This is a genomic window from Erythrobacter sp. GH1-10 (assembly GCF_045363165.1).
Lineage (GTDB): Bacteria > Pseudomonadota > Alphaproteobacteria > Sphingomonadales > Sphingomonadaceae > Erythrobacter.
On the sequence record NZ_JBJFLP010000001.1, the window covers coordinates 500,340 to 612,571 of the forward strand.

General features: G+C 63.3%; 110 protein-coding genes, 1 tRNA gene and 1 pseudogene (2 of these 112 cut by a window edge). 71 read left to right on the top strand and 41 right to left on the bottom strand.

Annotated features, from left to right (window positions below; genetic code table 11):
• The 4 genes from cysN to panC form a co-directional block, all read right to left on the bottom strand.
• A protein-coding gene (gene cysN / locus ACI5KX_RS02515) for a sulfate adenylyltransferase subunit CysN (RefSeq protein ID WP_406809105.1) crosses the window boundary here: on the bottom strand, positions 1-1,059 show its 5' portion. It extends 867 nt beyond the left edge of the window; only the first 1,059 of its 1,926 coding nucleotides appear in the window; its start codon is at positions 1,057-1,059; the stop codon falls past the left edge of the window.
• A complete protein-coding gene (gene cysD / locus ACI5KX_RS02520) occupies positions 1,059-1,961 on the bottom strand; it encodes a sulfate adenylyltransferase subunit CysD (RefSeq protein ID WP_406809106.1) in 903 nt (300 codons plus the stop codon). The genes cysN and cysD overlap by 1 nt, the downstream gene beginning before the upstream one ends.
• Positions 1,962-2,082: 121 nt before the next feature.
• A tRNA-Gly gene (locus tag ACI5KX_RS02525) sits at positions 2,083-2,156 on the bottom strand.
• 100 nt (positions 2,157-2,256) lie between these two features.
• The gene (panC, locus tag ACI5KX_RS02530; RefSeq protein ID WP_406809107.1) at positions 2,257-3,120 is read right to left on the bottom strand and encodes a pantoate--beta-alanine ligase; all 864 of its coding nucleotides are present in this window, start codon (positions 3,118-3,120) and stop codon (positions 2,257-2,259) included.
• Positions 3,121-3,224: 104 nt separating this feature from the next.
• Between panC and ACI5KX_RS02535 the strand changes: the two genes are divergently transcribed.
• The 6 genes from ACI5KX_RS02535 (at position 3,225) to ACI5KX_RS02560 (ending at position 10,772) form a co-directional block, all read left to right on the top strand.
• On the top strand, positions 3,225-4,052 hold the full coding sequence (locus tag ACI5KX_RS02535) for a division plane positioning ATPase MipZ (RefSeq protein WP_406809108.1): 828 nt from the start codon (positions 3,225-3,227) through the stop codon (positions 4,050-4,052).
• 4 nt (positions 4,053-4,056) lie between these two features.
• Positions 4,057-4,365 (top strand): molecular chaperone DnaJ, encoded by a 309-nt coding sequence (locus ACI5KX_RS02540; protein WP_406809109.1) that lies wholly within the window; start codon positions 4,057-4,059, stop codon positions 4,363-4,365.
• A 73-nt stretch (positions 4,366-4,438) separates the two neighbouring features.
• Positions 4,439-5,854, top strand: a complete 1,416-nt coding sequence (gene pgmG / locus ACI5KX_RS02545; RefSeq protein ID WP_406809110.1) for a phosphoglucomutase/phosphomannomutase PgmG — start codon at positions 4,439-4,441, stop codon at positions 5,852-5,854.
• A gap of 1 nt (position 5,855) precedes the next feature.
• A complete protein-coding gene (locus ACI5KX_RS02550; RefSeq protein ID WP_406809111.1) occupies positions 5,856-7,313 on the top strand; it encodes a hypothetical protein in 1,458 nt (485 codons plus the stop codon).
• Between the two features lie 65 nt (positions 7,314-7,378).
• Positions 7,379-8,266 (top strand): DUF2059 domain-containing protein, encoded by an 888-nt coding sequence (locus tag ACI5KX_RS02555; RefSeq protein WP_406809112.1) that lies wholly within the window; start codon positions 7,379-7,381, stop codon positions 8,264-8,266.
• A 46-nt stretch (positions 8,267-8,312) separates the two neighbouring features.
• The gene (locus tag ACI5KX_RS02560; protein ID WP_406811304.1) at positions 8,313-10,772 is read left to right on the top strand and encodes a ligase-associated DNA damage response DEXH box helicase; all 2,460 of its coding nucleotides are present in this window, start codon (positions 8,313-8,315) and stop codon (positions 10,770-10,772) included.
• Between the two features lie 171 nt (positions 10,773-10,943).
• Here ACI5KX_RS02560 and ACI5KX_RS02565 read toward each other — a convergent pair whose 3' ends face one another.
• From ACI5KX_RS02565 to ACI5KX_RS02585, 5 genes are all read right to left on the bottom strand, one after another.
• Positions 10,944-11,417 carry an ExbD/TolR family protein gene (locus ACI5KX_RS02565; protein WP_406809113.1) on the bottom strand — a complete coding sequence of 158 codons (474 nt, stop codon included), beginning with the start codon at positions 11,415-11,417 and terminating at the stop codon, positions 10,944-10,946.
• A gap of 207 nt (positions 11,418-11,624) precedes the next feature.
• Positions 11,625-12,092, bottom strand: coding sequence for an ExbD/TolR family protein (locus tag ACI5KX_RS02570; protein WP_406809114.1), 468 nt, complete (start codon positions 12,090-12,092; stop codon positions 11,625-11,627).
• Between the two features lie 29 nt (positions 12,093-12,121).
• Positions 12,122-12,652, bottom strand: a complete 531-nt coding sequence (locus ACI5KX_RS02575) for an ExbD/TolR family protein (protein WP_406809115.1) — start codon at positions 12,650-12,652, stop codon at positions 12,122-12,124.
• 185 nt (positions 12,653-12,837) lie between these two features.
• Positions 12,838-13,626 (bottom strand): MotA/TolQ/ExbB proton channel family protein, encoded by a 789-nt coding sequence (locus tag ACI5KX_RS02580; protein WP_406809116.1) that lies wholly within the window; start codon positions 13,624-13,626, stop codon positions 12,838-12,840.
• Positions 13,627-13,694: 68 nt separating this feature from the next.
• Positions 13,695-14,387: an energy transducer TonB gene (locus ACI5KX_RS02585; RefSeq protein WP_406809117.1), complete on the bottom strand. Its 693-nt coding sequence runs from the start codon at positions 14,385-14,387 to the stop codon at positions 13,695-13,697.
• 410 nt (positions 14,388-14,797) lie between these two features.
• Here ACI5KX_RS02585 and ACI5KX_RS02590 point away from each other — a divergent pair, with 410 nt between their 5' ends.
• On the top strand, positions 14,798-15,640 hold the full coding sequence (locus ACI5KX_RS02590; RefSeq protein WP_406809118.1) for a hypothetical protein: 843 nt from the start codon (positions 14,798-14,800) through the stop codon (positions 15,638-15,640).
• Positions 15,641-15,730: 90 nt separating this feature from the next.
• Positions 15,731-17,035 carry a homoserine dehydrogenase gene (locus ACI5KX_RS02595; protein WP_406809119.1) on the top strand — a complete coding sequence of 435 codons (1,305 nt, stop codon included), beginning with the start codon at positions 15,731-15,733 and terminating at the stop codon, positions 17,033-17,035.
• On the opposite strand, the gene ACI5KX_RS02600 is transcribed toward ACI5KX_RS02595, so the two are convergent.
• Positions 17,032-17,532: a hypothetical protein gene (locus tag ACI5KX_RS02600; RefSeq protein ID WP_406809120.1), complete on the bottom strand. Its 501-nt coding sequence runs from the start codon at positions 17,530-17,532 to the stop codon at positions 17,032-17,034. The genes ACI5KX_RS02595 and ACI5KX_RS02600 overlap by 4 nt on opposite strands.
• A 45-nt stretch (positions 17,533-17,577) precedes the next feature.
• Positions 17,578-18,201, bottom strand: a complete 624-nt coding sequence (locus ACI5KX_RS02605; protein ID WP_406809121.1) for a hypothetical protein — start codon at positions 18,199-18,201, stop codon at positions 17,578-17,580.
• 103 nt (positions 18,202-18,304) lie between these two features.
• Here ACI5KX_RS02605 and glpX point away from each other — a divergent pair, with 103 nt between their 5' ends.
• From glpX to ACI5KX_RS02625, 4 genes and pseudogenes are all read left to right on the top strand, one after another.
• Complete coding sequence (glpX, locus tag ACI5KX_RS02610; RefSeq protein WP_406809122.1) at positions 18,305-19,339, top strand: class II fructose-bisphosphatase; 1,035 nt, start codon at positions 18,305-18,307, stop codon at positions 19,337-19,339.
• 382 nt (positions 19,340-19,721) lie between these two features.
• Positions 19,722-19,928, top strand: a pseudogene (locus ACI5KX_RS02615) (DUF3703 domain-containing protein); the annotation flags it as partial.
• Positions 19,929-20,020: 92 nt separating this feature from the next.
• A complete protein-coding gene (locus tag ACI5KX_RS02620; RefSeq protein ID WP_406809123.1) occupies positions 20,021-20,956 on the top strand; it encodes a ribose-phosphate pyrophosphokinase in 936 nt (311 codons plus the stop codon).
• Positions 20,956-21,318, top strand: a complete 363-nt coding sequence (locus tag ACI5KX_RS02625) for a ribose-phosphate pyrophosphokinase (RefSeq protein WP_406811305.1) — start codon at positions 20,956-20,958, stop codon at positions 21,316-21,318. The genes ACI5KX_RS02620 and ACI5KX_RS02625 overlap by 1 nt, the downstream gene beginning before the upstream one ends.
• Here the strand turns inward: ACI5KX_RS02625 and ACI5KX_RS02630 are convergent.
• Positions 21,300-22,277: a helix-turn-helix domain-containing protein gene (locus ACI5KX_RS02630; protein ID WP_406809124.1), complete on the bottom strand. Its 978-nt coding sequence runs from the start codon at positions 22,275-22,277 to the stop codon at positions 21,300-21,302. The genes ACI5KX_RS02625 and ACI5KX_RS02630 overlap by 19 nt on opposite strands.
• A 164-nt stretch (positions 22,278-22,441) precedes the next feature.
• Here ACI5KX_RS02630 and hisN point away from each other — a divergent pair, with 164 nt between their 5' ends.
• The 17 genes from hisN (at position 22,442) to ACI5KX_RS02715 (ending at position 40,634) form a co-directional block, all read left to right on the top strand.
• Entirely contained in the window at positions 22,442-23,212 is a 771-nt protein-coding gene (gene hisN / locus ACI5KX_RS02635) for a histidinol-phosphatase (RefSeq protein WP_406809125.1), read from the top strand.
• A 217-nt stretch (positions 23,213-23,429) separates the two neighbouring features.
• A complete protein-coding gene (locus ACI5KX_RS02640) occupies positions 23,430-24,020 on the top strand; it encodes an outer membrane beta-barrel protein (RefSeq protein ID WP_406809126.1) in 591 nt (196 codons plus the stop codon).
• 127 nt (positions 24,021-24,147) lie between these two features.
• Complete coding sequence (locus ACI5KX_RS02645; protein ID WP_406809127.1) at positions 24,148-25,080, top strand: oxidoreductase; 933 nt, start codon at positions 24,148-24,150, stop codon at positions 25,078-25,080.
• A gap of 8 nt (positions 25,081-25,088) precedes the next feature.
• A complete protein-coding gene (locus ACI5KX_RS02650) occupies positions 25,089-25,472 on the top strand; it encodes a gamma-glutamylcyclotransferase (RefSeq protein ID WP_406811306.1) in 384 nt (127 codons plus the stop codon).
• A 132-nt stretch (positions 25,473-25,604) separates the two neighbouring features.
• Entirely contained in the window at positions 25,605-25,808 is a 204-nt protein-coding gene (gene rpmI / locus ACI5KX_RS02655; protein ID WP_406809128.1) for a 50S ribosomal protein L35, read from the top strand.
• 115 nt (positions 25,809-25,923) lie between these two features.
• The gene (gene rplT, locus ACI5KX_RS02660; RefSeq protein WP_406809129.1) at positions 25,924-26,283 is read left to right on the top strand and encodes a 50S ribosomal protein L20; all 360 of its coding nucleotides are present in this window, start codon (positions 25,924-25,926) and stop codon (positions 26,281-26,283) included.
• 166 nt (positions 26,284-26,449) lie between these two features.
• Positions 26,450-27,355, top strand: a complete 906-nt coding sequence (locus ACI5KX_RS02665) for a helix-turn-helix domain-containing protein (RefSeq protein ID WP_406809130.1) — start codon at positions 26,450-26,452, stop codon at positions 27,353-27,355.
• A gap of 69 nt (positions 27,356-27,424) precedes the next feature.
• Positions 27,425-28,318, top strand: coding sequence for a helix-turn-helix domain-containing protein (locus ACI5KX_RS02670; RefSeq protein WP_406809131.1), 894 nt, complete (start codon positions 27,425-27,427; stop codon positions 28,316-28,318).
• A 96-nt stretch (positions 28,319-28,414) separates the two neighbouring features.
• Positions 28,415-29,533 (top strand): phenylalanine--tRNA ligase subunit alpha, encoded by a 1,119-nt coding sequence (pheS, locus tag ACI5KX_RS02675; RefSeq protein ID WP_406809132.1) that lies wholly within the window; start codon positions 28,415-28,417, stop codon positions 29,531-29,533.
• Positions 29,530-31,962, top strand: coding sequence for a phenylalanine--tRNA ligase subunit beta (gene pheT / locus ACI5KX_RS02680; protein WP_406809133.1), 2,433 nt, complete (start codon positions 29,530-29,532; stop codon positions 31,960-31,962). The genes pheS and pheT overlap by 4 nt, the downstream gene beginning before the upstream one ends.
• The gene (locus ACI5KX_RS02685) at positions 31,959-32,837 is read left to right on the top strand and encodes an alpha/beta fold hydrolase (RefSeq protein ID WP_406809134.1); all 879 of its coding nucleotides are present in this window, start codon (positions 31,959-31,961) and stop codon (positions 32,835-32,837) included. Before pheT ends, ACI5KX_RS02685 begins: the two co-directional genes overlap by 4 nt.
• Positions 32,834-34,369 (top strand): peptide chain release factor 3, encoded by a 1,536-nt coding sequence (locus ACI5KX_RS02690; protein ID WP_406809135.1) that lies wholly within the window; start codon positions 32,834-32,836, stop codon positions 34,367-34,369. Before ACI5KX_RS02685 ends, ACI5KX_RS02690 begins: the two co-directional genes overlap by 4 nt.
• A 153-nt stretch (positions 34,370-34,522) precedes the next feature.
• Positions 34,523-35,404, top strand: a complete 882-nt coding sequence (locus ACI5KX_RS02695) for an alpha/beta fold hydrolase (RefSeq protein WP_406809136.1) — start codon at positions 34,523-34,525, stop codon at positions 35,402-35,404.
• A 17-nt stretch (positions 35,405-35,421) separates the two neighbouring features.
• Complete coding sequence (locus tag ACI5KX_RS02700; protein ID WP_406809137.1) at positions 35,422-35,994, top strand: pyridoxamine 5'-phosphate oxidase family protein; 573 nt, start codon at positions 35,422-35,424, stop codon at positions 35,992-35,994.
• Between the two features lie 213 nt (positions 35,995-36,207).
• Positions 36,208-36,546, top strand: a complete 339-nt coding sequence (locus tag ACI5KX_RS02705) for a P-II family nitrogen regulator (RefSeq protein ID WP_034955711.1) — start codon at positions 36,208-36,210, stop codon at positions 36,544-36,546.
• A 15-nt stretch (positions 36,547-36,561) separates the two neighbouring features.
• Positions 36,562-37,959 carry an ammonium transporter gene (gene amt, locus ACI5KX_RS02710; RefSeq protein ID WP_406809138.1) on the top strand — a complete coding sequence of 466 codons (1,398 nt, stop codon included), beginning with the start codon at positions 36,562-36,564 and terminating at the stop codon, positions 37,957-37,959.
• A gap of 263 nt (positions 37,960-38,222) precedes the next feature.
• Positions 38,223-40,634, top strand: coding sequence for a TonB-dependent receptor (locus ACI5KX_RS02715; protein ID WP_406809139.1), 2,412 nt, complete (start codon positions 38,223-38,225; stop codon positions 40,632-40,634).
• 111 nt (positions 40,635-40,745) lie between these two features.
• Here the strand turns inward: ACI5KX_RS02715 and ACI5KX_RS02720 are convergent, their stop codons facing one another.
• The 3 genes from ACI5KX_RS02720 to ACI5KX_RS02730 are packed head-to-tail and all read right to left on the bottom strand — an operon-like array spanning position 40,746 to position 43,721.
• A complete protein-coding gene (locus ACI5KX_RS02720) occupies positions 40,746-42,329 on the bottom strand; it encodes a GMC family oxidoreductase (RefSeq protein WP_406809140.1) in 1,584 nt (527 codons plus the stop codon).
• A gap of 23 nt (positions 42,330-42,352) precedes the next feature.
• A complete protein-coding gene (locus ACI5KX_RS02725; protein ID WP_406809141.1) occupies positions 42,353-43,312 on the bottom strand; it encodes a sterol desaturase family protein in 960 nt (319 codons plus the stop codon).
• Positions 43,305-43,721, bottom strand: coding sequence for a hypothetical protein (locus ACI5KX_RS02730; protein ID WP_406809142.1), 417 nt, complete (start codon positions 43,719-43,721; stop codon positions 43,305-43,307). The genes ACI5KX_RS02725 and ACI5KX_RS02730 overlap by 8 nt, the downstream gene beginning before the upstream one ends.
• 60 nt (positions 43,722-43,781) lie before the next feature.
• Here ACI5KX_RS02730 and ACI5KX_RS02735 point away from each other — a divergent pair, with 60 nt between their 5' ends.
• On the top strand, positions 43,782-45,233 hold the full coding sequence (locus ACI5KX_RS02735; RefSeq protein WP_406809143.1) for an amidohydrolase: 1,452 nt from the start codon (positions 43,782-43,784) through the stop codon (positions 45,231-45,233).
• Between the two features lie 4 nt (positions 45,234-45,237).
• On the opposite strand, the gene ACI5KX_RS02740 is transcribed toward ACI5KX_RS02735, so the two are convergent.
• A complete protein-coding gene (locus tag ACI5KX_RS02740) occupies positions 45,238-45,669 on the bottom strand; it encodes a TIGR01244 family sulfur transferase (protein WP_406809144.1) in 432 nt (143 codons plus the stop codon).
• Between the two features lie 276 nt (positions 45,670-45,945).
• Here ACI5KX_RS02740 and ACI5KX_RS02745 point away from each other — a divergent pair, with 276 nt between their 5' ends.
• The 7 genes from ACI5KX_RS02745 to ACI5KX_RS02775 all read left to right on the top strand — a co-directional run bounded on the left by ACI5KX_RS02745 (position 45,946) and on the right by ACI5KX_RS02775 (position 52,849).
• Positions 45,946-46,740, top strand: a complete 795-nt coding sequence (locus tag ACI5KX_RS02745) for a cold-shock protein (RefSeq protein ID WP_406809145.1) — start codon at positions 45,946-45,948, stop codon at positions 46,738-46,740.
• A 122-nt stretch (positions 46,741-46,862) separates the two neighbouring features.
• Positions 46,863-48,062 (top strand): aspartate aminotransferase family protein, encoded by a 1,200-nt coding sequence (locus ACI5KX_RS02750; protein ID WP_406809146.1) that lies wholly within the window; start codon positions 46,863-46,865, stop codon positions 48,060-48,062.
• A complete protein-coding gene (gene argF / locus ACI5KX_RS02755; RefSeq protein WP_406809147.1) occupies positions 48,062-48,994 on the top strand; it encodes an ornithine carbamoyltransferase in 933 nt (310 codons plus the stop codon). The genes ACI5KX_RS02750 and argF overlap by 1 nt, the downstream gene beginning before the upstream one ends.
• Positions 48,995-49,058: 64 nt before the next feature.
• Positions 49,059-49,949 (top strand): Hsp33 family molecular chaperone HslO, encoded by an 891-nt coding sequence (locus tag ACI5KX_RS02760; RefSeq protein WP_406809148.1) that lies wholly within the window; start codon positions 49,059-49,061, stop codon positions 49,947-49,949.
• A gap of 36 nt (positions 49,950-49,985) precedes the next feature.
• On the top strand, positions 49,986-50,447 hold the full coding sequence (locus ACI5KX_RS02765; protein ID WP_406809149.1) for a hypothetical protein: 462 nt from the start codon (positions 49,986-49,988) through the stop codon (positions 50,445-50,447).
• A 60-nt stretch (positions 50,448-50,507) separates the two neighbouring features.
• Positions 50,508-51,206, top strand: a complete 699-nt coding sequence (gene queC, locus ACI5KX_RS02770; protein WP_406809150.1) for a 7-cyano-7-deazaguanine synthase QueC — start codon at positions 50,508-50,510, stop codon at positions 51,204-51,206.
• 122 nt (positions 51,207-51,328) lie between these two features.
• Positions 51,329-52,849: a spinster family MFS transporter gene (locus ACI5KX_RS02775; protein ID WP_406809151.1), complete on the top strand. Its 1,521-nt coding sequence runs from the start codon at positions 51,329-51,331 to the stop codon at positions 52,847-52,849.
• On the opposite strand, the gene ACI5KX_RS02780 is transcribed toward ACI5KX_RS02775, so the two are convergent.
• Entirely contained in the window at positions 52,846-53,409 is a 564-nt protein-coding gene (locus ACI5KX_RS02780; protein WP_406809152.1) for a superoxide dismutase family protein, read from the bottom strand. The two genes, ACI5KX_RS02775 and ACI5KX_RS02780, sit on opposite strands and share 4 nt — an antisense overlap.
• Before the next feature lie 93 nt (positions 53,410-53,502).
• Positions 53,503-54,621 carry an OmpA family protein gene (locus tag ACI5KX_RS02785; RefSeq protein WP_406809153.1) on the bottom strand — a complete coding sequence of 373 codons (1,119 nt, stop codon included), beginning with the start codon at positions 54,619-54,621 and terminating at the stop codon, positions 53,503-53,505.
• A 366-nt stretch (positions 54,622-54,987) separates the two neighbouring features.
• On the opposite strand from ACI5KX_RS02785, the gene ACI5KX_RS02790 reads away from it, so the two are divergent.
• Both ACI5KX_RS02790 and ACI5KX_RS02795 read left to right on the top strand, forming a co-directional pair.
• Complete coding sequence (locus tag ACI5KX_RS02790) at positions 54,988-55,608, top strand: YqaA family protein (RefSeq protein WP_406809154.1); 621 nt, start codon at positions 54,988-54,990, stop codon at positions 55,606-55,608.
• 13 nt (positions 55,609-55,621) lie between these two features.
• The gene (locus ACI5KX_RS02795; RefSeq protein WP_406811307.1) at positions 55,622-56,275 is read left to right on the top strand and encodes an aquaporin; all 654 of its coding nucleotides are present in this window, start codon (positions 55,622-55,624) and stop codon (positions 56,273-56,275) included.
• Here ACI5KX_RS02795 and spt read toward each other — a convergent pair.
• From spt to ACI5KX_RS02810, 3 genes are all read right to left on the bottom strand, one after another.
• Entirely contained in the window at positions 56,265-57,500 is a 1,236-nt protein-coding gene (gene spt, locus ACI5KX_RS02800; RefSeq protein ID WP_406809155.1) for a serine palmitoyltransferase, read from the bottom strand. The genes ACI5KX_RS02795 and spt overlap by 11 nt on opposite strands.
• Positions 57,501-57,513: 13 nt before the next feature.
• Positions 57,514-57,756 carry an acyl carrier protein gene (locus tag ACI5KX_RS02805; protein ID WP_406809156.1) on the bottom strand — a complete coding sequence of 81 codons (243 nt, stop codon included), beginning with the start codon at positions 57,754-57,756 and terminating at the stop codon, positions 57,514-57,516.
• A 120-nt stretch (positions 57,757-57,876) separates the two neighbouring features.
• Positions 57,877-58,245: a response regulator gene (locus tag ACI5KX_RS02810; RefSeq protein ID WP_406809157.1), complete on the bottom strand. Its 369-nt coding sequence runs from the start codon at positions 58,243-58,245 to the stop codon at positions 57,877-57,879.
• A 20-nt stretch (positions 58,246-58,265) separates the two neighbouring features.
• Between ACI5KX_RS02810 and ACI5KX_RS02815 the strand changes: the two genes are divergently transcribed.
• Genes ACI5KX_RS02815 through ACI5KX_RS02835 form a run of 5 tightly spaced genes read left to right on the top strand, consistent with a single transcriptional unit; the run spans position 58,266 to position 61,555 of the window.
• The gene (locus ACI5KX_RS02815) at positions 58,266-58,589 is read left to right on the top strand and encodes a DUF3572 domain-containing protein (protein WP_406809158.1); all 324 of its coding nucleotides are present in this window, start codon (positions 58,266-58,268) and stop codon (positions 58,587-58,589) included.
• A complete protein-coding gene (locus ACI5KX_RS02820) occupies positions 58,586-59,215 on the top strand; it encodes an HAD family hydrolase (protein WP_406809159.1) in 630 nt (209 codons plus the stop codon). The genes ACI5KX_RS02815 and ACI5KX_RS02820 overlap by 4 nt, the downstream gene beginning before the upstream one ends.
• Positions 59,212-59,670 carry a RidA family protein gene (locus ACI5KX_RS02825; protein WP_406809160.1) on the top strand — a complete coding sequence of 153 codons (459 nt, stop codon included), beginning with the start codon at positions 59,212-59,214 and terminating at the stop codon, positions 59,668-59,670. Before ACI5KX_RS02820 ends, ACI5KX_RS02825 begins: the two co-directional genes overlap by 4 nt.
• On the top strand, positions 59,667-60,407 hold the full coding sequence (locus ACI5KX_RS02830) for a glycerophosphodiester phosphodiesterase family protein (protein WP_406809161.1): 741 nt from the start codon (positions 59,667-59,669) through the stop codon (positions 60,405-60,407). The genes ACI5KX_RS02825 and ACI5KX_RS02830 overlap by 4 nt, the downstream gene beginning before the upstream one ends.
• Before the next feature lie 38 nt (positions 60,408-60,445).
• Positions 60,446-61,555, top strand: coding sequence for a GNAT family N-acetyltransferase (locus ACI5KX_RS02835; RefSeq protein WP_406811308.1), 1,110 nt, complete (start codon positions 60,446-60,448; stop codon positions 61,553-61,555).
• Here ACI5KX_RS02835 and ACI5KX_RS02840 read toward each other — a convergent pair.
• Positions 61,552-61,881: a hypothetical protein gene (locus ACI5KX_RS02840; protein WP_406809162.1), complete on the bottom strand. Its 330-nt coding sequence runs from the start codon at positions 61,879-61,881 to the stop codon at positions 61,552-61,554. The genes ACI5KX_RS02835 and ACI5KX_RS02840 overlap by 4 nt on opposite strands.
• Positions 61,882-62,200: 319 nt before the next feature.
• Between ACI5KX_RS02840 and dksA the strand changes: the two genes are divergently transcribed.
• The 7 genes from dksA to kynU all read left to right on the top strand — a co-directional run bounded on the left by dksA (position 62,201) and on the right by kynU (position 67,908).
• The gene (gene dksA / locus ACI5KX_RS02845) at positions 62,201-62,659 is read left to right on the top strand and encodes an RNA polymerase-binding protein DksA (RefSeq protein WP_406809163.1); all 459 of its coding nucleotides are present in this window, start codon (positions 62,201-62,203) and stop codon (positions 62,657-62,659) included.
• A 227-nt stretch (positions 62,660-62,886) separates the two neighbouring features.
• Positions 62,887-63,264 (top strand): PilZ domain-containing protein, encoded by a 378-nt coding sequence (locus ACI5KX_RS02850; protein ID WP_406809164.1) that lies wholly within the window; start codon positions 62,887-62,889, stop codon positions 63,262-63,264.
• 71 nt (positions 63,265-63,335) lie between these two features.
• Entirely contained in the window at positions 63,336-64,805 is a 1,470-nt protein-coding gene (locus tag ACI5KX_RS02855; RefSeq protein WP_406809165.1) for an ABC transporter substrate-binding protein, read from the top strand.
• An 18-nt stretch (positions 64,806-64,823) separates the two neighbouring features.
• A complete protein-coding gene (locus tag ACI5KX_RS02860) occupies positions 64,824-65,240 on the top strand; it encodes a DUF4112 domain-containing protein (RefSeq protein ID WP_406809166.1) in 417 nt (138 codons plus the stop codon).
• A 36-nt stretch (positions 65,241-65,276) separates the two neighbouring features.
• Positions 65,277-66,068, top strand: a complete 792-nt coding sequence (locus tag ACI5KX_RS02865; protein ID WP_406809167.1) for a tryptophan 2,3-dioxygenase — start codon at positions 65,277-65,279, stop codon at positions 66,066-66,068.
• Entirely contained in the window at positions 66,068-66,694 is a 627-nt protein-coding gene (gene kynB / locus ACI5KX_RS02870) for an arylformamidase (RefSeq protein ID WP_406809168.1), read from the top strand. Before ACI5KX_RS02865 ends, kynB begins: the two co-directional genes overlap by 1 nt.
• Positions 66,691-67,908: a kynureninase gene (kynU, locus tag ACI5KX_RS02875; protein WP_406809169.1), complete on the top strand. Its 1,218-nt coding sequence runs from the start codon at positions 66,691-66,693 to the stop codon at positions 67,906-67,908. The genes kynB and kynU overlap by 4 nt, the downstream gene beginning before the upstream one ends.
• 61 nt (positions 67,909-67,969) lie before the next feature.
• On the opposite strand, the gene ACI5KX_RS02880 is transcribed toward kynU, so the two are convergent.
• Positions 67,970-68,101, bottom strand: a complete 132-nt coding sequence (locus ACI5KX_RS02880) for a hypothetical protein (protein WP_406809170.1) — start codon at positions 68,099-68,101, stop codon at positions 67,970-67,972.
• Positions 68,102-68,283: 182 nt separating this feature from the next.
• Entirely contained in the window at positions 68,284-68,892 is a 609-nt protein-coding gene (locus tag ACI5KX_RS02885) for an HNH endonuclease (protein WP_406809171.1), read from the bottom strand.
• Between the two features lie 141 nt (positions 68,893-69,033).
• Here ACI5KX_RS02885 and gluQRS point away from each other — a divergent pair, with 141 nt between their 5' ends.
• From gluQRS to ACI5KX_RS02910, 5 genes are all read left to right on the top strand, one after another.
• Positions 69,034-69,864, top strand: coding sequence for a tRNA glutamyl-Q(34) synthetase GluQRS (gene gluQRS / locus ACI5KX_RS02890; protein ID WP_406809172.1), 831 nt, complete (start codon positions 69,034-69,036; stop codon positions 69,862-69,864).
• Between the two features lie 24 nt (positions 69,865-69,888).
• A complete protein-coding gene (locus ACI5KX_RS02895; protein ID WP_406809173.1) occupies positions 69,889-70,119 on the top strand; it encodes a hypothetical protein in 231 nt (76 codons plus the stop codon).
• Positions 70,120-70,156: 37 nt separating this feature from the next.
• Positions 70,157-70,732: a cob(I)yrinic acid a,c-diamide adenosyltransferase gene (locus ACI5KX_RS02900; RefSeq protein ID WP_406809174.1), complete on the top strand. Its 576-nt coding sequence runs from the start codon at positions 70,157-70,159 to the stop codon at positions 70,730-70,732.
• 61 nt (positions 70,733-70,793) lie between these two features.
• On the top strand, positions 70,794-71,663 hold the full coding sequence (locus ACI5KX_RS02905) for a 3-hydroxyacyl-CoA dehydrogenase NAD-binding domain-containing protein (RefSeq protein ID WP_406809175.1): 870 nt from the start codon (positions 70,794-70,796) through the stop codon (positions 71,661-71,663).
• Between the two features lie 52 nt (positions 71,664-71,715).
• The gene (locus ACI5KX_RS02910) at positions 71,716-72,039 is read left to right on the top strand and encodes a hypothetical protein (protein WP_406809176.1); all 324 of its coding nucleotides are present in this window, start codon (positions 71,716-71,718) and stop codon (positions 72,037-72,039) included.
• A 21-nt stretch (positions 72,040-72,060) separates the two neighbouring features.
• On the opposite strand, the gene ACI5KX_RS02915 is transcribed toward ACI5KX_RS02910, so the two are convergent.
• Positions 72,061-72,549 (bottom strand): hypothetical protein, encoded by a 489-nt coding sequence (locus tag ACI5KX_RS02915; protein WP_406809177.1) that lies wholly within the window; start codon positions 72,547-72,549, stop codon positions 72,061-72,063.
• A 50-nt stretch (positions 72,550-72,599) separates the two neighbouring features.
• The gene (gene mutS / locus ACI5KX_RS02920; protein WP_406809178.1) at positions 72,600-75,218 is read right to left on the bottom strand and encodes a DNA mismatch repair protein MutS; all 2,619 of its coding nucleotides are present in this window, start codon (positions 75,216-75,218) and stop codon (positions 72,600-72,602) included.
• A gap of 126 nt (positions 75,219-75,344) precedes the next feature.
• Here mutS and ACI5KX_RS02925 point away from each other — a divergent pair, with 126 nt between their 5' ends.
• Together ACI5KX_RS02925 and ACI5KX_RS02930 are read left to right on the top strand one after the other, a co-directional pair.
• Positions 75,345-77,630, top strand: a complete 2,286-nt coding sequence (locus ACI5KX_RS02925) for an NADP-dependent malic enzyme (protein ID WP_406809179.1) — start codon at positions 75,345-75,347, stop codon at positions 77,628-77,630.
• A gap of 15 nt (positions 77,631-77,645) precedes the next feature.
• Positions 77,646-78,770, top strand: coding sequence for an aminotransferase class V-fold PLP-dependent enzyme (locus tag ACI5KX_RS02930; protein WP_406809180.1), 1,125 nt, complete (start codon positions 77,646-77,648; stop codon positions 78,768-78,770).
• A 56-nt stretch (positions 78,771-78,826) separates the two neighbouring features.
• On the opposite strand, the gene ACI5KX_RS02935 is transcribed toward ACI5KX_RS02930, so the two are convergent.
• Both ACI5KX_RS02935 and ACI5KX_RS02940 read right to left on the bottom strand, forming a co-directional pair.
• The gene (locus tag ACI5KX_RS02935) at positions 78,827-79,327 is read right to left on the bottom strand and encodes a ferritin-like domain-containing protein (RefSeq protein ID WP_406809181.1); all 501 of its coding nucleotides are present in this window, start codon (positions 79,325-79,327) and stop codon (positions 78,827-78,829) included.
• A 226-nt stretch (positions 79,328-79,553) separates the two neighbouring features.
• Entirely contained in the window at positions 79,554-80,255 is a 702-nt protein-coding gene (locus ACI5KX_RS02940; protein ID WP_406809182.1) for a tRNA (guanine(46)-N(7))-methyltransferase TrmB, read from the bottom strand.
• Positions 80,256-80,355: 100 nt separating this feature from the next.
• Between ACI5KX_RS02940 and ACI5KX_RS02945 the strand changes: the two genes are divergently transcribed.
• Positions 80,356-81,567 carry a mechanosensitive ion channel family protein gene (locus tag ACI5KX_RS02945; protein WP_406809183.1) on the top strand — a complete coding sequence of 404 codons (1,212 nt, stop codon included), beginning with the start codon at positions 80,356-80,358 and terminating at the stop codon, positions 81,565-81,567.
• Between the two features lies 1 nt (position 81,568).
• Here the strand turns inward: ACI5KX_RS02945 and ACI5KX_RS02950 are convergent, their stop codons facing one another.
• The 4 genes from ACI5KX_RS02950 to lptB all read right to left on the bottom strand — a co-directional run bounded on the left by ACI5KX_RS02950 (position 81,569) and on the right by lptB (position 85,760).
• The gene (locus ACI5KX_RS02950; RefSeq protein ID WP_406809184.1) at positions 81,569-82,402 is read right to left on the bottom strand and encodes a class I SAM-dependent methyltransferase; all 834 of its coding nucleotides are present in this window, start codon (positions 82,400-82,402) and stop codon (positions 81,569-81,571) included.
• A 125-nt stretch (positions 82,403-82,527) separates the two neighbouring features.
• Complete coding sequence (gene ctrA / locus ACI5KX_RS02955) at positions 82,528-83,223, bottom strand: response regulator transcription factor CtrA (RefSeq protein WP_406809185.1); 696 nt, start codon at positions 83,221-83,223, stop codon at positions 82,528-82,530.
• A gap of 210 nt (positions 83,224-83,433) precedes the next feature.
• Positions 83,434-84,906 (bottom strand): RNA polymerase factor sigma-54, encoded by a 1,473-nt coding sequence (gene rpoN, locus ACI5KX_RS02960; RefSeq protein ID WP_406809186.1) that lies wholly within the window; start codon positions 84,904-84,906, stop codon positions 83,434-83,436.
• A 125-nt stretch (positions 84,907-85,031) separates the two neighbouring features.
• Complete coding sequence (gene lptB, locus ACI5KX_RS02965; protein ID WP_406811309.1) at positions 85,032-85,760, bottom strand: LPS export ABC transporter ATP-binding protein; 729 nt, start codon at positions 85,758-85,760, stop codon at positions 85,032-85,034.
• Positions 85,761-86,080: 320 nt separating this feature from the next.
• Here lptB and ACI5KX_RS02970 point away from each other — a divergent pair, with 320 nt between their 5' ends.
• A complete protein-coding gene (locus ACI5KX_RS02970; RefSeq protein ID WP_406809187.1) occupies positions 86,081-86,458 on the top strand; it encodes a hypothetical protein in 378 nt (125 codons plus the stop codon).
• 85 nt (positions 86,459-86,543) lie between these two features.
• Complete coding sequence (locus tag ACI5KX_RS02975) at positions 86,544-87,938, top strand: mechanosensitive ion channel domain-containing protein (RefSeq protein WP_406809188.1); 1,395 nt, start codon at positions 86,544-86,546, stop codon at positions 87,936-87,938.
• 119 nt (positions 87,939-88,057) lie between these two features.
• Here ACI5KX_RS02975 and ppa read toward each other — a convergent pair whose 3' ends face one another.
• Positions 88,058-88,588, bottom strand: coding sequence for an inorganic diphosphatase (gene ppa, locus ACI5KX_RS02980; protein ID WP_406809189.1), 531 nt, complete (start codon positions 88,586-88,588; stop codon positions 88,058-88,060).
• A 123-nt stretch (positions 88,589-88,711) separates the two neighbouring features.
• Here ppa and hisS point away from each other — a divergent pair, with 123 nt between their 5' ends.
• The 7 genes from hisS to ACI5KX_RS03015 all read left to right on the top strand — a co-directional run bounded on the left by hisS (position 88,712) and on the right by ACI5KX_RS03015 (position 97,407).
• Complete coding sequence (gene hisS, locus ACI5KX_RS02985) at positions 88,712-89,971, top strand: histidine--tRNA ligase (RefSeq protein WP_406809190.1); 1,260 nt, start codon at positions 88,712-88,714, stop codon at positions 89,969-89,971.
• A gap of 334 nt (positions 89,972-90,305) precedes the next feature.
• A complete protein-coding gene (gene prfA, locus ACI5KX_RS02990; protein WP_406809191.1) occupies positions 90,306-91,373 on the top strand; it encodes a peptide chain release factor 1 in 1,068 nt (355 codons plus the stop codon).
• 123 nt (positions 91,374-91,496) lie between these two features.
• Entirely contained in the window at positions 91,497-92,324 is an 828-nt protein-coding gene (prmC, locus tag ACI5KX_RS02995; RefSeq protein WP_406809192.1) for a peptide chain release factor N(5)-glutamine methyltransferase, read from the top strand.
• Between the two features lie 240 nt (positions 92,325-92,564).
• Entirely contained in the window at positions 92,565-93,212 is a 648-nt protein-coding gene (locus ACI5KX_RS03000; protein ID WP_406809193.1) for a DUF4167 domain-containing protein, read from the top strand.
• Between the two features lie 45 nt (positions 93,213-93,257).
• Positions 93,258-94,868 carry an apolipoprotein N-acyltransferase gene (gene lnt, locus ACI5KX_RS03005; protein ID WP_406809194.1) on the top strand — a complete coding sequence of 537 codons (1,611 nt, stop codon included), beginning with the start codon at positions 93,258-93,260 and terminating at the stop codon, positions 94,866-94,868.
• 81 nt (positions 94,869-94,949) lie between these two features.
• The gene (gene metK / locus ACI5KX_RS03010) at positions 94,950-96,191 is read left to right on the top strand and encodes a methionine adenosyltransferase (protein WP_406809195.1); all 1,242 of its coding nucleotides are present in this window, start codon (positions 94,950-94,952) and stop codon (positions 96,189-96,191) included.
• Between the two features lie 19 nt (positions 96,192-96,210).
• Positions 96,211-97,407, top strand: a complete 1,197-nt coding sequence (locus ACI5KX_RS03015) for a DUF418 domain-containing protein (protein WP_406809196.1) — start codon at positions 96,211-96,213, stop codon at positions 97,405-97,407.
• Here ACI5KX_RS03015 and ACI5KX_RS03020 read toward each other — a convergent pair.
• From ACI5KX_RS03020 to ACI5KX_RS03035, 4 genes are read right to left on the bottom strand one after another with little or no spacing between them, the layout of a single operon-like run.
• Positions 97,404-98,555: a CaiB/BaiF CoA transferase family protein gene (locus ACI5KX_RS03020; protein ID WP_406809197.1), complete on the bottom strand. Its 1,152-nt coding sequence runs from the start codon at positions 98,553-98,555 to the stop codon at positions 97,404-97,406. The two genes, ACI5KX_RS03015 and ACI5KX_RS03020, sit on opposite strands and share 4 nt — an antisense overlap.
• 4 nt (positions 98,556-98,559) lie before the next feature.
• A complete protein-coding gene (locus tag ACI5KX_RS03025) occupies positions 98,560-99,225 on the bottom strand; it encodes a CoA transferase subunit B (protein WP_406809198.1) in 666 nt (221 codons plus the stop codon).
• Complete coding sequence (locus ACI5KX_RS03030) at positions 99,222-100,169, bottom strand: hypothetical protein (protein ID WP_406809199.1); 948 nt, start codon at positions 100,167-100,169, stop codon at positions 99,222-99,224. Before ACI5KX_RS03030 ends, ACI5KX_RS03025 begins: the two co-directional genes overlap by 4 nt.
• The gene (locus ACI5KX_RS03035; RefSeq protein WP_406809200.1) at positions 100,166-100,888 is read right to left on the bottom strand and encodes a CoA transferase subunit A; all 723 of its coding nucleotides are present in this window, start codon (positions 100,886-100,888) and stop codon (positions 100,166-100,168) included. The genes ACI5KX_RS03030 and ACI5KX_RS03035 overlap by 4 nt, the downstream gene beginning before the upstream one ends.
• 498 nt (positions 100,889-101,386) lie before the next feature.
• On the opposite strand from ACI5KX_RS03035, the gene ACI5KX_RS03040 reads away from it, so the two are divergent.
• Entirely contained in the window at positions 101,387-103,693 is a 2,307-nt protein-coding gene (locus ACI5KX_RS03040) for a CDC48 family AAA ATPase (protein ID WP_406809201.1), read from the top strand.
• 7 nt (positions 103,694-103,700) lie between these two features.
• Here ACI5KX_RS03040 and ACI5KX_RS03045 read toward each other — a convergent pair whose 3' ends face one another.
• Together ACI5KX_RS03045 and polA are read right to left on the bottom strand one after the other, a co-directional pair.
• The gene (locus tag ACI5KX_RS03045; RefSeq protein WP_406809202.1) at positions 103,701-104,789 is read right to left on the bottom strand and encodes a mechanosensitive ion channel family protein; all 1,089 of its coding nucleotides are present in this window, start codon (positions 104,787-104,789) and stop codon (positions 103,701-103,703) included.
• A 59-nt stretch (positions 104,790-104,848) separates the two neighbouring features.
• On the bottom strand, positions 104,849-107,686 hold the full coding sequence (gene polA / locus ACI5KX_RS03050; RefSeq protein WP_406809203.1) for a DNA polymerase I: 2,838 nt from the start codon (positions 107,684-107,686) through the stop codon (positions 104,849-104,851).
• A 245-nt stretch (positions 107,687-107,931) separates the two neighbouring features.
• Between polA and ACI5KX_RS03055 the strand changes: the two genes are divergently transcribed.
• The gene (locus ACI5KX_RS03055; RefSeq protein ID WP_406809204.1) at positions 107,932-108,189 is read left to right on the top strand and encodes a hypothetical protein; all 258 of its coding nucleotides are present in this window, start codon (positions 107,932-107,934) and stop codon (positions 108,187-108,189) included.
• 100 nt (positions 108,190-108,289) lie between these two features.
• On the opposite strand, the gene ACI5KX_RS03060 is transcribed toward ACI5KX_RS03055, so the two are convergent.
• A complete protein-coding gene (locus tag ACI5KX_RS03060) occupies positions 108,290-109,330 on the bottom strand; it encodes a serine hydrolase (protein ID WP_406809205.1) in 1,041 nt (346 codons plus the stop codon).
• 289 nt (positions 109,331-109,619) lie between these two features.
• Here ACI5KX_RS03060 and ACI5KX_RS03065 point away from each other — a divergent pair, with 289 nt between their 5' ends.
• Positions 109,620-111,914 (top strand): DUF305 domain-containing protein, encoded by a 2,295-nt coding sequence (locus ACI5KX_RS03065; protein WP_406809206.1) that lies wholly within the window; start codon positions 109,620-109,622, stop codon positions 111,912-111,914.
• A 76-nt stretch (positions 111,915-111,990) separates the two neighbouring features.
• Here the strand turns inward: ACI5KX_RS03065 and ACI5KX_RS03070 are convergent, their stop codons facing one another.
• A protein-coding gene (locus ACI5KX_RS03070) for a DUF885 domain-containing protein (protein WP_406809207.1) crosses the window boundary here: on the bottom strand, positions 111,991-112,232 show its end. The gene runs 1,597 nt beyond the window's last position; 242 of the gene's 1,839 nt are visible here — the last part of the coding sequence; its start codon lies beyond the right edge, outside the window; the stop codon is at positions 111,991-111,993.

A 112,232-nucleotide genomic window follows, 5' to 3' on the forward strand; every position in this document is an offset into this window, starting at 1 on the left:
CTCGCTCATCCACACGATCGTCGCTTCGAACTGATCCGAGGCCTCGGGCGGATCGCCCGCCGCGGCGATAACGTCCCCGCGACTGCAATCGACCTCGTCCTCGAGCGTCAGCGTTACCGACTGGCCCGCCACCGCTTCGTCGAGGTCGCCGTCGAAGGTCGTGACGCTCTTGACCGTGCTGGTCTTGCCGGCGGGGACGATCCGCACAGGATCGCCCGGCTTGATCGTTCCGCATGCGATCAGCCCCGCGAATCCGCGGAAATCGAGATTGGGTCGGTTCACCCACTGCACCGCCATGCGAAAGGGGCGCTCCTGCGCGGCGGCGTTGGCGAGCTCGACCGTCTCGAGGTGGTCGATCAGCGAGGGGCCGTCGTACCAGGGTGTGGTTTCAGCGGGTGATGCCGTGATGTTGTCGCCTTTGAATCCCGAGATCGGAATGGCGACGAAGTCCTCGATCCCGACTTCTTCGGCGAACTCGCCATAGTCTGCGACAATCTTGTCGAACACCTCTTGGTCGTAGTCGACCAGATCCATCTTGTTCACCGCGAGCACGAGGTGCTTGATGCCGAGCAGGTGGACAAGATAGCTGTGCCGCCGGGTTTGCTTGAGCACGCCCTTGCGCGCATCGACAAGGATCACCGCGAGATCGGCGGTCGATGCGCCGGTGACCATGTTGCGCGTGTACTGTTCGTGGCCCGGCGTGTCGGCGACAATGAACTTGCGCTTCTCTGTGGTGAAGAAGCGGTAGGCGACGTCGATCGTGATGCCCTGTTCGCGTTCGGCAGCAAGCCCGTCGACCAGCAGCGCGAAATCGATCTCCTCGCCCTGCGTGCCGTGTTTGGCGCTGTCGCTTTCGAGCGCGGAGAGCTGGTCTTCGAAGATCATCTTCGAATCGTACAGCAGCCGCCCGATCAGGGTAGACTTGCCATCATCGACGCTGCCGCAGGTGATGAAGCGCAGCAGGCTCTTGTGCTGGTGTTGTTCGAGATAAGCCTCGATGTCTTCGGCGATCAGCGCATCGACTCTGAAACCTGGTTCGGGGGCGGGCTGGTCGGCCATCAGAAATACCCCTCCTGCTTCTTGTCTTCCATCGAAGCGGACTGGCCCTTGTCGATGGCGCGGCCCTGCCGTTCGGAGCCGGTCGCGAGCAGCATTTCCTGGATGATGTCGTTCATGTCGGTTGCGGTGCTTTCGGTCGCGCCGGTGAGCGGGTAGCAGCCGAGCGTACGGAAACGCACCGAGCGTTCGACCACTTTCTCTCCGTCCTCGAAGCGGAAGCGGTCGTCATCCACCACCAGGACCAAGCCGTCGCGCGTGACCGTCGGCCGCGGGGCGGAGAAATAGAGCGGGACGATGTCGATCTTTTCGAGCGCGATATATTGCCAGATGTCGAGCTCGGTCCAGTTCGAGATGGGGAAGACGCGGATGCTTTCGCCCTTGTTCTTCTTGGCGTTGTAGAGATTCCACAGCTCGGGGCGCTGGTTCTTCGGGTCCCAGCGGTGCGAGGCGGTGCGGAAACTGAACACGCGTTCCTTAGCCCGCGCCTTTTCCTCATCGCGCCGTCCGCCACCGAACGCTGCATCGAAACCGTGTTCGGTCAGCGCGCGCTTCAACGGATCGGTCAGCTGCGCCTGCGAATACAGCGCGCTGCCGGTGTCGAACGGGTTGATGCCCTGTGCCTCGGCTTCCTCGTTTTGCGCGACGAGCAGTTCGAGGCCGTATTCCTTCACCGTGCGGTCGCGGTGGGCGAGCAGGTCCTGGAAGTCCCAGCCGCTTGCGACGTGCAGCATCGGGAAGGGTGGCGGCGAGGGATAGAATGCCTTGCGTGCAAGGTGCAGCATCACCGATGAGTCCTTGCCCACCGAATAGAGCATGACCGGGTTTTCGGCCTCGGCCACGACTTCGCGAAAGATATGGATGCTCTCGGCTTCGAGCCGTTCGAGATGGGTCAGCGTTCGCATGGCAAACCAGCTAAAGGCTGTGCGTCACATGGCAAGCCTAGAAAAGCTTGGAGACGTGCAAGCTGGGGAAACACCGCGCTCAGGCAGCGGAGCATTCGCGCGAGAAAAGGGCCGGGAGGCTTGGAGCGGGTAAGGGGAATCGAACCCCTCTAGCCAGCTTGGAAGGCTGGAGCATTACCACTATGCTATACCCGCGTGCCGAGCGCAGCGCCTTTGCCATTATAGGCGGCCAGGCGTCAATGTGAAATGAACGCTTCTCGGCGCGAGGCACCGCACTCCGGATGGCGTGCAGAGATCAATTTACCGCCATATTGTCGATCAACCGTGTGCCGCCGATCCGCGCGGCTACCAGCAGGCGAGCGGGGCGTTCGCCCAAGGCATCCAGAGGCGCGAGCGAAGCGGCGTCGGCGAGCACGGCATAGTCCACGCTCGAAAATCCGGCTCCCAGCAGCGCGTCCTCGAGCGCAGCGAGCGTCGGAGCGACCTCTTGACCATCCTCGATCCGGGCGATCGCCTCCTTCATCGCAGTCGGCAGCGTGGCCGCGGCGGCACGATCCTTATCCGAAAGGTAGCGATTGCGGCTCGACATCGCGAGGCCGTCCGGCTCGCGCACTGTCGGCACGCCGATAATCGAGCGAACATGCGGGCGCGCAAGATCGAGGTCGCGCGCCATCGCCCGGATCACCGCCAACTGCTGGAAGTCCTTCTCGCCGAAGAACGCCGTGTCGGGCAGGACCTGGTTGAAGAGCTTGCACACCACGGTTGCCACGCCGTCGAAATGGCCGGGGCGCGAGGCTCCGCACAGCCCTTCGCTTACGCCGCTCACCCTGATGCTGGTGACGAAGTTCTGCGGGCCGCCGGGATACATTTCCTCGACCGGAGGAGCCCACAGCAGCGCGCAGCCTTCGGCCTCAAGCATCGCGGCGTCTTGCTCCAGCTGGCGGGGGTAGGCATCGAGATCCTCGTTCGGGCCGAATTGCGTCGGATTGACGAAGATCGAGGCGACAACGTGGTCGCACGCTTCCCGCGCACGGCGCACCAGTGTCAGATGGCCCTCGTGCAGCGCGCCCATCGTCGGGACCAGTCCGATCGTCTCGCCGCCCGCGCGCAGCTTCCCCACATGCGTTCTCAACATTTCGAGCGTGGTTGCCGTTTGCACCAGTTGGTCTCCGCGGATACTGTTTGCGCGGACATAGACGCTCGCCGCCTCTGCTCACAAGCACCCCGACAGGCGGCTTGCGTCGCGATCACAGGAATTCGGACATGGTCACCCCCCAAACCGCCCCTCGCCCCGCGCACCGGATTGTCTTTGCGAATGAAAAGGGGGGTACCGGCAAATCGACCACCGCGGTGCATGTCGCGGTTGCGCTGGCCTATCTCGGAGCGCGGGTAACGGCTCTCGATCTCGATCCACGCCAGCGTACCACCCACCGCTATATCGAGAACCGGCTGGCGACGCTCGAACGCCGCAGGATCACGCTGCCGACGCCCGGCTGCGAGGTGTTCCGCGGTGACACCCCCGAAGAGCTGCTGGGCACGATCGGGCGGCTCGAGCAAACCTGCGATTTCCTGATCATCGACAATCCCGGGCGCGACGATCCGATTGCCCGCGCAGCGGCCGAAAGCGCCGATACGCTGGTGACGCCGATGAATGACAGTTTCGTCGATTTCGACCTCATCGGCCAGGTCGATTCGGAGACCTTCAAGGTCAAGAAACTCTCGTTTTTCGCCGAACTGATCTGGGAAGCGCGAATGAAGCGCAGCCGCGCGACGATCGACGGCAACCGGCCTGAAATGGACTGGGTGGTGGTGCGCAACCGCACCGGCCATGTCGAGGCGCGCAACATGGCGCGTATCGAACAGGCATTAACCGAAATGTCCAAGCGTGTGGGTTTCCGCGTAACACAGGGGCTTTCGGAACGCGTGATCTATCGCGAGCTGTTTCCCTCAGGACTTACGCTGCTCGACAAAGGCCACCTCGGCGAGCTCGGCACGAGCCACCTGATCGCTCGGCAGGAGCTGCGCGCATTGCTCAAGTCCTTGAACCTGCCCGAATTTGCTCGCCCGCAGGCAAGTCTGGAGCTAGCATAAGGCCATGCTTCGTATCGCCATCATCCTTGTTATCCTCTGCGTGCTCTTCCGCTGGGCGTTCGGCAAATGGCCGTGGCAGGGCCTTGGCGGCAGGCCGACGCGGGCACAGGCGATCTTTCGCGCGCGTAAGCTGTTGCGCGTGGATGAGGGAGCCGACCGCGAGCAGATTATCGCCGCGCACAAGCGGCTGATTGCCATGGTCCATCCCGACAAGGGCGGCAGCAATGCCGCAGTTCACGAAGCCAACGATGCGCGCGACCTTCTCCTTGAAGAACTGCCGACCAAAGGCGCCGACATTGGCAAACATGACTGACCGTTCTCTTGTCACATTTTCGGTCCATCGCAGGCCGCATCGTCCGGTTTAACAATCAGGAACCCGCTTTGCCATGAGCCATACATTCGATCCCACTGTCCTGCGTGAATACGATATCCGCGGCATCATCGGCGAAACGCTGGGGCCCGACGATGCGCGCGCGATCGGGCGCAGCTTCGGCACCCTGTTGAAGCGCAAAGGCGGGGAGACGGTTGCGGTCGGCTATGACGGGCGGATGAGTTCGCCGATGCTCGAACACGCTTTGGTGGAAGGGCTCACCTCCAGCGGCTGCAATGTCGTGCGGATCGGTATGGGCGCCACCCCGATGCTGTATTATGCGGAAGCCTCAACCGAAGAGGTGCAGGGCGGCATTCAGATAACTGGCAGCCACAATCCCCCCAATTACAACGGCTTCAAGATGGTATTTATGGGGCGTCCGTTCTTCGGCGCCGACATCCAGGCTCTTGGAAAGATCGCTGCGTCCGGCGACTGGACCGACGGGGCCGGGGAAATCACCAAGCGCGACATCTTAACCGAGTATGTCGAGCGGTTGCTCGAAGGTCTCGCCGGGATCGACCGCGCCGCTCTCGACGGCATCCGGGTCGGCTGGGATGCCGGAAACGGCGCCGCGGGACCGGCGCTCGAGGCTCTCGCCGCGCGGCTCCCCGGGGAACACCACCTGCTGTATACCGATGTCGACGGGCATTTCCCCAACCACCATCCTGATCCGACTGTCGAAGAGAATTTGGCGGATTTGCGCGCGCTCGTCGCGGAGAAGAACCTCGATTTCGGAGTCGCTTTCGACGGCGACGGCGACCGGATCGGCGCGATCGACAGCAAGGGCCGCGTGATCTGGGGCGATCAGTTGCTCATGATCTACGCCGAGGACGTGCTCAAATCGCACCCGGGTGCGACGGTGATCGCCGATGTGAAAGCCAGCCGCGCACTGTTCGACCACGTCGCGAAGCATGGCGGCAAACCGCTGATGTGGAAGACCGGCCACTCGCTGATTAAGTCCAAAATGAAGGAAACGGGTTCGCCGCTCGCGGGCGAAATGAGCGGACACGTGTTCTTTGCGGACGAATATTACGGGTTCGACGATGCACTCTATGCCGGAATCCGGCTGCTGGCGGCCTCGGCACGGCTGGGCAAATCGGTGACCGAACTGAAATCGGCGATGCCGCATATGCTCAATACGCCGGAGATGCGGTTTCAGGTCGACGAGGCACGCAAGTTCCCGGCGATCGCCGAGATCAGCGAGCGGCTGACGACCAATCCCGGTCCCGAGGTCGAAGAGGTCAACGCGACCGACGGAGTGCGGGTAAACACCGCCGATGGCTGGTGGTTGTTGCGCGCCTCCAACACCCAGGACGTGCTGGTCGCGCGCGCCGAAAGCGACACCGACAAGGGGCTCGAAAGGCTGATCGCGCAAATCGACGAGCAGCTTGCGCTGTCGGGCCTCGAACGCGGGGAGAGCGTGGGACACTGACGTGACGGCGCGCGGGTCGGACAATTGGCCGTGGTCCGCGCTCGGCGTTTCCGAGACGACTGACAAGGCGGCGATCCATACTGCCTATGATGCGAAACGCGCCGAACTCGATGCGGAGGCGATGCGGATTTCCGCCTTTGCCGAGCTGACCGAAGCGCGCGAGAAGGCGCTTTTCCTCGCTTCCGAATTGCAGCGCGAACAGGAACGCGAAGCCGCCCGCAAGGCGGAGGAGGAACGCGATTCGCTCGGGTGCCCCGCCTCGCCCGACCCTGAGATTCCCGCCTCGGCGTTTGACACCGCTCCCGCGCCGGAAAATCTTCCCGCAGAGCCAGAGCCAGAGCCAGAGCCAGAGCCAGAGCCAGAGCCAGAGCCAGAGCCAGAGCCAGAGCCAGAGCCAGAGCCAGAGCCAGAGCCAGAGCCAGAGCCAGAGCCAGAGCCAGAGCCAGAGGCGGAAGAGGAAGCGGAGGCGAATTCCGACTGGCAGCCGGGCGGACGTTATGCGGCGACCGCAGACGAGATCGTTGCGAGCTTCAATCTGGAAGAATCCGAACAAGACAAACGGCAGGACTACGACCCTGATTTGTGGCGCAGCTACTCCGATAACCCGGACAATGAGAGCCGCTACATCCCCTCGACCGAAAGCCGCACGCCCGATTACGGCGCGCAAGGCGATGGCGTGGGCGAGGTCGTCAAGCGATATTCGCTCAACAAGTTCGGCTGTTTCTGGATCGCGGCGGTGTTTCTGGCGGTCGGCTTCTGCAGCTCATGGGACGAGGATACCTACCCCGATCGCGAAACCACCAGGATCGGAGCGCCCGACAACCCCGGTCCGGCGGCGACGTCGGATACGAACCAGCCAGCTGTGCCGTGGAGTCCGCCTGAGGGGGCCGAAGCGATGGTGTTTTCACTGTTCGGTGCCGAGGTCGGATATGGCGAACTGGTAGAGGTCGACCGTGTGCTCGCAGCCGAGTTGCTGCAGAGGCTCGAAGAAGACCGAGAGGATTTCACCGAGGCCCGCGCCTTGCTGCGCACACGGACCCTTGCCTCGCGCGCCAGCGCCACACGCGAACAAGCGTTGGCGATTGCGGAATTGCATCTCGCCTGGCTCACCACCGCGCAGGCTGAGGGCCAGAGCACGTGCCGCGCGGTGACGAGCGAGCTGTTCAGTCGAGGAATCCCGCAAATGCGCGACGACTGGATCACATTCGAACGCAGCATTGCCGCGCAATTGCTGACATCGGGCGGGCTGCGTCGCTCGGCGCAGGGCTTCACTGCGGCCGATATCCCGGCATGGGCATTCGAGGCCGCAACGACGAACAGCGGGCTTGATGTGTCCACGTTGCGCGCAGCGCTCGGCAGCTACAGTCACCCGGCACGCTGCGAAACCGAAATATCCTTGCTGGAGGCGCTGCTTGAGCGCCGCGATGAAGTGACGAACACCATGCTGGCGGCGATCTGAACGATACCCGCTGGACCCGGGCCCCAGGGTCGGGCAATCATCGCCGATTATTCAGGAGAACACCCATGAAAACCGCACTTCCTGTCCTCGCTGCCGCGCTCGCGCTTGGTTCGCCCCTTCCCGTGCTGGCGCAGGGTGAGGCTGAACAGATCGAGGAAAGCGATGCCTCCACCGATGCGGACGATGCAGCGCTGCAGGAGGCCATGAAGACGCTCGGGGCGATGTTCCCTACAGAGCCGCTGACCGCCGAGCAGGAGGCGCGTCTGCCGCTCGCGCAGAAGCTGGTCGCGACCATGATTCCCGAAGGCACAATGGGTGAGATCATGGGCACGATGCTTGACGACATGCTCGGACCGTTGATGGAGATGGGGCCGCCCCAGTCGAAGTCGACCGTGGCAAAGAATATCGGCGTCACCGCATTCGAACTCGACCTGACCGACGAGCAGGCTGCCGAGCTCGCCGCGCTGTTCGATCCGGCCTGGAAGGAACGCAACGAGCGCGAGATGGCGATGGTGCCTCAGATGATGAGGGAGATCATGACGCTGATGGAACCGGGTATGCGCAAGGCCATGTCCGAGCTCTATGCGATCAATTTTTCGACCGAGGAGCTTGCCGAGGTCGAGGCCTTCTTCGCCACCGAGACCGGGGCGAAATACGCCCGCAAGTCCTTCGCCATGGCGAGCGACCCGCGCATGATGAGCGCGAGCATGGAGGCGATGCCGGCGATGATGGGTATGCTGGGCGATCTTGAAGCGCGGGTCGAGGAGAGCACCGCCGACCTGCCGCCTCCGCGCGCCTTCTCCGAACTTGATCCGGAGGAACAGCAGAAGATCGCGCAAATGGCCGGTCTAACGGTCGAGCAGATCGAGGAGAACATCGCGATCGGAGAGATGGACTGGGAAGACGAAACTGTCGATGAAGCGGCCGAAGCCGCTGAGGAAGCCGCCAACTGATCGCTGCTTGCGGGGCGCGGTTGGACGCGCCACATCTAGCGATGTGATCCCGCCGACCCTTCCTCCCGAAATCCAGCAATGGTTCGACGCGCGCGGCTGGCGCGTGCGGCGGCATCAGCTCGATATGCTGGCCAAGGCGGGCGAGGGGCGGCACGCACTGCTGGTCGCGGATACCGGCGCGGGCAAGACGCTGGCAGGGTTTCTGCCGACGCTGTGCGATTTCGCCCCGTCGCGTGGCGAGGCGCCGCCGGAGGGTCTGCACACGCTCTACGTCTCGCCGTTAAAGGCGCTGGCACATGACGTGCAGCGCAACCTGCTGACGCCGATCGAAGAAATCGGTCTGCCGATATCGGTCGAGACCCGAAGCGGCGACACGTCGTCGGACAAGAAGAAACGCCAGCGCGAAAAGCCGCCCAATGTCATGCTGACGACGCCGGAGAGCCTTTCGCTGTTGCTCTCCTATCCCGAGAGCCTCCACCTGTTCCGTACGCTGAAGCGGGTGGTGATCGACGAGGTTCACGCCTTCGCCACAGGCAAGCGCGGCGACCTGCTCGCGCTCGGCCTCGCGCGGTTGCAGCGGATCGCCCCCGACTTGCAGCGGGTGGCACTGTCGGCGACGCTCGCCAACCCCCTCAGCTTTCAGGAATGGCTCGCGCCGCAGCCCGTGGACGGCACCGGCGAAATCCACGCGGCTGACCTTGTGCTGGGTGAGAAGGGGGCCGAGCCTGAGGTCGAGATCCTGCTGCCGATCGAGGAGCGCGTGCCGTGGGGCGGCCATGCCGGACGCTGGGCAATTCCGCAGATCTACGAGGCGATCAAAGCCAACCGCACCACGCTGGTCTTCACCAACACCCGCTTCCTTGCGGAGTTCATTTTCCAGTGCCTGTGGGATGTGAACGAGGACAATCTCCCGATCGGCATTCACCACGGTAGCCTCTCCAAAGAAGCGCGGCGCAAGGTCGAGGATGCCATGGCCGCCGGTGAGTTACGCGCCTTGGTCTGTACAGCGAGCCTCGATCTCGGGGTCGATTGGGGCGACATCGACCTCGTCGTGCAGATGGGTGCGCCCAAGGGCTCGTCGCGCTTGCTCCAGCGGATCGGGCGTGCCGGGCACCGGCTCGACACTCCGAGCCGGGCGATGCTCGTTCCCGGAAACCGCTTTGAGTTTCTTGAGGCAATGGCGGCGAAGGACGCAGTCGACGAAGGCCAGCGCGACGGCGAGGATTTCCGCCTCGGTGGCCTCGATGTCCTCGCGCAACACGTGATGGCCTGCGCCTGCGCAGCACCCTTCGACGAATCTGAATTGCTGGCCGAAATTCGCTCCAGCGTTGCCTATGCCTGGGTCGACGAAGCGGCATTGCAGCGCGTGCTCTCTTTCGTCGAGAACGGGGGCTATGCGCTCCGCGCCTACGACAAATTCAGGCGGATCGTCCGCGGAAAAGGCGGCGTGTGGCGCCTCGCGCATCCCAACCAGGCGCAGCGTCACCGCATGAATGCCGGGATCATCGTCAACAGCGAAATGCTGATGGTGCGCTTCAAGAACGGGCGGCAGCTGGGCAAGGTCGAGGAGCGTTTCGCCGCCCAGTTATCGGCGGGCGACACGTTCTTTTTCGCGGGGATGAGCCTCGAAGTAGAAAGCGTGAAGGACATGGATGTGATCGTCCGCGGCGCGAAGACCAGCGCATCGATCCCTTCCTATGGCGGCCTGCGCCTGCCGCTCACGACGCACCTTGCCAGCCGCGTGCAGGAGATGCTCGACGATCGCGTGGGCTGGGGGCGATTTCCGGACGATGTGCGCGAATGGCTGGAGGTGCAGGACTATCGCAGCCGCCTGCCCGCACCGGGCGAACTGCTGGTCGAAAGCTTCCCTCACGGCGGCAAGCACTACACCACGTACTATACCTTCGAAGGGTGGAACGCGAACCAGTCGCTGGGCATGCTGATCACCCGGCGGATGGACGATCGACGGCTGATGCCGGGCGGATTTGTGGCGAACGACTACACGCTGGCGGTGTGGGGGCTGAAGCCGGTCGTTGATCCCAAACCGCTGCTCTCGCCCGACATCCTGACTCACGAATTCACCGATTGGGTGACCGAAAGTCACCTGTTGCGGCGCGCTTTCCGCGAGGTCGCGGTGATCAGCGGGCTGGTAGAGCGCCAGCATCCGGGCAAGCGCAAGACTGGCAAGCAGGTCACCTTCTCTACCGACCTCATCTACGACGTGCTCAAGAAGTACGAACCTGACCATGTGCTGCTCGAAGCTGCCTGGGCCGATGCCCGCGCTCGGATGACGGACGTGGGGCGGCTCGCCGATCTGCTCGAACGCTCGCAGCACGAACTGGTGCATCTCGAGCTCGAGCGCGTGTCGCCGCTCGCCGTGCCGGTGATGACGATGATCGGCCGCGAGGCGGTGCCGCAGGGCGCGGTGGATGATGAACTGCTCATCGAGGCGGAGACCTTGGTGGGAGAGGCGATGCGGATCGATCCTCCGATGGAGGGAGATTAGGCGATTGGCGTAGCCTTGAAGCGGAGTTCCTCATAGCCCGCCGCTTCCAACACGTAAGCCAACCCGCCTATACAACCACTACAGACAGCGCCACGCACGCAATCGGCCTCGTATGGATCCGGCTGATCGGCTCGCGGCATCGATCACCCTGCGACCCTTGCGGGGATGTCTTCAGGCTCCAGAACCGAATTGTTTGTGGCGCGCATTGCCAACGAAGACGAAACGCTTGGCGCCCGCTTCCTTGATCAGCGCGATCGTGCGGGCCGAGCTGTCGTAACTGGCGAGCGCATCGGGCTCGAAGCGCAGTTCGGGTTGCTCCTCCATCGCGCTGGCGGCGGCGACCTGCCGCCGTAGCTGGTCGGGCGTCACCTCTACGCCGTTCCACAGCAACTCGTCCTGCGCGGTGATGAAAACGGTGTTGGTGTCCTCATTCATCGGGCAGGTCCTGCACGGTTCGGTTGGCAGGTCGATCGTCGTCTCGTGCACTTTGATCGGCACTGCCATGATCAGCATGATGAGCAGCACCAACAGCACGTCAATGAAGGGCGTGACGTTCATGTCGGCTTTGGGACTGAGACGCTTTCGTCCGCGCGGATCGTATTCGTCGGAGAATCGGCTGCGGCGGGGCATCGTGGCGGTCGTCATGACATGTCTCCTCTCTTGCGATGCGGGGAGTCGATGACCACATCACATTTGGGACTGTATATCATTACAGTGAAGTTGCCTAATGCGTACCGGTATGAGGTTTGCAACCGGTCCACCCGGCGCGCCAATCTTCTCGCGCCAAGCCAATAAGAAAGGGGCGGTCCCTGCCGGGCCGCCCCTCCTGTACTCGTTAACCGGTTTCAGCGGTTACTGTTGACCACCTAGACTACCCGCGCCGGGGCCACCGGTGCCGAACTGGCGATACTTCTCGTTGCCTACGAAACCGAACTTGGTCACGCCGGACGCCTTGATGATCTGCAGAACCTTGGCCGACAGGTCATAGCTGGCCTGAGCCTCGGGTTCGAACTGAAGTTCCGGCTCGGTCTGCATCTGCGTGGTCTCCGCAAGCAGCGTCCGCAGCTGGCCCGGAGTGATCGTGTCCGCGTTCCAGAGGATCTGGTCCGCAGCGGTGAGCACCAGCTTGTTCTTGACCGGGTCGATAATGATATCCTGCGGCGGCGGATCGCCCTGCGGAAGATCGATATCGACCGAGTGCGTGGCCACCGGGATGGTGATGATGAACATGATAAGCAGAACGAGCAGGACGTCGATCAGCGGCGTCATGTTCATATCCATCATCGGTTCGCCGTCGAGCTTGCCTCCAGCCATACCCATGGGTTGTTACTCCTTAAATCTCTGTCGGCTCAGATGCCGGGTTCGACCGGGTTCGAGATGAACCCGACGGTCGGATAACCGGCTGCCTGCACGTTGTAGATCGCCCCTGCGACACAGCGCCACGGTGCGTTGACATCGCCGCGGATGTGGACCTGCGGGATGCGCTCGGGGTCTTCCATGATCGCTTCGGGACCACCAGCCGCCGTGACGATGTTGTCGAGGCGGGTAAAGGCCTGGTCGTACAGCTGTTCGGACGTCACCGGAGTGATGTTGTTGAAGTAGACACGGCATTCGCCGACGCGCGAGGCCCCTTCGAAACCGGGCTCGCCTGCGCTGCGACCGGCAGCGTCGGTGGTGCTGACCGTAAGCAACAGGTTCTCGACCTTGTTCTTCGATTCGACCGATTCAAACACCGGGATTTCGAGCTTCTCGATCGTCTGGATCGCAACCGGGACCGCGATCAGGAAGATGATCAGCAGCACGAGCATCACATCCACCAGTGGGGTGGTGTTGATGTCTGACATCGGGGTGTCTCCACCGCCTCCTGTCGAAATCGCCATTGAAAATTCCTATCCCTGCAAAAATTCTGTTCGACCCGAGTGGCCCGTCTGCCGAGCCGGGATTGCGCCTTCGTCGACCCTTGCCGGTGCCTGTGAGGCGGGGCTGTGGTCAGCTTGGGCGCGGCCCCGGGTGGTTCGAGGGCGGGATGACGCGATGCATCCCGCCACTCGCAATCAAGAGACCATCAGCTCTTCGGTGCGGCACCACCGGCGGTCGTCGCCGGCTTGGCAGCGGCCGGCTTCGCGGCACCCTTGGGTGCAGCTGCGGTCAGCGCCGGCTTGATGGCGCCGTTCGAGCCGATGTAGGCCACGATGTCGTTCGAGAATTCGACCATCAGCGCAGCGATGCGGCGATTGCGCGACTGCAGCCAGTTGAACGCAAGCACTGCAGGCACAGCAACGAGCAGACCGATAGCGGTCATGATCAGGGCCTCGCCAACCGGACCGGCAACCTTGTCGATCGATGCCGACCCTTCGATACCGATGTTGATCAGTGCGCGGTAGATACCGATCACAGTACCGAGCAGACCGATGAACGGTGCGGTCGCACCGACCGATGCAAGAAACGAAAGGCCGCCCGAAAGCGAAGCGTTGATCGTTTCCTGCGAGTGAGCGAGTTCTTCCTCGATGAAGTGGATCTCATTACCGGCGCCTTCCATCTTGGAGTGGTGCTCCTGGGCGGTTACGGCGTCGTCGGCGAGCTGGCGCCAAGCGCTGTTCTTCTCGAGCTTGGTGGCGCCTTCCTTGAGGGTCGGGGCACGCCAGTAGGCACCCTTCACGTTCTTGTACTGCTTCATCACCTTGTTCTGCTCGAACACCTTGGTGAAGAGGATGTAGAATGAGCCGACCGACATGATGACCATGACCGCAAGGATCGACCAGGCGACGGGGCCGCCTTCTTCCATGGCTTTCATAAAGCCGAATTCGTTGACCGGCGCGTCAGTGGCGGCAGCCGAGAGAGTATAAAGGTTCATTGCGAGTAGTCCTCTTGAAAAATTATCCCTGCGAGAGCGGCCTCACCACAAGACCGCGCCCGTAATCCTTAGTTAAGTCGGTAGGTGATCCGCGTTGCGTAGCTGCCCGTCGTCGGGTTGCCGGCATTGTCGAGCGCCGGGTTGAAGCGGGCATAGCGCTCCATCCCGCGGCAAGCTGCATCGTCGAGGATGCTCGATCCGCTCGATGCAGTCACCGAACAGTTTGCCGCGCGGCCATCAGGGGTCACGGTGACGCGAACGCCGACCGTGCCTTCGATCTCTTCGCGCAACGCGCGCGAGGGATAGTTTTCCTGGATGCGGGCAGCCCAGCGCCCTTCGCCGCGAGTGCTTGCGCCCCGAGCCAGCGACGGTGCGGGCGGCGGGGCCGGCGGTGCGACCGGAGCAGGCGGCGGAATCGTAAGCGCCGGCGGAGCGGGCGGCGGAATCGTCGGCTGCGTCTGGATCGGCGGCGGAGCCGGCGCGATACTGATCGGCGGAGGGGGCGCCACGGGCGGCGGCGGCGCAGTTTCCTGCGGCTGCTCGGGCGGCGGCTCGTCCGGCTCTTCAGGCGGCGGGGGCTCCTCGATATCGACCGTGGTAACGCGCTCGATCTGTTCCTTCACCGCATTGACAGCGAGACCGATGACCATTGCAAGTCCGATCCCGCCGACAATCGCAAGTGCGATGATGAGGGAGACGAGCTTGGCACCGGTCAATCCTTGTTGTTGCTCAGCGTAGGACATCCAGTCGCTTCTCTCCATTACAGTCGCCGGTGGACATACCGGCAATATTCTCACGCCATGCCCGAATCAGCGTTCCCCGAATCGGACCGCACGGACGCGAATCCCATAAATTAAAGGCTCTCGCAGTAGGATCGTTCCTTCGACTTGAAAAGTCGACCACATCTCCGCGAGACACCGTAGCCACGACGTGGAAACGGCGCTTGCGCTCGTCCGGCTGAATGTCCCCGATAGCCGCACAAGCCTTTAAGCCCATAACGGCCAACCCCTAGGCAATCAAACGCTTTATCGGTTCAGCCGCGATTCACTGCGCTGGCATTGGAATGCGGAAGTGTGCGAACAATGCCGCGGCGATCCCACCTTAATTCCGGAAACTTCCAATGATTAACCGAAATTTAACAAACAAATTCAGTTTGCTAGCTGCTCCTGCCATGGCGTTTGCGCTGGCAGTGGGAGGTGCGGTGCCCGGAACGGCCCAGCCGATGCCAGACGATTCTCAAACCGATGCTTCGCGCGCGACCTATGTCGACCTTGTTACTCTCGGCGAGCGCAGCGAGCTGGTGATCCGCGCCGAGATTCGCCGCCAGACGCAGGTCGGCCCCGAACGTGCACCCGGTCTGAGACCGGGATTAGCGCGCCTGTATATCGAGGCCGACACGCTCGCGCTCATTGCAGGCTCGACCCGCATCGGGGAGTCGCTCGCGTATCTCGTCGACGTCCCGCTTGACGAAAAGGGCAAGCTGCCCAAACTCAAGAAGCGTCAATTTATCCTTTTTGCCAACACGGTGCCAGGACGTCCGGCGACCGAGCGCGGGCGCGAGATCCAGCTCTCCGGACCGAACGCGCAGCTCGATTACAGCCCCGAGTTCGAAGCGCGCCTGCGCCCGATCCTGACTTCGCTTGCCGCGTCCGACGTGCCGCCGCAAATTGAAGGTATCGCCGATGCGCTGGCGGTGCAGGGTACGCTGGCGGGCGAATCGGAAAGCCAGATCTTTCTAGAAACGCAGGATGGTTCGCCGGTCTCGATCACAGTGTTGCGCCGTCCGGGCCTGCGGCCGACCTGGGGCGTCTCGTGGGGCGAGATCATCGATTCGTCCGCACGCCCACCGCAACGCGAAACGCTGCGGTGGTATCGCCTCGCCTGCTCTCTTCCAGGCGAGCTGCCGAGCAGCGCCAACCTCGCCCGCGATCCTGCCGCCCGGCGCCTTGCTGCTGCCGACTACGCCTTCGTGATCGACCAGCTGGGCCCGTGCGAGCGCGCGATCACCGAATAGCCATTCGCCGATGTGCCGCCGCTGCATGCTTGACGGTGTGCCTGCAATCTCTAAGCCGCGGATATTGCATTGCAGCATCGGAGCGACTTTGTGTCTGAAACCAACGCGCCTCTTCGCATAGCCATCGCCGGGCTTGGCACCGTCGGCGCGGGTGTGATCCGGTTGCTCAACACCAATCGCGATCTGATTGCCGCGCGCGCCGGTCGAGCGATCGAAGTGGTCGCAGTCAGCGCGCGCGACCGCTCGCTCGATCGCGGCGTCGATCTTTCCGGCTATGCCTGGGAAGACGACATGACCGAGCTCGCCGGGCGCGAGGATGTCGATGTCATGGTCGAGCTGGTCGGCGGATCCGATGGCCCGGCATTGGCCGCATCGCGAGCCGCTCTCAAAGCGGGCAAGGGGCTGGTCACCGCAAACAAGGCGATGATCGCGCACCATGGCCTCGCGCTGGCCGAGCTGGCGGAAGCGGCCGGCGTTCCGCTGAAATTCGAAGCCGCGGTCGCCGGCGGCATACCTGTGGTCAAGGGCCTGCGCGAGGGAACCTCTGCCAATGCGCTGACCAAAGTCTATGGCATCCTCAACGGCACCTGCAATTACATCCTCTCCGAGATGGAGGAGACCGGGGCCGACTTCTCCGAAACGCTCGCCGAGGCGCAAAAGCTTGGGTACGCCGAGGCCGATCCGACCTTCGACATCGAAGGGATCGACGCGGCGCACAAGCTTGCGATCCTCGCTGCGATCGGGTTCGGCGCGAAGGTCGATTTTGCCGCCGTGCGGGTCAGCGGCATCACCCAGGTGCGCGCCGCCGACATCGCGCAGGCCGATGCGCTCGGCTTCGTCATCCGGCTGATTGCCGAGGCCGACGCCCACGAAGGGAAGCTGCTCCAGCGCGTGCGCCCATGCCTCGTCGCCAAGGATCACCCGCTCGCGCCCGTCGACGGGCCGACCAATGCCGTGGTCGCCGAAGGCAATTTCTCGGGCCGCCTGCTGTTCCAGGGCGCGGGCGCGGGCGACGGACCCACCGCCAGCGCCGTGGTGGCCGATCTGATCGACATCGCCCGCAGCGAAGTCAGCGCGCCGTTCTCGATGCCGGTCGCGCAATTGCAGGCGCTCCCGCCGGCCGAACCGGGCCACCGGATGGAGCGCACCTATATCCGTTTCACCGTCAACGACCGCCCCGGCGTCCTCGCCGAGATCACGGCCGCGATGCGCGATGCCGATGTCTCGATCGAAAGCCTGATCCAGAAAGGCCGCGCGCACGAAGGCGGAGAGGTGCTGGTGGCAATGGTCACCCACGAAGGACCCGAGGCGAATGTCCGCCGCGCGATCGACCTGCTCGATGGCTCCGACAGCCTGACCGGCGATCCGCTGGTGCTGCCGATCCTACCGAACTAGGGTTGCTCCGGCTCCGCTGAAGGACGCGGGGGAAGGCCCAGCTCCGCTTCGCTGATTGTGTCCTCCCCGTCCGGGTCGCCGACCGGGTCGAGCCCGCGGGCGATCAGGTCGGCATCGGACCCCTGCGGCGCTTCGGGAAGCGCTTCCACGTCGATCAGCAGGGGCGGCTCTTCGGGTGCGAACAGCGAGATCGTCACGATCGGGACCATCAGGCCACCACCCGGCGCGCGCAGGCCGGATCCATCGACATCGGGTGTCTTCATCCCTTGGGTCGCTTCGGCATAGCGGCGTTCCCAGTCGGGCTTGTCGAACATCCGCGCGCCTTGTTCGCGGCGCTCGCGGCACACCACGATTTCGCCGGCAATCCTCGCCTCATCGGCTTCGCGCTCGCAGCGTTCGATGATCACCGGATCGCTCGGTTGCTCGACGAGGATATCGATCACGACCCGCTCTGGTCCGGCCTCTTCTTGCTGAGCCTGCACTGCGGCGGACGACATCGTGATTGCCGCTATCGCGGGAGCAACACGGCGAACGGCTGGCACTTAATCGCCCTCTTCGGGCACCGGCGGAGCCTCGAGCCCCAGCTTGCGTCGGCGTTCGGCGATTTCCTCGGGCGTCGGTTCTGCATCCTTGCCCAGCGGCGGCAGACCGCGCGCGATACGATCCGCATCGGATCCGGCGGGCGCCTCGGGCAGTGCCTCGACATCGATGAAGATCGCCGGCGGCGGCACCTTGCCGAAGCCGATCCCGTTGCCATGATCGGCGATGCCGAAAGTGTTGGGTGTGCCGGGATCGCCCTTGAACGCGGTGCGCTCGGCATAGTCCCTTTCCCATGCCTCCTTGTCCCACGATCCGTCGGTCGCTTCGCCCACCCGGCGGCAGACGACGATCTCTCCGGCGATCTTTCCGGCATCGGCCTCTTCCTCGCAGTCCTCCTGGATCAGCTGGTCCGAGGGGTCCTTGGGTACGGTGACCGAAAGGTCGATTCCGTCGAACTGGCGGCGCTGCGTGGCCGAGGCCTTGGCTTCAGCCGCCTCGTCTTCCACTGTCTCCTGCGTCACATCTTCGTCACTCTGCGCCGCCACTGGCGCGGGAGCGGCGATGAGCGCGGCGAGCAGGACGGGCAGCGGGGAAAAGCGCAGAACGGGCACAGCATTGCTCGACAAGCCCGTCTCCTTCGGCTTAAGCGGTCGGCGATCACGCATACGATTGCGAACCCCCGATGCACAAGGGGTTAGGGATTGAAAGAGGACAGGGACTGAATTTCACATGAATATTCCGGCTGATACCGATGTGCTGGCGTCGAAGGAGCGGGCGATGGAAAGCGCGCTCGATCGCGTGCTTGTCCTCGAAATGGTCCGCGTGACCGAAGCGGCTGCGGTCGCCGCGGCGCAACTGATCGGCCGCGGTGACGAAAAAGCGGCCGATGCCGCCGCGGTCGAAGCGATGCGACGCGCCTTCGACGATCTCTACATGGACGGCACGGTGGTGATCGGCGAGGGCGAGCGCGACGAGGCGCCGATGCTCTATATCGGCGAAAAGGTCGGCGGTGCGCCGGGCAAAGGGCCGAAGATCGACATCGCGCTCGACCCGCTCGAAGGCACCACCATCACCGCCAAGGCCGGACCGAACGCGCTGGCCGTGCTTGCGGCGGCGGAAGAGGGCAACCTCCTCAACGCGCCCGACGTCTACATGGACAAGCTGGCGGTCGGCCCCGGATATCCAGAGGGCGTTATCGATCTCGCCAAGAGCCCGACCGAAAACGTCAAAGCGGTGGCGGAAGCCAAGGGCGTCGATCCGTCCGATATCATCGTCTGCGTACTCGACCGGCCGCGCCATGCCGACCTCATCGCGGAGCTGCGCGCACTTGGCTGCGGCGTGGTGCTGATCGGTGACGGCGACGTCGCGGGGGTGATCGCGGTGACCGATCAGGACACCACGATCGACATGTATATGGGCCAGGGCGGTGCGCCCGAGGGCGTGCTCGCAGCAGCGGCGCTGCGCTGCGTCGGCGGGCAATTCAACGGCCGGCTGGTGTTCCGCAACGAGGACGAAAAGGCCCGCGCGCGCAAGTGGGGGATCGAGGATCTCGACCGCATCTACAAACTCGAGGACCTCGCCAAAGGCGACTGCATCTTCGCCGCGACCGGCGTGACCTCGGGCTCGCTGCTCGAAGGCGTGAAGAAGCGCAAGAAGTCGACCGGTGCGACGATTATGACCACCGACAGCGTGGTGATGCGCGCCTCGAGCGGCACGGTGAGATGGGTCAGGGGCGAGCACCGGATTTCGCCGCACCGGGACTGAACGCCTAGGCAAAACTGACGAAGTTGACACCCTGTCAACCGCGGAATCTCGCAATTTACCTCTAGATATCAGGCACTTGCAGTGCCCGATCGAAGTTGACACTTTGCGCAATGAAAAAATCGGGGCGGGCTCGATCACGATACGACCATGATCGGCAGGACAAGAGTAGGAAAGTGATTTCCTTGCCCGTTTTCCGGCGGTGACATATACCCCCTATAGGTATATAGAGGACTCCTCCAGAAGAGGAGTTGCCATGACAACGTTGTCCGATTTCGTAGCAGCCGAGCTTGTCGAGGCTCTCGGCCAGTCCGATCCGCAGGCTCAGTTCCGGCACCTGGAACGCGCGCGTGTTCTCAGCTAGTATTCGACCCGCGATCATGTCCGCGTGCATGGCGCGATGCTGCGCTGGGCCTGGCGCCAACGCGATGCGCGCGAGGCGGTGGGTCAGGTCATCCGCATTATCGGTGCGGCGACCAAGACCGCGATCGGCTGGATCCCCGCCGGCAACACCGGCGGTGCCAACGTCAGCCCGATCAAGCCGATGCCGGTGCTCGATGATCTTGCGGCAGTTATCGCCCGCCATCGCTGACTAGCTGAGGACAAAGCGGCACGGGCTCTGTTGCGTTTCCATGACTCTCGGCTAGGCGAGTCCCACCAAGGTCACTCGGGGATTCGCACATCATGAAGATCATGTCCGGCAATTCGAACTTGCCGCTCGCGCGCGCCATCGCGGCCTATCTCGAACTGCCATTGACCGACGCCAGCGTCCGGCGCTTTGCCGACGAGGAAGTCTTCATCGAGATCCACGAGAACGTGCGCGGTGAGGACGTCTTCCTCGTCCAGTCGACCAGTTTCCCGGCCAACGACAACCTGATGGAGCTGCTGATCGGGATCGATGCGCTGCGCCGCGCCTCGGCCAAGCGGATCACGGCGGTGGTGCCGTACTATGGCTATGCCCGGCAGGACCGGAAACCCGGCCCGCGCACGCCGATCTCGGCCAAGCTGGTTGCCAATCTCATCACCGAGGCGGGTGCCGACCGCGTGCTCGCGGTCGACCTTCACGCAGGCCAGATTCAGGGCTTCTTCGATATACCGACCGACAATCTCTACGCCGCCCCGGTGATGGCGGCGGATATTCAGGCGCGATACGGCGACCAGGACCTGATGGTGATCTCGCCCGATGTCGGCGGCGTGGTCCGCGCCCGCGCACTCGCTAAACGGCTCGACAACGCTCCGCTGGCGATCGTCGACAAGCGCCGCGACCGTCCGGGCGAAAGCGAAGTGATGAACATCATCGGCGACGTTTCCGGCCGCCACTGCATCCTGATCGACGACATCGTCGATTCGGGCGGCACGCTGTGCAACGCGGCCGATGCGCTGCTCGAGCAGGGCGCGAAATCGGTCGCTGCCTATATCACCCACGGCGTGCTCTCGGGCGGCGCGGTGGCGCGGGTCGATGGATCGAAGCTGAAAGAGCTGGTGATCACCGACTCGATCCGCCCGACCGAGGCGGCGGAGCAGTCCGAACGCATCCGCACGCTCACCATCGCCCCGCTGGTGGGCGAGGCAATCCGGCGGATTGCGGACGAAAGCAGCGTCAGCTCGCTGTTCGATTGATGTTCGAGCCCGACGAGGTTCGGGAGATACTCGTCGGTGCCGCCCGCGCCGGCAACGCGCTCACCTACAGCCAGATGCTCGGCCTGCTCGGCCATCGCTTCACCCGTCCGCTAATGCGTCAGCTCTGCACGGTGCTTGACGCGATCGACGAGGATGGCCGTGTCGCGGGTGAGCCCGGACTTGCCGTGCTGGTCGTGAGGCAATCGGACGGACTGCCAGGGCAAGGCTGGTTCGCCTCGCGCAGCGCGACGCATCCCGATCTGCCGCTCGAGTGGGAGGGGGCGGAGGCCCGGCGCTACATCGAGGCGAAACAGCGTGAGGCGTTCGAATACTGGAGCGGGCGTCAGGCCCGCCAGGGGTAAAGCCCGTCGGGCATCGCCCGGCCCAGCACTTCGAGCCGCCGCGACTGCCGCGCTTCGAGCGTGAGCGTCATGAACGGTTGCGGGGTCGAAGCAAACTGGCGCGGTGTCATCCCGAAGAACGCGCGGAACTCGCGGATCATGTGGCTCTGGTCGAAGAACCGCAACGCGGCTTCCTCTGCTTCGCTGTCGTCGGCCACGCCCAGAAGGTGCGAGGCGATGTCGAGCGCGCGCGCGCGCCGCAGCACCTGCGTCGCCGTTTGGCCGTAGGCGCGCTTGATCTGCCGTTCGAGCCGTCGCCGCTCGATCGCATGCTCGGCGGCAAAATCGCCGATGTTGAGATTGGGATTTTCGAACACCGCCTTGTCGAAGGCTTCGATCACCGGATCAGGCTCCTTGGCCCCGGTCCGCTCGACCAGCTGGCGCACGAGCTTCTCGGCAACCTTGAGCCAGCGTTCGGGCGGTCCGGCGGGGTCGAACCATTCGATCATCTTCTCGCTCGTGCCCCATTCCTCGTTGCCGTAGATGTGGTCGTAGAGGATGATCCGGTCGAGCATGTCGGCCACCGCCGGGCCCTTGAGCGCAGTCATGGCCCCGGGTTTCAGCGCCACGCCGACCGTCGCGAAGCTGCCCTTCACGCTCACCGCCATGCGCTTTGTTTGCGGGCCGAACAGCAGCGCGGATGGACCATATCGACCGATCCCGTCGCGGGTCTCTGCGGTCCACTCGCCCGAGAACAAGGCCCGCATGACCGGCGTGTCGGAGATCAGCCCGCAGCGCATCGTTGCGTCCGGGTCCATATCGACCTGGGTCGCATAGACGCGCGCGACCCACGGCGCGAGATCGTCTGCCGGGGCGCGGTTGTTCGAAAGCGGTTCGCCGTTGCGGGTATGGCCGAGCGCCGAGCGCAGCTCAGGGCTGGTCTTCGCGGCGAACTCGCGATTTCCCGTCTCTGCCCCCATGCTCGATTGCGCCCTCGATCTTGTCTATTCTTGGATCGCCAAACCCCGCGGGCCCGGCGACCTGAAACCCGTTACTAGCGTAAATCTACGAAAGTCGCGACTCAACTGCCAAGCTCTGTCGATAAGGGGTTGCTCTTGCCCGCGCTCTGGTCGAACGGGTGTCCATGACCTCCAAAGACCTTGCTCTGGCCAACGCCCTCGCCGATGCCGCCGGTGAAGCCATCCGTCCGCTGTTTCGCGGCGAATGGACAGAAGAGCGCAAGGACGATCGCTCATATGTGACCGAAGCCGACCGCGCGGCAGAGGCGGCGATGCGCGCGCTGATCGAGCAGCGCTTACCCGACGACGGGATTATCGGCGAGGAATACGGCACCCGCAATGAAAGTGCAGGGCGGCAATGGGTGCTCGATCCGATCGACGGCACCACCAGTTTCATTGCCGGTCGCCCGATTTTCGGTACGCTGATCGCGCTGCTGCAGGATGGCTGGCCGGTGCTGGGTGTGATCGACCAGCCGATCGCGCGCGAGCGCTGGGTCGGCAGGATCGGGGAAGGGACGACCTTCAACGGCAAACCTGCCAGCGTGCGACCGCTGAAAGACCTTTCGGATGCCGTGCTGGGCACCACCACCCCGCACCAGTTTGCGGGCGATGATGTCGATGCCTTCATGGGCGTCGCCAAGGCCGTGGCCGAGCGCAAGATCATCTACGGCGGCGATTGCTACAATTATGCGCTCGTCGCCTCCGGCCATGTCGATCTCGTGATCGAAGCCAATCTCAAGCTCCACGATTATGCCGCGCTCGTCCCCGTGGTCGAAGGCGCGGGCGGGATGATGAGCGATTGGCAGGGCAACCCGCTCGACGCCGGTTCGGACGGCCGCGTGATCGCGCTCGGCGACCCTGCGCGGCTCGAGGACGTGCTAGAGGCGATGGGATAACTTCGGAGGCTTGCCGCTCGCGATTCAGCTCGCGTCGGGAGCGCTGCCCGCACCGTTCGAGATCGCGGAAGTCAGCCTTATCGAGCAAAAAGTGACACAGGCCGGACAATTTTCCTTCGATGTCGCTGGCATACAATTAAGCCCAACATTCAATCGCCTAATGCGCCGCGGTCGCCAATTCCGGCGGCGGGATCATTGTTTTAGGGTCTAAATCTTCATGAAGAAACTTATGCTTGCGGTCGCGCTTGGCGCGGTCGTTTCTGCGCCTGCACTCGCCCAGGATGGCGATGAGGGCACCAGCACCGCCCGCGACGGGTTCCGTATCGAAGCGCGCGCAACCTACGAAACTCCGACGATCTCGAGCGTGATCGAGGAAGACGATGTCTACAAGCTCGGCAGCGCCTTCGCCTTCGGCGGTGAAATCGGCTTCGACCTCGCAGTCAGCGACAGCGTCGTCGTCGGACCCTATGGGCAGTACGAGAAGTCGACAGTTGAGAGCACCGAAGACGGCTTCACCGTCCGCACCACCGACTACATCGAAGCGGGTCTGCATGTCGGCGTCGCCACCGGCGGCAACGGCCAGATCTACGGCAAGGTCGGTTACGCGCAGCTCGGTTTCGAAACCGAAGGGCTCGGCCTCGACACGACCGAGGAAGGCTCCGGCATCGGCTTCGCGCTGGGCTACGAGCTGGGCCTCGGCGAGAATCTCTATGCCCGCATCGAAGGCGGCTACGCCGATGTCGGTGAAGTCTACGGCCTCAACTGGCAGCGCCGCCATTTCGGCGTCGCGCTGGGCGGTCGCTTCTGATCGGACCCTCTCCGATTGAACCGAAGGGCGGCGGGGCAAAGCGCTTCGCCGCCCTTTTTCTTTGCCGGTCGCGCGGGGAACCCTGCCGTTCCGCAGCCCGTTGTCCGAGTAAAGAAAGGACAATTCTATGCCTCATTTGAATACCAGCGGGATCACCGACTGGACGCCCGGCGAATTACCCGATCTGGCGGGTAAGCTCTTCGTCATCACCGGCGGAAATTCCGGTATCGGCTTCGAAGCGGCCAAGATCCTCGCGAGGAAAAACGCCGATGTCGTAATTGCGGTTCGCAATGCCGAAAAGGGCAAGCAGGCGCTCGCCAAACTCGTCAATCAGGGTGAAGGGCGCTGCGAAATGCTCGGCCTCGATCTGGCCGACATGGCCTCTATCCGTGCGGCTGCGAAGGAAACGGGCGAGCGCTTCGGCGCCATTTACGGCCTCATAAACAATGCCGGCGTGATGCAAACGCCCAAGCAGAAGACCGCGGACGGCTTCGAGATGCAGCTCGGCACCAACCACCTCGGGCACTTCCTATGGACCGCGCTGATGATGGGCCAGGTCGACGGGCGCGGTGGACGCGTCGTCACCGTGTCCAGCATCATGCACAAGTTCGGCCGGATCGATTTCGATGACCTGATGATGGAGCAAGGATACGACCCCAACCGCTCCTACAACCGCTCCAAGCTCGCAAACCTGCTGTTTGCGCTGGAATTGCATCGCCGGCTGGAAGCGGCGGATTCGAAGATCAAGTCGATCGCGTGTCATCCCGGATATTCGGACACAGCGTTGCAGAGCAAGGTCGGCAATCCGCTGTTCAAGATGGTCTACAAGGTTTCGAACGCCGTATTCGCGCAGCCGGCCGAGCGCGGCGCGTGGCCGACCGCGCTCGCCGCGGCCGACGAACGTGCGGACAGCGGCGGCTATTATGGTCCGACCGGTTTCTTCGACGCGCGCGGACCGGTGGGCGATAGCGACGTCGAGGCGCGTGCGCTCGACGAGGACGTGGCCAAGCGGCTATTCGAAATGAGCGAAGAAATGGTGGGAGAGGAATTGAAACTCTGACCGGGTCGCTGTTCTTCTATGGCGTCCTGCGCGAAGGGCTGGGCGACTGGCCATTCCTTGCGGGGATCGGCCCGGGGCAGTCGGCGACCGCTTCCGGGAGGCTGCATGCGATCGGGACGCCGCAGGGCTGGTATCCGGCGCTGCTGCCCGGCGATGGGCTGATTTACGGGAGTTGCCACGAAGCGGGCGGGGCGGATCTGGCTGCGATGGATGCTTTCGAAGGGGCGGATTACGAGCGGCGGCCCATTGCCGTCGACGTTGGCGGATTAGCGCATCGAGCCGATGCCTATCTCTGGACCGCCGAGCTGCCCGAGGGGGCCGAGCCGATCGCTCACGGCGATTTCGTGCGATGGCTCGAGGAGACCGGGCGCAAGCCGTATGCGGGCGGATGAGCCATCCGAATCGCTTGCATTGAAGCGCAAAATCGCTATGTGCGCTGCCTTCACGACACAGTTTCCGAGTCCGGCCTGGCGACAAGGGCTGCCAGGGCTGGTCCAATGTGTCTCTGAACAAAGGAGATGAAAATGCCCAAGCTTAAGACCAAGAGCGGTGTGAAGAAGCGCTTCAAGATCACCGCAAACGGCAAGGTCAAGCACGGCGTCGCTGGCAAGCGTCACCGCCTGATCAGCCACAATGCGAAGTATATCCGCCAGAACCGCGGCACCACCGTCCTGTCCGACGCGGACACAAAGACGGTGAAGAAATGGGCCCCGTACGGGCTTGATTGATCACGCGGCCTAGCCAGCCCGCTCCCCCGCCCTTCCGCCCGGAACCTACCGGGGGATCATCCGGGTGGAAGGGCGGGGGAGCGGGCCGGAGCAGAATTCTGAAAGGATATACGAAATGCCTCGCATCAAACGCGGCGTGACCACTCGCGCCAAGCACAAGCGGATCCTCGACCAAGCCAAGGGCTATCGCGGTCGCCGCAAGAACACCATCCGCATCGCGCGCCAGGCCGTCGAAAAGGCCGGCCAGTACGCTTACCGCGATCGCAAGGTCAAAAAGCGCAATTTCCGCGCGCTGTGGATCCAGCGCATCAACGCGGCCGTCCGCGCCGAAGGCCTGACCTATTCGCAGTTTATGCACGGCGTGAAGCTTGCTGGTATCGAGCTCGACCGCAAGGTCATGGCCGATCTCGCCATGAACGAGGAAGCGGCATTCAAGTCGATCATCGCCCAGGCGAAAGACGCGCTTCCCGCATAAGTTCGCATCGCCGTGCCGCGGCATCGGCGAGCGCCATCAAAATACTGAAAAAGGGGGCTTCGGCATACGCTGGAGCCCCTTTTTAAGTGCATCCGCGGCTGCGCGCCGCTTGTATGAACCCGCCACAGTTCTTGTATGAACGCGCCAATTCAGGCAAACGCCCTGCATGGCGTCGGGGATAAACATCGGAAAGAGTTCGGGCGAGGACTACCGGGTTCGCAGCCACTTCTACACACCGCCCGAGCAGTTCGACGGCTGTTTCACGACATTCTATCACATGTCGCTGCAGGTCGACGGGGACGGATTCGTGCAGGATTACCTGCAACCCGAATGGGCCAACATCCGGTTTTTCGCAGGAGCCTGCCCCGAGGCCGAGATCGGATCGCACCGCGTTGCGGGGGCCGGCTTCACTGCGACCGGCCCGAGTTCACTGCCCTGCAAATTCGAGCTCGGCGCATCGGAGATGTGGGGCATAGGCTTCCTTCCGCTTGGCTGGGCGCGGTTTATCGAAGCCGATGCGTTCGATCTGGCAAACGGCCTTTGGGACGGGTCGCAGCACCCCGCATTCGCCAAGTTCGACCGCCTATCGCGGGTCTTGTGCGACCCCGAAGCGGCGCGCGAGGACCAGTTGGCAACCATCATCCAGGAGATGGAGAGCCTGATGCGTCCGAACCGCGACGAGCTCAAGATCGTGCGCGTGCACAGGGCTCTGGTCGAGGGGAACTTCCTCGCCGTCGGAGACCTCGCCGATGCCTGCGCGATGAGCATCCGCTCGCTCGAGCGACTGTGTCGCCGTTACTTCGGGTTCACGCCCAAGAAGCTGATGCGACGCCAGCGCTTTACCCGCAGCCTGGCGAGTTACATGCTGCATCGGGGCAGCCGCTGGACCGAAGTGATGGATGGCGATTATCACGACCAGGCGCAATTCACCCGCGAGTTTCACGAGTTCATGACCATGAACCCGAGCGAATACGCGCACCTCGACCATCCGATCCTCGCATCTTTCATCGAAGCGCGTGCGCGGGTGTGGGGCAGCGCCGCTCAGGCGCTGGACAGTCCGTCGCGCGACTAGACCCGGTCCCCCCGATTAGTGTAGCCCCGTGTGATAACGGGCCGCAATCACCAGCAATCGGGAGACTGAATGCACGCCGAAACCGGGAATGCCATTACTATCCGTTTCGCGCTGCCCGCACCGGAACTGCGTCCTTATGTGACGACGTACTACAGGACCGATGCGGTTTGCTCGCCCTCCGAACCCTACATCGAAGACTACCTGCATCCCGAGTGGTCCAATCTCAGGATCCTGTCCGACAGCCTTGGTGAAGCGGCAATCGGCTCCGATCCGCTCCGCCGGAGCCCGGACTTCGCCGTGACTGGCCCGACCAGCCGCTCGACCCGCTTTCGCATCGGTTCCGGGCGCAGTTGGGGCATCGGCCTGCTGCCGCTTGGATGGGCGGCACTGATCGGTGCGCAGGCCTGCGATTATGCGGATCGCTTCGTCGACGGCTTCGAAGATTCTGCCTTCGCCGGATTCCGGTCGCTGGCTCAGACGCTGTCTGTATCGAGCGGCGATTTCGACGAAGAGCTCGCCCTTATCGAAGCGCATATGGGTGAAGTTCTCGAATCCGGTATCGAGACGCATGAAGCTATTGCCGAAGTGAATGCCGCGCTGGTCGATCCCGAGATTGGTAGCGTAGCCGGGCTGGCCGACCGCGTCGGAATGAACGTGCGTTCGCTGGAACGCCTTTCGCTGAGGGCATTCGGCTTTCCGCCAAAAATCTTGCTCAGGCGCCAGCGCTTCCTGCGCAGCCTTGCGCAATTCATGCTCGACCCTTCCATGAAGTGGCTGAAAACGCTCGATTACCAGTATCATGATCAGGCCCACTTCGTGCGCGACTTCCAACGCTTTATGGGTATGAGCCCGAGCGAATACGCCAGGCTGGACAAGCCGATCCTGATCGCTGCGGCACGCGCCCGGATGGAGATCGCGGGTGAGGCGGTGCAAGGGCTCCATCGCCCGAGCGCTGCCAATTAGCCGCGGGGCGCGAGAAAATCCCGCCAACAAGGCATTGGCACTTTGCCTTGCCAGCCATTTGACGCTAGCGGACCCGCTCAATCGATTGAGCTGACAATGACCGAATTGACATCACAGAAACAGGCGGCGCTGGCCGCCATTGCCGATGCCGCCACGCTCGACGCGCTCGAGGAACAGCGGGTCGCGGCGCTCGGCAAGAAAGGCTGGGTGAGCCTTGCGCTGAAGACGCTCGGGGGAATGAGCCCCGAAGAACGGCAAGAGGCCGCGCCGGCCATCCAGGCCGTGCGCGCCGAAATCGCCGATGCGATCGAGGCGAAGAAGGCGGCGCTGGAAGCGGCCGCTCTCGAAGCGCAGCTGGCGAGCGAGACGATCGACCTGACGTTGCCCGCGCCCGCCGCGCCGAAAGGCTCGGTCCATCCGGTGAGCCAGGTGATGGACGAACTGGCGGAGATCTTCGCCGACCTCGGCTTCACCGTCGCCACCGGTCCCGAGATCGAAGACGACTGGCACAACTTCACTGCGCTCAACATGGACGAAAGCCATCCCGCGCGTGCGATGCATGATACCTTCTATTTCCCGGACGCCGCCCCCGATGGCGGTCAGATGCTGCTGCGCACGCACACCTCGCCGGTGCAGATCCGCTCGATGCAGGCGATCGCCAAGGCCAATCCCGGCGGCGCCCCGATGCGGCTGATCGCGCCAGGCCGCGTTTACCGTTCGGACAGCGACGCGACCCACACGCCGATGTTCCACCAGGTCGAAGGCCTCGTGATCGATCGCGATATCCATCTCGGCCACCTCAAGTGGACGCTCGAGACCTTCCTCAAGGCGTTCTTCGAGCGCGACGACATCGTCCTGCGCCTGCGCCCGTCCTACTTCCCGTTCACCGAACCGAGCGTGGAGGCCGATGTCGGCTACTCCAACGAGAACGGGCGGCGCGTGGTCGGCGGGAACGGCGACGATCCGGGCTATGAATGGATGGAGCTGCTGGGCAGCGGGATGGTGAACCGCCGCGTGCTCGAAATGGGCGGGTTCGATCCCGATCAGTGGCAGGGCTTTGCCTGGGGTCTCGGCGTAGACCGGCTCGCCATGCTCAAATACGGCATGAACGATCTGCGCGCCTTCTTCGACGGCGATCCGCGCTGGCTTTCGCATTACGGATTCGCGGCGGTCGACCAGCCAACGCTTTCCGCCGGTGTGGGAGCGGGCGCATGAAGTTTTCGATCACCTGGCTCAAGGACCATCTCGAAACCGATGCGTCGCTCGCGGAGATCCTCGAAGCGCTGACTGCGATCGGGCTCGAAGTCGAAGGCGTCGAAGACCCGGCGGAAAAGCTCGCAGGCTTCACCGTCGCCAAGGTGCTGACCGCCGAAAAGCATCCCGATGCCGACAAGTTGCAGGTGCTCACGGTCGACACCGGCGAGGGCGATCCGCTGCAGGTCGTGTGCGGCGCGCCCAATGCGCGTGCGGGGATGAAGGGCGTGCTCGGACAGCCCGGCGCGGTCGTCCCGTCGAACGGCATGGAATTGCGCAAGAGCGCGATCCGCGGGGTCGAATCGAACGGTATGATGTGCTCGGTGCGCGAGCTCGAACTGGGCGAAGAACACGACGGCATCATCGAATTGCCCGAGGATGCGCCGGTCGGCCACTCGTTCGCCGATTATCACGGTTCTTCGCCGGTCATCGACGTTGCGATCACGCCCAACCGCCCCGATTGCATGGGCGTGTACGGGATCGCGCGCGACCTTGCGGCGAAAGGTCTCGGTACGCTGAAGCCGATCGCCTTCCCCGAGTTCACCGCAGAGGGCGCATGCCCGGTCGAAATCCGCACCGACGATCCCGAAGGCTGCCCGGCGTTCTATGGCCGCGTGGTGAAGGGTGTGACAAACGGCCCGTCGCCCGACTGGCTGCAACAGCGGCTGAAGAGCGCGGGCCAGCGCCCGATCTCGCTGCTGGTCGACCTCACCAACTATTTGATGCTGGCCTATGGCCGTCCGGCGCACGCCTATGACATGGCGAAGCTGCACGGCGCCGTGGTCGCGCGGCGCGCCGAGGATGGCGAGCAGGTGCTGGCGCTCAACGAGAAGACCTACACGCTCGACGAGACCATGACGGTGATCGCGGACGAGAAGGAAGTCCACGACATCGCCGGGATCATGGGCGGCGAGAATTCGGGCGTGCAGGAGGATACGACCGATGTGCTGCTCGAAATCGCCTATTTCAATCCGGCGCGCATAGGCGTGACCGGGCGCAAGCTCGGCCTTGCTTCGGATGCGCGCACGCGGTTCGAGCGCGGGGTCGATCCGGCGTGGCTGCAGGAAGGGCTCGATCTTCTCACCGGGCTGATCGTCGAACTGGCGGGCGGACAGGCGAGCGAAGCGGTGCAGGCCGGTTCGCCGCCGAGCGAGCCCAAGGTCGTGCAATTCGATCCGGCCCGCACCGCGAAGCTGGGCGGTGTCGATGTGCCGGAAGACGAACAGCGCCGCATCCTCGAAAGCCTCGGCTTCGAAGTAGCCGACCCCGGATCAAGTCCGGGGCAGGCTTGGCAGGTCACCTGCCCGCTGCGCCGCCACGATATCGAAGGGCCGGCGGACCTCGTCGAGGAAGTCGTGCGCATCCATGGTCTCGACACAGTTGCCAGCACCGCGCTTCCGCGCGCCGAGGGCGTCGCCAAACCCACTGCGACGCCCGAGCAGGTGGTGGAACGCAAGCTGCGCCGCGCGGCAGCGGCAAGCGGCCTCAACGAGGCGATCACGTGGTCATTCCTCCCCGAGAGTGAAGCCTCTCATTTCACTGCCACGGACGATCTGTGGAAGCTCGCCAACCCGATCAGCGAGGACATGAAGGTCATGCGCCCCTCGCTGATCCCGGGTCTGCTGATGGCGGCGCGCGAGGCGGCCAAACGCGGCAGCGCCTCTTCGCGGCTATTCGAAATCGGGCGTCGCTACTTCCGCGGTCCAGACGGGCTGAGCGACGAGCGACCGACGCTCGGCGTGCTGCTCGCCGGTGAGAAGGTCGAGCGCGGCTGGGCTACCGGCAAGGCGCAGATGTTCGATGCCTACGATGCCAAGGCGGCTGCAATCGAGCTGCTCGAAGCCGCCGGAGCACCTGTCGCTAACCTCGTGGTGATGGGCGAGGCAGGGGCACAGTTCCACCCTGGCCAGTCGGCGACGCTGCGGCTCGGGCCGAAGAACGTGCTGGCGCGCTTCGGCATGCTGCATCCGGCAACGCTCAAGGCGTTCGATATCGATGGCCCGGTCGTGGCGGTAGAGATCTTCCTCGACGCGCTGCCGAAGAAGAAGGCGGCAAGCGGCCCGCCGAGCTTCGCCCGCCCGACATATTCGCCGCCCGCGCTGCAATCGGTGACGCGCGATTTCGCCTTCCTCGTCCCCGCCGACCTCGCCGCTGCAGACCTCGTGCGCGCGGTCAAGGGTGCGGCGCGTGATCTCTCTTGGGCGAACATCGTCGACGCGCGCGTGTTCGACGTCTTCGCCGGACAGGGCGTGCCCGAGGGCAAGAAATCGGTCGCGGTCGAAGTGACGCTCCAGCCGCAGGACAAGAGCTACAAGGACGCCGATCTCAAGGCGATTTCGGAAGCGATCGTCGCAAGCGCCGCCAAGCAGGGAGCGGAGCTGCGCGGTTGATTCAGGTTTGCCGGAACGACGGAGTCGAGCTCCACCTTGAAGAGTTCGGCGAGCCGCTGCGCCCCCTGATCATTCTGATTTCGGGCGCAGGCGCACCTGCCGAATTCTGGCCGCGCGATTTCTGCGACGGGCTGGCCGGCAAGGGCTTCCGCGTGGTTCGCTTTTGGCACCGGGACACCGGGATTTCGACGCATTTCGACGCACCCTATTCCATTGACGCTCTGATCGGCGATGTGCTTGCGCTGCAAGCGGAGCTCGGTGCCGGGAAGGCCCACCTGGTCGGCCATTCGATGGGCGGGTACATCGTCCAGATGATGGCATGCCGGTATCCGCACCGAATGCTGGGTAGTGTAGCGATGGCCACAGGTCCGGTGCATTCGGAAGACGGGAAGCAGCGATTGGAATTGTCTTCCCCCGATGCAAGTCTGTGGCCCAAGCTGCTCGCCAACCAGCCGAAAGGCGATTTCGAAAGCGATCTCGCTGGCTGGCTGACAAGCTGGAACCTGCTAAACGGCGCGATCGAAATCGAAGAGAACCTGGCGGTTGGGTACACGCGTGCGCTTTATGATGGGCCTGCGTCCAACCATCAGGTCGCGGACAACCACATCCATGCGGTTTCTACGGTTCCAGACAGCCTCGCACACGAGCTTACCGAATGCGACGTGCCCCTGCTGTTCCTGACCGGCGAGTACGACCCTCTTGTCCCGCCAGACCACGGTCGCAAATCGGCGGGGCTATCGCTTGCCGGGCAATTCCGCATCCTGCCGCAAGCGGGGCACATGTATTTCAATCGCGCAACCTGGGACCATATCCTGCAGGAAGTCTCCCACCATTGCGCCGTCGCCGACCGGCGACAGGAACCCATACGACCATGACATCCAATCGCCGCACCTTCGCGATCATTTCGCACCCCGACGCGGGCAAGACCACGCTTACCGAAAAGCTGCTGCTCCAAGGCGGCGCGATCCACCTTGCCGGCGAGGTCAAGGCGCGCGGGCAGGCGCGGCGCGCGCGCTCGGACTGGATGAAGATCGAGCAGCAGCGCGGCATTTCGGTCACCTCCTCGGTGATGACCTTCGAGAAGGAGTATGACGGTGAGCCCATCACCTTCAACCTGCTCGACACGCCTGGGCACGAGGACTTTTCCGAAGACACCTACCGGACGCTGACCGCGGTCGATTCGGCGATCATGGTGATCGACGCCGCGAAGGGCATCGAGCCGCAAACCCGCAAGCTGTTCGAGGTCTGCCGGTTGCGCAGCGTGCCGATCATCACTTTCGTCAACAAGGTCGACCGCGAAGGCCGCCCGGTGTTCGAACTGCTCGACGAGATCGCCGACATGCTCGCGCTCGACGTATCGCCGCAGATGTACCCCGTCGGCATGGGCGGGCAGTTCCAGGGCATCCTCGATTTCGCCAGCGGCGAGGTCGCCGTGCCCGAAGGCGGCAGCAAGGAATTCCTCGGCACGAGGCTGAGCGATTTCGACCTGCCCGACGAAATCGCTGAGAACGTCGAGCTCTCGCAGATCGGCTATCCGGAATTCGACCTCGAAGCGTACCGCAATGGCGACATGACGCCGGTCTATTTCGGATCGGCGCTCAAGAATTTCGGGGTCGAGGAACTGATCGACGCGATCGCCAAGTTCGCGCCGCCGCCGCGCCCGCAGCCGGCGGGCGAAGAGCAGATCAGCCCCGAGCGCGACGAGGTCACCGGCTTCATCTTCAAGGTGCAGGCCAATATGGACCCCAACCACCGCGACCGGATCGCCTTCATGCGGCAGGTTTCGGGCACCTTCAAACGCGGGATGAAGCTGACGCCCTCGGGCCTCGGCAAGCCGATCGCGATCCATTCCCCGATCCTGTTCTTCGCGCAGGACCGCGAAATCGCCGACACGGCGCAAGCGGGCGACATCATCGGCATTCCCAATCACGGCACCTTGCGGGTCGGGGATACGCTGAGCGAGAAGGACAAGGTGCGCTTCTCCGGCCTGCCGAATTTCGCGCCCGAGATCCTGCGCCGCGTCCAGCTCAAGGACCCGACCAAGACCAAACAGTTGAGGAAAGCGCTCGACGATCTTTCCGAAGAGGGCGTGATCCAGGTGTTCTATCCCGAGATCGGCGCGCAGCACATCGTCGGGGTCGTCGGCCAGCTCCAGCTCGACGTGCTGATCGCCCGGCTCGAGGCCGAGTACAAGGTCGAGGCGGCGCTCGAAGCCTCGCCTTTCGCCACCGCGCGCTGGCTCAAGGGCGAGGCGAAAGCTTTGGACGAGTTCGAGAGCTTCAACCGCGCCAATCTCGCGCGCGACCGCGACGGCGACCTCGTCTTCATGGCCAAGAGCCCATGGGACGTGAACTACCAGGTCGAAAAGAACCCCGAGCTGACCTTTTCGGCGACCAAGGAGCGCTGAGGTTCTGAATCCGCTCGTGCTGAGCTTGTCGAAGCACTGCACTTCTTCAATCCCACCTTCCCCAAGAAGAAGGACAGCCCTTCGACAAGCTCAGGGCGAGCGGGATTGAGTATTATCCTTGTCGCCGCAGAAATCGCACGGCATGGGAGCGGCATGAACGGTACAGGCCCTACCTCGCAGTCATTCATCTCGCAGCGCCTCAAGCTCAATTACGAAGATTGGGGCGGGCCCGGAGACAAAGACAGCAAGCCCCCGCTGGTGCTTGTCCATGGCGGACGCGACCACGCACGCAGCTGGGACTGGACCGCCGAGGCCTTGCGCGACGAGTATCATGTCATCGCGATGGATCACCGCGGGCATGGCGACAGCGACTGGGTCTCCGACGGCAATTATTCCGCCGGAGACATGGTTTACGATCTCGCGCAGCTGATCCACCAGTTGGGCGTCGGACCGGTGCGAATGGTGGCGCATTCGATGGGCGGGAATGTCGCACTGCGCTACGCCGGCATGTTCCCCGAGATGGTCACCAAGCTGGTGGCGATCGAGGGACTCGGCCCGTCGCCCGAATGGAAGGAAAAGCAACGCGCCACGCCCTATCCCGAGCGGATGCGCGAATGGATCGAGAAGAAGCGCGCCGCGGCTGGCCGGTCCCCGCGCAAATACGACAGCATCGAGGCTGCGTTCGCGCGGATGATCGAGGAAAACTCCTACCTCACCGAGGAACAGGCGCGGCATCTCACGGTCCACGGCGTCAACCGCAACGAGGATGGAACCTACAGCTGGAAGTTCGACCCGCACCTCAACGTCTGGGGCGTCGAAGACGTTGCCGACGAATTTATGGAGGCGACCTGGGCCGCGATCGAGTGCCCCACGCTGCTGCTCTACGGCGCCGACAGCTGGGCCTCGAACCCGGAAAAGGACGGGCGGATCGAACACTTCAAGACCGCCAAGGTGATCGAGTTCGACAAGGCCGGGCACTGGCTCCACCATGACCAGTTCGACAGGTTCATCGGAGTCCTCCGCGACTTCCTCTAGTTATACGGAGACACGACATGGCTGATTTCTTCGACGTGCTCGAGCCCAAGCATGTGGCGATGATCGAGAAGCAGCCGGTGTTCTTCGTCGCCACCGCCGCCGCCGATGGCCGCATCAATCTCAGCCCCAAGGGCTACGACGCATTCCGCGTGATCTCTCCCACGCGGGTTGCCTATCTCGATCTCGCCGGATCGGGCAACGAGACCCACGCGCATGTGACCGCGGATCAGGCGGACAAGGGCCGGATCACGCTGATGTTCTGCAATTTCGATCGGCCTGCGCTCATTTTGCGGATCTATGGCAAGGCCACGCCAGTGCTTCCTCAAGATGAAGCTTGGGAACGGCTGGCCGACCACTTCACCATGCTCCCCGGCACGCGGCAAATCTTCGACATTACGGTCGAAAGCGTACAGACCTCTTGCGGCTGGGGTGTGCCCTTCATGAGTTTCGAGGCGGAGCGCGAGACATTGAAGAAGGCACATCGCCAGATGGAGCCCGACGCGTGGACCACCAAGGTGGCCGGTCGGACGCAGAGCATCGACGGCCTGCCGACCCGCGCGACCGATCGTTATATTGCCGGCGCCGATTGACGCACGAAATGTGCAAGCGGGGCGCCTCAAGGGCACTAATTCAGCAGTCATTGCCTAAAAAGTAACCAGAAGGTTAAAAACTAGGCATCCAGTTTTGTGCAGGTGCGAAGGAATCGGTTGATTCCGTTGCGTCAAGTCTTTCCGTCGATTCTGGCACGGCTCTTGCTGCTCTGTGCTTACCGGGATGTGCCCGGTGAGCCAAAGGGGGCACGGATGAAGTTCATCATCGCCATCATAAAACCGTTCAAGCTCGATGAGGTCCGCGAAGCGCTGGGCGCCATCGGGGTCGCCGGAATGACCGTTTCCGAGGTCAAGGGTTTCGGGCGCCAAAAGGGCCAGACCGAAATCTATCGCGGCGCGGAATACTCCACCAACATGCTGCCGAAAGTGAAGCTCGAGATCGCCGCGAGCGACGATATCGCCGCGCAGGTCGTCGAAACGATCCAGCAGACCGCCAACACCGAAGCGATCGGCGACGGCAAGATCTTCGTGCTCGACCTCGCATCGGCAACCCGCATTCGCACCGGCGAAAGCGGCGAAACCGCACTCTAATAGGGGACAGACATCATGAAACGTACTTTCCTGACATGTGCTGCCCTGACGGCTGGCGCTGCGCTGATCGCAGGGCCCGCCATGGCAGCTCCGGTGGCCGAGGCAGCCGAAGTGGTCGAAGCCGTTGCGGAAACTGCAGCACCTGCGGCCGACGCCGTCAGCGGCGGCACCGCCTATATCTTCAATACCCTGCTGTTCCTGATCGGCGGATTCCTGGTGATGTGGATGGCGGCCGGTTTCGCCATGCTCGAGGCCGGGCTGGTCCGTTCAAAGAACACGTCCACACAGTGCCTCAAGAATATCGGCCTCTATTCGATCGCCGGCCTGATGTTCTGGGTGATCGGCTACAACATCGCCTATCCGGGCGATTTCAACGGCTATATCGGCGGATTTTCCGGTATCTACGGAATGCAGCCGGTCGGCGAAGCCGATCTCGAAACGGGCTACTCGGTCGCGTCCGACTGGTTCTTCCAGATGGTCTTCTGCGCCACCACCGCTTCGATCGTGTCGGGCACCGTGGCCGAGCGGGTGAAGATCGTTCCGTTCTTCATCTTCGTCACCGTGCTGACCGGCATCATCTATCCGGTTGTCGTCAGCTGGGAATGGGGCGCAGGCTTCCTCGATGGCATGGGCTTCAGCGATTTCGCAGGCTCGACGCTGGTGCACTCGACCGGCGGCTGGGCTGCCCTGGTCGGTGCTCTCATCATCGGCTCGCGTCTCGGACGGTATGGCGCCGACGGCAAGGTCAACGTCTTCCCGGGTTCGAACATCCCGCTGGCGACGCTCGGCACCTTCATCCTGTGGCTCGGCTGGTTCGGGTTCAACGGCGCATCGCAGCTGGCGATGGGCACCGTTGGCGATGTTTCCGACGTCTCGAAGATCTTCGTCAACACCAACATGGCCGCAGCCGGCGGTGTGGTTACGGCGATCGTCCTCACCCAGCTTCGCTACAAGAAGGCTGACGTCACCATGGCGCTCAATGGCGCGCTGGCCGGCCTTGTGTCGATCACCGCAGAGCCACTGGCACCGTCGGTCGGCGCATCGATCGTGATCGGCGCCATCGGCGGAGCGATCGTGGTCTTCACCGTACCACTGCTCGACAAGCTCAAGATCGACGACGTTGTCGGTGCTATCCCGGTCCACCTGTTCGCAGGAATCTGGGGCACCCTCGTGGTCGCCTACAGCACCCAGTCGGAAGTGGATGGCGTCCAGCTGACCGTCATGCAGCAGCTCGGTGTGCAGGCTTACGGCGTCGTAGCGACAGCCGTTTGGGTCTGCGCAGCCTCGGCAATCGTCTGGCTGGCCCTCAAATACACCATCGGTGTCCGGCCTTCGGAAGAAGACGAGACCGCCGGGCTCGACCACGCCGAAATCGGGGTGGAAGCCTATCCGGAATTCGCTCGGACCACCTGAGCGTAACCAGTTTGGCGGGGGAGGAACTCTCTCCTCTCCCTTCTCCCCCGCCTCCACTCGTTCCTCCTGCGAACGAACAGACTGATACGGGCCGGAGCATTCGTGCTTCGGCCCTTTTTTTGCGATTTTGCTGTGTGGCGGGCGCGTTACACAGAACTGTAAAAAATCGCGGCATTCGAGGCCAGACTCTTGAGTTTTCGCAATTTCGGGAGCCAACTTGCGGTCATCGGGCGAAAAGACCCGCCATTCAAAGGAGAGAGCACATGGCCACCACGCCGAAAAATCCGAATTTCCGGTTTCGCTTGCGTCACGTACTGCTGACGGGCTGCGCGCTCGCGCTCGGGGCCGGCCCGGCCATGGCGCAGGATCAGGATGAACAAGAGAGTGACGAACGCGTAAGCGGCAACGTCATCGTCGTAACCGCGACGAAGCGCGACTCCACCATCCAGGATATTCCGTTCTCGATCAGCGCGCTGACTGCCGAAGACATCCAGAAATCCGGCGCGACCAATCTTGAAGATATCTCGCGCAACGTCGCGGGTCTTTCGGTGCAGAACCTCGGCCCGGGCCAGAGCCAGGTTTCGGTTCGCGGCGTCTCCGCGGGTCAGGTCGTGCGCGATCAGCCGGGCGTCAAGGAGCAGGTCGGCGTCTATCTCGATGAGTCCGTTATTTCGCTTTCGCTGTTCACCCCCGATCTCGACCTGTTCGATCTCAACCGCGTCGAAACCCTGCGCGGACCGCAGGGCACCCTGTTCGGATCGGGCAGCGTCGGCGGTACGATCCGCTACATCACCAACCAGCCGACCGTCGGCGTGACGGAAGGCGCGGTAGAAGCCAACGTCAACGTCCTCGAAGGCGGCGATATCGGCTGGCATACCAAAGGCGCGATCAATCTCCCGCTGGGCGACAACATGGCGATGCGGGCGGTGGGATATTACACCGAATATGCCGGCTTCATCGACGCGCTCGGCCCAGGCGGCGGCGAGAACATCAACAGCGGGGAGCGCTATGGCGGACGGCTCGCGCTGACGCTCGATACGGGTGAGGGCTTCAGCATCACTCCGCGTGTGATCTACCAAAAAACCACGGCAAACGGGTTCAACCGGCAGGAAATTTTCAACCTGTTCGCCAACCCGTTCACAACCACGCGCCCGCCGATCCAGCTGGGCGAACGCGAGCAATATCTGTTGCTGCAGGAGGCGTTCGAAGACGAAACCTTTATCGCCGACGTCGTGGTCGAAGCCGATTTCGGCGGGGTCACGCTGACCGGCGTCAGCTCCTATATCAACCGCGACATCCTCGTCAGCCGCGATGCCAGCGCGCTGACCGGCTCGGTTTCGGTCGATCTCGGCTATCCCGACGCGGCGGTGACGCTGCCGTCGAATCTGCGCGATACGACCGAACTCGAAACCTTCACGCAGGAGCTTCGGCTCGCCTCCGACACCGACGGCCCGCTACAATGGCTGGTCGGCGTTTTCTATTCGCAGGTCGATCGTGTCTACGCACAGCGCTTGCCCACTCCGGGCTATGCAGCAGCGACCGATGCGACACTCGGCGCGGGCACTTCCGCCGCGGTGGCCAACGGCTTCCCGAACCTCGATTCCCCGTTCAACTCGGACCTGCCTTACGACATCACGCAGTTCGCAGTGTTCGGCGAGGCGAGCTTCGACATAACCGATGCGCTGACCTTCACCGCAGGTGGGCGGTATTACGATTTCGAGGAAACCCGCACCATCACCACCGGCGGCCTGTTCGCCAATGGCGATAGCGGCGTGGTCGATACGACCGCATCGGACGGATTCACGCCGCGCTTCCTGCTCAGCTACGACATCACGCCCGACATCACCGTGAACGCACAGGCATCTCAGGGCTTCCGTCTCGGCGGGGTCAACGATCCGCTCAACGTCCCGCTCTGCAACGCGCAGGACCTCGCGCTGTTCGGAGGCTTCCAGGATTACGACGACGAGACGCTGTGGAACTACGAACTGGGGATCAAGACCCAGGGCAATGGCTTCACCTTCAACGCCGCAGGCTTCTACAACGACATCAGCAATCTACAGGTCACGCTCGATGCCGGCAGCTGCTCGTCGCGCATCGTCTTCAACGTGCCCGATGCCCACTCTGCGGGGATCGAAGCGGAGCTCGGCATCAACCCGTTCCCCGGACTGAACTTCAATCTTTCGGGAAGCTATATCGAAGCCGAATTCGACACCACGTTGCCGGGAGCGCTGGCCGGGGCGACGGGAATCCGCGAAGGCAATCGCCTGCCGTCGGTGCCGGAATTCCAGCTGTCGGCGAGCGGCAGCTACGAATTCCCGATCTCGGATGGTGCCGACGCGTTCTTCGCCGCGTCGTTCACCCATGTCGGCTCGCGCTACACCCAGCCGGCCGACCAGGAGGACAACCCGCGGACCTTCGTGTCCGGCCTGCCATTCGGCGGGGCGCCGGGCACAGATCCGGTCGTGGTCGACCTGCTGCTGCCCGACTACCAGCTGCTCAATATCAGCGCCGGGGTCGACTTCGAAAATGGGCTGAGCCTGACGATTTATGCCAACAACGTGCTCGACGAGAACCCGCTGCTCTCGTTCGACCGCGAACGCGGCGGGCGAGCACGGCTCGGCTACCGGGTCGGCAGTCCGCGCACGATCGGAGCGACGGTGCGCAAGGAATTCTGAGCCCAACGGGCCGGACCTGAAACGGGAAAGGCCGGGGTTTGCGCCCCGGCCTTTCCTCTTGTTGCACGCCATCCGGCGCGGGGTCTTCTCGGTGACACGGCCTGAAGGCCGCTATTCGGCCGCCTTGATGAAATCGGCACAACGCTCGCCGATCATGATGCTCGGGGCGTTGGTGTTGCCGCTTACGATCTTGGGCATGATCGAGGCGTCGGCGATCCAGAGCCCGTCGACCCCGCGCGCCTTGAGCGTAGGATCGACCACCGCATTCTCGTCCGCACCCATCCGGCACGTGCCGACCGGGTGATAGACCGTGTCCGCGCGGTTGCGGATCAATTCGTCGAGAGCCGCATCGTCGTTGAGGTCGATCGGGTGACGGTCGGTCGGACCGTAGGCCTGAAGCGGCGGAGCCTCGGCGATCCGGTGCGACAGGCGCACGCCCCTGCGCAAAACCTCGATATCGCGTTCGTCGTCGAGGAAATTGGGATCGATGACCGGCGCAGCGGCTGCATCGTTCGATCCCAGCCGCACGGTTCCGCGGCTCTCCGGGCGCAGCACGCAGGCGTGGAGCGAAAAGCCGTGGCCTTTCACGTTTTCGCGGCCGTGATCTTCGAGCACGGCGGGGACGAAGTGCCACTGCACGTCGGGTGCGGGGGCATCGTCCATCACGGTCCAGAACCCGCCCGCCTCGGCATAGCAGGTCGTCATCGCGCCGGTGCGCTTGCGGCGGTGTTCGAGGATCGCGCCTGCCATCTTGAACGTGCCTTTGAGCGTTCCGCCGATCGGCACGTCGGATTCGGTTTCCCAGCCCGAGACATAATCGATGTGGTCCTGCAGGTCCGATCCGACTGCAGGCTTGTCCAGCACGACCTCGATGCCGAGCTGCTTGAGGTGCTCTGCGGGGCCGATGCCGGACAGCATCAGCATCTGCGGGGAATTGAAAGCACCCGCCGACAGGACCACGCCTTTCCTTGCGTAGATCATTTCGCTGCGCCTGCCGCGCCGGACGCGCACGCCGGTAACGCGGCCACCCTCGATCACCAGTTTCTCGACCAGAGTGTTGGTGCGGATCGCGAAATTGCCCTGTTCGCGGATCGGCTCGACGTAAGCGCGCGAGGCCGACCAGCGCTCGCCATTGCGCTGTGTGACCTGGTACATGCCGAAACCCTGCTGGTTCTCGGCGTTGAAATCGTTCGTGGTGCGCAGCTGCAGCGCCGCCGCACTGTCTACGAACGCGTGGCTGGTCGGGTTGGGCGATTTCTGGTCGGAAACGAACAAGGGTCCGCCGTCGCCGTGATACTCGTCTGCCCCGCGCTCGTTCGCTTCGGCTTTCTTGAAATAGGGCAGCACGTCGTCATAGGCCCAGCCGGTGCAGCCCTGCGCGGCCCAGTTGTCGTAATCCCACTTGTTGCCGCGGATATAGACCATCGCGTTGATCGCGGAGGATCCGCCAAGCCCCTTGCCGCGCGGCTGGTAACCGATACGACCGTTCAGCCCCTTTTGCGGGACCGTATCGTATTTGTAGTTCGACGAGTTGCGGATGAAGGGCATGAAGCCCGGCGTCTTGATCAGGACGTTGTCGTTGCGCCCGCCCGCCTCGATCAGGCACACCCGCCGCGTGCCCTCGACCGCGAGCCTGCCGGCCACCGCGCTGCCGCCGCTGCCGCCACCGATAACTACGTAATCGAAACTCTCCATGCTCTCTCCTCTTGGAGAAAGACCTAAGCGGCTTCCGGAGTGGATTCAATCGGGTTTCGAGTTGCCACCGATTCCGGAGCTGCCGCACCCGCTTGCTGTCGGGCTTTCCAGCGCTCGCGAATCGTGTCCGAGGTGTCACGCGAGCCATCATGGGTCCAGCCGGGCTCGCGCAGGAGATAGGACAGCTTGTGCTTCCACGGCGCGCGCCAGATGTCGGAAACCATCCCGATCCATTCATGGAACACCGCCCACAGCAGGTTGAAACTGCCGAGCTGCTTGATGATGCCGTAGCGGATCGGTTCTTCGTCGGTCTCGGGCTCGAACGTGCCGAACATCTTGTCCCACACGATGAACACCCCCGCGTAATTGCGGTCGAGATAGCGCGGGTTGGTCGCGTGGTGCACGCGGTGATGGCTCGGCGTGTTCATCACCACCTCGAACCAGCGCGGCATCCGGCCGATCGCTTCTGTGTGAATCCAGAACTGGTAGATCAGGTTGAAGCCCGCGCAGATCGCGATCATTCCCGGATGGAAGCCGAGCAGCACCAGCGGCAGCGCGAACAGGAATCCGAAGGTGAAGGCGCCGGTCCAGCTTTGGCGCAGCGCGGTCGAGAGGTTGTAATGCTGGCTCGAATGGTGGTTCACATGGCTCGCCCACATCCAGCGGATGCGGTGCCCGGCGCGGTGCACCCAGTAATATTTGAGGTCGTCGAGCACGAAGCACAGCGGCCAGGCCCACCACACCGTCCACCAGTCCGGCCCCATTTCGAAGATGCGGTATTCATAGGCGGCGATGAAGATGTAGAGCGCGAACCCGCCGAACAGCGCGCCCGCGATAGTCGAGCCCAGCCCGAAGGCGAGGCTCACCAGTGTATCCTTCGGCTCATAGGCCTCGGGCCGCTTGAAGCGCGCCCAGACCATCTCCGCCAGCACGGCGAGGACGAACAGCGGCACGGCTATCTCGGTGGGCGAAAAATCAGGCATGGTGCTCCTTATCTAGTGCATTGATCGCGTCTGCCCAAGATGCAGCGTCAGGATGGGAAAGCCCGACCGAGCCAAACCGGGTCTCGCCCGAGGCGATCTCGATGCGTTCGCCGTTCGCCGATGCGCTCGCAGAACCGGTGAGGATGCGCCCGGCGAACCGGTTGCCGTGGCGCTTGATGACCATGATCCGCCCGTCGGCATCGCGCAGCAGCGCGCCCTTGCCGCCGGTATCCAGCGCAATCCTTTCAGGTATGAACCCGTCGTGCACCTCGCTGGCAGCCCGCGCGGCGTCCGCATCGCTCGAAAGCACGGGATTGCCGCCCAGCTTCATCAGCGCTGCAAGGCCCGCGAGCGCGAATATGGCGACGAGCGATCCGCCGAAAATCAGCACTTGCGGGTCGATGTTCATGGCGATGCGGGGATTGGCATGCGGCTCGCTTTACGGCAAGCAGGGGCCAAGGAGATTCAGATGAAATTGCGCACCACCCCGCTTGCCCTTGCCGCTTTCGCCACCCTCGCGCTCGGCAGTGCCCCGCTGACGGCGGACAACCATTCCGTCGCGGGGGTCGATCCGGTCGGGTTTGTCGACGCCAACGCCGACCGCACGGTCCGGGTCGCCAAGAGCCTGTGGGAGTATGCCGAAGTCGGCTATCTCGAAACCCGTTCGACCGAGCTGCTGCAGAGCGAACTCGCCGCGGAAGGCTTCGCGGTCAGAGAAGGCATCGCCGACATTCCCACCGCCTTCGTCGCCGAATGGGGCTCGGGCGGGCCGGTGATCGCGATCCTTGCCGAAATGGACGCGCTGCCAGGCATCAACCAGTCGGGCAGCGCGACCCGCGACCCGATCGACGGCAAGCATGCGGGCCATGCCTGCGGGCACAATCTGTTCGGCGCGGGCTCGCTCACGGCGGCGATCGCAGTCAAGCAATGGCTCGAGGAAACCGGCACGCCGGGCCGCATCCGGCTGTACGGCACGCCCGCCGAAGAAGGCGGCTCGGGCAAGGTCTACATGACCCGCGCCGGGCTGTTCGACGATGTCGACATCGCGATTCACTGGCACGCCGATGACGAAAACAGCGCAGCGGCGCGCACCAGCCTCGCCAACCGTTCGGCCAAATTCCGTTTCAGCGGAGTGTCGGCCCACGCGGCAGGCGCACCCGAGCGCGGACGCTCGGCGCTCGACGGGGTTGAAGCCATGAACATGATGGCGAACATGATGCACGAGCACATGCCGCAGGATGCGCGCATGCACTATGTGATCACGAGCGGCGGCAACGCACCCAACGTCGTGCCCGACTTTGCCGAGGTGTTTTATTACGTCCGCCATCCCGATCCCGACGGTGTCGAGGAAATCTGGCAGCGGCTCGAAGCGACAGCGCGCGGTGCCGCCATGGGCACCGGCACCGATGTCGAGTGGGAAGTGATCCACGGCAACAACCCGCTGCTGGTCAACGAAACCCTCGCGCGGGTGATGGATGCCAAGCTTCGCAGTGTCGGCGGGCTCGAATACACCGCCGACGAACGCGCATGGGCCGAGCAGCTGCAGGAATCGCTGGGTGATGCGGCCAAGCCGCTGGCAAGCGCGACGCAGATCCAGCCCTACGAGAAGAATCTCGGCTATGGCTCGACCGATGTCGGTGATGTTTCGTGGGCGACCCCGACCGTGGGTGTTCGCACCGCGACCTGGGTTCCGGGTACGAGCGCGCACAGCTGGCAGGCGGTCGCAGCGAGCGGCCACTCGATCGGCTACAAGGGCGCGCAGCTTGCAGCCAAAGCCATGACCTTGATGGCGGTCGAGCTGTTCACCAATCCGGACCTGCGCTCTCAAGCCCGTGCCGAGTTCGATTCGGCCCGCGGCGAGAACTACGAATACCGTTCGCTTCTCGGCGACCGTGCGCCGCCGCTCGATTACCGCAAGTAGGCGGTCAGCCGGCCGCCAGCATGTCGATCGTCGGGCGGACGGCGCTCACATCGTAGCCGGCCGATTCGGCTGCCTGTGCGATACTCTCGGGATCGTCGCCCATTTTTGCGCGGGCCAGCGCCCACAGCAGGGTCGAGCGCGTTCCCGAACGGCAATAGGCGAGGGTTTTGCCTTCGTTGTTTTGCAGGGCCTGCGCCATCGCATCGACTTGCGGCATGCTGAAGCCTGCGTGCGAGACCGGAATGGCGAGGAATTCGATGCCTGCAGCCTTGGCCGCAGCTTCGATCTCGGGGCTATGCGGTGCCGAGGGGTCCTCGCCATCGGGGCGATTGTTGATGACCAGCGTAATGCCGTGCTCTTTCGCGCTCTCTATGTCGCCGACCGAGATCTGCGGGCTGGCGAACATCGATTCGGTCAACTTGCGAAATGGTTCCATGGTCTCATCCCTGCTGTTTCGGACGCGCTACGCGCTGTGTGCCAAATACTCAAATCGCGAACCCGGACGAGGCGGAACCTCTTCGAAAATGTAATATTTTGGCGTCAAACAGGGGCTGCAGGTTAAATCATTCGCATAACAGTGCTTTGTGCGCTATGACCTGCGTTGGTGGACGATAATCGAACGAGCGATTTATCGACCGCGTCTGGTACGGATCACTGTCCCCGCTACCGGCGCTTTGGACGTTGGACAGTGTGACAAGGTACGTACTGGATTATGGGTTACGATAGGGGACGTCGGCGCGGTCGGGACAAGCGCGACGGATTCGGCGAGGACGGTTTCGATCCTTTTGGCGGCGGCATGGATGGATTTCCTCCGCCGAGCGATTTTGGAAATGATCGTGGTGGCGACCGCTACGGCGGTGGCGATCGCTATGGCGGCGGCGGAGGCGGTGGTGACCGCTTCGGCGGCGGCGGCGATCGCGGCGGCGATCGGTTCGGTGGCGGAGGCCCCCGTGGTGGTGGCGGTCCGCGCGGCGGCGGTGGCGATCGTGGCGGTGGCGGCGGTTTCAACCGCATGCCCGCGCAGGTCGTCGGCACCGGCAAAGGCACCGTGAAGTTCTTCAACGGCCAGAAAGGCTTCGGCTTCATCGCCCAGGAAGGCGGCGGCGAAGATGTGTTCGTGCACATCAGCGCGGTCGAGCGCGCCGGGCTCGAAGGGCTGGCCGAGGGCCAGGAACTCGAATTCAACCTGGTCGATCGTGGCGGAAAGATTTCCGCTCAGGACCTCCAGATCGTCGGCGAAGTGATCGCCGCACCGGCTGCGGGCGGCCCGCCCAAGCGCGAGCTTACTGGCGAGAAGGCGACCGGGACGGTCAAGTTCTTCAATTCGATGAAGGGCTTCGGCTTCCTGACCCGCGACGATGGCCAGCCGGATGCATTCGTGCATATCAGCGCGGTCGAGCGCTCGGGTCTCAGCGCGATCAACGAAGGCGAACGCTACGAATTCGATCTCGAGGTAGACCGACGCGGGAAATATTCCGCGGTCAATCTCGTGCCGGTTCAGGGCTAACCGCCCCGCACATTTCGGCCGTTTGACCTAGTGATCGAGCGGCCCTATCTCGAACCAGATGGCGGCTCATTATCGGGTCGCCATTTGCTTTTGGACCCGTTTGCAAGACCAGGATTTTGACTATGTCGATTACCCCGCTGATGCCCGTCTATCCGCGCTGCGGAGTGCGCCCGGTTCGCGGCGAGCACTGCCACCTGATCGACGAAGACGGCACGCGCTATCTCGATTTCGCGAGCGGGATTGCGGTCAACCTGCTCGGCCATTCGCACCCGGGCCTGATCGGCGCGATCCAGAAGCAGGCCGAAACGTTGATGCACGTCTCGAATCTCTACGGCAGCCCGCAGGGCGAGAAGCTGGCGCAGCAGCTGGTCGACCACACCTTTGCCGATACGGTGTTCTTCACCAACTCGGGCGCAGAGGCGGTCGAGACCGCGATCAAGACCGCGCGCGCCTATCACCAGAACGCCGGAGACGACGGCGACGCCAACCGGTTCGAGCTGATCACCTTCAAGAACGCGTTCCATGGCCGAACCATGGCGACCATCAGCGCGTCGAATCAGGAGAAGATGCACCACGGCTTCTCGCCGCTGCTCGCCGGATTCAAATATGCCGAATTCGACGATCTCGAAGCGGCCAAGGCGCATATCGGGCCCAACACGGCGGGTTTTCTCGTCGAACCGATCCAGGGCGAGGGCGGCATTCGCCCTGCTTCGGTCGAGTTCATGCAGGGCCTGCGCGCGCTCGCCGACGAGCACGACCTGATGCTGGTGCTCGACGAGGTGCAATGCGGCGTGGCGCGCACCGGCACCTTCTATGCCTATGAGCAATACGGGATCGAGCCCGACATCCTCGCTACGGCAAAAGGCCTTGGCGGCGGCTTCCCGATCGGCGCCTGCCTCGCCACCGAAAAAGCGGCGCGCGGCATGGTGTTCGGCACGCACGGCTCGACCTACGGCGGCAACCCGCTGGCGATGGCGGCGGGCAGCGCGGTCATGGAAGCGGTCGCCAATGAGGAATTTCTCGCCTCGGTTCGCGAAAAGGGCGAACGCCTCCGGTCGCGGCTCGAGCAGTTCATCGGCAATTATCCCGAACTGTTCGAACTCGTGCGCGGCAAGGGCCTGATGCTGGGGATCAAGATGAAGGTCGAAAGCCGGCCATTCTTCGTGCACCTGCGTGACAACCACCAGCTGCTTACGGTTGCTGCCGGGGACAACACCCTGCGCGTGCTTCCGCCGCTGGTGATCGGCGATGAAGAGATGGACGAGTTCTTCGAAAAGCTCTCCGCCGGTGCTGCCAGCTATAAAGTTCCCGAGCCTGCCTGATGGCGGTGCGCCACTTCCTCGATCTGGGCGACGCGGGCGCGGACGCAATCGCAGCGATGATCAACGATGCGATCGACCGCAAGGCGGCGCGCGAGGACTGGCCCAGGGGCAAGGCCGACACCGACGCTCCGCTCGAAGGCAGGGTGCTCGCGCTGGTGTTCGAAAAGAATTCGACCCGCACACGCGTCAGCTTCGACATCGCGATGCGCCAGCTGGGCGGGACGGTGCTGATCCTCGAGGCGGGATCGAGCCAGCTCGGTCGCGGCGAAACAATCGCAGATACCGCGCGGGTGCTCAGCCGCATGGTCGATTGCATCATGCTGAGAACCGACGATCACGCCAAGATCGAAGAAATGGCCAAGCACGCCAGCGTGCCGGTTATCAACGGGCTGACCGATCGCTCGCATCCGTGCCAGATCGTAGCCGACCTGCTGACCATGATCGAACATGGCAAGGCTCTGCCCGGTCTCGAAGTCGCGTGGTTCGGCGATGGCAACAACGTGCTGCACTCGATTCTCGAGGCGGCGGCACTGTTCAAGTTCAATGTCCGTATCGCGACTCCCGCAGGCTATGAGCCGGAACCGGAGTTTGTCGAGATGGCGCGCGAGGGCGGGGCGACCGTCACGCTCACGCAGGATGCCGTCGCCGCCGCGCGCGATGCGGATGTCGTGGTCACCGATACGTGGGTCTCGATGGGGCAGGAGCATGTCCACAACAAGCTCGCCGCCATGGCTCCCTTTCAGGTCAACGCCGATCTGATGAAGCACGCCAAACCCGATGCCATCTTCCTTCACTGTCTTCCGGCCCACGTCGATGAAGAGGTGAGCGAAGACGTTTTCGAGGGACCGCAATCGGTTGTCTTCGACGAAGCGGAGAACCGCATCCACGCGCAGAAATCGGTTCTTTTGTGGTGCTTCGGACTGCTTGGGTGACCTCTCGCACGCGCTGGCCTCCGGGGGCTTAAACCGGGCCATGCCAACCACCATATGATGGCGCATGGAAAACCAGACCGAAACATATTCCGACAAGCTGCTCGGCTTTACGCTGCCCGCCCGCAATGCGAGAGCGCGCGCCGTCCGGCTCGACCGGGTGGTCGACGAGGTGCTGTCGGCACATGATTACCCTGCGCCGATCACCCATCTCTTGAGCGAAGCGCTGGTGCTCGGTGCGCTGATGGGGGGCTTGCTTAAAGGCGAAGAAGCGCAGCTGACCATGCAGGCGCAGACGCAGGCGGGCGTCGTCTCATTGCTGGTCTGCGATTATCGCGCCGGTTCCATGCGCGGCTATGCAGATTTCGATTCGGAGAAGTTCGGCAAGTTGGGGGCCAATCCCTCGCTGTCCGCGCTGTTCGGGGAAGGCTATCTTGCCATCACTTTCGAAACCGGCGCGGGCAGACGCTATCAGGGCATCGTCCCGCTCGAGGGCGAGACGCTGGCCGAGGCTTGCGAAAACTATTTCACGCAATCCGAACAGGTGCCGACGCTGATCCGCGTTGCCAGCCGCTCGGGCGGCGATGGCCGTGTCGCCGCGGGGCTCCTGATCCAGCACCTCGCCGATGGCGAGGAGGGTCGCGAGCGCCTGCATGTCCGCATGGATCATCCCGATTGGGAACACGTCTCGACGCTCGCATCGACCATCAGCCACGAGGAACTGGTGGATGACAAGCTGTCACTCGAGGCGATTGCCTGGCGCCTGTTCCATGAAGAGGACGAAGTGCGCATCATGCCGGGCGCGGACCTGTCGCGCGGATGCCGTTGCAGCGCCGAGTATTATGAAGGGGTTATTGCCCGCTTCCCGCCCGATGAACAGGCCGAGATGCGCAATGAGGAAGGCAAGGTCGTGGTCGATTGCGCGTTCTGCTCGAAAGCGTTCGAACTCGAAATCTAACGATTCATCGTCGTTCAGGAACGTTTCATCGTTCATATGGCATTTTGTGCAAGCGAAACCGACCAGAAAGACGATGTTATCCTGATGACCAAACCGATCTTCCGATTGCCCAAGCGTGTCGCTCTAGCAGCCGCAGCCCTTTCCATAGGACTGGGGGTGCCGGCGCTCGCCCAATCGGATGGGCTTGCCATGCTGAATGACCTCGCGAAGGGCGAGTGGACGATCAAACACCGCGACGGGACGCCCGAGCGCAAGATCTGCGTCCGCAGCGGGCGAGAACTCATCCAGCTCAAGCACACCGAATCGGGATGCAGCCGTTTCGTGGTCGAAGACGGTGCGGCTCGTGTCACCGTGCAGTATACCTGCCCCGGAAACGGCTATGGCCGAACCCATATCCGCAAGGAGTCCGGCTCGCTCGTCCAGATCGAGAGCCAGGGCATCGAGTCCGGCACCCCATTCCAGTTCACCGCAGAAGCGCGCCGAACGGGCGGGTGCTGAACGACGCTCCCGGAGCAGCCAGTCATTGCGTAAGGCGACAATCCCGCTATCCCGTGCGGGATGAGTGCTTCAGACCCTACAAGCTCTAAGCCCACGGCCGTCGTCCTGTTGTCGGGCGGTCTCGATTCCATGGTCACGGCCGCCATTGCGAAGGAGCGTGGCTTCGAAGTCCGCGCGCTGACGGTCGATTACGGTCAGCGGCACAGGCTGGAGTTGAAATCGGCACGGCGCATTGCGCAGGAGCTCGGCCTTGCCGCGCAAACCGAAATTTCGCTCGACCTGCGTGCCTTCGGCGGTTCGGCGCTGACCGATGCGATCGAGGTGCCCAAGTCGGGTGTCGGCGACGACATTCCGGTGACGTATGTGCCGGCACGCAACCTCGTCTTTCTCGCTCTCACAACTGCCTGCGCCGAAGCGGCGGGCTCGAGCGATGTGTTCATCGGGGTCAACGCGCTCGACTATTCGGGCTATCCCGATTGCCGACCGGAATTCATCGCCAGCTTCACCGAGACCGCGCGGCTCGGGACCAAGCAGGGGATAGAGGGGCGGCCGTTCACGATCCACGCCCCGCTCCAGCAGATGACCAAGGCCGACATCGCGAAGGAATGCGACCGGCTGGGGCTCGACCCTGGATGGAGCTGGTCGTGCTATGACCCGACAGAGGACGGAATCGCCTGCGGACTATGCGACTCCTGTCGTTTGCGCAAAAAGGGTTTTGCCGAGGCGGGAATAACCGATAGCACGGCCTACGCGAACTGACCGCACATCCTTGCCGGTCTGGAACTCGAGAAAACGGGATAGGGGATCGATCCTTGGACGAAGTGAAAACTGCGACGCCGGTTCAAGTTGATCAGAAGGTTCCGGCGTACAGCTGGTATGCCTTGAGTATTCTGGTCGTGATCTACGTCCTGAACTTCGTGGACCGGAACATCATCTCGATCCTTGCTGAAGACATCAAGGCCGACCTCGGCCTGCGCGACGACCAGATCGGCTTTCTCTACGGCACCGCATTCGGCGTCTTTTATGCGCTGTTCGGCATCCCGCTCGGGAAGCTAGCCGACAGCTGGCATCGGGTCCGCCTGATGACGGTCGGGCTCACCGTCTGGTCGGCATTCACCGCGCTTTCGGGATTTGCGAAGAACTTCGCGATGCTCAGCGTGGCGCGGATCGGCGTCGGTGTGGGCGAGGCGACTGCCAGCCCCAGCGCCTATTCGCTGATCTCCGACTGGTTTCCAAAGAAGATGCGCGCCACTGCCCTCGCGATCTATTCCTCGGGCCTGTACATCGGCGGCGGTGTATCGCTGCTGATCGGCGGCGCGATCGTCGAACGCTGGAATGCGGCCTATCCTACCGATGCACCGATGGGGCTTGCCGGTTGGCAGGCTGCCTTCATCATCGTGGGTCTGCCAGGTATCCTGCTGGCATTTCTTGTGTTCACGCTGCGCGAACCGCTGCGGGGCGAGAGCGAAGGCATCGTCACGCCTCCGCCCAAGGATCCCTTCCGCGGTTTCTTGCGTGAGCTTGTCGCGGTGATCCCGCCCTTCACCCTGATCGGCGCGGCCCAGGCCGGCGGGCGCGGGATCGCGCTCAACCTCGTCGGTGCGGCGGTTATCTTCGGAATAGCCTATGCCATGGCGGTGGTGACCGGGAACGCGCAGCAATGGGGCGCGATCGGTATCGGCTATTACGCGATCTTCTCGTGGGCTTCGACTTTGAAGCGTCGTGATGAAGCAACCTTCAAGCTGATCTGGGGGACGCCTGCGTTCCTCACCACGATCCTAGGCTACGGGATGGTGGCCTTCATGTCCTACGCCGCAACCTTCTGGGCGGCACCCTACGCTATCCGGATTCTCGAGGAAGCGCCGTCTACTGCGGGCTGGTGGATCGGCGGGCCGGGAGCCGTGGCCGGCTTCCTCGGGGTTATCCTTGGCGGACGCATGGCCGACTGGTTGCGCGAGCGCAATCCGGCGGGACGGCTGATCATGGTCGCCTTCGGCCTCACGGCGGCCGCACCGCCGCTGTTCGTCATGTTCACGACGAACGACCCCACCACCTTCTACATCGCGGCGTTCCTGCAGTCGCTGTTTGGCAGTTCGGCGCTGGGCGGGGCAGCGGCCACGACTCAGGATCTGGTCCTGCCGCGAATGCGGGGGACCGCCACGGCGACCTTCTTCCTGGCGACGACGCTCGTCGGCCTGGCGCTGGGCCCCTATATGGCAGGCCAGGTCTCGACGATGACCGAAAGCCTCTCGACCGGCGGCCTGAGCCTGCTCGTGGCCGTTCCGATCGGTCTCGTGCTCTTGTTTGTCGCTTATCGCTCTGTGCCGGAAGCCGAGCGGACCCTCGTGGAACGCGCGAGGGCCGCCGGCGAAGAGGTCTCTACAGGCGATAGTCCCGCTTAGGAGCTCGGGTTCACGACCCCGCATGCGACACGGGGGCCGGCTGCTCCCGCCGGATCGGAAACGTAATCGTCGGGTCCCGCATGGATCATAACCGCCGTACCGTCTTCATCGAAGATCGCGGCTTTGACGACTTCGGCGTCGCCTTCCAGCGCGAACGTCTGGGTGAGCGGTTCGCCTTCGGTGACCGTGATGTTGGGCAGGTCACCAAGATGCTTCCCGTTTTCGCTCATGCTTCCGTGCGACTTGTCGAACGGATTGAGGTGTCCGCCCGCCGACGTGAAGTCGGGTGCCTCGCACGCGCCGGTGGTGTGCAGGTGAAAGGCGTGCTCGCCCGGTTCGACCCCGTCGACAACGAGGGCGACGCTCACTTCATCATTATTCTGACTGAGAACGGCTGTGCCGACCTCCGTACCGTCAGCATTGACGAGAGTGGCTTCGCCCAACGTCGTCGCTTCCGGTTTGGAAGGGTTCCCTGCTTCCGGAGCCTGCTCTGAAGCCGGAGCGCAGTTGGCAAGTGCAAGCATGATGGCCGCGGCGCCGAGAGATTGGATGGTTTGCATAGGATTTCCCCTTCATCGAGTTCTTTGAAGGGATAACGAAAAAGGGGCCGGATTGCTCCGGCCCCTTCAACTTTTTGAGCGTGAAGCTCTCCCTTACATGCCCGAACCCGGACCGTAGGTGACTTCGACGCGGCGGTTCTGCAGTTCGCGGACACCGTCAGCGGTCGGGACGCGCGGCTGAGATTCGCCGAATGCCTCGCTGCTGATGCGACCGTCCGGAATGCCGCGGCCGGTCAGGTAATCACGCACCGACGCGTTACGACGTTCTGCCAGACCCATGTTGTAGGTCACGCTACCCGCACGGTCGGTGTGACCGGCAAGCATGACGTTCGCAGTGCCGCAGTTGGCGTAAGCCGTAACCGCGTTGTTGAGGATCGTCGCAGCTTCCGCAGTGATGTCCGACTGATCGAAATCGAAGAAGACGATGTACGGACCAGTGTTGCACGGCGGCGGCGGCGGAGGCGGCGGCGGCGGCGGCGGTGGCGGAGGAGGAGGAGGAGGCGGCGGCGGCGGCGGCGGTGGCGGAGGCGGCGGAGGCGGTGCTTCACCACCGAAGTTGTAGGTAATCGTACCGAGGAGCGAATGCGTGCTGATGTCGGTTTCGAGATCGTTCCCGAAGGCGTCGATCAGCTCGACATTGACCGCATTGAAGTAACGATACCGCAGGCCGACGTCCCAGCTGTCGCTGAGCGGAGCACGGATACCCGCAAGCAGCTGCCATGCGAGACCGGTGTCCGAATCGTCGAGGAACGGAGACAGGTTGGAGAAGTACGTCGCGTCGACATCGACGCGGGCGACACCAACACCACCGCCGAAGAATGCCTGAAGGCCGTCATCGGCACCGATGTCGAACAAGCCATTGAGCATGAAGCTCAGCGCGTTGAACTCGCCGTCGGCAACCGCCGTGGTTCCCGGAGGGACCTGGTTCCGGACGCCGGGAAGCACGGTGAACGTATCGAGGTCGGCAGCACGGTAGCTGGCTTCGGCTTCCATACGGAAGGCACCGAAATCATACCCGACGAGACCGCCGAAGTCGTAACCTTCCACGAATTCCGACTGGTAGTCGTCCGGATTGCCGTTGACGTCGTAGTCGATGTCCTCGACGAGCATTGCCCCACCTTGACCCTCGATATACCACTGACCCTCACGGGCCATGGCGGGTGCGGTGAGCGCTGTCGAAGCCATCGCCATTCCAATGACGAGATTGCGCATTCTAGTTTTCCCCTTTTTATAGGATTGAGGCACCGGCAGGTTCTAACTTCTCGGCGGAAAAGTCGCAAGCGATCAATCCGCTCAAACTGTTGCAAGAATGCCGCTATCTCGCATCACACGGCAAAAAATTCGGACAGGCACCCGCAATCAAGGCGCGAGAGTGAATGCTACGGGGGTTGATTCGCAATGCCTAGTTTCTTGGAAGATCCCATCTTTCGAAGCGCTCGGATCAATTGGCCGTCGGCTGCAATCAGCACACGCTTTTGTGGCGGTTGCACCGTCTGTGGTGCTCGCCTAAGCCTTCGCGCCAACACCGGATAGGGGCCTTATTCCTTGGCTTGGCTACGCTCGCTGTACAATTGGACAATGGAGAAGGCTGCGCATCCGCATGCGCAGGGCTGGCTCGCCTTCTTCTGTTTCATCGAAGCCAGTTTCTTCCCGATCCCGCCGCATCCGCTGCTCGGGCTGATGTGCCTCGCCGAGCCGAAAAAGGCGCTGCGCTTCGGGATCATCGCCACGCTCGCTTCGGTCGCGGGCGGGCTGTTCGGCTATCTGATCGGCTGGGGGCTGTACGACAGCATCGGCCAGTGGCTGCTCGGAGCGATCGGGCTGGCCGACAGCTTCCCCACTGCGGCGTGCTATCTCAACGAATACGATTGGGAAGCGATCATCCTCGCCGGGTCGACCCCGATCCCGTTCAAACTGCTGACGATCACCGCGGGCTTTGTCGGCATGAACCTCGTGACTTTCGTGCTCGCCAGCCTCGTCGGACGCGGCATGATCTTCTTCACCGTCGGCCTGCTGTTCCGGATCTTCGGCGCGCCGATCAAGAACTTCATCGAGAAATACCTTGGCCTCGTCACCACCGCCTTCGTGCTGCTCGTGGTCGGCGGGATCGTGGTCATCACCCAGGTCGGCGGCGGCGAGAGCGACGAGCCGGGACCGTGCGACAACATCACTTCGATCGAACAGGTTCGCGGGGTCTGAGGGCAGCCCGTCGATCGGGCGTAAGCTTGGTGCCGAGGCGATCGGCAGCTTCTTCCTGTTCGCGGCGGTGATCGGATCGGGGGTCATGGCGGAGAATCTCGCCGGCGGTAACGTGGCGGTTGCGCTCCTCGCCAACACGATTGCGACCGGGGCGATTCTTTATGTCCTGATCGCGATGCTCGGCCCAATCAGCGGCGCGCATTTCAATCCGGCAGTCACATTCGCCTTCCTCGCTCGCAAGGAGATCGGGGCCGGGTTGGCAGCGGCGTTCGTCGCTATGCAGCTGGCCGGCGGCGCGCTGGGGGCTTTCGCCGCCCACCTGATGTTCGATCTTGAAATCCTCCAGTTCTCGACGAGAGCGCGCGCGGGGATCGGGCAGTGGACCGGCGAACTTGTCGCGACTTTCGGGCTGGTCCTTACGATCCTGCTGCTGTTGAAGCATCGCCCGAGCGCGATCCCGGCGGGAGTCGCGCTCTTTATCACCAGTGCCTACTGGTTCACTTCCTCGACCAGCTTCGCCAATCCCGCGATAACGGTGGTGCGCTCGCTGAGCGACACCTTTGCCGGGATCGCTCCGGCTGACGTGCCCCTGTTCGTGGTTTCGCAGTTTATCGGAGCACTGCTCGCGGTGGGATGTGCGTGCTGTCTAGTTGGAGTCAGGAAATAATCCCCGTCCTTTTGCCGGCGCGCTCGAACATCGAGAGGATCGTCTGCACTTCCTCGGATGAGTGTTCGGCGCACAGCGAGCAGCGTAGCAGCGTCATGCCGGCAGGTGTGGCCGGTGGCCTCGCGAGGTTGACGTAGAGGCCTTCCTTGAGGAGCGCTTCCCACATCATCGCGCCGCGCTGCAGATCGGGCATGATTACCGCGACGATCGCGCTTTGCGGTTCCTGCGTACCGAGCTCGAAGCCGAGCTCCTTGAGCCCCTTGTGCAGGACCTTGGAATTCTCCCACAGATGCGCGCGCTTGTTCGCGCCGTGCATCAGCTTGCGGATCGAGGTCGCCGCGGTGGCGACCACGCTCGGCGGGAGCGAGGCGGTGAATACGTAGGGGCGGCAGACCAGCCGCATGATGTCGAACTTGGGATGGTTCGAAACGCAGAAGCCGCCGACCGTGCCGACGCTTTTGGAAAAGGTGCCGATGATGAAGTCGCAATCATCGATCACGCCCTGCTCTTCGCACACGCCGCGGCCGTTCTCGCCGATAAAGCCCATCGAATGCGCTTCGTCGACCAGCACCATTGCGCCGTATTTCTTGGCGATCGCGACCATCTCCTTGAGCGGCGCGACATCGCCGAGCATCGAATAGACCCCTTCGAGCACCACCAGGATGCCCGCGCCCTCGGGAATACGGCGGAGGCGCTTTTCCATCGCCTCGATGTCGTTATGACGGAACGGGACGATTTCGGCATCGCCCATCTTGCAGCCATCGTAGATCGAGGCGTGGCTGTCGATGTCGAGGACGATGTAATCGCCCTTGCCGGCGATGGTCGAGATGATGCCGAGATTGGCCTGGTACCCGGTCGAAAAGACCATCGCATGGTCCATTCCGTAAAATTCCTTGAGCGCGTCCTCGCACTCCTTGTGGCCCTGGTAAGTCCCGTTGAGAACGCGGCTGCCGGTCGTGCCCGAACCGAAATCGCGCAGCGCCTGCTCGCCCGCCTCGATCACGTCGGGATCGAAGGTCATGCCCATGTAATTGTAGGTGCCGAGCAGGATCGTGTCGCGCCCGTTGCAGATTGCACGGGTTGGCGAAAGCACCTTTTCCATCACGAGATTATACGGATCCTCGACCCCGCTCGCGAGCAGCGTCTCGCGGGTCTGGATGATCGGATCGAATTTCGAGAACAGGTCGCCCCGGGGGGCGGTTTGCGTGGTCGCGGTATCGGTCATGAAAGCGCCCTTATCAGCTATCCTGCAGCTTGTGGACGGCGGCGACGAGCTGGCCGTAATTCTCGATTTCAGCCTGCTGGTTCATGCTGATGATGACGTCGAACTCGTCTTCGATCTCGGCCACGAAATCCATCACCGTCAGGCTGTCGAATTCGAGATCGTTCTGGAAGGTCGTCGCATCGGTGATGTCGACGCCCTTCTTGTTGAACGGCTCGATCAGGGCGCGGATGCGCGTATCGACTTCGGCTTCGGTCATAGTCTCACGATTACCTTTTCAGTTCCGGCACGCAGCCTGTGCCAAGCAATTGCGGCTGCAAAGCGGCTCGTTGGGGGGATTGTCAAGTTTTCCCAACTCGCGCGAAGCTACGAAACCGGCTCACTCGGGGATGAGTTCCTTCACCGCATTCATGAACGGCATGATCGAAACCGGCTTGGAGAGATAACCCGATGCGCCCGCTGCGCGGATGCGTTCCTCGTCCCCCTTGGCCGCAAACGCGGTCACCGCGAGGACCGGGATCTGGGCGAGCAGCATGTCCTGCTTGGCCGCCTCGATGAGGTCCACTCCGGACACTCCGGGCAGCTGGATATCCATGATGATAAGGTCCGGCGAGCAGGCCCGCGCGGTTTCGAGCACGCTATCTCCGTCGGCGACCGGTTCGACCTCGAATCCATTGGCTTTGAGCACATCGCAGAACAATTTCCGGTTGAGGTCGTTATCCTCGACAACCATTACACGTTTTGTCACTGCATGCCCCGATCATTTCGATGCGCGCTCACTACCCCGACCGAGAGGCCTCCACAATCCCACACGCGGCAGACGATACTTCCGGACCGGCGGCACTTACCGCTTCCACGCTGGCGCTTGCCGCGCTCGGCTGGGTGCTGGAGGACGGCGACCGTGCGGAGCGTTTCCTGAGCCTGACCGGGCTCGATCCCGATGCCTTGCGGGCCGGGCTCGGCGATCCGGTCGTGCTTGCCTCCCCGCTCGAATTTCTCGCCAATCATGAGCCCGACCTGATCCGCGCCGCCGAAGCCCTGGCCGTTACGCCTGAAGAACTGATCGCCGCCTACAAGGAACTGTCCCGATGAGCCGCCCCCTGATTATCAGCGATTGCGACGAAGTGCTGCTGCACATGGTCGCCCATTTCAAGGAATGGCTGGAGGAATCCCAAGGCGTCGATTTCAACCTCGACGGAGCGAATTTCGGTGAGGCGCTGCGCTGGCAGAACAACGGCGAGCTGCTCGAGGCTTCGGACGTGTGGAAGATGCTCGGCGGGTTTTTCGACACCGAAATGGACCGGCAGAAGCCGATCGAAGGCGCGGTCGAGGCAATCAATACGCTCAGCGAGCATGCCGACGTGGTGATCCTGACCAACCTCGTCGACAAACGCCGCGACATGCGCGCCGAGCAGCTCGAAGCGGTCGGCATAAAGGCACCGGTGTTCACCAATCAGGGGCCGAAGGGTCCCGCCCTGGAGAAGATCGTCGCCGAATTTGCGCCGAGCCGCGCGCTGTTCATCGACGATCTGCCGCAGCACCACCATTCGGTGAGCGAGACCGTGCCCGATGCGGTGCGGCTGCATTTCTGCGGCGAACCGATGATCGCCGGGTCGATCGACTGCGCGCACAAGGCAGGCCACGCCGATGCGCGGATCGACCGCTGGGCCGAAGCGTTGCCATGGTTGATGGATAGACTGGAGGGAATCCCCGCATGAGTATCGAAGCGCGTCTCGAACAACTGGGCATCGTCCTGCCCGAAGCCGCTGCCCCGGTCGCGAGCTATGTGCCGGTCGTTGTGCAGGGCGGATTTGCCCACGTCTCGGGCCAGTTGCCGTTTGTCGACGGCAAGCTGGTGACGGGCAGGCTGGGCGAGGATGTGAGCCTGGAGGACGGAATGGCCGCTGCGCGCGCTTGCGGGCTGATGATCCTCGCGCAATTGAAGGCCGCGCTTATCCCGCTGGACAAGGTCGAGCGGGTCGTGAAGCTTGGAGCGTTCGTCAATTCGACCGGCGATTTCACCGACCAGCCAAAGGTCGCCAACGGCGCATCGGACCTGATGTTCGAAGTGTTCGGCGAGAAGGGCAAGCACGCCCGCGCGGCGGTCGGCGTCCCGGCCCTCCCGCTCGGCGCGGCGGTAGAGGTGGACGCGATCATCGCCATCGCCGAATGAGCCACCGCGCGGTTCCCGAATGGTTGACTACATGGGAGTATGCCCATCGCGGTTTGCACGGCACTTCGCCCGCAGGCCGGCGGATCGAGAATTCGCGCACCGCCTTCGATGATGCCATTGCGGCAGGCATGGGGATCGAGTGCGATATCCAGCTGAGTGCCGACAGATGCGCGATGGTGTTCCACGACTGGGTGCTCGAACGGCTGACCGACGGCAGCGGTTTCGTCGCAACGCATGATTCTGCCGACCTGCGGCGGATGCACCTGACCGAAACGGGAGACCGCATCGAGAGCCTCGCCGACCTGACGAGGCAGATCGACGGACGGGTGCCGCTGCTGATCGAAATCAAGTCGCTGCCCGATTTCACCATCGAGCAGGCCTGCGCCGCCGTGACCGCGGGGCTGGGCGACTACGCCGGGCCGCACGCGGTGATGAGTTTCGATCCGCGCGCCGGAGCCTGGTTTGCCGAACACGACCCCGAGCGGGTGCGCGGCCTCGTCTGCACCGATACGCTCGATCACGGCTGGCTCGGCGCATGGCGCGCAGAGGGCGCGATCAAGCAGGCCGATCCCGATTTCCTCGCCATCGATATCCGCGACATTCCCAATGACATTGCCGGTGAATGGCATGATGCCGGTCGTCCGCTTCTGAGCTGGACGATCAATTCGCCCGAAAAGCGCGCCAAGGCGCTCGAACTCGTCGATGCGCTGATCAGCGAAGGCGAGGGGCTTCCGTGAGCGAAGGCGACCCCAACGGCAGCGAGCTCATAGTCAGGATGGCCCCTTCGGTCGGGCAATTCGACAGGGATGCGTGGAATGCGCTCGGCGGAGATCGCAATCCTTTCGTGAGTCACGAATTCCTGACCGCGCTGGAGGACTCCGGCAGCGTCGGCGCGGGTACCGGCTGGGACCCGGTGCCGATCGTCATCACCGATGCTGATGAGAATCTGCTCGCCGCCATGCCGAGCTACGCCAAGGGCCATAGCCAGGGCGAATATGTGTTCGACCATTCGTGGGCCGATGCCTACCAGCGCGCCGGCGGACGCTATTATCCGAAGCTCCAGATCGCCGCACCGTTCACTCCCGCCAGCGGTCCTCGCCTGCTGCTCTCCGACGATGCGCTCGCCCCGCACCTGCTCAAAGGGGCGGAAGCAGTGTGCCTGAAGAACGGGCTGTCTTCCGCCCATGCGACCTTTATCGAGTCCGCGCAGGTCCCGCTGTTCGAAGCGGGCGACTGGCTGATCCGCAGCGATATCCAGTTCCACTGGTTCAACCGCGATTACGGCAGCTTTGACGGCTTCCTCGCAGCGCTCGCCTCGCGCAAGCGCAAGAACATGAAGAAAGAGCGCGCTGCGGCTCAGGACGGGCTGAGGATCGAGCGGCTATCGGGCGCCGATATCAAGCCCAAACACTGGGACGCGTTCTGGGTTTTCTATCAGGACACCGGCGCACGAAAATGGGGCACGCCCTATCTGACGCGCGAGGCCTTTACGCTTCTGGGCGAGCGGATGGGCGACCGGATCGTGTTGATCCTCGCTTTCGATGGTGACACGCCGATCGCGGGTGCGCTCAATTTCATCGGGTCGGAAGCGCTATACGGGCGCTATTGGGGCTGCACGCGCGATGTACGCTTCCTGCATTTCGAGCTGTGCTATTATCAGGCGATGGATATCGCCATCGAGATGGGCCTTTCGCGGGTCGAGGCGGGTGCGCAGGGCGGCCACAAGCTTGCCCGTGGCTATGAGCCGGTGCAGACCCAATCGGCGCATTGGATCGCCGATCCCGGCTTTCGCGCTGCGGTCGCGGACTTCCTCGAGCGCGAGCGCGGAGGCGTCGATACCGACCAGGTTTTCCTGGATCAGCGCACGCCCTTCAAGAAAGGTTAGGCGGCTTTCCGGCGATTGTCCGAGAGCCATTCGCGCGCGCGGCGCTGGGCTTCGGCGATTTCGCGCGCGGTCATTTCATCGGAAATGTCGGCGCGGCACCAGGCGGCTTCCTCATGACCGCGCGAGGCGGCGATGTTGAACCACTTGTGCGCTTCGATCAGGTCGCAGGTGACCCCGTTGCTCCCGGTCGAAAACACGCATCCCAGATCGAACAGCGCGGCGATGTCTCCTCCCGAAGCGGCCGCCAGGCACTGAGCCACTGCAAGATCGACTTCGGCATTCGCTGCCGGTTCGAATTCCCCCCCGTTAAGCGGCGTGAGTTTCATTGTGCATTCCCCGTTTTCTGCCGATCCAACCCCCTGTTGCGGATCGTGCCCCCACAGAACTTGCGGATCATGGTCAACAATTGGTTAACGCCGCTGAAGATTTCTTCCCGCGCCCTTGGCGCGCTGTGGCAAATCTGCCCGGGAAAGAGACAATTTCGCCGATTGCGAAAAAGCATGCCGCAAACGCCTTGTGTGCCACACGCGCCTTGCCTATAGGCGCGCCAAGGCAGTGACTTGCCGGGGTGGAGAGCGCCGCGAAGACCTTTCCGGCACTCGGACGGGACGGTCTCGCGCGAAGGGATTGGGACAAGAGGACCACATGGCCACGGCGGCGTCTAAAGAATCTGAAATTCTCGAAAACGCGAAAAATCTTCTTCCGCCGGACTACGTTCCGAGCGAGGACGAAGAGTATATGAACGAGCGGCATCAGGCCTACTTCCGGATGCTGCTGATCGAATGGAAACGCTCGATCCGCGATGCCGCCGAACACACGCTGCAATCGCTCGCGGACGGACCGATCCGCGAAGCCGATCTCAACGATCGCGCATCGAGCGAGACCGATTGGGGCATCGAACTTCGCACCCGTGATCGCCAGCGCAAGCTAGTCTCGAAGATCGACTCCGCGCTGCGCCGGATCGACGAGGGCGAATACGGCTATTGCGAAGTCACCGGCGATCCGATCGGCCTGCGTCGACTGATCGCACGCCCGGTCGCGACGATGACGGTCGAGGCGCAGGAAGCCCACGAACGACGCGAGAAAGTCTCGCGCGACGATTGATCGTCGGACGCCCGCGCATCGCGCCGGCGCATTCAGGGCTTGCCCCTTCCTCGTTTCAGTTTGGGACGCGGTCGCAATGCCGCTGGTCTTGGCCGACACATTTAACGATGCGTTTACCTCGAAAACCTAGCGCGGATGTGCGTGCACGGGTTCTCACCTACTCATGGCGAGACCAACCCGTCGGCAACGGCAGTCGCACAAGAACAGGCCAAGGAGGCGAAACGACGATGTCAGGATTGGAAACGCGGACGGTGTCGCGCGACAGCCTGTTTCTGCTCGCCAGCATACGCGTCGAGCAGGATGCCGAGATCCACAAGGTGCGCGTGCGCAACCTCTCGGATGGCGGCATGATGGGCGAGGGCAATATTCGCGTGCAGCGCGGCAATCGGCTCGAGATCGAGATGCGCAATATCGGCAAGATCGCCGGCAGCGTCGCATGGGTTCAGGATGATCGCTTCGGAATCGCGTTCGACGAAGAGATCGATTCCCAATACGCTCGCAGCCCTGCTCCGAAAGCGGACCTGCCCGAAGGCATGACGCTGGATCGTTCGTGGCGCCACCGTGCGCCGTCGCCGCCCGATCCGGCCAACCTGCGCAAGGTCTGATACTCCAAAACCTGCCAATCTGACCGGCGTTATCGCTGGCTGTCGCGCTGCAAGATGCTAAGTCCGGCGGCGTGAAGCGATTCTGCGTCCTTGCTGCGCTCGCCCTGGCGCTCGGTTCCTGCGGTCCCTCGGCAGATTCGGGGCCGGTCGATATTGCCATCATCGGTGAGCCGGAAAGCCTGTTCCAGCAGGGCGTACGGCTGTCGCCGGGCGCCCAGCACCTGCGTGCCGCGTCGTTCGAGGGTCTTGTCGCGCTCGACCCGGCGGGACAGATCATACCCGCGATCGCCGAGCGCTGGATCGTCACCGACGACGGGCAGAGCTATATCTTCCGCCTGCGCAACACGACCTGGCCCGATGGCGAACCGATCACGGCGCAGGATGTCAGGACGATGCTGCGCGACACGCTCACGCGGCTCGAGGGAACTTCGCTGGGTCTCGATCTCGCCAAGATAACCGAGGTTCGCGCGATGACCGGGCGCGTGGTCGAATTGCGCCTGTCGAGCCCGATGCCCGAATTCCTGCGACTGCTCGCGCAGCCCGAACTCGGCTTCGTGAAGAATGGCAGCGGTGCCGGCCCGATGGTCGCGTCGCGCGACGAGGATGCTCCCGTGGCGCGGCTCAGCGCACTACCGCCGGAGCAGCGAGGTCTGCCCGCACGCGAGGATTGGGAAGAGCTTGCCCGCCCGATAACCGTTCGTGCGATGGCCGCCGAGGAGGCCGTCGAAGCTTTCACCGACGGGGATCTCGACCTGCTTCTCAACGGTCGGCTTTCGAGCTTTCCGCTCGCGCAGCTTGGCCCGCTCTCCCGCGGCGCGGTGCAGGTCGATCCGACGATCGGCCTGTTCGGACTGGTAATCCGCAACGGGACCGGGCTGTTGGGCGATCCGGCGCGGCGCGAAGCCTTGTCGATGGCCATCGATCGCGATGCGCTTATCCAGCCATTCGGTCTCGGCGGGTGGCAGCCCACGACGTGGATCGTCCCGCCGCAATTCTTCAGTACGGCGCCCTACTCCGAATCGCGCTGGAGCGGGCTTTCGATAGAGGAGCGCCGCGCGATGGGGGCGCGGCGGGTCAACGCCTGGAAGGCGCAAACCGGGGGCGAAGCCATCGTGCGCGTGGGATTGCCTCGCGGACCCGGCAGCGACTTGCTGATCGAGGAGCTGCGCGAGGCGTGGGCACCGATCGGCGTATCCGTCGTCAGGGTTGAGCCCGGAGCGGGAGCGGATATCGAGCTGCGGGACCGGCTGGCGCGCTATTCCTCGCCGCGCTGGTTCCTCAACCAGTTCAATTGCGAGCTCGAAGTGGGATTGTGCTCGCCCGAAGCCGACGAACTGGTGCGCCAGTCGCTGACCACCGACGATCCGGTCGCCAAGGAGCGGGTGCTGGCCGAAGCGCATGCGGCGCTGGTTGCGGGCGAGGTGTTCATCCCGCTTGGCGCGCCGGTGCGCTGGTCGCTCGTGCGCGGGGCGCTCGATGCCTATCAGGCCAACCAGTGGGGTCTGCACCCCTTGTTCCCGCTTTCGCAACCCACCACATAAGCCGGACAAGGAGACGCCATGGACACCCCTAACCGTCCGCAAAAATTGAATTTTCAACTGCCGACCGGCACCGATCCCGCCTCGGTGCGCGCACGGGTCGAGACGGTCGAGATGTTGCTCGAACGCAGCATGCGTGTGCCCGGCGTCAACATGCCGATCGGTCTCGACGCAATCGTCGGCCTGATTCCCATCGTCGGCGATATCATCACAACCGCGTTGGGCGCCTATATCGTGTGGGAAGCGCGCAATCTCGGCCTGTCGAAATGGCATCTCACCCGGATGGGGGCCAATGTCGCCTTCGATACCGCGATCGGCCTGATCCCGGTCGTGGGCGACGCGGCGGACTTCCTGTTCCGTTCGAACTCGCGCAACCTTCGGATCATCAAGAAGCATCTCGACAAGCATCATCCCGAAACGCGAGTGATCGAGGGGTAATTCCCTTTCCCCGCCTCCCGCGCTAGGGCACGGGCCATGGCCGGAAACGTCACCTACACTAGCTATCTCGACCTCGACCGCATCCTCGCGGCGCAACACCCTTCGTCGGGAGCGCATGACGAGATGCTGTTCATCGTCGTCCACCAGGCAAGCGAGCTGTGGCTCAAGCTGTGTCTCCATGAGCTCACCGCCGCGCGCACCTGCATCGAGGCGGACGACCTGCGCCCCGCCTTCAAGATGCTCGCCCGCGTCGCCCGCGCGCAGCAGCAGCTGATCCAGAGCTGGGACGTGCTGAGCACCATGACCCCGCACGATTATTCGCGCATCCGCCCGCATCTCGGTTCGTCGAGCGGGTTCCAGTCGCCGCAATACCGGATGATGGAATTCATGCTCGGCGGGCGCGACAAGAAACACATCCGCCTGCACGAAAAGACTGCTGACTGGTCGCAGCGGCTGGAGGCGGAGACGGCGCGCGACAGTCTTTACGATGCGGCGATCCGCTTGCTCGCTCGGCGCGGTTTTGCGATCGATGCCGAGGTGCTCGAGCGCGATCTCGACGCACCTTACGAACACAATGCCAGCGTCGAAGCGGCGTGGGCGGAGATATACCGCAACCCGCAGGATCACTGGGACCTTTACGAACTCGCCGAAAAGCTGGTCGACCTCGAATACCATTTCCAGCGCTGGCGTTTCGGTCATCTCAAGACAGTCGAGCGGATCATCGGCTTCAAGCGCGGCACCGGCGGGACACCGGGCGTGCCCTATCTCGAAGGCGTGCTGAAGCAGGCCTTCTTCCCCGAACTGCTGAGCGTCAGGACAGCGATCTGATGGCGCGCAAGATTTGGGACATCTCGCAAAGGCTCCATCCGGGCGTGCCAGTCTGGCCGGGCGACACCGCTTTCGCGCAGGCGAAGACGTGGCAGATGGAGGAAGGCTCGCCGGTCAACGTCTCGGCGCTCACGCTCTCCACACACACCGGCGCGCATGCCGATGCGCCGCTGCATTACAGCGAGACCGCGCCCGACATCGCCTCGGTCGATCTTGCGCCCTATCTTGGCGAGTGCCTCGTGGTCGACGCGCGCGGAGTGGGGCATGCGATCGAGGTCGGCGATCTGCCGCACCTGCATTCCGCCGACCGGGTGCTGTTCCGCACTTTCGATGCCTTCCCGCATAAGGAATGGGTCGTAGACACGACCGCGATCGCGCCCGAGACGATCGACTGGCTCGCGGTGCAGGGGGTGAAGCTGGTCGGCATCGACGGCCCTTCGATCGACCCGCAGGATTCGAAAACAATGGACGCCCACAAGGCGGTGCTGCGGCACGATATCCGCGTGCTTGAAGGACTGGTTCTCGATGACGTTCCCGAAGGCCGTTACGAACTGATCGCGCTGCCGCTGCCGATCGTCGGTGGGGACGCCTCGCCGGTGCGCGCAATTCTCAGGGAACTGGCATGATAGAAAAGTCTCGCGAACTCGATGCAGCGGATCCGTTGTCGCACTTTCGCGAGCGATTCCATGTGCCCAAAGGCGTGATCTATCTCGACGGAAACTCGCTTGGCTGCCTGCCCAAGGCAACGCGCGGGCGCATGCAGGAGGTGATCGACAGGGAGTGGGGCGAAGGTCTGATCCGCTCTTGGAACGATGCCGGTTGGTTCGACATGGCAAAACGGATCGGCGGCAAGATCGCGCCGTTGATCGGTGCGCAGCCGCACGAGGTGATCGCCTGCGATTCCACCAGCGTGAACATCTTCAAATTGCTGGCAGCCGCACTCGACATGCGCCCCGGCCGCAAGGTGGTTCTTTCCGAACCGGGCAATTTCCCGACCGACCTGTACATGATCGCCGGATTGGAGCGGCAGGGACTTGCCGAGCGGCGGCTGGCCGAACGCGGTGAACTGATCGGTGCGCTCGACGAGGACGTCGCGCTGCTGATGCTCACCCATGCGCATTACAAGACCGGCGAGCTGTTCGACATCGCGGCGCTGACCGAGGCCGCGCAAGCGGCGGGCGCGCTGGTGCTGTGGGACCTTTCGCATTCGACCGGTGCGCTGCCGGTCGATCTCAACGCCGCGAACGCCGATTTCGCGGTCGGCTGCGGCTACAAATATCTGTGCGGCGGCCCCGGCGCGCCCGCATTCGCCTTCGTCGCCGAGCGCCACCTCGGCAGGCTCGCGCAGCCGCTCACCGGCTGGTTCGGGCATTCCGCGCCCTTCGCCTTTTCCGACGACTACGACGCCGCATCAGGGATCGAGCAATTGCTCTGCGGCACCTCTCCGGTTCTGGGATTGTCGGCGCTCGAAGTCGGCGTCGACCTTATCGCCGAGATCGGGGTCGGGCGCCTCCACCAGAAATCGCGCGCGCTGTCCGATTTCTTCCTGGAATGCGTCGCGGACCACGGCCTCGATCTTGAGCTCGTCAGCCCGCCCGACAGCGGCGAGCGGGGCAGCCAGCTCTCCTTTCGCCACCCCGACGCCTACGCCATCTGTCAGGCCCTGATCGCGCGCGGGGTGATCGGCGACTTCCGCGATCCCGACATCTTCCGCCTCGGCTTCGCGCCTGCCTACCTCCGGTTCACGGATATCGCCGAAGCTGCGCGGCATCTGGCGGAGGTGCTGGAAAGCGGCGAATGGCAGCGCGAGGAATTCGGCCGGCGAGCGGCGGTGACCTAGGATTTCTGCTGTGGTGCAGGGCGGTGCGCCCATTTTTCTGAGCAGTTTCGGCTTTTCATGTCTAAAAAGTCGGTGCGGCATGGCTTTGGCCAAATACTGCCGCAGCAAAGGAGGTGATTCCTATAGAAACTTCAACTGCAATAGCGATCGCGATGCTCTGTATCGCTTTCGCGACCTTGGTGGTGAAAATCATTGAGGTTTCCCGTTCAGAATGACGGGTGCGGGGGTGGGCGCGGCAACGCCTGCCCCCAATACAGAAAGGCCGCATCGCGGCAACGATGCGGCCTTGAGGTGATCCTGAGATCTCCAACTGCGAGGTCCATATAGGACAAATTGTCCTACAGTTCAATTAAATCCCGATTCATATCTGAACCCCTAAGCCTCCAGCTCGATGTCCCAGTAGAGCCAGTCGCGCCACGTTTCGTGGAGGTAGTTCGGCGGGAACTGCTTGCCGTGCTGCTGCAGCTGCCAGCTTGTGGGCCGGATCGGCTTCATCTGCACCGGCATGTGCGCCTGCTTCGGCGTGCGGCCGCCCTTCTTCATGTTGCACGGCGCGCAGGCGGTGATGATGTTCTCCCACGTCGTCTTGCCGCCCAACCGGCGCGGGATCACGTGGTCGAAGGTGAGATTTTCGTCCCTGCCGCAATACTGGCATTCGAACTTGTCGCGCAGGAACACGTTGAAGCGGGTGAAAGCGGGAAACTCGCTCTGCTTCACATATTGCCGCAGCGCGATGACGCTCGGGATCTTCATGTCGAGCGATGGCGAGTGCACCTCGCGGTCGTAGCTGGCGACGATATCGACCCGGTCGAGAAACACCGCCTTGATCGCGGTCTGCCACGGCCACAGGCTGAGCGGGTAATAGGAGAGCGGCGTGTAGTCGGCATTGAGGACCAGCGCCGGGCACCCCGAAAGGTTGCGGCTCGGGTCTCCCTCTACGCTGCGGAACTTCGCCGCCGTCTCGATCAGTTCGCTCTTGAACACTCTGCGCGTTCCTCCCTGATTGATCGGAACATGGCTTGACAGGGCGATGAGTCAAAGCCGTTACAGCGTGTATATCCACAGACACAGCGTGTTGACAGCTTGTGGATAGCCTGTGTGGCCGGGCTGTGGCATGGGCGCCGTATGCGCGAGCCGCTTCAGACAGTTACCCGCTTTGCACCCAGCCCCAATGGCAGCCTCCATCTGGGGCATGCGTTCTCCGCGATTTTCGCTCACGACATCGCCAAGCAGGCAGGCGGGCGGTTTCTACTGCGGATCGAGGACATCGACGGCCCGCGCTCTCGCACCGAATTCGTCGACGAGTTTCGCCGTGATCTCGAATGGCTCGGGCTCGAATGGGAAGAGGTGCCGCCGCAGTCGACGCGGATTGACAGCTATCGCGCGGCGGCGGATCGGCTCGTCGAGCGGGGCATGCTGTATCCCTGCACCTGCACCCGCAAGGAAATCGAAGCGATCCCTGCGCGCCGCGGTGCGGACGGGCTGGTCTATCCCGGCGCTTGCAAGGGCCGGTCGCTCAAGCCGGACGAGCCCGCTGCGCTGCGGCTGGATGTCGACAAGGCCATGGCCGAACTGGGCGAACTCGTCTGGACCGACGAAAAGGCCGGCAGCGTCGTCGCCGATCCGCGCGAATTCGGCGACGTCGTGATCGTGCGCAAGGACCTGCCCGCGAGCTATCACCTGGCCGCAACGCTGGACGATGCCGCCGACGGGGTCACAATGGTGACGCGCGGCATGGACCTGTTCGCGGCGACCCACATCCACCGCATTCTTCAGCAATTGCTCGAGCTGCCGGTGCCGCACTGGCACCATCACAAGCTATTGCTCGACGAAGACGGCCAAAAACTTGCGAAACGGCGCGGATCGCCCTCGCTCGCCGAGCGCCGGGAAAGCGGCGAAGACGGACTGGCGCTTGCCGAGCAACTCAGGTTGCAGCACATGCAGTCTGGAACCTGAGCCGGAAATGCCCATTTAATACACATGAACTACATCCTGATCCCCGCCCTCATCATTCTGTGCATCATGGTCGTGGTGTCGCTCGTCCGCGGCGTCGTCGCCTTCCTGAAGACGACCAAGATCGATCTCGAAAGCGGAGAGGGCGAAACCGTGACCGATATGCAGTTGATGCAGAACAAGGCGATGTTCGCCCGCATCAAGTATCAGGCTGCGGCGATCGGCGTGGTCGTGGTGATCCTGCTGCTCGCGCAATAACTGGCGCGCATCGCACAGCCGCGCTAGGCCGCGAGACATGGTCAAACTCAACAAGATCTACACCCGCACCGGCGATGACGGCACGACCGGGCTCGTCGACGGCTCGCGCTGCCCCAAGCATTCCGCACGCATCGCTGCGATCGGCGCGGTGGACGAAGCCAACAGCGCCATCGGCCTCGCCATTTGCGCGATCGAGGACAAGGCGCAGCGCGAGATCCTGACCCGTGTGCAGAACGATTTGTTCGACCTCGGCGCAGACCTTGCGACGCCTGCCGAAGACGGCGACTTTTCGCCGTCGGAGATGGTGCTGCGCATGGTCCCCTCGCAGGCCGAATGGGTCGAGCAGCGGATCGATGCGCTCAACGAGCGGCTCGAACCGCTCACCAGTTTCGTGCTGCCGGGCGGTAGCGAAGCAGCTGCGCGGGTCCATGTCGCGCGGGCGACGACGCGCTCGGCCGAGCGGGCTGTGACCGCGATGGCGGCGGAAACTCCGGTCAATCCGGCGGCGGCGGCCTATATCAACCGTCTTTCCGATCTACTGTTCGTCCTCGCCCGGGTCTGCAATCACGACGGCAGGGCCGACGTTAAGTGGATTCCCGGCGCTAACCGCTAGCCAGCAGCCTGGATCCTCGCTAGTGCGGCGCGAGATTGCTGCACGTGCGAAGGAACATTCAATGCGCAACATCGCTGTTATCGGAGCCGGCCAGATGGGGACCGGCATCGCCCAGACCGTCGCCCAGAACGGGATGACGGTGATGCTGTCCGACGTCGATCTCGCGCGCGCCGAGGCGGGCAAGGCGAATGTCGAAAAGGCGCTGGTCAAGTTGGTCGGGCGCGGCAAGATCGAAGCCGATGCCGCCGAGGCGGTGCTGGCGAAGATCACTCCGGTGGCCGATTACTCGCCCATGGCCGAGGCCGACCTCATCATCGAGGCCGCGACGGAGAAGGAAGAGATCAAGAACACGATCTTCGATGCGGCGGGCAAGGTCCTCGCTGCCGATGCGATCATGGCCTCGAACACCAGCTCGATCCCGATCACTCGCATGGCGAACCACTCGCCCGATCCGCAGCGCTTCATCGGGCTGCACTTCTTCAATCCGGTTCCGGTGATGGGGCTGATCGAGGTCATCCCGGGCCTCGCCACTGCCAAGAACACCACCGACCGGGTGACCGAATTCGCTCGCGGCCTCGGCAAGGAAGTGGTCCTCTCGCAGGATGAACCCGGCTTCGTAGTCAACCGCATCCTGCTGCCGATGATCAACGAAGCGATTTTCGTGCTCGGCCAGTCGACCGCGGGGATCGAGGATATCGACAAGGGCTGCCGCCTGGGCCTCAACCACCCGATGGGTCCGCTGCAGCTCGCCGATTTCGTCGGGCTCGACACCTGTCTCGATATCATCATGGTGCTTTACAAGACCACGCGCGATGCCAAGTACCGCCCTGCGCCGCTGCTGGTAAAATATGTCGAAGCCGGTTGGCTGGGCCGCAAGACCGGGCGCGGGTTTTACGACTATTCCGGAGAGGCCCCCGTGCCGACGCGCTAATTCGGAACCGGGTGGAGGGGTAACCCGTTGATTATGCAAAAGGAGATTTTGCATGACCGACACCCAGACACAGGCGAAAAGCCAGGAAGAACGCCAATCGGGTCTCGCCCCCGAAACCCATAATGACGAGCAGGACGATCACCGTTCGCAGGCGCAGGAAGTCGCCGGACAGGCGCAGGACGATGCCTCGAACAAGCCTGGCGGTACCGAAAGCCGCAAGCCCGCATCACCCGCAGTCGATGGGGTTGCCGGAAGCGAAACCGACATGATCGATCAGATGCGCGACATGGAAGACTCCGGCGAAATCGATACCGATGCCTATGCGGGCGAACCCAACCACGACGACAATACGAAGAAATACGGCGGCAAGGGCTGATCGGCCCGCGCCAACGGTGTCCTAGAAGACTTCGGTATCGACCGGCTTCTTGGGCTGCACCGTATTTGCATCCTTCGACGGCGCGTCTGCGCGCTTTATCGGGCCCGGGGGCGGGCGACGTCCGCTCGCTTTGGGACTTGCAGGGCCTGGGTTGGCGGGTTCGCTTCCCCCGGAAGAGATGATCTCGCCCATTTCCTGCCCGGGCGATGTGCTGAAACCGGCGGTGCTCGCACCATCCGTGTTGTCGACCAGCTCCTCCTCCTCGGCGAAAGACGAGAAGCTGAGCTCCTCGTCCGAAACGTAGTCACTGAACACCGAAGGCTGCGGCTCGGCCTGTTTCGCCGGCTTTTCCTCGACCACGCCGCGATCGGGCTCCGCCTCCGGTGCGCCGGGTATGTACGCCATCGGGCCGCGATCGCCCATCGACGCGGCAAAAACCGCCGCGCCAAACACCGTCACACCGGCGAAGATCAGCGCACCTTTGCTCTGTTCGAAAAACGACTTGGACATGCGCGCGGCATAGCATCACGTTGGTTAAAATATGGTAGAAAGAGGGCGCCTCAAAGGTCGTGTTTGAGCTCGTAAAGCAGGTCCAGTGCTTCGCGCGGCGACAGCGCATCGAGATCGGTGTCGTTGAGCCGCGCAGCCAGTTTCTGCTCGGGCGTGCTCTCCGGCTGGCGGTCCTGGACAGCGGCGGCGAACAGCGGCAGCTCACCAAGTCCGGCGGCAATGCCCCCGGTTTCGCTCCGCGCCCTTTCGAGCTTCTCCAGCACCTGCGACGCGCGTTTCACCACCGCTTCGGGCACCCCGGCAAGCTTCGCCACTGCGAGGCCGTAAGACCGGTCTGCAGGGCCTTCGGTCAATTCGTGAAGCAGCACGAGGTCACCCTTCCATTCGCGGGCGCGAACGTGATGCAGTGACAGGGCAGGGCAGGTTTCGGCCAGCCGGGCGAGTTCGTGATAATGGGTTGCGAACAGGCAGCGGCATTCGATGCGCGAGTGCACCGCTTCTGCCACCGCCCAGGCAAGCGCCAGCCCGTCATAGGTGGAAGTGCCGCGTCCGACTTCATCGAGGATGACGAAGCTGCGTTCGGTCGCCTGCGAAAGGATGGCGGCGGTTTCGACCATTTCGACCATGAAGGTCGAGCGCCCGCGAGCGAGATTGTCCGATGCGCCGACACGGCTGAACAGGCGGTCGACCAGTCCGATCCGCGCGCTTTCGGCAGGGACGAAAGACCCCGCCTGCGCCATGAGGACGATGAGCGCGTTCTGGCGCAGGAAGGTCGATTTGCCGCCCATGTTGGGGCCGCCGATCAGCCACAGCCGATCGTCCTGCCCCAATGTGCAGTTGTTGGCGACAAAGCGCTCTCCGGCCTTCGCAAGCGCAGCTTCGACCACAGGGTGACGCCCGCCGGTGATCGCGAGACCGGTATCGTCGGAAATCTCGGGCCGGGCCCAGTCGCCTTCCGCCGCGCGTTCGGCATTGCCCGCAGCGACATCGATCCGCGCGAGCGCGGCGGCGGTCGCGGCGATGCCTTCTCGCGCTGCGGAGACCTCCGCCACAAGCTCCTCGAAATGCGCCTCCTCGGCAGCGAGTGCGTGCCCACCCGCTTCGGAAATGCGCGAGGCTTCCTCGTGCAGCGAAAGCGAGTTGAATCGCACCGCGCCCTTCATGGTCTGGCGGTGGGTGAAGCCGCTGTCCGCCGCCATCAGCGCATCGGCGTGGCGGCTGGGCACCTCGATGAAATAGCCCAGCACGCCGTTGTGCTTGATCTTGAGCGAAGCGATGCCGGTTTCGTCGCGATAACGCGCCTCCATCGCGGCAATCGCCCGGCGGGCATTGCCGGAGACTTCGCGCAACTCGTCGAGGCTGGCGTCGTATCCCTCGGCGATGAAGCCGCCATTCGATCGCTCGGTGGGCGGGGAGGCGATCAGCGCGCGGGCGAGATGGTCGACCAGCGCGCCATGCCCGACAAGGCGTGGCAGCAGCCCGTCGAGCAGGGCAGGGCGGTCCTGCTCCTGTTCGAGCCAGTCATGCAGGCGGATCGCTTCGGCCAGCCCGTCGCGCACCTGCCCGAGATCGCGCGGACTTCCACGTCCGGCAACGATCCGCCCGAGTGCGCGCCCGATGTCGGGCAGCGCGCGCAATGCATCGCGGAGGGTCGCGCGCTCGATCGGACGGTCGCGCCAGAACTGGACCAGCGCCAGCCTGTCCTCGATCGCAGCGCGGTCGAGCAGCGGTGCCGAAAGGTCTTCGGCCAACAACCGCGACCCTGCGCCGGTCGAGCAGCGGTCCACCGTGGCGATCAGACTGCCATTCCTGCCACCTGCAGAACTCTCGAGGATTTCGAGGCTCGCCCGCGTCGCCTCGTCCATAGCCATGCCCGAAGCCTGCGCCCGGGCCATCGGTGGCAGCAGCAGCGGCAGGCTGCCGCGTCCGACGTGATCGAGGTAGGCGACCAGCCCGCCCGCTGCCGCCAGCATGGCGCGAGAGAAGTCGCCGAAACCGTCGAGCGTCGAGACCCCGTGGATCGCCTTCAGCCGTTCGGCACCGCCATCGGAAGAAAAAGTGCTGCGTGCATGGGACACAGCATCTTCGGGAGCGTGTTCCCAGTCTTCGGGAACCACCACTTCGCTCGCCCCGATCCGCGCCAGCTCCGCACCGAGCATCTCGGGTTCGCATTCTTCGAGCACCATGGCGCCGGTCGAGATATCGCAGCTCGCGATGCCGATCGTCCCGCGCACCTCGGCCAGAGCGGCCAGCATGTTGGCCGAGCGCGGATTGAGCAGCGCTTCCTCGGTCAGCGTGCCTGCGGTTACGAAGCGCACGATGTCGCGCTTCACCAGCGCCTTGGAAGACGGTTTGCCTTCGCGTTTGGCCCGCGCCTTGGCCTCGTCGGGGGTTTCGACCTGCTCGGCGATTGCAACCCGCTGCCCGGCCTTGATCAGCCGCGCGAGATAGCCTTCCGCCGAATGCACCGGAACTCCGCACATCGGCACCGGCTCGCCGCCGTGCTCGCCGCGTGTCGTCAGCGCGATGTCGAGGATGCCCGCCGCTTCGCGCGCATCGTCGAAGAACAGCTCGAAGAAATCGCCCATCCGGTAGAACAGCAGCGAGCCCTCCGCCTCGGCTTTCAGCGCGAGGTATTGCTGCATCATCGGAGTGGGTTCACCGGCCATCTCTCGGGACTAACCAGAGCGCCGCCGATTCGATACGTCTCGGCAGCGGGTTTCCCCTATCGTTTGCGGGCAAGCCCCGCTAAGCGCGTTGGTTCAAACCATATTGCCGTTACGGAAAAGGGATTCATGTCGAACGATACCGAGGGCGCAAACCGGGGTGAACGCAAGAGCGGGTTCACGACGCGCGAGGCGCTGTTCTACCATGAGACGATCCGGCCCGGTAAGCTCGAGATCGTCGCGACCAAGCCGATGACCTCGCAGCGCGATCTGTCGCTGGCCTATTCCCCCGGTGTTGCCGCCCCTGTGGAGGCCATCGCAGAAGATCCGTCGCTGGCCGCGCGCTATACCGCGCGCGGGAACCTCGTCGCGGTGATTTCGAACGGAACCGCGATCCTCGGCCTCGGCAATCTCGGCGCGCTGGCCTCGAAGCCGGTGATGGAAGGCAAGGCAGTGCTGTTCAAGCGCTTCGCCGATGTGGATTCGATCGATATCGAACTCGCGACCGAAGATCCGGACGCTTTCATCGAAGCGGTCGCTCTGATGGAGCCGAGCTTCGGCGGGATCAATCTCGAGGACATCAAGGCACCCGAATGCTTCATCATCGAGCAGGCCCTGCGCGAGCGCATGAACATCCCGGTGATGCACGACGACCAGCACGGCACCGCGATCATCGCAGCGGCGGGCCTGATCAACGCCTGTCACCTCACCGGGCGCGATTTCAAGGACGTAAAGATGGTGGTGAACGGCGCGGGCGCATCGGCGCTCGCCTGCACCGCACTCATCAAGTCGGTCGGCGTGCCGCACGAGAACGTGATCGTCTGCGACCGGTCGGGTCCGATCTATCCGGGACGCGAGGATGTCGACCAGTGGAAGAGCGCGCATGCCGTGCCGACCGAGGCGCGCAGCCTCGAGGAAGCGCTCGAAGGCGCAGACATCTTCCTCGGCCTGTCGGCGGCAGGCGCGCTCAAGCCCGAATGGGTTTCGAAGATGGCCGACAAGCCGATCATCTTTGCGATGGCGAACCCCGTGCCCGAGATAATGCCAGAGGATGCCAAGCGCGTGCGGCCCGATGCGATCATCGCGACAGGGCGCAGCGACTTTCCCAACCAGGTCAACAACGTGCTCGGCTTTCCGTTCATCTTCCGCGGCGCGCTCGACGTGCAGGCGACGACGATCAACGAGGAAATGAAGGTCGCCGCCGCGCATGCCATCGCCCAACTCGCGCGCGAGCGGGTGCCCGAGGAAGTCGCCGCCGCCTACGGCCGGAACCACAAGTTCGGGACCGATTACATCATTCCCGCCCCGTTCGACCCGCGCCTGATCGAAGTCGTCTCCTCCGCGGTGGCCAAGGCGGCGATGGATTCGGGCGTGGCGCAAGCGCGGATCGAGGATTTCGAGGAATATCGCGTGAAATTGCGCTCGCGCCTCAACCCCACCACCTCGGTGCTCACCGGCGTCTACGAGGAAGCCAAGAACAATCCCAAGCGGATGGTCTTCGCCGAGGCGGAAGAGGAAGTCATGCTGCGCGCCGCGATCCAGTATCGCGATTTCGGCTACGGCACGCCGATCCTGGTCGGACGCACCAAGGCGGTGCTCGACAAGCTGCACCAGCTTTCGGTCTCCGACCCCGGCAGTTTCGAAATCCAGAACTCGGCCGACAGCGAGCATGTGCCCGCTATGGTCGATTATCTTTACAAACGGCTCCAGCGACGTGGCTACACCGAGCGCGACGTGCGCCGCATGGTCAACCAGGAACGCAACGTTTTCGCCGCGCTTCTGGTCGCGCTGGGCCATGGCGACGGGATGATCTCCGGCCTCACCCGCACCTTCGCGCAGACCGCCAAGGAAGTGAACCGGGTTCTCGATCCCAAGCCCGATGCGGTGCCGTTCGGCATTCACATGATGATCGGCAAGAACCACACGACCTTCCTGGCCGACACCACGATCAACGAGCGCCCGAGCGCCGAACAGCTGGCGCATGTCGCCAAGGAGACGGCGGCGGTCGCGCGGCGCATGGGCCACGAGCCGCGCGTTGCTTTTCTCAGCTATTCGACCTTCGGCAACCCTTCGGGCCAGTGGCTCACCAACATCCGCGAGGCGGTGGCGATCCTCGATCGCGAGGAACCGGGTTTCGAATACGAAGGCGAAATGGCACCCGATGCCGCGCTCAATCCGGGGGTCATGAAGCTCTATCCCTTCAGCCGCCTGTCCGCGCCTGCCAACGTGCTGATCATGCCGGGACTGCAATCGGCCAACCTGTCGGCGAAGATCCTGCGCGAGCTTGGCGGCAATGCGACGGTCGGGCCGATGCTGATCGGCATGGAAAAGCCGGTCCAGATCGCGCCGATGACCGCGATCGCGCCAGACGTGCTGACACTGGCGGTGCTGGCGAGCGCCGGGGTCGTTGGCTAGCCGTGGGCTGATCGCATGATCGACTGCCAGCGCGAGCGTTTCTCGATCCCTGAAGAGGTGCATTACCTCAATTGCGCCTATATGGCGCCGCTGTCGCACGGTGTCGTGCAGGCCATGGAAGAAGCTGCGCGGCTCAAGGCGACACCGTGGGAATTCGCGCCCGTGGATTTCTTCACCGTTTGCGAGCATTTTCGCGAGCGCGCGGCACGTGTCGCCGATGTGGCTGTCGACAGCCTCGCGATCGTTCCTTCGGTCAGCTACGCGCTGGCGGTCGCGGCGAGAAACCTGCCCGTTTCGGCAGGCCAGAACATCGTCACTCTGGCCGACCAGTTCCCTTCCAACATCTATGTCTGGCGTGAGCTGGCAGCGCGCACCGGCGGTAAGGTTTCGACCGTCGAGCGATCATCCCAGGATTGCTGGACCGCCGCTGTGCTCGACGCGATTGGGCCCGATACTGCCATCGTCGCCGTGCCCAACTGTCATTGGGCCGATGGACGCATTGTCGACCTCGAACGGGTCGGTGTCGCCTGCCGCGAAGCGGGTGCCGCGCTCGTGCTCGATCTCACGCAATCGCTTGGCGCGATGCCGATCGATTTCGCCAAGGTGCAGCCGGATTTCGCGGTCGCCGCGTGCTACAAATGGTTGATGGGGCCGTATGGCATTGGCATGCTCTATGTCGATCCGAAGCATCACGACGGCGAGCCGATCGAATACAACTGGATCAATCGCGGAGGGTCGGAGGATTTCGCCCGGCTGGTCGATTATCGCGACGATTTCCAGCCCGGTGCGAGGCGGTTCGACATGGGTGAGAAATCGAACCCGCCGCTGCTCATGGGCGCGAGTGCCGCGCTCGACTTCCTGCTCGAATTCGGAGTCGATGCGATTGCCGAGACGCTTGCCGACCAGACCCAGGCGATTGCCGATGCGGCGGCGAAGATGGGCCTTACGTCTGCGCCCATCGGCACACGCGCGCCGCATTTCCTCTCGCTCGGATTTCCGGGCGACGTGCCCGGCGGCCTGACCGAACGGCTCGCCGAGAACAGGGTGCATGTTTCGTTGCGCGGCACCTCCCTGCGGGTGACCCCGCACCTCTACAACAACGGGGCGGATCGCGAGGCGCTGCTCGCCGCGCTGCGCTGAGACGCAAAAAAGGCCCGGCGGGGTGCCGAGCCTCTTTGTGTTGGGTTACGCGTTCCTTAGGCGGCCATCGCTTCCGCGTTGACGGTGCCGACTGCGATACCGGTCATCCGGCGGTCGCCACTCTGCGTGTCGTCGAGACATTTGCGCAGCGTCGCAGCGTCGTTCGTCAGTCCGAGACGTTCGGCGAAGGCTGCTGCCGTACCGTATCCGGCCATCGCGTAGTGCGCCATGCGCTGATACTGGGCGATGATCGAGGCGTCGCGCACATCACCATCGGTAATGTCGGCGTTGATGGCATGTGCCTTCACTTCCTTCACGAGACCTTCCATACCCTTGCAGAATTCACCGGTCGGATCGGCCTTATGGCCTTCGATCAGGCTTTTCACCTTGGTCATGCCTTCTTCGATGCCGCTGACGCCATTATCGAGGGCTCGTTTCAGGTCGCCGGACGAGGCCGTTTCGCGCAGCTTCTTGCTCACTTCGAGCGACTGGCGGTTGGCACTGTAGATGTCCTGAAGTTGGTCGATGTACAGGTCGGTGAGGGTGCGGATGGTCATATTGCGTGTCTCCCTTGATTCGTTCGTTTGCATTCACCCTATCAACGGGCGCACCACGAGACCGTTCCGAAAAATATCGCTTTTTCCGTAAGTTAAAGGCTGGACTATGGCTCAGCTGCGATGGACTGAAGTTCATGCGGCCAAGCCGCGCCCAGTGACATGCAATCCGATCTTTCTCTGGATATGGGCCTGATCCGCAGACAGGTGGAAAGCCCAGGACGGACGCCTAGATACGCCGGAACCGGAAGTACCACACTTCGTGGCCGAATTTTTCGCGCGCCTTCTGTTCGTAGCGGGTTTCGCACCAGCCTGACGGGCGGTTCTGCCAGCTGGCCGGGCCCTCGACGACCCATTCGAAGCTGTCGGTGAAGCGCTGCATCACCATCAGCGCGTGGCGCAGGTAGACCGGGTGGTCGGTACCGAAGCGGAACTCACCGCCCGGCTTGATCTTGTCGGCGAACAGCTGGACCGGCCCGTCATTCATCATCCGCCGCTTGGCGTGCTTGTTCTTGGGCCAGGGATCCGGATGGAGCAGGTAAAGCATGGTCAGCGCGCCATCGGGCACACGTTTCAGGATCTCGATCGCATCGCCATGGTGCAGGCGGACGTTGGCGAGACGCTGCTCCTCGATATGGGTCAGCGCCTGCGCGACCCCGTTGAGGAACGGCTCGGCCCCGATGAAGCCGTGATTGGGCAAGAGGTCGGCGCGATAGGCGAGGTGCTCGCCGCCGCCGAAGCCGATCTCGAAGTGCAGCGGGCAATCCTCCCCGAACAGCGTTTCGGCGGTCACCGGGCCCTCCTCGGGCACGGAGATCTGCGGCAGCAGGTTGTCGACCAGCCCCTGCTGGCGCGCGCGCAGCGGCTTGCCGACGCTGCGGCCGTACAGCCGGCTGAGAGTTGTGGGATCGCCTTCCTTAAACGCTGTCATGGGCCGCGCGGGTAGTGGGGCGGGGCGACGCTGTCCAGACCCCTTGCCCGCAAGGGGGTGGGGTTGAGCCACGCTCTCATCCCCTATAACGCGCCCGGCAATGCAAAACCTCTCCGAACTTTTTTACGCCCAGCCGCTCTGGGCGCAGTCCCTGATCGGGCTCGTCTTGCTCGGCCTCGCCGCACTGGCGCTCAATTATGTGCTCAAGCATGTGATCCTGCGGATCGCCGCGCCATATCTCGATGCCAGAACGACCACGATCGACAAGGCGGCGGCATGGCTCGCGACCGCAGCGCCGCTGCTGGTGATATCGCGCGGGATCGGCCTCGTCCCGAACCTGCCCGACGAAGTCTATGTCGTGGTTCGCAACGTCGCACAGGCGCTCATCGTGGTGTCGGTCGCGATGGCGATCGTGAAGGGGTTGTCCTACGCGAACGAACTCTACGAACGCCTGCCGCGCTCGAAGAACCGCCCGATCAAGGGGTTCGTGCAGGTCGTGAAGATCCTCGTCCTGTGCGGCGCGGCGATCATTCTCATCTCGGTGCTGATCGACGAGTCGCCGCTGCTGTTGCTTTCCGGTCTGGGCGCGATCACCGCGGTGCTGCTGCTGGTCTTCAAGGACACCATCCTCAGCCTTGTCGCGAGCGTGCAGCTGACGACGCAGGACATGCTGCGGGTGGGCGACTGGATCACCATGCCGAGCATGGAGGCCGATGGCGACGTGATCGACATCTCGCTGCACACGGTGAAGGTCCAGAATTTCGACAAGACTATCGTGACCATCCCGACCCACCGGCTGGTTTCGGATGCCTACCAGAACTGGCGCGGCATGAGCGAAAGCGGCGGGCGGCGGATCAAGCGTTCGCTGGCCATCGACCAGAACTCGGTCCGCTTCCTGAGCGACGACGAGGTGGCCGATCTGAAGAAATTCACGATCCTCAAGCCGTATCTTGAGGCCAAGAAGGCAGAGATCGCGAAGTGGAACGAAGCCGAGCTTGCGGGCGACGCCGCGCCCGTCAACGCGCGCAGGCTCACCAATATCGGGACGATGCGTGCCTACATGGCGGCCTATATCCGCTGGCATCCCGATATCAGCGAAGACTTCCTGCTGATGGTGCGTCAGTTACCACCGGGACCGCAGGGTGTGCCGTTGGAGGTGTACTGTTTCACCAACATCACCGCGTGGGAGACCTATGAGGGCATACAGGCCGACATCTTCGACCATCTCCTCGCGATCATGCCCGAATTCGATCTGCGCGTGTTCCAGGAGCCGACCGGCGCGGATATTGCGGGCCTTTCCAGGGCGGGCTGATTCAGGCTTCGACCACGAGTGTGTGCGCTCGCATGGGCGCGAGCAGCGATCCGTTCGGCTGGCGATATTCGGCAGTCGCCCGCTCCATATGTTCGACCAGGCGTTCGATCACTTCGTCGCTCGCCGGATCGGTGAAATCGAGGATCGGCTGGAGCGTACCATCCGATGCGGGACGCCCCACGAAGCAAAGGTCGAACAGCACAATGGTTCGGGGGTCGGGAAGCGGCGAAAGGCGCGTTTCGGCTTCGAGCGAAACTGTCCTGAAACCCGCCTCGCCGGCAAGGCGCGCGATCGTCTGGCGGTCTCCGAATGCAAATGGGCCGAATGGAACGAGGTCGCTGCCAAGCTCTTGAGCGACAATGTCCTCAAAGGCGTCGAACACCGGAAGGCCGTCCTTCGCAAAACACCACGTTGAAAACGCCCCCTTCGCACCGGGCTTGAGAACCCGTCGCGCTTCGCGCAGCCCCGCAACCTTGTCGGGAAAGAACTGCAGCCCCTGCTGGCATAGCGCGCAGTCGAACCTGTCATTCTCGAACGGCAGGTCCAGCGCGCTGGCTTCGGAGTATGTGACCTTGTTTGCTGCTTCAGCTCCGAGGCTTCGCGCCTTGGCGATCATCGGAGGGGCGACGTCGATCGCCTCGATATGCTCGATTGCAGGCCGTGCCGCGGCAAGTCGGCTGACGAGACCGGTGCCGCAGGCGATGTCGATCACCTGCCCGCCCGGATCCATCTGTTCTATCATCGCGCGCGCCCACGGTTCGAAGGCGGGTTCGAGATAGGCATGGTAGAGATCGGGCGGGGACCGTCCGGCGAGGAAATCGGGAACGAGCGGCATCGTGGTGTCCTCCCGCGGGGATGATTCCACTCCGCGCGCTTCGCGTCCAGCCGCTTCGTCGCAAAAGAAAACCCCGGAGAACCGCGTGGCGCTCCGGGGCTTTCCGAAATCCTAGGAGATTTGGATCAGGCGGCTTCCTGTTCCGCATCGGGATCGCGCAGCACATAGCCGCGGCCCCAGACCGTTTCGATGTAGTTCTCGCCGCCGCATGCATGGCTGAGCTTCTTGCGCAGCTTGCAGATGAAGACGTCGATAATCTTGAGTTCGGGCTCGTCCATCCCGCCATACAGGTGGTTGAGGAACATTTCCTTGGTCAGCGTGGTGCCCTTGCGCAGCGAAAGCAGCTCGAGCATCGCATATTCCTTGCCGGTGAGGTGGACGCGGGCGCCATCGACTTCGACGGTTTTCGCATCGAGGTTCACCGCCAGCTTGCCGGTGCGGATGATCGACTGGCTGTGGCCCTTCGAACGGCGCACCACGGCATGGATGCGGGCAACCAGCTCTTCGCGGTGGAACGGCTTCGTCACGTAATCGTCTGCCCCGAAGCCGAACGAGCGGATCTTGCTGTCCATTTCGGCAATGCCCGAAAGGATCAAGACCGGCGTCTGCACCTTGGCAACGCGCAGTTTCTTGAGCACGTCGTAGCCGTGCATATCCGGCAGGTTCAGGTCGAGCAGGATGATGTCGTAATCATACAGCTTGCCCAGATCGAGGCCTTCTTCGCCCAGATCGGTAGAATAGACATTGAAGCCTTCAGTGGTGAGCATGAGCTCGATGGCTTTCGCCGTTGTCGGCTCGTCCTCAATCAAAAGCACTCGCATATCCGGTCCCCTATTTGCCCCAGAACCCTGCCACTAACCTTTCAGCAAGGTGAGGTGGTAACGCCTCGATAAGACACGTTGCCATGTATTAACCACGCAACTTCTGAACGGAAAAGGTTAACGTGCCGTAAATGGATTGCTTGGAAAGTTTGCGAGTCTTTTATGCAACAGGGGCAGGGGCGCTCGCACGCGGTTGCGCTGCAAGGAACCCTAGAGGTTTTCCAGTTTCTTCGCCCTGCGCCGCTGCGCGCTCGAGCCGATCCCGATGGCTTCGCGATATTTCGCCACTGTGCGGCGAGCGAGGTCGAACCCCTCCTCTTTCAGGAGGTCTGCGAGCTTCTGGTCGGACAGCACCTTCTTCGGATCCTCGGCATCGGTCAGCGCCTTGATCCGCGCCTTGATCGCTTCGGAAGAGGCGCCTTCGCCATCGCTCGAAGCGACGCCGCTGCTGAAGAAATACTTCAGTTCGAACGTGCCGCGGTCGCAATGCAGATACTTGTTGCTGGTCACCCGGCTGACCGTGCTTTCATGCATGTCGATCTGCTCGGCGACTTCGCGCAGGGTCAGCGGACGCAGTTCCGACACACCTTTGCGGAAGAACCCTTCCTGCTGCTTCACGATCTCGGCGGAGGTCTTGAGGATCGTCTTTTGCCGTTGATCGAGCGCGCGGATCAGCCAGTGGGCATCGGCGAGCTTCTCTTTCAGCCAGCTCCGGGTTTCGGGAGCGGGCGAGCCGGCGCTCAGTTCGACATAATAGTCGCGGTTGACCACAAGTCGCGGCAGCGTTTCTTCGTTGAGGTTGATGTCCCAACCGCCGGCCTCGTTGGCGGTGAGCAGGATGTCGGGCACCACCGCGCTGTCGGCACTCGGTGCGAAAGCGAGGCCGGGCTTGGGATCGTAGCTGCGCAATTCGTGCAGCATGTCGGCGAAATCCTCGTCGTCCACCCGGCACAATCGTTTGAGGCGATCGACTTCGCCGCGTGCCACCAGATCGAGATTGTCGAGCATGGCCCGCATGCACGGATCGTAGCGGTCGGCCTCACGCGCCTGGATCGCAAGGCATTCGGCAAGGCTGCGCGCACCCACGCCGCTCGGATCGAGCAGTTGCACGACATAGAGCGCATCTTCGACATCCTCGAGTGTGACCGAAAGATCGCGGGCGATTTCGCGCAGGTCGGTGGCCAAATATCCCGCATCGTCGAGCAGGCCGATGATGTGCCGCGCGATGAAGGCTTCCTGCGGATTGGCGGCGACCGATCCGACCTGCTCAAGCAAGTGTTCGGCCAGGGTCGTCTCGGCTGCGCTGTTCGAAGCGATGTCGGGGAAATCCTCGAACGAAGAACCGCTGGAGGCAGCGGAACCCCATTCGCCGTCGCCTGTGTCACGGTCGCGGTCGAGCGCGCTCCGATCGATATCGAGCGGGGCTTCGCTTTCGCCCTGGCCCTGGGCCATCAGCTGGTCGGAAGTGAACTCCTCGCGCGGGATGTCGTCCGGCTCGCCGCCGCCGCTCTCTTCGCTCGATACCGATCCGGCTTCGAGCAGCGGATTGCTTTCGAGCGCATCGCCGATGAAGGTTTCGATTTCGAGGTTGGACGCCGCCAGCAGCTTGATCGCCTGCTGCAATTGCGGCGTCATCACCAATTGTTGCGATTGGCGGAGGTCGAGGCGCGGGCCTAGCGCCATATGCGATTACCTCTTCCCGCTCACCCCGAGCTTGTCGAAGGGTTGTCCTTCCTTCTGGCATTGCGCTCGAAGAAAAAGCAGCCCTTCGACAAGCTCAGGACGAGCGGAGGGAAAGGAAGGCCACTTCACAGCGTAAAACTCTCGCCCAGGTAAAGCCGCCGCACGTTCTCGTCTGCCACCAGCTCCTGCGGTGTTCCGGCGAATAGTACCTGCCCGCCATAGATGATGCAGGCGCGGTCGACGATATCGAGCGTTTCGCGGACATTGTGATCGGTGATGAGCACGCCGATCCCGCGACTCTTCAGGTCTTTCACAAGGTCGCGGATGTCGCTGATCGACAGCGGGTCGATCCCGGCGAAGGGCTCATCCAGCAGCATGATCGAAGGCTTTGCGGCAAGCGCGCGGGCAATCTCGCAGCGGCGGCGTTCACCGCCCGAAAGCGCCATGGCCGGGCTTTCGCGCAGCCGCGTCAGGCCGAATTCGCCCAGCAGGCGTTCGAGCTCGGCAGCGCGCGTGTCGGCATCGGGCTCGACCAGTTCGAGAACGCAGTTGATGTTCTGCTCGACCGTCATGCCGCGGAAGATGCTGGTTTCCTGCGGAAGATAGCCGAGGCCGAGGATCGCGCGGCGATACATCGGCAGGTTGGTCACGTCCTCACCATCCATGAGGATGCGGCCCGAATCCGGCTTCACCAGGCCCATGATCGAATAGAAGCACGTGGTCTTGCCCGCGCCGTTCGGGCCGAGCAGTCCGAGAACTTCGCCTTTGTCGACGGTAAGCGAAATGTCGGTCAGCACCGCGCGCTTGTCGTAACTCTTGGCAATTGAAACGACCTCAAGCCCGCCGTGGGGCATGGGCGCCCTCGCGTCGGCGTGGGTTTCTGCGGTTTCCGCCAGCTGTTTCAGAGTGGATGACTCGTCCATGGCGTCCAGCCTTAGCACCCTCAGTTTAACAGAAAAGGGGGGGCAAGCCGTTTTGGCAGGATTTTTGCTTTCCGGCCCGAAAACGCGGGTTGTGCGGACCCTGCCGGCGAAATCGCGCATGATTTGAAGGCCCTGCGATGTCTGCCGGGCGCGCCGCGTCGCAATATGTCGGTTTGGTTACTCTGCTTGCAACTTGGTGCTCACTTTGTGATAATCGGGGAAAGAGTGAGAGTCCGTTGGGGAGCGGTTCAATGAACGATATTTCGCACAATGAGACGCGGAGCACCGCGCACAAGTTCGGCGCACACGGCACCGATTACCGCAAGGCGATCAGTGACCATGTCGCCTACGCATTGCTGGTTTACACCGGCCTTCAGATTTTCCTGACCGTGAAGGCGTTGGCCGAGGGGTTCTCCTCGATCCTGCCCTATGTCGCGCTGGTTGTGCTGGTCGCCGGAATCATCCCCGCCTGCCGCTGGTTCGAGAAACGCTGGAAAGACCTGTCCGACGAGGAGGCTGCCGATCCTGGATTGGCCGGGGCATTTCGCCGGGATCTGGTCATGCTCTGGGCGCTCGCGCTCGGTCTTCCCCTGGCGCTGACCGGCATTTTCAAGCTTCTCTTTTCCTGATCGCAATCCCGTGAAGACGGTCCGGCAGGGAACCTGCGGTCCGTTTCAATCGCTTCCATCCAGGGCGCGGCGGTTCCCGCGTCGGATGGATGGAGAGCTCGGCTTGCAATTCCTGCGGATGATACTCGCGCTCGCGGCGCTGTGGATCGCAGTGCCGGCATTCGCGATCCTGCCGCCCGCCGACGCCCCGAGCGAACCGCCCGAAGCTGCCGTACAGCAAATCGACCCCGAACAGGATGCTGAAGACGACGCGCAGATAGCGGATCGGCTTTCGGGAATCTTCGGTGAACTGCCTGCATTCGCGAATGTAGACGTCACCGTAAACGAAGGCGTCGTGACGCTGGAAGGCACAGTGAAGGATCCCGAAGCGATCGATCGCGCTGCTGCGATCGCCGACCGGGTGACCGGTGTCGTCACCGTCGAGAACAATATCGAACGCGACCTGACGGTCGACAGCAATCTTTCGATCCTCGGCGAAGTTTCGGGCCTGCTCGACAGCTTCGTCAAAGCCCTGCCGCTGCTCGCAGTATCGGCACTCGTCGCCATTCTCATCGGGACGGCGGGCTATGCGTTGGCTGGCCTTCGGTTCATCTGGGACCGGGTCGCCCCCAACGCGTTTCTGGGCGAGCTTATCCGCAGCGCGATCCGTTTCGCCTTCGTGGTCGGCGGACTCGTTGTCGCGCTCGACATGCTGGGTGCGGGGGCGTTGCTTGGTGCGGTGCTCGGCGGCGCCGGCGTGATCGGCATCGCACTCGGTTTCGCGATGCGAGATACGATCGAGAATTACGTCGCTTCGATCATGCTGAGCCTGCGCCAGCCGTTCCGCCCCAACGATCACGTGCTCATCAACGATCTCGAGGGCCGGGTGATCCGCCTGACAAGCCGCGCGACGATCCTCATGACGCTCGAAGGCAACCATTTGCGGGTCCCGAACGCCCAGGTCTTCAAGGCCGTTATCCTCAACTACACCCGCAATCCGCAGCGGCGGTTCGAATTCGAGCTCGGGGTCGATGCGGACGACGATCCGCGCGCGGCGATGGCGCTCGGACGCGATACGATCGCCAGCCTCCCATTCGTCCTCGACGATCCCGAACCGGCGGCGCGTATCCAGGACGTGGGCGATTCGAACATCGTCATCCTGTTCCTGGGATGGGTCGATCAGCGCGAAGCCGATTGGTACAAGTCGCGCAGCCTCGCCATCGCGGCGGTGAAGGACGCGCTCGAAGAGGCGGGCTTTGCGCTGCCCGAGCCGATCTATCGCCTGCGTTTCGACGGACGCACCGATCCGCTGCCGATCGGGCGCTCTGCGAGTATTACGGAGTCCGCTCCCGACACCAAGCCAAGCTCCAGACCCGCCCCGGACGAATCCCACGCAGACGTGAAGCCCGAAAGCGAGATCAGCGAGATGGTGGAGCAGGAACGCCGCACCGATGGCGAACAAGCAAAGGACCTGCTCGATCCTTCCCGGCCGGTGGAGTAAGCTCCGATGCGTCGATCATCGGTCACCCGCGGTGACCGCAAGCGCGACTGCGCGCCCGCAGCGACGCGGTCTTCAGGCCGCGTGAGCGAGGAGATCGCACCCCGGATGGGGTGCGGGACTTAAGACTCCTTGGCCCGCTCGATTGCCTCGACGACAATCTGCCGCGCTTCAGCCGCATCTCCCCAGCTGCCGATCCGCACCCATTTCTCGGCTTCGAGATCCTTATAGTGCGTGAAGAAGTGCTCGATCTGCTGGAAGATGATCGAAGGCAGATCCTTGGTTTCTCCGACATCCGAATAATACGGGAAGGTCGTGTCGACCGGCACGCAGATCAGCTTTTCATCGCCGCCGTGCTCGTCCTCGAGGTTGAGCACGCCGATCGGGCGCGAGCGCACCACGCAACCGGCGATGAAGGGCGAGCGCGCGATCACCAGTGCGTCGAGCGGGTCGCCATCGGGAGAGAGCGTGTGCGGGATGAAGCCGTAATTCGCCGGATAGCGCATCGGTGTGTGCAGGATGCGGTCGACGAACAGCGCGCCGCTTTCCTTGTCGAATTCGTACTTTACCGGTTCGCCGCCGGTCGGCACTTCGATGATGACGTTGAGGTCTTCGGGCGGATTGGTGCCGGTAGGGATCTTGTCGATGCGCATGACTGGGCTTTCTCTTGTCTGTGGTCGCCCCTCTCCCAAGGACTTCGTGCGCGCCGATAGCCTGCTCTCCATATTGCGGCAAGTTCGAGTGTGGCTTAGGGGCGCCCAAAGGACAGGACCGACATGAGCAAGAACACACCGCAAGCCATTCGCGGCACGCAGGACATTTTCGGCGCCGATGCCGAGGCTTTCGCCTTCGTGGTCGAAACCTTCGAGCGCGTCCGCAAGCTGTATCGCTTCCGCCGGGTCGAGATGCCGGTGTTCGAGAAAACCGAAGTGTTCAGCCGCGCGATCGGCGAGACCACCGATGTCGTTTCGAAGGAAATGTACACGTTCGAGGATCGCGGCGGGGATTCGCTGACGCTGCGCCCGGAGTTCACCGCCGGGATCGCGCGTGCCTACCTCACCAATGGCTGGCAGCAGCACGCGCCGCTGAAGGTCGCGACCCACGGCCCCTTGTTCCGCTACGAGCGCCCGCAAAAGGGTCGCTACCGCCAGTTCCACCAGATCGACGCCGAGATCATCGGCGCGGCCGAGCCGCAGGCCGATGTCGAATTGCTCGCGATGGCGGACCAGGTGATCCGCGAACTCGGGATCGAGGGTGTGACGCTGCACCTCAACACGCTCGGCGATGCCGATAGCCGCGAGCAATGGCGCGCGGCGCTGGTCGAGTATTTCCGCGCGGTGCAGGGCGAATTGTCCGAAGATTCGCAGGAGCGGCTGGAGAAGAACCCGCTGCGGATCCTCGATTCCAAGGATCGCCGTGACCGGCAATTTGTGGCCGATGCGCCCAGGATCGACGATTTCCTGACCGAGGAGGCCAGGGCGTTTTTCGAGAGTGTCACCAGCGGCCTCGATGCAGCGGGTGTAAAGTGGACGCGCGCCGAAAGCCTCGTGCGCGGGCTCGACTATTACCGCCACACCGCGTTCGAATTCATTCCCGATGAAGGCAGCGAGGCCGCAGGAAAACTCGGCAGCCAAAGCACGATTCTCGGCGGCGGGCGTTACGACGGGCTGATGGAAAGCTTGGGCGGCGCGCCGACGCCTGCCGTGGGCTGGGCCGCAGGGATCGAGCGGTTGGCGATGTTAGTGGGGGAGAAGGATGAGCCAAGAGCGGACGTAATTGTCGTGGTAGAGGATGACCGGCAGCTTGCTTATGCAATCGGGTTCGCTGGCCTCCTCAGAATGTCTGGCTATTCTGCTGAGCTTTCCGCAACGGGCTCACCGAGAAAGCGCTACGACAAAGCTGTAAAGGCGGGAGCGGAAACGATCCTGGCCGTTGATTCAGACGCTGACGGAAGTCTTTCCTCCAGAATTCGCGGCTCCGAAGAATGGCAAGGGCGGCTACGCAAGATGATCGATCAATTCGGCGGTCATACCTAGCCCCCTCATCGTTCGAGGACTACCGAGTCACCCCGGACTTGTTCCGGGGTGGTGCTTTTCTTCGGGTGCTGCGATTGTCAAACGAAGCCCTATCCCGGAACAAGTCCGGGATGACATATGTAGATCCGGCATGACGTTGGGCGAGAACCTTTCCTACACCGCGCAATTTTCGCTATGCCGCGGATATGAAAACGAACCGTAATTCGAAAACGAATTTGCAAAGTGTCAACTTCGCTTTTGGACCTGAAATCGTAAATAATTCAAACGGATAATCCGCAAATTCCCGCCTGACACACTGTCAACTTCGTCAACTTCCCAATCGAGAACACCGTACGTGCAAATCCCCGCCCAGCGCCTTGACCAGATCACCAACCGCTTCGCAGAGCTCGAAGCGCGGATGGCTTCGGGCACGCTCGAGGGCGAGGAATTCGTTCAGGCCTCGCGCGACTATGCCGAGCTTGAGCCGGTCGCGAAGATCGCCTCAGAAGTGAAGGCCATGCGCGAGGAAATCGAAGGGCTCGAGGAGATGCTCGCCGATCCCGAGATGAAGGCGATGGCGGAGGAGGAGCTGGAGCAGCTGCGCGGGGCGCTGCCCGAAAAGGAGCGCGCGCTCGCGGTTGCTCTCCTCCCGCGCGATGCTGCCGACAGCAAGCCCGCCATGCTCGAAATCCGCGCCGGGACAGGCGGCGACGAAGCGGCGCTGTTCGCAGGCGATCTCTACCGCATGTACGAGCGTTTTGCCGCCGAGCAGGGCTGGAAAGTCGAACCGGTCAGCATGAACGCCAGCGAAGTCGGCGGATTCAAGGAAATCATCGCCAACGTGACCGGCTCCGGCGTGTTCGCCAAGCTCAAATTCGAAAGCGGAGTCCACCGCGTCCAGCGCGTTCCCGAAACCGAGAGCGGGGGGCGCATCCACACATCGGCGGCAACTGTGGCGGTGTTGCCGGAGCCCGACGAGGTCGATGTCCAGATCGACCAGAACGATCTCAAGATCGATACCTATCGCGCGAGCGGGGCGGGCGGCCAGCACGTCAACACCACCGACAGCGCGGTGCGGATCACGCACCTGCCGAGCGGGCTGGTGGTCACGTGCCAGGACGAGCGCAGCCAGCAGAAGAACCGTGTGAAGGCGATGCAGGTGCTGCGCGCGCGGCTCTACGAATCAATGCGCGAAGAGGCCGAAGGTGAAGAGGCCGCCGCACGCAAGGCGATGGTCGGCAGCGGCGATCGCAGCGAGCGCATCCGCACCTACAATTTCCCGCAGGGCCGCGTGACCGATCACCGCATTGGACTGACCCTGCACAAGCTCGAAGAAGTGCTCGCCGGGCCGGGACTGGGCGAACTGGTCGATGCGCTGACTTCCGAGGACGAGGCCAAGCGCCTGGTGGCGATGAGCGAGTGAGTGGGGCGGAGTGAGTGTTTCAGCTTTTTCACCGCTCGTCCTGAGCCTGTCCAAGGGTTGCCCTTCCTTATCGAAGAAAAGGGCAATGTTTCGACACACTCGGCACGAGCGGGGTCTCAAGCGGTGACCGTCGCCGAAGCGATCCGCGCCGCTGCGGAGCGCCTCTCCGCCACCAGCGACACCGCCCGGCTCGACGCCGAATTGCTGATGGCGCATGCGCTGGGCGTGAGTCGCTCGGACATGCTGGTGCGGGCGATGCGCGACCCCGTGCCCGAGACATTCGATACACTCGTGGTCCGCAGGCAGCGGCACGAACCGATCGCTTACATCACCGGCCGGCAGGAGTTTTACGGACGGGACTTTGCAGTCGGACCGGGAATCCTTATTCCGCGTGGCGACAGCGAGACTCTGATCGAGGCCGCGATCGAGATTGCACCGCACGCCCGGAGCGTGCTCGACCTCGGCACCGGTTCGGGCGCTTTGTTGATCACTGCGCTGCTCGAACTGGATGACGCAAGCGGTGTCGGGATCGATGTCTCGGAAACGGCGGTCCGGGTATCCGGATCGAATGCGCGAGCGCTCGGCCTCGGCGAGGACCGCGTGCGTTTTCTCCAGCGCGATTGGAGCGAGCCGGGCTGGGCGGACGATCTCGGCCGGTTCGACCTGATCCTGTGCAATCCGCCCTATGTGGAGGACGATGCGCCGCTCGATCCCGATGTGCGCGAATTCGAGCCCGCAGGTGCGCTCTTTTCCGGCCCGGAGGGACTTGACGACTATCGCGTGCTGATCCCGCAATTACGCAAGCTCATGACCGAAAATCCGGTCGCAATCATCGAAATCGGCGCGACGCAGGCTGAATCTGTGAGCGAAATCGCCGAAATGGCCGGATTTGCTGTCGAAATGCGACATGATCTTGCAAATCGGCCACGCGCGGTGATCTTCCGCGCATGAAAACGCGTGCAGGGCTTGGCAAATGCGATTCGGCTCGCTACCTCCGAATCAGGTCATTGATTTGCGCACAGATGCAAATCGCTGGGCCGAGCTCCAAATTCGATGTCAGAAGGCCGTAAGGGCACCTCCTCGGCCAGGCAGTGCGGGGCGCGTGCCGCATATGCGGCGCGAGGACGGTAGTCTACAGACCACAAGCGCAACCGGAACGGCTGCGCAGGGTCGTTAAAGGGAAGAATTTCCTTGAATAACAATCGCAGTAATCGTCGCCGCGGACGCGGTAATCGCAACCAGGGCGGTGGCGGCAATCAGCTGAACCGGATCGACAGCCGGGCGCGCGGCAATGCGCCCCAGCTACTCGACAAGTACAAGAAGCTCGCCCAGGACGCGCAGCACAATGGCGACCGTGTGCAGGCCGAATACTACCTGCAGTTCGCCGATCATTACTTCCGTGTGATCGCCGACAACAAGGCGCGCCAGGAAGAGGCGCGGGCCAAGCGCGGCGACGATCGCGGTCAATCCGGTGACGATAGCGACGATAACGATGACGATCGTCGCAGCGACAACAAGCGCGGCGACAGCAAGCGTGGCGGCGCTCGCAAGCCGCGTGCGCGTCGCGACGACAATCAGAACGACGGCGGTTCGGACCACGAGGGCGCGAAGGGGGCTTCCGATGACGCTTCGGACGACACGAAGCAGCCCAAGCGGCGTGGTCGCAAGCCCAAGAACGAAGCGAGCGACGGAGCGGAAGAAAAGCCCAAGCGTCGCAAGCCCCGCAACGGGAAGGCCGACGATACCGGTCCGGGGGAAATCGATTCTTCGGTTCTTCCGCCGGCGATCAGTGCCGGCACGGACCGGGATAGCGATGACAGCCTGGAAGCGGTCGGCTGATCGGTTCCCGGCGGGCGGCATCTGAGCGGTATCGACCAGCCTCGAATGCGCGCCCGGATTGAAAACCTGATTCAAACAGCGCGCTCACGGCCCGGCCTGAGCGCGCTTTTCCTCGGAGCGATCGCGGCGTTCGGTTATCCGCCCCTGCATGTGTGGTGGATCGCGATCCCCGCACTCGCGGCGTTCATCGCGCTGCTGCGCGAGGCGAAGAGCTGGCGGAGCGCCGCGTGGCAGGGCTGGCTGTTCGGCTGGGCGCACCTGACCGTCGCCAACAACTGGATCGCCACCGCTTTTACCTACCAGTCGAAGATGCCCGAATTCCTCGGCTGGCTCGCGGTGCCGCTGCTGTGCGTCTATCTCGCGATCTATCCCGCGCTCGCGGCGCTCGCAGCGCATGTCCTCTCGCGAAGATCGGGAGCGGTCGGGTTCGCATTTGTCCTCGCGGGGGCCTGGATCGTGGCCGAGTGGCTGCGCGGGTGGGTGTTCACCGGATACCCTTGGCCCCCGCTCGGGCTGATGGTGCTCGGCGGTTGGGACCATCCGGGGCTTGCAGTCCTGCTACCGTGGATGGGCACTTACGCACTCTCCGGTCTCGTCGTCCTCCTTTCCTCCCTGCTGCTGTTGAGAGCGGGCGCATTGCATCGCGGCCTACAGATCGGTGCCTTCGCCCTGCTCGGTCTGGGCATGGTGGTGCCTTGGGAGGACTTTCAGCCCGATCGGCAAACCACCATCGACTACACCCTCGTCCAACCTTTGCTCACGCAGGAAGAGATCAACGATCCGACCAGATTCGAAGAACAGTTCGAGCGCATCGCGGACCTGACTCTTCCCGGGCGCGAACGCTCGCGGCTTGTCTTGTGGCCCGAAAGCGCGGTTCCCGACTATCTCGAGGATGGATATCCGCAGCGGTACTACACCCGCATGACCTCGGGCGGCGATCCGGAATTCGCCCGGCGCCGGATCGCGGCGGTGATCGGCGTGGATGCCACTCTGCTGACCGGGGTCGTCAATCTCGATTTCCAGGAGAAGGCCGGGATCAGAAGCGTGGTCAGCGCGCGCAACTCGGTGCTCGCCATCGACGGGACGGGCGATATCACCGGGCACTACGCCAAGGCGCATCTCGTGCCGTATGGAGAATATCTGCCGATGCGCCCGATCCTCGAACCGCTCGGCCTGTCGCGGCTGGTTGCCGGTTCGATCGACTACGTTTCCGGACCGGGGCCGCAGACACTCGATCTCGGAAGGCACGGCAGGGCGGGCATCCAGATCTGCTACGAAATCGTGTTTTCCGGGCAGGTCGTGGATCCCGCCAATCGCCCCGACTATATCTTCAATCCTTCCAACGATGGTTGGTTTGGCACGTGGGGGCCGCCGCAGCATCTCGCCCAGGCGCGCATGCGCGCTATCGAAGAAGGCCTGCCGGTGCTGCGCTCGACGACGACCGGGATCAGCGCAGTGATCGATGCCAACGGGGTCGTGCGTGCCAGCATCGCCTCGGGAAAGGCAGATGCGATCAGCGGTACCATCCCGGCAGCAAAGCCGCCCACCCTGTTCGCGCGGCTCGGCAACGCGCTCCCGCTCGGCTGGGCTGCTGTGTTGCTTCTTCTCGGGGTTGCCGTCCCGAGATTGCTTGCACTGCGAGAGCCGCGCGGCTAGGGCATCGCGCAACACATAAAGGTTTCCTTATATCTGCATAAGGCACCCGTAGTCCGCAATTCGATCCTCCAAGGAACCCCCATGCGCAGCGATTATCTCTTCACTTCCGAAAGCGTTTCCGAAGGCCATCCGGACAAGGTTTCCGACCAGATATCGGACGCCATCGTCGACCTGATGCTGGCGAAGGATGCGGAAGCGCGCGTCGCCTGCGAAACCATGACGACGACCCAGCGCGTGATCCTGTCGGGTGAAATCCGCTGCGCTCCGATGTACGACGAGAACAACGAGGAATGGGCGGTCAATGGCGGCTGGGCGCCCGGCGCCAAGGAGGAGATCGAGCAGGCGGTCCGCTCGACAGTGCGCGACATCGGCTACGAACAGGACGGTTTCCATTGGAAGACGTTGCAGTTCGAAAACCACCTTCACGGTCAGTCGGCGCATATTGCACAGGGTGTCGATGCGGGTGCGGACGGTTCGAACAAGGATGAAGGTGCGGGCGACCAGGGCATCATGTTCGGCTTCGCCTGCGACGAAACTCCCGATCTGATGCCCGCCACGCTCGATTACAGCCACAAGATCCTCGAAAAGCTTTCGGAAGATCGCCACTCGGGCAAGGCCCCGTTCCTCGAACCCGACGCCAAGAGCCAGGTCACGCTGCGTTACAAGGACGGCAAGCCGGTCGCATGCACCGCAGTGGTGGTCAGTACGCAGCACGCCGAAGGTTACGACAAGGGTAACAAGGAAGCCGAGCTGAAGGCGTATGTTAAGGGTGTCGTCGCCGACATCCTGCCCGAAGGGTTCCTGTCGGACGAGACCCAGTGGCACATCAACCCCACCGGCAGTTTCGTGATCGGAGGCCCCGATGGCGACGCGGGCCTGACCGGGCGTAAGATCATCGTCGACACCTATGGCGGCGCGGCTCCGCATGGTGGCGGCGCATTCAGCGGCAAAGACCCGACGAAGGTCGATCGCAGCGCAGCCTATATCACCCGTTATCTCGCCAAGAACGTCGTGGCAGCGGGCCTCGCCAAGCGCTGCACGATCCAGATTGCCTATGCCATCGGCGTGTCCGAACCGCTTTCGCTCTATGTCGATACCCACGGCACCGGCACGGTCGATGATGCGGAGATCGAGAAGGCGATCAATTCGATCGACAAGCTCGGCGGCCTCACCCCGCGTGCGATCCGCATGCACCTCGGGCTTAACAAGCCGATCTACCGCAAGAGCGCGGCCTATGGCCATTTCGGTCGCACCGCCGAAGGCGACTTCTTCCCCTGGGAGAAAACGGATTTGGTCGAAGACCTGAAGGCAGCTCTGGCCTGACCTGCTAAGGGCGCTGTCGATGATAGCGCCCGCTTCGCCCACAACGAACCGCATCATCCAGCTCGACGCGCTGCGCGGGCTGGCGGTGATCGGTATCGTGTGGATGAACGTCTACGTCTTCGCGCTTCCGTCGCAGGCCTATTACAATCCGGTCGTCTGGGGCGGCGGGACCGAGGCCGACCGGCTGGTATGGGCGGCGAGCTTTGTCTTTTTTGAAGACAAGTTCCGCGCGCTGTTCGCGATGCTGTTCGGCGCGGGCTGCCTGATCCTGCTCGAGAAAGAAGCGGAACGCCCATTGCGAGCGCACTATGCGCGTATGGCGGTGCTTTTCGCGATCGGGCTGGCCCATTCGATCCTGCTGGCGAGCAACGATATCCTCCGCGCTTATGCGCTTGCCGGACTGGCTCTTCCGCTGCTTGCACCGCTTTCGCATCGCGCTCTCTATGCCGTGGCCATCGGATTTGTCGCGGTGCATGTCGGCGGCGGAATGGTCGCACTGGGCGCAGCCGTGGTCGATTTCTACGCTGGACGCATGGGCAGCGACGCCTCGCTGTTTGCCGAGCGCAATTTCGGCAGTGACGGCCCTGCGGTGCGATATGCGCTCGAACTGGGGCGCGAGGGATTTGCCGAACGGGCAATCCGCCGCGCAGGCGATATCCCGGCTCAGCTCCGCATCATCGCCGGGTCGATCCCGATCAACCTCGCGGCGATGGCGCTGGGCATGGCGCTATGGAAAGATCGACTGCTGGCACGCGAGTGGCGAACCTTCCGGATGCAGCGACTGGCGGCGATATGCGCCATTATCGCCTTGCCGGCGCTGTTCGGCCTCGCGCTGTGGGTATCGAGCGCCGGCTTTCCGGGGGCCTTGGTCGGTGCAGTTTCGCTGATCCTGTCCGCACCCTTCGACCTGCTGCTCGCGCTGGCCTACGCCGCGCTGGCCATGGCCTTCTTCAGCGGAAGTGGGGCGATCACCCGACTGCTCGCGGCCGTGGGGCGGCTGGCGCTCACCAACTACCTGATGACGAGCTTTATCCTCGCCGCACTCTTCGCCAGCTGGGGCTTTGGCCTGTTCGGCGAAGTCGGCCGCGCGCACGCATTCGCGCTCTCGTTCGTGCCGATCCTTGCGATGCTGACGTGGTCCCCGGCGTGGCTTGCGAAGTTCGGGCAGGGACCTCTCGAGCGGATGTGGCGCAGCGCGACGCGGTTGTTGTCCTAGCCGTCCTCGCCCAGCATCGGTGATGCGCGATCGAGCGCCAGTTCGGCATCGGAGAAGGTAAAGGGCGAGCGCACGCCCGGCATCCCGCCCAGATCCACTCGAAGTCCTCGCGCGATGACCTGCGGATCGGCAAAGACCTCGTCCAGCGTGTTGATCGGCCCGCATGGCACCCCGGCCTCGTGACAGGCGGCAAGCAGGCCGGCCTTTGTCCAGACCTTCGTCGCCTCGGCGATTTCGGCATCGAGTACGGCGGCGTGTTCGGTGCGCCCGCCATTGCTCGTGAACCGCGCGTCTTCGGTCAGGTCCTCGCGTCCGAGCAGGTTCGCAAGCTTGACGAACAGCCGGTCGTTCGCCGGGGCGAGGATGACATGTCCGTCGCTCACTGGGAACACGCCATACGGTGCGACCTGGGCGTGGGCATTGCCCATGCGTGGCGGGTTCTCGCCGGTCGTGAGGAAATAGGTCGCCTGGTTGGCCAGCAGCGCGACCGAGCAGTCCATCAGGCCGATGTCGACCTGCTGGCCCTTGCCGGTGCGCTCGCGCTGGAGCAGCGCGGCCTGAATGCCATTAGCGGCATAGACGCCGGTCGACAGGTCGGAAATCGATATGCCCATCTTGACCGGCACGCCGTCCGGTTCACCGGTCAGCGACATGAACCCGCTCATGCCCTGCACAACGAAGTCATATCCGGCCTCGTGCGCACGCGGGCCGGTCTGGCCGAATCCAGTGATCGAGCAATAGACGAGCCGGGGATTGGCTGCCGAGACTGCGGCGTAATCGAGGCCGAACTTTGCAAGCCCGCCCGTCTTGAAGTTCTCGATGAGGACGTCGGCCCCGGTACACAGTTCGCGCACCCGGGCGAGGTCTTCGGGATCGTTGAAGTCCGCGACGATCGAGTGCTTGCCGCGATTGCACGCGTGGTAATAGGCGGCTTCGCGATGGACTGTCCCGTCCGCCGCGGTCCGCTCGACCCACGGCGGTCCCCAGGCCCTTGTTCCATCGCCTTCGGGGCTCTCGACCTTGATCACATCCGCGCCGAGATCGGCGAGGATCTGCCCCGCCCACGGCCCGGCCAGCACGCGCGCGAGCTCGACGACTTTCAATCCAGCAAGCGGGGCGTTTTCGTTACGGGGGCGATCGAGCCACATGGGGTCACGCGTTCTCGAGCGCCACTTCATACTTGGCGGTAGTTTTTTCGGCGATTTCGTCCTCGGTCACCCCGGGAGCCAGTTCGATCAGGCGGAACGGGCTGTCATGGTCCTTGCGATGGAACACGCCGAGGTTGGTGATGATCATATCGACCACGTTCGCACCGGTAAGCGGGAGGGTGCATTCGGGGATGAACTTTGGCGAGCCGTCCTTGGCGTTGTGGTCCATGACCACGATGATCTTCTTCACGCCGGCGACAAGGTCCATCGCGCCGCCCATGCCCTTGATCATCTTGCCCGGGATCATCCAGTTGGCGATGTCGCCGTTCTCGGCGACTTCCATCGCGCCCAACACGGTCAGGTCGATGTGTCCGCCGCGGATCATCGCGAAGCTGGTTGCGCTGTCGAAATAGGCGCTGTGCGGCAGCTCGCTGATGGTCTGCTTGCCCGCGTTGATGAGATCGGGATCGACCTCGTCGTCATAGGGGAAGGGGCCGATGCCAAGCATCCCGTTCTCGCTCTGCAGCGTCACCAGCATGCCTTCGGGGATGTGGTTGGCGACCAGCGTCGGGATGCCGATGCCGAGATTGACGTAATATCCGTCCTCGAGCTCCTGCGCGGCGCGGGCGGCCATCTGGTCGCGGGTCCATCCATGTGTTTGGTCGGTCATTGATCCTGCTCTTCTAGAATGTCGGGAGGGCCTTGAACCTCCGGCGGTGATGGTTCGGCAGCAGCCACATCGGTCGCCGCCGTTTCTGCTTCGGGTACGGGAGTTGGCTGGGCGACCGGTGCATCCCCGATCAGGAACCAGCCGTTGTTCATAAGTGGTTCGAGTTCGAGCGCCGCATCGCGGTTCGTCAGGTATTCGTAGAGCTCGTCGAAATCCCGATGCTCATCGCCGGCGATCGCGATCAGGCAGGTCTCGGCGGCGAATTCCTCGCGTCGGGTCTGCTTGCGATCCCCGGGGTAGCGCATGAGCAGCAGTGTGTCTTCGGCATCGGGGTCGAGACCCGATTGCTTGAGCGCGTCGCGGACGATGTAGGCATCGGCTGCGGAGTTTTCCGAAATCCACGCGATGGTGACGCCTTCCGCACGCAGGACTTCGAGGCTCAAGGCCGCCGCACCCGAGGCCGGAAGCGGCGAGCCTTCCGCAAAAACTGTCTGTCCCGGGTCGAGATCGATCAGGATCGCCGGATCGCGCTCGTCGCCGGGCTCGCACGAGAGGCGCTTGCCATCGAGCGCCGAGGGATCGCGCAGGACCGCGGTTTCGAGAGGCTGCGCACCTTCCGAAAACTGGAAGGCCCGTTGGGTGGAGTAACGGATGAATTCGGCAACTCGCGGGGATTGCATCGCCGGGAATGCGGTTTCGGCAGCGGCTGGAGCACCCGCAGTTTCGGCAAGGTCTGTGGAAGCGAGCGCGGCGGGTTCGGATAGGGCTTCCGGCGCAGCATTCACGGTAGTCGCAACCTCGACGCGCGGCCCCGGCTTGTCATCCGTGGCCGTGCGCGCGATCGCTCCTCCCGCAACCAGCGGGATTGCCGCCGCAACGCAGCCTTGCAGCGCCGCGCCTGCAAGCGGCAGCAATACCAGGGTCAGGGCGCGGCAGGGCGTCACGCGGCCTCGCGTTCCCTCGTGGTGCGGAATTCGATCTTCTTGTCGTAGGGTGCGCCGAGGATCATGCGATTGACGAACACGCCGGGCAAGTGGATCTGATCGGGATCGAGCGCGCCTGCGGGGACGATCTCTTCGACTTCGACCACGCAAACCTTGCCGCAAGTTGCAGCGGGCAGGTTGAAGTTGCGCGCGGTCTTTCGGAACACGAGATTGCCGGTCTCATCAGCCTTCCATGCCTTAACGATCGACAGGTCGGCGAAGATGCCGCGTTCGAGGATGTAGGTCGATATCACGCCATCGGGATCGGGAAACTCCTTGTGCTCCTTGCCCTCGGCCACCTGCGTGCCGACCCCGGTCTTGGTGTAGAAGCCCGGAATGCCGGCTCCCCCTGCGCGCATGCGCTCGGCCAGCGTGCCCTGGGGACAGAACTCGACCTCCAGCTCGCCGGAGAGGAATTGCCGTTCGAACTCCTTGTTCTCGCCGACATAGGAAGAGATCATCTTCTTCACCTGCTTGGTGCGCAGCAGCTTGCCGATCCCTTCGTTGTCGATTCCGGCATTATTGCTGGCAAAGGTCAGGCCGGTCACTCCGCTGTCGCGGATCGCGTCGAGCAGCCGTTCGGGAATGCCGCACAGGCCAAACCCGCCCGCCGCGATCAGCATGTCGTTTCGAAGCACGCCTTCCAGCGCGCTGGCGGCATCGGGAAAAAGCTTGCTCATGAGTCCACCTGCATGTTCGGGCCAAGTTTGTCGGGCCTGTCGGGAACCCGATCGCTGGCGACTGATTAGTGGCTAGGACAGCCGCTGTCACCACCTGCAGAAAGCTGGCCGGACGCCAGCGACAGAATTGGTGCAATGCACAATGAAGGCGGCTGATATTTGCCTAATGGACATACAAATGCCTAAATTTCAGGCAGCCGAATTGCAATAAGTGACATGATTATGACGGTATGGCGCTTTCAGATTGCGCTATATGCAACAAAGAATGCGCCTTTCGCACTTGCGAAATGGGATGGCCCTGCGCATACATGATCGTGCCTTTCAGGCATCCTCTCCCAGACTTTTCAAGCCCGGCCTTCGTGCCGGGCTTTTTTCTTGCCTGGTATCCCCTTTGCGATTGGTCTCCCGCGGCGTCCCGGTCGATTGCATTGGCAGGCCCTGCTCCCTAGCTTGAATCGGACCCGATCAACGAATCGATCAGCCGAGAGGACCCCGCCCATGGCCGATGCCGAAACCGAAGCTCCCGCCCGCACCGCACGCCTTCAGGTTGCGCCCGCACGGCAGGAGGAATCGGGGCAAGGCATCGCGCGCATGCCGCGCACGGCATTCCAGACACTCGGGATCACCGAAGGCGACGTGGTCGAAATTCGCGGCAAGCGCACGACCGCGGCGATCGCGATGGCTGCCTACCCCGAAGACGAGACGCTCGAAGTCGTTCGGCTGGACGGGCTACAGCGTGGCAATGCCGAAGCGGGATCGGGCGAGCATGTCGAGGTCGCAGTGGCCGAGTCGCGCCCCGCCACCCGCGTCGTCTTTGCCCCGGCGCAGCGCGAAATGCGATTGCAGGGCCCGACCCAGGCGCTGAAGCGCAATTTCTTCCGCAAGCCGCTGGTCGCAGGCGATCTGGTTGCGACCACGGGCCAGCAGCCGGTCCAGAACATGCCACCAGATGTGCGCCAGCTGTTGCGCGCTCCTGCCTACGCTCTCACGCAGATTCGCCTGTCGGTCCATTCGACCGCTCCCAAGGGCATCGTCCATATCGACGAGAACACCGAGGTCGAGCTTCGCACCGAATTCGAGGAACCGCGCGATGCCCGTGCGGTGGTCAATTACGACGACGTCGGCGGGATGGAGGACACCATCCAGCAGCTGCGCGAGATGGTCGAGCTGCCGCTGCGCTATCCCGAATTGTTCACCCGGCTGGGCGTCGATCCGCCTAAAGGTGTCCTGCTTCACGGCCCGCCGGGGACCGGCAAGACCCGCCTGGCCCAAGCGGTCGCCAACGAATCCGACGCCGAATTCTTCACCATCAATGGTCCGGAGATCATGGGTTCGGGGTACGGCGAAAGCGAAAAGCGCCTTCGCGAGGTCTTCGAAGAGGCAAGCCGCGTCGCACCGGCCATCGTTTTCATCGACGAGATCGACTCGATTGCGCCCAAACGCACGCAGGTGCCGGGCGAGGCCGAAAAGCGGCTGGTCGCGCAATTGCTCACTCTGATGGACGGGCTGGAAGCGCGCACAAATCTCGTGGTCATCGCCGCGACCAACCGCCCCGACGCGATCGACGAAGCGCTGCGCCGCCCGGGCCGGTTCGACCGTGAAATCGTGATCGGCGTGCCCGACCAGCATGGCCGACGCGAAATCCTCGCGATCCACACTCGCGGCATGCCGCTTGAAGAAGCGGTGAATCTCGATGAACTGGCGAAGGTGACCCACGGTTTCGTGGGCGCCGACATCGCCGCGCTCGCCCGTGAGGCGGCGATCGACGCGGTCCGCCGCATCATGCCGAAGCTCGATCTCGACGAGCGCACGATACCGCCCGAAGTACTCGAAGAACTCTGCGTCACGCGTGACGATTTCCTTTCCGCACTCAAGCGCATCCAGCCTTCGGCCATGCGCGAAGTGATGGTGCAGGTGCCCGATGTCGGCTGGGACGATATCGGCGGCGTCGGCGATGCCATCGACCGGCTCAAGGAAGGCATCGAATTGCCGCTCAAGAATCCCGACGCGTTCCGCCGCCTGGGTATCCGCCCGGCCAAGGGCTTCCTGCTCTACGGACCGCCCGGAACCGGCAAGACGCTGCTGGCCAAGGCCACGGCCCGCGAAGCCGAAGCCAACTTCATCTCGATGAAGAGCTCGGACCTGTTGTCGAAATGGTATGGCGAGAGCGAGCAGCAGATCGCGCGCCTGTTCGCACGCGCCCGCGCGGTGGCGCCATGCGTGTTGTTCATCGACGAGATCGACAGCCTTGTCCCCGCGCGCGGCAGCGGGCAGGGCGAACCGCAGGTGACCGGCCGGGTGGTCAACACGATCCTTGCCGAGATGGACGGGCTTGAAGAGCTGCAATCGGTGGTGGTGGTCGGCGCGACAAACCGGCCCAACCTCGTCGATCCGGCACTGCTACGGCCGGGCCGGATCGACGAGCTGGTCTATGTCGGGACACCCGACAAGGCAGGCCGCGAACACATCCTGCAGATCCACACCTCGAAAATGCCGCTGGCGGACGACGTCGACCTGGCTTCCGTCGCTGCAAAGACCGAGCGCTTCACCGGTGCCGACCTCGAAGACGTTGTGCGCCGCGCGGGCCTCGGTGCTTTGCGAAGGCTAGGCGGGGATGTGAGCGAAGTCGCCGCGGTGGATTTCGAGGAAGCACTGAAAGATTCGCGCGCGACCGTTACCGCCAAGATGGAAGCCGAATATCGCAAGATGCGCGGAGAGCTGAAGAAGCGCGCGGCGGAGGTCAATCCGATCGGATTCTTCGCCCCCGAAACGCTCGAACCGGCCCGCGCCAACAAACACGACTGATACGCGTTTAGGGAGCGGGAGCTTCCCCGGCCTTGGCGTGACCGCCTGGCAGTTCGAGCCGGTGGCGGATCAGCGCATCCGGCTGGTTTTCTCTCAGCCATTTGAGCATGTGTTCGCGCACCTCGCATCGCAGCGTCCACAGATCGCCGATCGTCTCGGCGCTCATAGACAGCCGCAATTCGACGCTTTCCGGATAGGCTTCGGTCATAAGCAGTGCGAGATTGCGCCCGTCGAAGAGCTCGTGCGCAGTGACGAACCGCTCGAATTCCTCGCGGATCGGGCCGACATCGGCAATCGGATCGAGATGCAGATATACCGGCCCGGTCAGCATTTCGCTGACCCGCGACCAGTTCTCGAACGAGCCGTCGAGGAAACGCGCAGTCGGCACGATCAGCAGGCGTTCGTCCCACGTCCTGACCGTGACGAATGGCAGCTTGATTTCTTCCACGCGCCCGGCATCGCCATCGACTTTCACCAGGTCGCCGATCCGCAGCGGCTCGGTCAGCGCCACCTGCAGGCCGGCGATGAGCGACTTGAGAGCGGGCTGCGCTGCCGCGCCGATGGCGAGTGCGGCGAGGCCGGCAGAGGCAAGCATCGTCGTCCCGATCGACCGGACCGAGGGGATCGCAAACAGCATCAGGCCGATAGTGATCACGATGATCGCGAAGGTTGCGATTTTGGACAGGACGGCGATACGGGTCTTGCGGCTGCGCATCGCGACCGGGTCCTCATTCCCCTCCATCCGCAGTTCGAGCGTCGCGACGAAGGCCTTGACGACGTTGTAGGCGATCCAGCCGAGAAGCGCAGGACGCAGGAATTGTGCAAGCGGTTCCCAGACCAGACCAAGCGCTTCGTCGATTTGCGCCGCGAGCGTAACTCCGATCGCGATGAACGACCATTTGATCGGTGCGCGGATGCGCTGGATCAGGATGTCGTCCGCTTCGGATTCCGACAGCTGAGTGATGCGACTGACGATCGCAAATACGAACCGGTAGAGCAGGTAGGCGAAGACGACCGCCACAAGGACGCTGACCGAGGAAATCGCTATCGCGTTCCAGTCGATGGTCCAGTTGGCCGGGTTGATCGTCTCGAGCATGAGTGAGTGCTATGAACCTTGGCGGGTGAATTCAACTGCCGATTGGGCGGGGCGCCAAATCAATGAGCCGCGTCCCAGGAAGCGCCGGTGCCGATATCGATCGCCAGCGGCACGTCGAGTTCAACCGCGGGAAGCGCGGCTTCAGCCATCACGCGCTCGATGATCGGCGAAGCGGCCTCGACATCGCTTTCGGGTAATTCGAACACCAGTTCGTCGTGTACCTGCAACAGCATGCGCACATCGTCGAGGCCCGCATCGCGCAACGCCGGAAGCATGCGGGCCATGGCGCGCTTGATGATATCGGCGCTCGTCCCCTGGATCGGCGCGTTGATTGCGGCGCGCTCGCTGCCCTGCCGTTCGGCCTGATTTTTCGACTTGATGCGCGGGAACCATGTTTTGCGCCCGAACAGCGTTTCGGAATAGCCGCGCTCGCGCACGATCTCGCGCGTTTCCATGATGTAGCGCTGGATTCCGGGGAAGCGCTTGAAATAGGTATCGATCATGTCTTGCGCCTCGTCGGGTTCGACTTCGAGACGTCCTGCAAGTCCCCAGCGTGAAATGCCGTAGAGGATCGCGAAATTGATTGTCTTGGCCCGCGCGCGGGTGTCGCGGGTAACCTCGCCGAACATCTCGGTCGCGGTGCGCGCATGAATGTCTTCACCCTTGGCGAAGGCGTCTTTGAGCGTATCGACATCGGCCATGTGCGCCGCCAGCCTGAGTTCGATCTGCGAATAGTCGGCGGCGAGCAGGACGTTGCCCTCTTCCGGCACGAACGCCTCGCGGATTTGCCGTCCGATTGCGGTTCGGATCGGGATGTTCTGCAGGTTCGGATCGGTCGAAGACAGCCGTCCGGTTTGCGCGCCGACCAGCGAATAGCTGGTGTGGACCCGGCCGGTGTCGGGATTGATCGCCTCCTGCAGCGCATCGGTGTAGGTCGATTTGAGTTTCGAAAGCTGGCGCCATTCGAGCACCTGCTTGGCGATTTCCGCCCCTTCCCCGGCGAGCCGTTCCAGCACCGAATGGTCGGTCGAATACTGCCCGCTCTTGCCTTTCTTTCCGCCCTTGTAGCCGAGCTTGTCGAACAGGACTTCCCCCAGCTGCTTGGGGCTCCCGACGGTAAACTCCTGCCCCGCGAGCTCGTGGATCTCCGCTTCGAGACGGCCGATTTCCTTCGCGAATTCCTCAGACAGTTTGGACAGGCGCGCGCGGTCGATCTTGATCCCCTCGCGCTCCATCCGTGCGACCACGGGTATGAGCGGACGATCGACCCGCTCGTAGACCTTGGTGCCGCCTTCGATGGCGAGCCGCGGCTTCAGGTGCTGGTAGAGCCGCCAGGTAACGTCGGCGTCCTCGGCAGCGTATTCGGTCGCGCGATCCAGTGGCACTTCATTGAAAGCGATCGCCTTCTTGCCGGTGCCGCACACGTCCTTGAATGCCAGCGGAGTGTGGCCGAGATGGCGTTGGGACAATTCGTCCATGCCGTGTCCGCCGCCGATCCCCTCCTGTCCGCGCCCCGCATCCAGTGCGAAGCTGACGATCATCGTGTCCTCAATCGGCGTAACCTCAACACCGTACCGCGCGAGCACGTTGAGATCGTATTTGCCGTTCTGGAAGACCTTGAGCACCGCATCGTCGGACAGCATCGGCTTCAGCGCTTCGAGCGCCGCCGCGCGGTCGACCTGCTCGGGCTTCTCGTCGAACATGTCGCTGCCGCCGTGCGCGAAGGGGACGTAGCAGGCATCGTTCGGCCCGAGGGCGAGGCTCATTCCGACGAGTTCGGCGCGCATCGCATCGAGCGATGACGTTTCGGTGTCCACGGCGACCAATCGTGCGGTGGTGGCGCGCGCAATCCATTCTTCGAGCCGGTCCATCGTCTGGACGGTCTCGTAAGCCGAGCGATCGACATCGGGCATTTCGGGTAGCGGCTGACGGTTCCCCTCGGCGTCACCTGTTTCGCCTGCGGTATCCGCCCTGGCGGGATCGAGATTGTTGGGCCGTTCGGGGCTCCCGCTCCCGGCGTCGAGCCTGCGCAGAAGCGACGTGAAGCCATGCTTTTCAAGGAACGCGGCAAGCGGCTCGGGCGGCACCCCGTCGAGTTCGAATTCGTCGAGCGGCTCGGGAAGGTCGCAATCTTCCTTGAGCGTCACCAGCACGCGCGAGAGTTCCGCGTCTTCGCGGCTTTCGATCAGGCGCTCCTTGAGCTTCGACTTCTTCATGTCGGGCGCCTGATCAAGCGCGGCGGTGAGCGAACCGTGTTCGGAAATCAGCTTGCTGGCGGTCTTCGGCCCGACCCCATAGATACCCGGAATATTGTCGACGCTGTCGCCCATCAGCGCGAGCACATCTCCGACCAGCTCCGGCTTCACGCCGAACTTCTCTTCGACCTCTTCGACATAGATGCGCTGGCTCTTCATCGTGTCGAGCATGTCGATCTTGGCACCGTCGATTTCGCCGACCAGCTGCATCAGGTCCTTGTCGGACGAAACGATGGTGACATCCCATCCCTGCCTCTGCGCTTCGCGGGCGTAGGAAGCGATCAGATCGTCGGCTTCGAGGCCGGCTTCCTCGATGCAGGGCAGGCTGAACGCGCGCGTGGCATCGCGGATCAGCGGGAACTGGGGGCGCAGGTCCTCGGGCGGTTCGGGCCGGTTGGCCTTGTATTCAGGATAGATCTCGTTGCGGAAACTCTTCGAATCCTTGTCGAGGATCACCGCCAGATGGGTAGGGCCGTCGGCCTCGTCGAGGTCGGTGGCGAGCTTCCACAGCATGGTGGTGTAGCCGTAAACTGCGCCGACCGGTGTTCCTTCCGGGTCGGTCAGTGGCGGGAGCCTATGATAGGCGCGGAAAATGTAGGATGATCCATCGACGAGATAGAGGTGCTTGTGCTGTTCGGCCATGCCAGCGTGCTAGCACCGGGCGGAGCCTCGCGTAAGCCGCTTTGATCAGCGCTGCGATACCGAGTTCGAAGCCGCGCAATTATGGCGACAAAACGGCAAAAACATGGCGAGATCGCCTTATTTCGCTTGCATTGCCACATTCTCGCCATTATTTAGGGCAGCAGAGTCGGGGGTCTAACACCGGCTTCGGTGTGGCTTGGAATACCGCCATACCTGATTCACTCGCTGAATAAGGATTTGATATTATGCGTAAGATCGTTCTTGCCGCTGCTGTTGCCACCTCGGCTCTGGGCCTCGCTGCTTGCGGCGAAACCGCTGAACAGGCTGGCGAAACCGCCGACGCCATGGCTGCAGACGCTGAGTCGGTTGCTGAAGAAGCAACTGCGACCGCTGAAGAAGCTACGGACGAAGCTGCCGACGCAACCGCTGAAGCTGCAGACGCAACCGCTGAAGCTGCTGAAGATGCAGCTGCCGACGCTGAAGAAGCAATGACCGCCGAGTAATTCGTTTGCGGTCATGCTCGCTCCGCAAGCCGGAGCAGCGTGAAAAAGAAGAGGCGGTGCCGCGAGGCGCCGCCTTTTTCTTTGCGCTGATTGTAAGACCTTAACCGCCGTTCTTGGGCGCGCTAGTCCAGTTGGGGTTGCGCTCGCGGGCCCGGGCCTTGGCCTCGAACCCATCGTAGAGAGCGCGGGCGATCGAGGCTATCCGCGCCTCTCGGTTGCGACGCGTGCCCTGGCCGGTCACATAGATTGCGACAGCGATCGCTCGCCCGTCCGGATATTCGATGATGCCGACATCGCTCGAGGTGTTGTTGAGCGATCCGGTCTTGTGGCTGACCCGTGCTTCATCGGGCATGTATGCGACGATGCGGCGTTTTCCGGTCACCGTGCGGCTCATCGCACCAAGCAATACGCGCCGGCTCTCGTCCGAGAGGAAATCGCCGCGGTAAAGCCCCTGCAGCAAGCGGACCATTGCCTCAGGAGTGGCTGAATCGCGCGGATCGATCCACAGCGCAGGATCGTATTCTCCATCGTCGCGCACCAGCGTCGCGATGTCGCGGTCGATCGAAAAATCGTTGATACCCTGTCGCCGCATCCAGTCGTTGACTTTCTCCGGACCCCCGACCGCATCCAGCAGCGTGTCCGTCGCCGGGTTGCTCGATCGCGTGATCATGATTTCGATCAGGTCGATCGCAGGCATATAGTTGCCCTTGCGCTTGGGAGCGATATCGGTGGAATACTTGGCCGAACGAACCGGGATCAGAAGCGGGAATTCCGACGTCAGCGAGTAGTGCCCCTGTTCGACCATTTCCAGGTAGGTCGCGGCGACCGCGATCTTGCTGGTCGAGGCCATCGGAAACAGCTGGTCGCCAAGCACGGTGATCATCTCGCCAGTCTTGAGGTCCATTGCAGCGACGCCGATGCGGCCTTTGTCGCCATCGGCAAGTTCTGCGATCCGGCGCTCGAAGCCGGTTTCGTAGATCGCCTCGAAGGTCTGCGGTGCGCGAAGCTCGGTTCCGAAGGCGCTGTCGAAACTCGATTGCAGCTCGCGCGATGCCTGGTCCTGCGCGGCAGCGGGGGCCGCAAAAAGCGAGAATGCGGCTGCAAGCGCCGCGACCATGCCCAGACCGTTTCTTATGACCATCTGCGAAACTTACCCCCCGTATGGTTGCCACCAACTTAACCCGCACTTTAGTTGGGACCGATTCGTCGCGGCAAGCGTTCATTTCATCGCTTGCGACGAACAGTGTGCCGCAAGCGACCGGGACTCGACTGGTTGCGGCTGGCGGTTGCAGGGATAATGTCCAAGCTCGCCAACGGTTCCAGTCGGCGGTTCGTCGATCCCCGCTTTTCGGGGCTTGACGGGGCCATCCCGGCTCGTTGTTTAGACGCAACCCGGATCTAGCCGGGCGCAATTCCAATACGGGGCTTTCATGAAGACGACCACCGCTTTGCGCACATCTCGCGCCATGTTCACCGCCATGTTGCTGGGCACTTCCGGCATCGCTTTCGCCCAGAGTGTACCGATCGTGCAACCGGGCGCTCCGGGACAGGACAGCAAGACGCTGAGCGCGGAAGAAGCGACCAAGCTGGCAAGCGCCAAGTACACCCCGGCGGATGTGAAGTTCATGCAGACCATGATCGTCCACCACCGCCAGGCGGTTGTTATGGCCGAGCTCGTCGCCGATCGCACCAACACCGAAGAGGTGGTTGCGGTCGCGGGCCGGATCCTCGCCAGCCAGGCCGATGAAATCTCCTTCATGGAGGAGTGGCTGAGCGCTCGCGGCGAACCGACCGAAATGCCCGGCATGGCCGCGCACAGGGACCACATGCACCATATGATGGCAGGCATGGCTTCGCCCGAACAGCTCGCAGCGCTTGAGGCTGCCGAAGGGACCGAGTTCGATCGCCAGTTCCTCACCCTCATGATTGCGCACCACGAAGGCGCGATCGACATGGTGGACGACCTGCTGGGCCAGCCCGGCACGGCAGCCGATCCGGTCCTGTTCCGCTTCATCGGCGATGTCGAGAATGACCAGAACGCCGAGATCGAGCGGATGGACGGCGTGCTCGCTGGTCTCTCGGAAGATCCCCGCGCATCGCTCGCGGCCGGATTCGCCGATGCAGGCGAAGCGATCCTCAACCTGCGCAAAGTCGTGAGCCTGCGCAAGCCGGCCGGGTTCTACGACCCGGAAAACCCCTCCGATCTGCGAGCGGTCGTGCCGCCGCGCGAGAAGGAAGAAGACGAGGACGCAGCTGAAGAAACGGCCGAGGCAGCCGCAGACGATGCTGCCGAAGCGGTCGCCGATGCCGAGGGTGCGGAAGAGGAGGCCACTCCCGATAGCGGCGAAAGCCTGACCCAGTTTGCCGAGCGCAGCCCGCTGCTCGATTTCGCCAACACCGACATGGCATTCTTCGACGACATCATGGTCGCCGGGAATTACCACGGGTTCAATATCTATCGCCTCGGTGACGATGGAGTGCCCAATCTTCTGAGCTCGGTCGTGTGTCCGGGCGGCCAGGGCGACGTTTCGGTCGTCGGCGACATCCTCATCATGAGTGTCGAGCAGACCCGTGGCCGTGTCGATTGCGGCCTGCAGGGCGTCGATGGCGATGTCAGCGAAGAGCGCTTCCGCGGCCTTCGTATCTTCGACATTTCGGATCTCCAGCGCCCACGCCAGGTCGGCGGAGTCCAGACCTGCCGCGGCAGCCACACCCATTCGGTCGTGAGCGCTGATGACGAGAAAATCGTCGTCTACAATTCGGGCACGTCGCGCGTGCGCGAGCAGGAAGAGCTGGCGCGTTGTATCGACAACCCGGCGGACAGCCGCACCGCACTGTTCAGCATCGACGTGATCGAAATCCCGGTTGCCAATCCGGGCGCGGCACGGATCGTCAAGAGCCCGCGCGTCTTTGCCGACCCCGAGACGGGAGAGATTGCCGGCCTGTGGGAAGGCGGCGACAGCGGCGAAGGGACCCAGCGCACAGCGCAGACCAACCAGTGCCACGACATCACTGTGTTCCCGAGCAAGAAGATCGCCGCAGGCGCCTGCTCGGGCAACGGCATCCTGATGGACATCTCGGACCCGTACAATCCGGTCCGCATCGATGCGGTGTTCGACAAGGGCTTCGCCTACTGGCACTCCGCCACCTTCAACAACGACGGTACCAAGGTGGTCTTCACCGACGAGTGGGGCGGCGGTGGACGACCGCGCTGCAAGGCATCGGACCCGATGACGTGGGGCGCCAACGCGATTTACGACATCGTCGACGGCACGCTCGAATTCCGTGCCCATTACAAGATGCCCGGTCCGCAGGGGGACACCGAGAACTGCGTTGCGCATAACGGCTCGATCATCCCGGTCCCGGGCCGCGACCTGTTCGTGCAGTCGTGGTACCAGGGCGGCATCAGCGTGATGGACTTCACCGACAGTGCGAACCCCAAGGAAATCGCCTATTTCGACCGCGGTCCGATCAGCGAGGAGCAGATGGTGGTTGGCGGTTACTGGTCGTCCTATTGGTACAACGGTCGCATCTACGGCACCGAGATCACCCGCGGAATCGATGTCTTTGCACTCGAACCCAGCGAGCACCTGAACGAAGCCGAGATCGCCGCTGCCGAAGCTGCGAGCTACCAGAACACGCGCTTCAATCCGCAGACCCAGACCGAAGTGACATGGTCGGACAGCGTGCTCGAAGCGATCGAGGACAGCCGCCAGGGCGGCTGATCCACTGGCGACAGAATGACAAAGGGGCGGGGTGGCATGTGACCATCCGGCCCCTTCTTTCTTGGTGGCTACACGGTCAGGCCGACTTTACGCTCGCAATCCACTGGTCGACCCGCTTTTCGAGGATACCCAGTGGCAGTGCACCGCCGCCAAGCACGGTGTCGTGGAACCCGCGAATATCGAACTTGTCGCCCAACTCCCGTTCGGCCTTGGCGCGCAGTTCCTGGATACGGATCATCCCGATTTTGTAGCTGGTCGCCTGTCCGGGCAGCACGAAATACCGCCGCACTTCCGACCGAACGGTGGTCTCCGGCATCG

What these genes read in the sequence shown, in the direction of transcription:
- ACI5KX_RS02790 (WP_406809154.1), top strand. Translation starts at nt 54,988, where the DNA reads ATGGAGAAGGCTGCGCATCCGCATGCGCAGGGCTGGCTCGCCTTCTTC.
- hisS (WP_406809190.1), top strand. Translation starts at nt 88,712, where the DNA reads ATGAGCAAGAACACACCGCAAGCCATTCGCGGCACGCAGGACATTTTC.
- polA (WP_406809203.1), bottom strand. Translation starts at nt 107,686, where the DNA reads ATGGCCGAACAGCACAAGCACCTCTATCTCGTCGATGGATCATCCTAC.
- ACI5KX_RS02750 (WP_406809146.1), top strand. Translation starts at nt 46,863, where the DNA reads ATGTCGATTACCCCGCTGATGCCCGTCTATCCGCGCTGCGGAGTGCGC.
- ACI5KX_RS02575 (WP_406809115.1), bottom strand. Translation starts at nt 12,652, where the DNA reads ATGGCGATTTCGACAGGAGGCGGTGGAGACACCCCGATGTCAGACATC.
- ACI5KX_RS02975 (WP_406809188.1), top strand. Translation starts at nt 86,544, where the DNA reads ATGGATGGAGAGCTCGGCTTGCAATTCCTGCGGATGATACTCGCGCTC.
- ACI5KX_RS03060 (WP_406809205.1), bottom strand. Translation starts at nt 109,330, where the DNA reads ATGGTCATAAGAAACGGTCTGGGCATGGTCGCGGCGCTTGCAGCCGCA.
- dksA (WP_406809163.1), top strand. Translation starts at nt 62,201, where the DNA reads ATGGCCACGGCGGCGTCTAAAGAATCTGAAATTCTCGAAAACGCGAAA.
- ACI5KX_RS02690 (WP_406809135.1), top strand. Translation starts at nt 32,834, where the DNA reads ATGACATCCAATCGCCGCACCTTCGCGATCATTTCGCACCCCGACGCG.
- ACI5KX_RS02815 (WP_406809158.1), top strand. Translation starts at nt 58,266, where the DNA reads ATGCGCGCTCACTACCCCGACCGAGAGGCCTCCACAATCCCACACGCG.
- ACI5KX_RS02910 (WP_406809176.1), top strand. Translation starts at nt 71,716, where the DNA reads ATGACCGACACCCAGACACAGGCGAAAAGCCAGGAAGAACGCCAATCG.
- ACI5KX_RS02970 (WP_406809187.1), top strand. Translation starts at nt 86,081, where the DNA reads ATGAACGATATTTCGCACAATGAGACGCGGAGCACCGCGCACAAGTTC.
- pheT (WP_406809133.1), top strand. Translation starts at nt 29,530, where the DNA reads ATGAAGTTTTCGATCACCTGGCTCAAGGACCATCTCGAAACCGATGCG.
- ACI5KX_RS03025 (WP_406809198.1), bottom strand. Translation starts at nt 99,225, where the DNA reads ATGACCGACCAAACACATGGATGGACCCGCGACCAGATGGCCGCCCGC.
- ACI5KX_RS02620 (WP_406809123.1), top strand. Translation starts at nt 20,021, where the DNA reads ATGAAGATCATGTCCGGCAATTCGAACTTGCCGCTCGCGCGCGCCATC.
- ACI5KX_RS02670 (WP_406809131.1), top strand. Translation starts at nt 27,425, where the DNA reads ATGCACGCCGAAACCGGGAATGCCATTACTATCCGTTTCGCGCTGCCC.
- ACI5KX_RS02695 (WP_406809136.1), top strand. Translation starts at nt 34,523, where the DNA reads ATGAACGGTACAGGCCCTACCTCGCAGTCATTCATCTCGCAGCGCCTC.
- gluQRS (WP_406809172.1), top strand. Translation starts at nt 69,034, where the DNA reads ATGCGCGAGCCGCTTCAGACAGTTACCCGCTTTGCACCCAGCCCCAAT.
- pgmG (WP_406809110.1), top strand. Translation starts at nt 4,439, where the DNA reads ATGAGCCATACATTCGATCCCACTGTCCTGCGTGAATACGATATCCGC.
- ppa (WP_406809189.1), bottom strand. Translation starts at nt 88,588, where the DNA reads ATGCGCATCGACAAGATCCCTACCGGCACCAATCCGCCCGAAGACCTC.
- ACI5KX_RS02555 (WP_406809112.1), top strand. Translation starts at nt 7,379, where the DNA reads ATGAAAACCGCACTTCCTGTCCTCGCTGCCGCGCTCGCGCTTGGTTCG.
- ACI5KX_RS02830 (WP_406809161.1), top strand. Translation starts at nt 59,667, where the DNA reads ATGAGCCACCGCGCGGTTCCCGAATGGTTGACTACATGGGAGTATGCC.
- rpmI (WP_406809128.1), top strand. Translation starts at nt 25,605, where the DNA reads ATGCCCAAGCTTAAGACCAAGAGCGGTGTGAAGAAGCGCTTCAAGATC.
- ACI5KX_RS02840 (WP_406809162.1), bottom strand. Translation starts at nt 61,881, where the DNA reads ATGAAACTCACGCCGCTTAACGGGGGGGAATTCGAACCGGCAGCGAAT.
- ACI5KX_RS02590 (WP_406809118.1), top strand. Translation starts at nt 14,798, where the DNA reads ATGGCGTTTGCGCTGGCAGTGGGAGGTGCGGTGCCCGGAACGGCCCAG.
- cysD (WP_406809106.1), bottom strand. Translation starts at nt 1,961, where the DNA reads ATGCGAACGCTGACCCATCTCGAACGGCTCGAAGCCGAGAGCATCCAT.
- ACI5KX_RS02540 (WP_406809109.1), top strand. Translation starts at nt 4,057, where the DNA reads ATGCTTCGTATCGCCATCATCCTTGTTATCCTCTGCGTGCTCTTCCGC.
- spt (WP_406809155.1), bottom strand. Translation starts at nt 57,500, where the DNA reads ATGACCGATACCGCGACCACGCAAACCGCCCCCCGGGGCGACCTGTTC.
- ACI5KX_RS02720 (WP_406809140.1), bottom strand. Translation starts at nt 42,329, where the DNA reads ATGGAGAGTTTCGATTACGTAGTTATCGGTGGCGGCAGCGGCGGCAGC.
- ACI5KX_RS02825 (WP_406809160.1), top strand. Translation starts at nt 59,212, where the DNA reads ATGAGTATCGAAGCGCGTCTCGAACAACTGGGCATCGTCCTGCCCGAA.
- ACI5KX_RS02780 (WP_406809152.1), bottom strand. Translation starts at nt 53,409, where the DNA reads ATGCAAACCATCCAATCTCTCGGCGCCGCGGCCATCATGCTTGCACTT.
- ACI5KX_RS02950 (WP_406809184.1), bottom strand. Translation starts at nt 82,402, where the DNA reads ATGCCGCTCGTTCCCGATTTCCTCGCCGGACGGTCCCCGCCCGATCTC.
- ACI5KX_RS02915 (WP_406809177.1), bottom strand. Translation starts at nt 72,549, where the DNA reads ATGTCCAAGTCGTTTTTCGAACAGAGCAAAGGTGCGCTGATCTTCGCC.
- kynB (WP_406809168.1), top strand. Translation starts at nt 66,068, where the DNA reads ATGGCGCGCAAGATTTGGGACATCTCGCAAAGGCTCCATCCGGGCGTG.
- ACI5KX_RS02785 (WP_406809153.1), bottom strand. Translation starts at nt 54,621, where the DNA reads ATGCGCAATCTCGTCATTGGAATGGCGATGGCTTCGACAGCGCTCACC.
- ACI5KX_RS02895 (WP_406809173.1), top strand. Translation starts at nt 69,889, where the DNA reads ATGAACTACATCCTGATCCCCGCCCTCATCATTCTGTGCATCATGGTC.
- ACI5KX_RS02665 (WP_406809130.1), top strand. Translation starts at nt 26,450, where the DNA reads ATGGCGTCGGGGATAAACATCGGAAAGAGTTCGGGCGAGGACTACCGG.
- ACI5KX_RS02705 (WP_034955711.1), top strand. Translation starts at nt 36,208, where the DNA reads ATGAAGTTCATCATCGCCATCATAAAACCGTTCAAGCTCGATGAGGTC.
- ACI5KX_RS02805 (WP_406809156.1), bottom strand. Translation starts at nt 57,756, where the DNA reads ATGACCGAAGCCGAAGTCGATACGCGCATCCGCGCCCTGATCGAGCCG.
- ACI5KX_RS02880 (WP_406809170.1), bottom strand. Translation starts at nt 68,101, where the DNA reads ATGATTTTCACCACCAAGGTCGCGAAAGCGATACAGAGCATCGCGATC.
- ACI5KX_RS02865 (WP_406809167.1), top strand. Translation starts at nt 65,277, where the DNA reads ATGGCCGGAAACGTCACCTACACTAGCTATCTCGACCTCGACCGCATC.
- ACI5KX_RS02645 (WP_406809127.1), top strand. Translation starts at nt 24,148, where the DNA reads ATGCCTCATTTGAATACCAGCGGGATCACCGACTGGACGCCCGGCGAA.
- ACI5KX_RS02760 (WP_406809148.1), top strand. Translation starts at nt 49,059, where the DNA reads ATGGAAAACCAGACCGAAACATATTCCGACAAGCTGCTCGGCTTTACG.
- ACI5KX_RS02735 (WP_406809143.1), top strand. Translation starts at nt 43,782, where the DNA reads ATGAAATTGCGCACCACCCCGCTTGCCCTTGCCGCTTTCGCCACCCTC.
- kynU (WP_406809169.1), top strand. Translation starts at nt 66,691, where the DNA reads ATGATAGAAAAGTCTCGCGAACTCGATGCAGCGGATCCGTTGTCGCAC.
- ACI5KX_RS02535 (WP_406809108.1), top strand. Translation starts at nt 3,225, where the DNA reads ATGGTCACCCCCCAAACCGCCCCTCGCCCCGCGCACCGGATTGTCTTT.
- ACI5KX_RS02930 (WP_406809180.1), top strand. Translation starts at nt 77,646, where the DNA reads ATGATCGACTGCCAGCGCGAGCGTTTCTCGATCCCTGAAGAGGTGCAT.
- ACI5KX_RS02765 (WP_406809149.1), top strand. Translation starts at nt 49,986, where the DNA reads ATGGCATTTTGTGCAAGCGAAACCGACCAGAAAGACGATGTTATCCTG.
- glpX (WP_406809122.1), top strand. Translation starts at nt 18,305, where the DNA reads ATGAATATTCCGGCTGATACCGATGTGCTGGCGTCGAAGGAGCGGGCG.
- ACI5KX_RS03040 (WP_406809201.1), top strand. Translation starts at nt 101,387, where the DNA reads ATGGCCGATGCCGAAACCGAAGCTCCCGCCCGCACCGCACGCCTTCAG.
- rpoN (WP_406809186.1), bottom strand. Translation starts at nt 84,906, where the DNA reads ATGGCGCTAGGCCCGCGCCTCGACCTCCGCCAATCGCAACAATTGGTG.
- queC (WP_406809150.1), top strand. Translation starts at nt 50,508, where the DNA reads ATGAGTGCTTCAGACCCTACAAGCTCTAAGCCCACGGCCGTCGTCCTG.
- ACI5KX_RS02745 (WP_406809145.1), top strand. Translation starts at nt 45,946, where the DNA reads ATGGGTTACGATAGGGGACGTCGGCGCGGTCGGGACAAGCGCGACGGA.
- ACI5KX_RS02900 (WP_406809174.1), top strand. Translation starts at nt 70,157, where the DNA reads ATGGTCAAACTCAACAAGATCTACACCCGCACCGGCGATGACGGCACG.
- ACI5KX_RS02625 (WP_406811305.1), top strand. Translation starts at nt 20,956, where the DNA reads ATGTTCGAGCCCGACGAGGTTCGGGAGATACTCGTCGGTGCCGCCCGC.
- ACI5KX_RS03035 (WP_406809200.1), bottom strand. Translation starts at nt 100,888, where the DNA reads ATGAGCAAGCTTTTTCCCGATGCCGCCAGCGCGCTGGAAGGCGTGCTT.
- ACI5KX_RS02935 (WP_406809181.1), bottom strand. Translation starts at nt 79,327, where the DNA reads ATGACCATCCGCACCCTCACCGACCTGTACATCGACCAACTTCAGGAC.
- ACI5KX_RS02925 (WP_406809179.1), top strand. Translation starts at nt 75,345, where the DNA reads ATGTCGAACGATACCGAGGGCGCAAACCGGGGTGAACGCAAGAGCGGG.
- argF (WP_406809147.1), top strand. Translation starts at nt 48,062, where the DNA reads ATGGCGGTGCGCCACTTCCTCGATCTGGGCGACGCGGGCGCGGACGCA.
- ACI5KX_RS02640 (WP_406809126.1), top strand. Translation starts at nt 23,430, where the DNA reads ATGAAGAAACTTATGCTTGCGGTCGCGCTTGGCGCGGTCGTTTCTGCG.
- ACI5KX_RS03045 (WP_406809202.1), bottom strand. Translation starts at nt 104,789, where the DNA reads ATGCTCGAGACGATCAACCCGGCCAACTGGACCATCGACTGGAACGCG.
- amt (WP_406809138.1), top strand. Translation starts at nt 36,562, where the DNA reads ATGAAACGTACTTTCCTGACATGTGCTGCCCTGACGGCTGGCGCTGCG.
- ACI5KX_RS02820 (WP_406809159.1), top strand. Translation starts at nt 58,586, where the DNA reads ATGAGCCGCCCCCTGATTATCAGCGATTGCGACGAAGTGCTGCTGCAC.
- ACI5KX_RS02700 (WP_406809137.1), top strand. Translation starts at nt 35,422, where the DNA reads ATGGCTGATTTCTTCGACGTGCTCGAGCCCAAGCATGTGGCGATGATC.
- ACI5KX_RS03065 (WP_406809206.1), top strand. Translation starts at nt 109,620, where the DNA reads ATGAAGACGACCACCGCTTTGCGCACATCTCGCGCCATGTTCACCGCC.
- ACI5KX_RS02860 (WP_406809166.1), top strand. Translation starts at nt 64,824, where the DNA reads ATGGACACCCCTAACCGTCCGCAAAAATTGAATTTTCAACTGCCGACC.
- ACI5KX_RS03020 (WP_406809197.1), bottom strand. Translation starts at nt 98,555, where the DNA reads ATGTGGCTCGATCGCCCCCGTAACGAAAACGCCCCGCTTGCTGGATTG.
- lptB (WP_406811309.1), bottom strand. Translation starts at nt 85,760, where the DNA reads ATGCCCCACGGCGGGCTTGAGGTCGTTTCAATTGCCAAGAGTTACGAC.
- ACI5KX_RS02940 (WP_406809182.1), bottom strand. Translation starts at nt 80,255, where the DNA reads ATGACAGCGTTTAAGGAAGGCGATCCCACAACTCTCAGCCGGCTGTAC.
- ACI5KX_RS02600 (WP_406809120.1), bottom strand. Translation starts at nt 17,532, where the DNA reads ATGTCGTCCGCCGCAGTGCAGGCTCAGCAAGAAGAGGCCGGACCAGAG.
- ACI5KX_RS02740 (WP_406809144.1), bottom strand. Translation starts at nt 45,669, where the DNA reads ATGGAACCATTTCGCAAGTTGACCGAATCGATGTTCGCCAGCCCGCAG.
- ACI5KX_RS02580 (WP_406809116.1), bottom strand. Translation starts at nt 13,626, where the DNA reads ATGAACCTTTATACTCTCTCGGCTGCCGCCACTGACGCGCCGGTCAAC.
- ctrA (WP_406809185.1), bottom strand. Translation starts at nt 83,223, where the DNA reads ATGCGAGTGCTTTTGATTGAGGACGAGCCGACAACGGCGAAAGCCATC.
- ACI5KX_RS02835 (WP_406811308.1), top strand. Translation starts at nt 60,446, where the DNA reads ATGGCCCCTTCGGTCGGGCAATTCGACAGGGATGCGTGGAATGCGCTC.
- ACI5KX_RS02630 (WP_406809124.1), bottom strand. Translation starts at nt 22,277, where the DNA reads ATGGGGGCAGAGACGGGAAATCGCGAGTTCGCCGCGAAGACCAGCCCT.
- ACI5KX_RS02945 (WP_406809183.1), top strand. Translation starts at nt 80,356, where the DNA reads ATGCAAAACCTCTCCGAACTTTTTTACGCCCAGCCGCTCTGGGCGCAG.
- ACI5KX_RS02570 (WP_406809114.1), bottom strand. Translation starts at nt 12,092, where the DNA reads ATGGGTATGGCTGGAGGCAAGCTCGACGGCGAACCGATGATGGATATG.
- ACI5KX_RS02850 (WP_406809164.1), top strand. Translation starts at nt 62,887, where the DNA reads ATGTCAGGATTGGAAACGCGGACGGTGTCGCGCGACAGCCTGTTTCTG.
- ACI5KX_RS02725 (WP_406809141.1), bottom strand. Translation starts at nt 43,312, where the DNA reads ATGCCTGATTTTTCGCCCACCGAGATAGCCGTGCCGCTGTTCGTCCTC.
- ACI5KX_RS02730 (WP_406809142.1), bottom strand. Translation starts at nt 43,721, where the DNA reads ATGAACATCGACCCGCAAGTGCTGATTTTCGGCGGATCGCTCGTCGCC.
- metK (WP_406809195.1), top strand. Translation starts at nt 94,950, where the DNA reads ATGCGCAGCGATTATCTCTTCACTTCCGAAAGCGTTTCCGAAGGCCAT.
- pheS (WP_406809132.1), top strand. Translation starts at nt 28,415, where the DNA reads ATGACCGAATTGACATCACAGAAACAGGCGGCGCTGGCCGCCATTGCC.
- ACI5KX_RS02715 (WP_406809139.1), top strand. Translation starts at nt 38,223, where the DNA reads ATGGCCACCACGCCGAAAAATCCGAATTTCCGGTTTCGCTTGCGTCAC.
- ACI5KX_RS02585 (WP_406809117.1), bottom strand. Translation starts at nt 14,387, where the DNA reads ATGGAGAGAAGCGACTGGATGTCCTACGCTGAGCAACAACAAGGATTG.
- lnt (WP_406809194.1), top strand. Translation starts at nt 93,258, where the DNA reads ATGCGCGCCCGGATTGAAAACCTGATTCAAACAGCGCGCTCACGGCCC.
- ACI5KX_RS02905 (WP_406809175.1), top strand. Translation starts at nt 70,794, where the DNA reads ATGCGCAACATCGCTGTTATCGGAGCCGGCCAGATGGGGACCGGCATC.
- ACI5KX_RS03055 (WP_406809204.1), top strand. Translation starts at nt 107,932, where the DNA reads ATGCGTAAGATCGTTCTTGCCGCTGCTGTTGCCACCTCGGCTCTGGGC.
- hisN (WP_406809125.1), top strand. Translation starts at nt 22,442, where the DNA reads ATGACCTCCAAAGACCTTGCTCTGGCCAACGCCCTCGCCGATGCCGCC.
- rplT (WP_406809129.1), top strand. Translation starts at nt 25,924, where the DNA reads ATGCCTCGCATCAAACGCGGCGTGACCACTCGCGCCAAGCACAAGCGG.
- ACI5KX_RS03015 (WP_406809196.1), top strand. Translation starts at nt 96,211, where the DNA reads ATGATAGCGCCCGCTTCGCCCACAACGAACCGCATCATCCAGCTCGAC.
- ACI5KX_RS02565 (WP_406809113.1), bottom strand. Translation starts at nt 11,417, where the DNA reads ATGACGACCGCCACGATGCCCCGCCGCAGCCGATTCTCCGACGAATAC.
- mutS (WP_406809178.1), bottom strand. Translation starts at nt 75,218, where the DNA reads ATGGCCGGTGAACCCACTCCGATGATGCAGCAATACCTCGCGCTGAAA.